The organism is Myxococcales bacterium, from assembly GCA_016703425.1.
GTDB lineage: Bacteria > Myxococcota_A > Polyangia > Polyangiales > Polyangiaceae > JADJCA01.
In genome coordinates this window covers 113,997-229,339 of sequence record JADJCA010000029.1, presented here as the reverse complement: position 1 = coordinate 229,339, position 115,343 = coordinate 113,997, and the positions used below count along the sequence as shown (strand labels likewise).

88 protein-coding genes and 3 pseudogenes (2 of these 91 cut by a window edge) are annotated in these 115,343 nt (G+C 67.7%); 46 read left to right on the top strand and 45 right to left on the bottom strand.

The window, feature by feature from the left end; translation table 11 throughout:
* Positions 1–1,272, top strand: the 3' portion of a protein-coding gene (locus IPG50_34380; GenBank protein MBK6697238.1) for an ATP-dependent DNA helicase RecQ. 378 nt of this gene lie to the left of the window's left edge; 1,272 of the gene's 1,650 nt are visible here — the last part of the coding sequence; the start codon falls outside the window, past its left edge; it ends in the stop codon at positions 1,270–1,272.
* A gap of 96 nt (positions 1,273–1,368) precedes the next feature.
* On the opposite strand, the gene IPG50_34375 is transcribed toward IPG50_34380, so the two are convergent.
* Together IPG50_34375 and IPG50_34370 are read right to left on the bottom strand one after the other, a co-directional pair.
* On the bottom strand, positions 1,369–1,785 hold the full coding sequence (locus IPG50_34375) for a hypothetical protein (protein MBK6697237.1): 417 nt from the start codon (positions 1,783–1,785) through the stop codon (positions 1,369–1,371).
* Positions 1,786–1,894: 109 nt separating this feature from the next.
* A complete protein-coding gene (locus IPG50_34370; GenBank protein ID MBK6697236.1) occupies positions 1,895–3,031 on the bottom strand; it encodes an MBL fold metallo-hydrolase in 1,137 nt (378 codons plus the stop codon).
* Between the two features lie 679 nt (positions 3,032–3,710).
* Here IPG50_34370 and IPG50_34365 point away from each other — a divergent pair.
* Both IPG50_34365 and IPG50_34360 read left to right on the top strand, forming a co-directional pair.
* Positions 3,711–4,133 carry a hypothetical protein gene (locus IPG50_34365; protein MBK6697235.1) on the top strand — a complete coding sequence of 141 codons (423 nt, stop codon included), beginning with the start codon at positions 3,711–3,713 and terminating at the stop codon, positions 4,131–4,133.
* An 86-nt stretch (positions 4,134–4,219) separates the two neighbouring features.
* A pseudogene (locus IPG50_34360) lies at positions 4,220–4,474 on the top strand (Uma2 family endonuclease).
* 596 nt (positions 4,475–5,070) lie between these two features.
* Here IPG50_34360 and IPG50_34355 read toward each other — a convergent pair.
* The 4 genes and pseudogenes from IPG50_34355 to IPG50_34340 all read right to left on the bottom strand — a co-directional run bounded on the left by IPG50_34355 (position 5,071) and on the right by IPG50_34340 (position 11,509).
* Entirely contained in the window at positions 5,071–6,477 is a 1,407-nt protein-coding gene (locus IPG50_34355) for a hypothetical protein (GenBank protein ID MBK6697234.1), read from the bottom strand.
* Between the two features lie 516 nt (positions 6,478–6,993).
* Positions 6,994–8,097 carry a hypothetical protein gene (locus IPG50_34350; GenBank protein ID MBK6697233.1) on the bottom strand — a complete coding sequence of 368 codons (1,104 nt, stop codon included), beginning with the start codon at positions 8,095–8,097 and terminating at the stop codon, positions 6,994–6,996.
* Between the two features lie 85 nt (positions 8,098–8,182).
* Positions 8,183–11,204 (bottom strand): annotated as a pseudogene (locus IPG50_34345) (DEAD/DEAH box helicase).
* Positions 11,205–11,242: 38 nt separating this feature from the next.
* Positions 11,243–11,509: a DUF1883 domain-containing protein gene (locus IPG50_34340; GenBank protein ID MBK6697232.1), complete on the bottom strand. Its 267-nt coding sequence runs from the start codon at positions 11,507–11,509 to the stop codon at positions 11,243–11,245.
* 327 nt (positions 11,510–11,836) lie between these two features.
* Here IPG50_34340 and IPG50_34335 point away from each other — a divergent pair.
* Positions 11,837–12,903: pseudogene (locus IPG50_34335) on the top strand (ImmA/IrrE family metallo-endopeptidase).
* A gap of 45 nt (positions 12,904–12,948) precedes the next feature.
* Here the strand turns inward: IPG50_34335 and IPG50_34330 are convergent.
* The 5 genes from IPG50_34330 to IPG50_34310 are packed head-to-tail and all read right to left on the bottom strand — an operon-like array spanning position 12,949 to position 20,668.
* Complete coding sequence (locus tag IPG50_34330) at positions 12,949–14,028, bottom strand: DUF3800 domain-containing protein (GenBank protein MBK6697231.1); 1,080 nt, start codon at positions 14,026–14,028, stop codon at positions 12,949–12,951.
* Positions 14,021–15,244, bottom strand: coding sequence for a DUF3800 domain-containing protein (locus tag IPG50_34325; protein ID MBK6697230.1), 1,224 nt, complete (start codon positions 15,242–15,244; stop codon positions 14,021–14,023). The genes IPG50_34330 and IPG50_34325 overlap by 8 nt, the downstream gene beginning before the upstream one ends.
* A 3-nt stretch (positions 15,245–15,247) precedes the next feature.
* Positions 15,248–16,798 carry a restriction endonuclease subunit S gene (locus IPG50_34320; protein ID MBK6697229.1) on the bottom strand — a complete coding sequence of 517 codons (1,551 nt, stop codon included), beginning with the start codon at positions 16,796–16,798 and terminating at the stop codon, positions 15,248–15,250.
* Positions 16,795–18,246: an SAM-dependent DNA methyltransferase gene (locus IPG50_34315; protein MBK6697228.1), complete on the bottom strand. Its 1,452-nt coding sequence runs from the start codon at positions 18,244–18,246 to the stop codon at positions 16,795–16,797. Before IPG50_34315 ends, IPG50_34320 begins: the two co-directional genes overlap by 4 nt.
* A 19-nt stretch (positions 18,247–18,265) precedes the next feature.
* Positions 18,266–20,668 carry a DEAD/DEAH box helicase family protein gene (locus tag IPG50_34310; protein MBK6697227.1) on the bottom strand — a complete coding sequence of 801 codons (2,403 nt, stop codon included), beginning with the start codon at positions 20,666–20,668 and terminating at the stop codon, positions 18,266–18,268.
* A gap of 293 nt (positions 20,669–20,961) precedes the next feature.
* Here IPG50_34310 and IPG50_34305 point away from each other — a divergent pair, with 293 nt between their 5' ends.
* From IPG50_34305 to IPG50_34290, 4 genes are all read left to right on the top strand, one after another.
* On the top strand, positions 20,962–21,738 hold the full coding sequence (locus IPG50_34305) for a DUF1835 domain-containing protein (GenBank protein MBK6697226.1): 777 nt from the start codon (positions 20,962–20,964) through the stop codon (positions 21,736–21,738).
* A 118-nt stretch (positions 21,739–21,856) separates the two neighbouring features.
* Positions 21,857–22,459: a DUF1640 domain-containing protein gene (locus IPG50_34300; protein ID MBK6697225.1), complete on the top strand. Its 603-nt coding sequence runs from the start codon at positions 21,857–21,859 to the stop codon at positions 22,457–22,459.
* Positions 22,460–22,622: 163 nt separating this feature from the next.
* Entirely contained in the window at positions 22,623–24,071 is a 1,449-nt protein-coding gene (locus IPG50_34295; protein MBK6697224.1) for a sigma 54-interacting transcriptional regulator, read from the top strand.
* A gap of 277 nt (positions 24,072–24,348) precedes the next feature.
* On the top strand, positions 24,349–24,684 hold the full coding sequence (locus tag IPG50_34290; GenBank protein MBK6697223.1) for a four helix bundle protein: 336 nt from the start codon (positions 24,349–24,351) through the stop codon (positions 24,682–24,684).
* A gap of 517 nt (positions 24,685–25,201) precedes the next feature.
* On the opposite strand, the gene IPG50_34285 is transcribed toward IPG50_34290, so the two are convergent.
* Complete coding sequence (locus tag IPG50_34285) at positions 25,202–26,161, bottom strand: hypothetical protein (GenBank protein ID MBK6697222.1); 960 nt, start codon at positions 26,159–26,161, stop codon at positions 25,202–25,204.
* A 107-nt stretch (positions 26,162–26,268) separates the two neighbouring features.
* Between IPG50_34285 and IPG50_34280 the strand changes: the two genes are divergently transcribed.
* Positions 26,269–29,274: a TIGR03960 family B12-binding radical SAM protein gene (locus tag IPG50_34280; GenBank protein ID MBK6697221.1), complete on the top strand. Its 3,006-nt coding sequence runs from the start codon at positions 26,269–26,271 to the stop codon at positions 29,272–29,274.
* 18 nt (positions 29,275–29,292) lie between these two features.
* Here IPG50_34280 and IPG50_34275 read toward each other — a convergent pair whose 3' ends face one another.
* Both IPG50_34275 and IPG50_34270 read right to left on the bottom strand, forming a co-directional pair.
* Positions 29,293–30,354, bottom strand: coding sequence for a type II/IV secretion system protein (locus IPG50_34275; GenBank protein ID MBK6697220.1), 1,062 nt, complete (start codon positions 30,352–30,354; stop codon positions 29,293–29,295).
* 789 nt (positions 30,355–31,143) lie between these two features.
* The gene (locus tag IPG50_34270) at positions 31,144–32,349 is read right to left on the bottom strand and encodes a M23 family metallopeptidase (protein ID MBK6697219.1); all 1,206 of its coding nucleotides are present in this window, start codon (positions 32,347–32,349) and stop codon (positions 31,144–31,146) included.
* On the opposite strand from IPG50_34270, the gene IPG50_34265 reads away from it, so the two are divergent.
* A complete protein-coding gene (locus IPG50_34265) occupies positions 32,348–33,982 on the top strand; it encodes a glycosyltransferase (GenBank protein MBK6697218.1) in 1,635 nt (544 codons plus the stop codon). The two genes, IPG50_34270 and IPG50_34265, sit on opposite strands and share 2 nt — an antisense overlap.
* A 63-nt stretch (positions 33,983–34,045) precedes the next feature.
* On the opposite strand, the gene dnaK is transcribed toward IPG50_34265, so the two are convergent.
* The 4 genes from dnaK to IPG50_34245 all read right to left on the bottom strand — a co-directional run bounded on the left by dnaK (position 34,046) and on the right by IPG50_34245 (position 37,357).
* Positions 34,046–35,914, bottom strand: a complete 1,869-nt coding sequence (gene dnaK, locus IPG50_34260) for a molecular chaperone DnaK (GenBank protein ID MBK6697217.1) — start codon at positions 35,912–35,914, stop codon at positions 34,046–34,048.
* A 19-nt stretch (positions 35,915–35,933) separates the two neighbouring features.
* Positions 35,934–36,524, bottom strand: a complete 591-nt coding sequence (locus IPG50_34255; GenBank protein ID MBK6697216.1) for a nucleotide exchange factor GrpE — start codon at positions 36,522–36,524, stop codon at positions 35,934–35,936.
* Positions 36,525–36,638: 114 nt separating this feature from the next.
* Positions 36,639–36,830 carry a hypothetical protein gene (locus IPG50_34250; protein ID MBK6697215.1) on the bottom strand — a complete coding sequence of 64 codons (192 nt, stop codon included), beginning with the start codon at positions 36,828–36,830 and terminating at the stop codon, positions 36,639–36,641.
* Positions 36,831–36,859: 29 nt separating this feature from the next.
* A complete protein-coding gene (locus IPG50_34245; GenBank protein ID MBK6697214.1) occupies positions 36,860–37,357 on the bottom strand; it encodes a hypothetical protein in 498 nt (165 codons plus the stop codon).
* A gap of 143 nt (positions 37,358–37,500) precedes the next feature.
* On the opposite strand from IPG50_34245, the gene IPG50_34240 reads away from it, so the two are divergent.
* Genes IPG50_34240 through IPG50_34230 form a run of 3 tightly spaced genes read left to right on the top strand, consistent with a single transcriptional unit; the run spans position 37,501 to position 46,568 of the window.
* Positions 37,501–41,922 (top strand): translocation/assembly module TamB domain-containing protein, encoded by a 4,422-nt coding sequence (locus tag IPG50_34240; GenBank protein MBK6697213.1) that lies wholly within the window; start codon positions 37,501–37,503, stop codon positions 41,920–41,922.
* Between the two features lie 38 nt (positions 41,923–41,960).
* Positions 41,961–45,356, top strand: coding sequence for a BamA/TamA family outer membrane protein (locus IPG50_34235; GenBank protein MBK6697212.1), 3,396 nt, complete (start codon positions 41,961–41,963; stop codon positions 45,354–45,356).
* A 27-nt stretch (positions 45,357–45,383) separates the two neighbouring features.
* A complete protein-coding gene (locus IPG50_34230; protein MBK6697211.1) occupies positions 45,384–46,568 on the top strand; it encodes a hypothetical protein in 1,185 nt (394 codons plus the stop codon).
* A gap of 87 nt (positions 46,569–46,655) precedes the next feature.
* Here the strand turns inward: IPG50_34230 and IPG50_34225 are convergent, their stop codons facing one another.
* Positions 46,656–47,357 carry a Uma2 family endonuclease gene (locus IPG50_34225; protein MBK6697210.1) on the bottom strand — a complete coding sequence of 234 codons (702 nt, stop codon included), beginning with the start codon at positions 47,355–47,357 and terminating at the stop codon, positions 46,656–46,658.
* Between the two features lie 369 nt (positions 47,358–47,726).
* Between IPG50_34225 and rplM the strand changes: the two genes are divergently transcribed.
* From rplM to IPG50_34205, 4 genes are all read left to right on the top strand, one after another.
* Positions 47,727–48,194 (top strand): 50S ribosomal protein L13, encoded by a 468-nt coding sequence (gene rplM, locus IPG50_34220; GenBank protein MBK6697209.1) that lies wholly within the window; start codon positions 47,727–47,729, stop codon positions 48,192–48,194.
* 2 nt (positions 48,195–48,196) lie between these two features.
* Positions 48,197–48,595 carry a 30S ribosomal protein S9 gene (gene rpsI, locus IPG50_34215; GenBank protein ID MBK6697208.1) on the top strand — a complete coding sequence of 133 codons (399 nt, stop codon included), beginning with the start codon at positions 48,197–48,199 and terminating at the stop codon, positions 48,593–48,595.
* A gap of 155 nt (positions 48,596–48,750) precedes the next feature.
* Positions 48,751–49,092: a hypothetical protein gene (locus IPG50_34210; GenBank protein ID MBK6697207.1), complete on the top strand. Its 342-nt coding sequence runs from the start codon at positions 48,751–48,753 to the stop codon at positions 49,090–49,092.
* Entirely contained in the window at positions 49,092–51,446 is a 2,355-nt protein-coding gene (locus IPG50_34205) for a hypothetical protein (GenBank protein MBK6697206.1), read from the top strand. The genes IPG50_34210 and IPG50_34205 overlap by 1 nt, the downstream gene beginning before the upstream one ends.
* 27 nt (positions 51,447–51,473) lie before the next feature.
* Here IPG50_34205 and IPG50_34200 read toward each other — a convergent pair whose 3' ends face one another.
* Positions 51,474–52,079, bottom strand: coding sequence for a hypothetical protein (locus IPG50_34200; GenBank protein MBK6697205.1), 606 nt, complete (start codon positions 52,077–52,079; stop codon positions 51,474–51,476).
* Between the two features lie 193 nt (positions 52,080–52,272).
* On the opposite strand from IPG50_34200, the gene IPG50_34195 reads away from it, so the two are divergent.
* The 6 genes from IPG50_34195 (at position 52,273) to IPG50_34170 (ending at position 64,701) form a co-directional block, all read left to right on the top strand.
* Positions 52,273–53,265 carry a SurA N-terminal domain-containing protein gene (locus IPG50_34195; protein ID MBK6697204.1) on the top strand — a complete coding sequence of 331 codons (993 nt, stop codon included), beginning with the start codon at positions 52,273–52,275 and terminating at the stop codon, positions 53,263–53,265.
* A 158-nt stretch (positions 53,266–53,423) separates the two neighbouring features.
* Entirely contained in the window at positions 53,424–55,055 is a 1,632-nt protein-coding gene (locus IPG50_34190) for a hypothetical protein (GenBank protein ID MBK6697203.1), read from the top strand.
* 178 nt (positions 55,056–55,233) lie between these two features.
* Complete coding sequence (locus IPG50_34185) at positions 55,234–56,283, top strand: hypothetical protein (GenBank protein MBK6697202.1); 1,050 nt, start codon at positions 55,234–55,236, stop codon at positions 56,281–56,283.
* Between the two features lie 236 nt (positions 56,284–56,519).
* Entirely contained in the window at positions 56,520–59,144 is a 2,625-nt protein-coding gene (locus IPG50_34180; protein MBK6697201.1) for a hypothetical protein, read from the top strand.
* Positions 59,145–59,687: 543 nt separating this feature from the next.
* Positions 59,688–63,545, top strand: coding sequence for a M36 family metallopeptidase (locus IPG50_34175; GenBank protein ID MBK6697200.1), 3,858 nt, complete (start codon positions 59,688–59,690; stop codon positions 63,543–63,545).
* A 178-nt stretch (positions 63,546–63,723) separates the two neighbouring features.
* The gene (locus tag IPG50_34170) at positions 63,724–64,701 is read left to right on the top strand and encodes an MBL fold metallo-hydrolase (protein ID MBK6697199.1); all 978 of its coding nucleotides are present in this window, start codon (positions 63,724–63,726) and stop codon (positions 64,699–64,701) included.
* A gap of 3 nt (positions 64,702–64,704) precedes the next feature.
* Here IPG50_34170 and IPG50_34165 read toward each other — a convergent pair whose 3' ends face one another.
* Entirely contained in the window at positions 64,705–65,418 is a 714-nt protein-coding gene (locus IPG50_34165; protein ID MBK6697198.1) for a hypothetical protein, read from the bottom strand.
* A 107-nt stretch (positions 65,419–65,525) separates the two neighbouring features.
* On the bottom strand, positions 65,526–66,152 hold the full coding sequence (locus IPG50_34160) for a hypothetical protein (protein ID MBK6697197.1): 627 nt from the start codon (positions 66,150–66,152) through the stop codon (positions 65,526–65,528).
* Between the two features lie 185 nt (positions 66,153–66,337).
* On the opposite strand from IPG50_34160, the gene IPG50_34155 reads away from it, so the two are divergent.
* Entirely contained in the window at positions 66,338–66,646 is a 309-nt protein-coding gene (locus IPG50_34155; GenBank protein MBK6697196.1) for a hypothetical protein, read from the top strand.
* A gap of 27 nt (positions 66,647–66,673) precedes the next feature.
* Here the strand turns inward: IPG50_34155 and IPG50_34150 are convergent, their stop codons facing one another.
* The 4 genes from IPG50_34150 to IPG50_34135 form a co-directional block, all read right to left on the bottom strand.
* On the bottom strand, positions 66,674–67,543 hold the full coding sequence (locus IPG50_34150) for a radical SAM protein (protein MBK6697195.1): 870 nt from the start codon (positions 67,541–67,543) through the stop codon (positions 66,674–66,676).
* Positions 67,544–67,597: 54 nt separating this feature from the next.
* A complete protein-coding gene (locus tag IPG50_34145) occupies positions 67,598–68,539 on the bottom strand; it encodes a hypothetical protein (protein ID MBK6697194.1) in 942 nt (313 codons plus the stop codon).
* Positions 68,536–69,039, bottom strand: coding sequence for a hypothetical protein (locus IPG50_34140; protein MBK6697193.1), 504 nt, complete (start codon positions 69,037–69,039; stop codon positions 68,536–68,538). The genes IPG50_34145 and IPG50_34140 overlap by 4 nt, the downstream gene beginning before the upstream one ends.
* 76 nt (positions 69,040–69,115) lie before the next feature.
* A complete protein-coding gene (locus IPG50_34135; GenBank protein MBK6697192.1) occupies positions 69,116–69,904 on the bottom strand; it encodes a hypothetical protein in 789 nt (262 codons plus the stop codon).
* Between the two features lie 141 nt (positions 69,905–70,045).
* Between IPG50_34135 and ylqF the strand changes: the two genes are divergently transcribed.
* On the top strand, positions 70,046–70,933 hold the full coding sequence (ylqF, locus tag IPG50_34130; GenBank protein ID MBK6697191.1) for a ribosome biogenesis GTPase YlqF: 888 nt from the start codon (positions 70,046–70,048) through the stop codon (positions 70,931–70,933).
* On the opposite strand, the gene IPG50_34125 is transcribed toward ylqF, so the two are convergent.
* The 5 genes from IPG50_34125 to IPG50_34105 form a co-directional block, all read right to left on the bottom strand.
* Positions 70,917–72,251 carry a sigma 54-dependent Fis family transcriptional regulator gene (locus IPG50_34125; GenBank protein ID MBK6697190.1) on the bottom strand — a complete coding sequence of 445 codons (1,335 nt, stop codon included), beginning with the start codon at positions 72,249–72,251 and terminating at the stop codon, positions 70,917–70,919. The two genes, ylqF and IPG50_34125, sit on opposite strands and share 17 nt — an antisense overlap.
* A 39-nt stretch (positions 72,252–72,290) precedes the next feature.
* Positions 72,291–73,127 carry a hypothetical protein gene (locus IPG50_34120; GenBank protein ID MBK6697189.1) on the bottom strand — a complete coding sequence of 279 codons (837 nt, stop codon included), beginning with the start codon at positions 73,125–73,127 and terminating at the stop codon, positions 72,291–72,293.
* On the bottom strand, positions 73,124–74,683 hold the full coding sequence (locus IPG50_34115) for a serine/threonine protein kinase (protein MBK6697188.1): 1,560 nt from the start codon (positions 74,681–74,683) through the stop codon (positions 73,124–73,126). Before IPG50_34115 ends, IPG50_34120 begins: the two co-directional genes overlap by 4 nt.
* On the bottom strand, positions 74,680–75,417 hold the full coding sequence (locus IPG50_34110; protein MBK6697187.1) for a hypothetical protein: 738 nt from the start codon (positions 75,415–75,417) through the stop codon (positions 74,680–74,682). The genes IPG50_34115 and IPG50_34110 overlap by 4 nt, the downstream gene beginning before the upstream one ends.
* Before the next feature lie 148 nt (positions 75,418–75,565).
* A complete protein-coding gene (locus tag IPG50_34105) occupies positions 75,566–76,663 on the bottom strand; it encodes a hypothetical protein (protein ID MBK6697186.1) in 1,098 nt (365 codons plus the stop codon).
* An 840-nt stretch (positions 76,664–77,503) separates the two neighbouring features.
* Here IPG50_34105 and IPG50_34100 point away from each other — a divergent pair.
* The 7 genes from IPG50_34100 (at position 77,504) to IPG50_34070 (ending at position 84,544) form a co-directional block, all read left to right on the top strand.
* Entirely contained in the window at positions 77,504–77,890 is a 387-nt protein-coding gene (locus IPG50_34100; protein MBK6697185.1) for a DUF2237 domain-containing protein, read from the top strand.
* A gap of 93 nt (positions 77,891–77,983) precedes the next feature.
* Entirely contained in the window at positions 77,984–78,751 is a 768-nt protein-coding gene (locus tag IPG50_34095; protein ID MBK6697184.1) for a TetR/AcrR family transcriptional regulator, read from the top strand.
* Positions 78,748–80,181 (top strand): hypothetical protein, encoded by a 1,434-nt coding sequence (locus IPG50_34090; GenBank protein MBK6697183.1) that lies wholly within the window; start codon positions 78,748–78,750, stop codon positions 80,179–80,181. The genes IPG50_34095 and IPG50_34090 overlap by 4 nt, the downstream gene beginning before the upstream one ends.
* Positions 80,182–80,190: 9 nt before the next feature.
* Complete coding sequence (locus IPG50_34085) at positions 80,191–81,879, top strand: hypothetical protein (protein ID MBK6697182.1); 1,689 nt, start codon at positions 80,191–80,193, stop codon at positions 81,877–81,879.
* Between the two features lie 434 nt (positions 81,880–82,313).
* A complete protein-coding gene (locus IPG50_34080) occupies positions 82,314–83,234 on the top strand; it encodes a DUF3829 domain-containing protein (GenBank protein MBK6697181.1) in 921 nt (306 codons plus the stop codon).
* Positions 83,235–84,105: 871 nt separating this feature from the next.
* Positions 84,106–84,258 (top strand): hypothetical protein, encoded by a 153-nt coding sequence (locus IPG50_34075; protein ID MBK6697180.1) that lies wholly within the window; start codon positions 84,106–84,108, stop codon positions 84,256–84,258.
* A gap of 91 nt (positions 84,259–84,349) precedes the next feature.
* Complete coding sequence (locus tag IPG50_34070) at positions 84,350–84,544, top strand: hypothetical protein (protein ID MBK6697179.1); 195 nt, start codon at positions 84,350–84,352, stop codon at positions 84,542–84,544.
* A 105-nt stretch (positions 84,545–84,649) separates the two neighbouring features.
* Here IPG50_34070 and IPG50_34065 read toward each other — a convergent pair whose 3' ends face one another.
* The 5 genes from IPG50_34065 to IPG50_34045 all read right to left on the bottom strand — a co-directional run bounded on the left by IPG50_34065 (position 84,650) and on the right by IPG50_34045 (position 87,801).
* Complete coding sequence (locus IPG50_34065) at positions 84,650–85,270, bottom strand: glutathione S-transferase family protein (protein MBK6697178.1); 621 nt, start codon at positions 85,268–85,270, stop codon at positions 84,650–84,652.
* A 187-nt stretch (positions 85,271–85,457) separates the two neighbouring features.
* Entirely contained in the window at positions 85,458–85,832 is a 375-nt protein-coding gene (locus tag IPG50_34060; GenBank protein ID MBK6697177.1) for a hypothetical protein, read from the bottom strand.
* Positions 85,833–85,840: 8 nt separating this feature from the next.
* Complete coding sequence (locus tag IPG50_34055) at positions 85,841–86,485, bottom strand: hypothetical protein (GenBank protein ID MBK6697176.1); 645 nt, start codon at positions 86,483–86,485, stop codon at positions 85,841–85,843.
* Positions 86,486–87,076 carry a hypothetical protein gene (locus IPG50_34050; GenBank protein MBK6697175.1) on the bottom strand — a complete coding sequence of 197 codons (591 nt, stop codon included), beginning with the start codon at positions 87,074–87,076 and terminating at the stop codon, positions 86,486–86,488.
* A gap of 185 nt (positions 87,077–87,261) precedes the next feature.
* Complete coding sequence (locus tag IPG50_34045) at positions 87,262–87,801, bottom strand: hypothetical protein (GenBank protein MBK6697174.1); 540 nt, start codon at positions 87,799–87,801, stop codon at positions 87,262–87,264.
* A 118-nt stretch (positions 87,802–87,919) separates the two neighbouring features.
* Here IPG50_34045 and IPG50_34040 point away from each other — a divergent pair, with 118 nt between their 5' ends.
* The 4 genes from IPG50_34040 to IPG50_34025 all read left to right on the top strand — a co-directional run bounded on the left by IPG50_34040 (position 87,920) and on the right by IPG50_34025 (position 92,214).
* Positions 87,920–88,612 (top strand): response regulator transcription factor, encoded by a 693-nt coding sequence (locus tag IPG50_34040; protein ID MBK6697173.1) that lies wholly within the window; start codon positions 87,920–87,922, stop codon positions 88,610–88,612.
* Between the two features lie 3 nt (positions 88,613–88,615).
* Positions 88,616–90,061, top strand: coding sequence for a HAMP domain-containing histidine kinase (locus IPG50_34035; protein ID MBK6697172.1), 1,446 nt, complete (start codon positions 88,616–88,618; stop codon positions 90,059–90,061).
* Positions 90,062–90,158: 97 nt separating this feature from the next.
* The gene (locus IPG50_34030) at positions 90,159–90,797 is read left to right on the top strand and encodes a hypothetical protein (protein MBK6697171.1); all 639 of its coding nucleotides are present in this window, start codon (positions 90,159–90,161) and stop codon (positions 90,795–90,797) included.
* A 253-nt stretch (positions 90,798–91,050) separates the two neighbouring features.
* The gene (locus IPG50_34025) at positions 91,051–92,214 is read left to right on the top strand and encodes a metallophosphoesterase (GenBank protein ID MBK6697170.1); all 1,164 of its coding nucleotides are present in this window, start codon (positions 91,051–91,053) and stop codon (positions 92,212–92,214) included.
* A gap of 656 nt (positions 92,215–92,870) precedes the next feature.
* On the opposite strand, the gene IPG50_34020 is transcribed toward IPG50_34025, so the two are convergent.
* Positions 92,871–94,382, bottom strand: a complete 1,512-nt coding sequence (locus tag IPG50_34020) for a hypothetical protein (protein ID MBK6697169.1) — start codon at positions 94,380–94,382, stop codon at positions 92,871–92,873.
* Positions 94,383–94,601: 219 nt separating this feature from the next.
* On the opposite strand from IPG50_34020, the gene IPG50_34015 reads away from it, so the two are divergent.
* Positions 94,602–96,131 (top strand): ankyrin repeat domain-containing protein, encoded by a 1,530-nt coding sequence (locus IPG50_34015; GenBank protein ID MBK6697168.1) that lies wholly within the window; start codon positions 94,602–94,604, stop codon positions 96,129–96,131.
* Entirely contained in the window at positions 96,128–97,009 is an 882-nt protein-coding gene (locus IPG50_34010; GenBank protein ID MBK6697167.1) for a hypothetical protein, read from the top strand. The genes IPG50_34015 and IPG50_34010 overlap by 4 nt, the downstream gene beginning before the upstream one ends.
* A 16-nt stretch (positions 97,010–97,025) precedes the next feature.
* Here the strand turns inward: IPG50_34010 and IPG50_34005 are convergent, their stop codons facing one another.
* Positions 97,026–97,571 (bottom strand): NUDIX domain-containing protein, encoded by a 546-nt coding sequence (locus IPG50_34005; protein ID MBK6697166.1) that lies wholly within the window; start codon positions 97,569–97,571, stop codon positions 97,026–97,028.
* A gap of 111 nt (positions 97,572–97,682) precedes the next feature.
* Between IPG50_34005 and IPG50_34000 the strand changes: the two genes are divergently transcribed.
* Positions 97,683–98,024 carry a hypothetical protein gene (locus IPG50_34000; protein MBK6697165.1) on the top strand — a complete coding sequence of 114 codons (342 nt, stop codon included), beginning with the start codon at positions 97,683–97,685 and terminating at the stop codon, positions 98,022–98,024.
* A 124-nt stretch (positions 98,025–98,148) separates the two neighbouring features.
* On the opposite strand, the gene IPG50_33995 is transcribed toward IPG50_34000, so the two are convergent.
* The gene (locus tag IPG50_33995; protein ID MBK6697164.1) at positions 98,149–99,063 is read right to left on the bottom strand and encodes a crotonase/enoyl-CoA hydratase family protein; all 915 of its coding nucleotides are present in this window, start codon (positions 99,061–99,063) and stop codon (positions 98,149–98,151) included.
* Between the two features lie 350 nt (positions 99,064–99,413).
* Here IPG50_33995 and IPG50_33990 point away from each other — a divergent pair, with 350 nt between their 5' ends.
* The 3 genes from IPG50_33990 (at position 99,414) to IPG50_33980 (ending at position 102,759) form a co-directional block, all read left to right on the top strand.
* The gene (locus tag IPG50_33990) at positions 99,414–100,925 is read left to right on the top strand and encodes a hypothetical protein (GenBank protein MBK6697163.1); all 1,512 of its coding nucleotides are present in this window, start codon (positions 99,414–99,416) and stop codon (positions 100,923–100,925) included.
* A gap of 151 nt (positions 100,926–101,076) precedes the next feature.
* Positions 101,077–101,988 (top strand): hypothetical protein, encoded by a 912-nt coding sequence (locus tag IPG50_33985; protein MBK6697162.1) that lies wholly within the window; start codon positions 101,077–101,079, stop codon positions 101,986–101,988.
* A 132-nt stretch (positions 101,989–102,120) separates the two neighbouring features.
* Complete coding sequence (locus IPG50_33980) at positions 102,121–102,759, top strand: hypothetical protein (protein MBK6697161.1); 639 nt, start codon at positions 102,121–102,123, stop codon at positions 102,757–102,759.
* 22 nt (positions 102,760–102,781) lie between these two features.
* Here IPG50_33980 and IPG50_33975 read toward each other — a convergent pair whose 3' ends face one another.
* The 3 genes from IPG50_33975 to IPG50_33965 all read right to left on the bottom strand — a co-directional run bounded on the left by IPG50_33975 (position 102,782) and on the right by IPG50_33965 (position 105,908).
* Positions 102,782–103,789: a hypothetical protein gene (locus IPG50_33975; GenBank protein MBK6697160.1), complete on the bottom strand. Its 1,008-nt coding sequence runs from the start codon at positions 103,787–103,789 to the stop codon at positions 102,782–102,784.
* A 76-nt stretch (positions 103,790–103,865) separates the two neighbouring features.
* The gene (locus IPG50_33970; protein ID MBK6697159.1) at positions 103,866–104,747 is read right to left on the bottom strand and encodes a hypothetical protein; all 882 of its coding nucleotides are present in this window, start codon (positions 104,745–104,747) and stop codon (positions 103,866–103,868) included.
* 138 nt (positions 104,748–104,885) lie between these two features.
* Positions 104,886–105,908 carry a hypothetical protein gene (locus IPG50_33965; protein MBK6697158.1) on the bottom strand — a complete coding sequence of 341 codons (1,023 nt, stop codon included), beginning with the start codon at positions 105,906–105,908 and terminating at the stop codon, positions 104,886–104,888.
* 394 nt (positions 105,909–106,302) lie between these two features.
* Here IPG50_33965 and IPG50_33960 point away from each other — a divergent pair, with 394 nt between their 5' ends.
* Both IPG50_33960 and IPG50_33955 read left to right on the top strand, forming a co-directional pair.
* Positions 106,303–107,826 carry a protein kinase gene (locus tag IPG50_33960; GenBank protein MBK6697157.1) on the top strand — a complete coding sequence of 508 codons (1,524 nt, stop codon included), beginning with the start codon at positions 106,303–106,305 and terminating at the stop codon, positions 107,824–107,826.
* A gap of 201 nt (positions 107,827–108,027) precedes the next feature.
* On the top strand, positions 108,028–108,681 hold the full coding sequence (locus tag IPG50_33955) for a sigma-70 family RNA polymerase sigma factor (protein MBK6697156.1): 654 nt from the start codon (positions 108,028–108,030) through the stop codon (positions 108,679–108,681).
* A gap of 37 nt (positions 108,682–108,718) precedes the next feature.
* Here the strand turns inward: IPG50_33955 and IPG50_33950 are convergent, their stop codons facing one another.
* The 3 genes from IPG50_33950 to IPG50_33940 form a co-directional block, all read right to left on the bottom strand.
* Positions 108,719–109,426, bottom strand: a complete 708-nt coding sequence (locus tag IPG50_33950; protein MBK6697155.1) for a hypothetical protein — start codon at positions 109,424–109,426, stop codon at positions 108,719–108,721.
* 71 nt (positions 109,427–109,497) lie between these two features.
* Positions 109,498–110,658, bottom strand: a complete 1,161-nt coding sequence (locus IPG50_33945; GenBank protein ID MBK6697154.1) for a glycosyltransferase — start codon at positions 110,656–110,658, stop codon at positions 109,498–109,500.
* 69 nt (positions 110,659–110,727) lie between these two features.
* Positions 110,728–112,074 (bottom strand): hypothetical protein, encoded by a 1,347-nt coding sequence (locus tag IPG50_33940; GenBank protein ID MBK6697153.1) that lies wholly within the window; start codon positions 112,072–112,074, stop codon positions 110,728–110,730.
* A 171-nt stretch (positions 112,075–112,245) separates the two neighbouring features.
* On the opposite strand from IPG50_33940, the gene IPG50_33935 reads away from it, so the two are divergent.
* Complete coding sequence (locus IPG50_33935) at positions 112,246–114,555, top strand: UvrD-helicase domain-containing protein (protein ID MBK6697152.1); 2,310 nt, start codon at positions 112,246–112,248, stop codon at positions 114,553–114,555.
* 88 nt (positions 114,556–114,643) lie between these two features.
* Positions 114,644–115,343, top strand: the 5' portion of a protein-coding gene (locus IPG50_33930) for a hypothetical protein (GenBank protein MBK6697151.1). Its footprint extends 59 nt past the window's final position; only the first 700 of its 759 coding nucleotides appear in the window; it begins with the start codon at positions 114,644–114,646; its stop codon lies off the right edge, out of view.

The window sequence follows — 115,343 nt, the reverse complement described above, 5'->3', positions numbered from 1 at the left end:
TTGCCTTCGCTCGTCCTGGGCGGTCCCGTCGTCGTGGTCTCCCCGCTCATCGCGCTCATGAAGGACCAATGCGATCACTTGGACGACGCCAACATCGACGCTGCCGAGCTGGACTCGACGCTCACTGCGAGCGAGGAGCGCGACACTGAGCGTGAGATCCGCGCCGGCGAGCATCCGCTCATCTACGTGACGCCCGAGCGGCTCCGCACCGAAGCGTGTCTTCGCATGCTCCGCGCGCGGGGGGTGAAGCTCCTCGCCATCGACGAAGCGCACTGCGTCTCCGCGTGGGGTCACGACTTCCGCCCCGCGTACATGGCCATCGCCAAGGCCGCCGAGGCGCTCGGGCGACCGCCCATCTTGGCGCTCACTGCGACGGCCACGAGCGAGACCGCCGCCGACATCGTGCGCGCGCTCGGGCTTCGCGCGCCGCTCGTCGTGCGCACGAGCGTCGTCCGCCCGAACCTCGCTTTTCACGTCGAGCGCACCGTCAACGAGATGGCCAAGCGCGTCGCGCTCTTGCGGCTCTTCGACGACGAGCCAGGCCCCGGCATCGTCTACACGGCGACGGTGAAGAAGGCCGATGAACTCTACCGCTGGACGGCGGCGTCACGCATCCCGGTGGCGCGCTACCACGGGCGCATGAGCGCGGCCGATCGCGAGCGGAGCCGCGCGCACTTCATGGACGGCACGGTGCGCGTGATGATCGCGACCAAGGCCTTCGGCATGGGCATCGACAAACCCGACACGCGCTTCGTGGTGCACTACCAAGTGCCCGACTCCATCGAGAGCTACGCGCAAGAGGCCGGCCGCGCAGGCCGCGACGGACGAAGCGCGCGGTGCGTGCTCCTGTATCGACTCGAGGACAAGAGCGTGCAGACGTTCTTCATCGCGCGGAAGTACGCGACGCGAGGGGAGATCGCGAAGGTCGTGGCGGCGGCGGGGCGGGCGGGCGTGGGAGCCGGGGAACGCAGCGGCGACGAGCTGCGGGCGATCGCGCTCGAGACCGGGGTCTCGGTGAAGAGGGTCGACGCGATCTTGGGTTGCCTCGCGCGCCTTGAGAGCGGCGGCGGCGGGCGAGACGCGGGCGGCGATGCGTGCGGCGCGATCGCGGCCGAGTACGAACGGCGACGCACGCGCGACGCCGAGCGGCTCGCGGCGATGCTCCACTACGCGCAGAGCACGCAGTGCCGACGCGTCGCCGTCGCCGAGTACTTCGGTGAAGCGGGGAGCGCGCGATGCGGGCGGTGCGATGCGTGCGAGGGGGGCAGGTAGCAGGCGGGAGGCTGAGCCTGAGCAAGAGGGCTGAGGCTGGGCGAGAAGGCTGAGGGGGCGAACCCACTGAATGCGCCGACCCCTGCAGGGCAATGCCTATTCGGCAGCGAGCGGGACGACATCGAGCACGACACCGGAGCGAGCGCGGAACGACCCGCCGTAGCCTTCGTCCTCGTTTCCGATTGCGCTCTCGACAACAACGAGAAATCGCCCGTCGCTGCCGAGTTCGCTCCCGATCTCGAGACCCAAAAGTGTGTCGTCGCGCTCCGGAATCAAAACGTCCGCGACGTCATCGAAACGAAGGTGCACCACATGGCGCTTCGTGACCCTGAAGCAGCCGCGTGCATCCGTTTCACGCGTCATCTCGAACGCGTGGAGTCTAAACATCACGGCGCCTCCACCAGCACGGTCGAGCCGCACGCCCTCGATGCGCGCGTCGTGGAACGAAGGCCAGTACCCAAACGCGTTCACGACGAGCTCTGCGCCACTCACGTGCTTCGGGGTTTCGACCACGGCAACCTCGTCGAAGTCAGGCGTACCACATCGCGCGGTCACCCTTCCGCGAAGACCTCGGCGGCCGGCTGTTGAATCCGAGCCTCGCGGCCTGGCCTCGTCCAACGATCTACTTGCAGTTGCAGCCGCGCACGCCCTCCGCGAGCGTCCATCCGGAAGGCGTGTCATCAAGGCGGACAGTCTGCTTGGAAGCGCCGCCGCTGCGGCACAACGTGCAGACACGCGCCTTTTCACCGAGGAAGGCCGGTCCCGGACGCTTCTTGTAGTTCCCGTCGCTCCGAACCCACACGACGTTCGCGGCCGCCCGAGACACGGTCACATACGCAGTCTTGTTCGCCTCGGACCCGTGGTGCGGTGCCGTCACGGCGAGCGTGCGGCTCGTTCCGGGAACGCGGCCGCACGCCAGATCGGAGTCAGCTGCGAAGAGGACCGGCGTGTCGTCGTCCGTCTGGGGCGCGAGGAACACCAAGGACTCGCGGTTGGCCACGCTGAGAGCCAAGAAGTGAAGCGCGCCGAGTTTCCGCAGGGCGTGACGCTTGGTCAGTTCGACCGAGTTGAGCGGGTAAAGGAACGGCTCGCCGCCAGAAGGTGGGGCCCGATTAACGTTCACCTCGTCGAAGTCGAACCATCGAAGCCGCGCCCCGTGGTGATGCGCAGCGCGCGCAACGTCGCGGATGCGAACCGCGGTCTGCACTGCGTCGATCCATAGCTGCCACTTGGGGGCGTTGGGGCCGTGGAACCCAGGCCACATCTCGGCCCATGGCAGCCACCAAGCAGGATGTGCCGACGCGCTGAGAAGATCCGGCTCGAGGCGTTCTTCGTGTTCCAACGCTGCTCCGAGCAGTTCGGGATCGAAGTCTGTCGTCGATTCGCCGCGAGGGAGCTCCCCCTCAGCAATCTTCTCGAGGTCGGCACCTCCTTCCGCATTGTGAACATCGTGGTGAAGCTCTTGGAGGAAGGAGGCCTGGTCACGACACAGATCTTCGAGGCGTGATGACCAGCGCCCGGGAAGCCAGACCTCTCGGATAGGCACGAGCGACGACTCGAGCAGCCCGATAAGGCCTTCCGCATGATCGGCGTCGGCGTGGGTGCACACGACTACGTCGATGTTCGAGGTCGCAAGGGACACCTGTCCCGCGAGCGATGACCGCGCTCGCCCCCCATCCACAAGGACGATCTTCCCGTCGGCTCGCTCCAACAAGAACGCGTCGCCTTGTCCAACGGGTATCGCGGTGAGCTTGGCCACTGGGCGACTCTACGATCGCGACCATGGCCTCGTCGATGGCTCGGTGCAGGGTATGTGGCGGGCGGCAAGGGCCGCGAGGCTGCTGAGGCTGAGCGAGAAGGCTGAGGGGCTAACCCACTGAATGCTGCGTGCTCCAGGGCGGGCCGTGCCGCTCCCACTAGCTTCGGAGACGCGCGCGACGATGCCGGTAGCATGGGGGTAGCGCGTGCCGTTCGGCGATGGGTGCCCTGGTGGTTCCCGCCCGAGGGGCCGGAACTGGACCGGGGAACGGGGAGCCGGGAATGCGCTACGCTGACGCGGTTCTGGGGGAGTGATGCGACACGCGACGGCAACGGCGCTTCTCTTGCTAACAAGTTGCGCAGCGGGATACCGAACGGCGTCGGAGCAGTGCTGGGGGCAACTGCGCGGCAGCCAATTCGGAAGCGCGCTGTCTGGCCAGCAGCGGAGCCAGGTCGCAGACGCCATCGAGCGCCAGCGTTGCACCGCGCTCGAGCAGGAGGAACGTGCGGTAGCCCGCGTTCGGCAGGCCGAACGCTCTCAGCGCGAGGTTGAGACCGAGGCCGAGGCACGTCGGCGTCGAGACGCTACTGCCCGTCAGCAACAGGCGCAGCGATCACATGCGGCCACCGAGTTAGCGAAACTTCGTCGTTCACCGAAGGCACCCGAGGTTGGGGGGACAATGGCCGAAGCGGGCGTCATCTGCGACCAACAAGGTGGTGTCTCGACCATCCACGACGGGAAGGTGATCTGTGCACTCGACGGCATCACGGTCTTCGTCTGCACGACAGGAGACGACGTTCGGTTGAACCGTTGCGATGTCTACCACGAGGGAGGCGACCTGGCGGCGTTTCGGCGCGAGAGCGAGGCGCAGTTCGGGCCGCCTACGCGCGAGGCGATCTCTCCGAAGGGCTTTCGAGTGTTCATGTGGGAACGCGGCAAAGCAACGGTCGCCGTGAGCATGTACGGCGCCGGCGTCCGCACGACCGTCAGCCACGAGCGCGTTGAAGCCGATGAGGCCGCTCGCGTCCAAGACGCCGGGGTCGAGGAGCCAAATCCCTATGAAAGCAAATCCTCGCCAGCGCCTTCGCCGTTCGCCAGATAGGATCTGCCGGTGCGATCCATCGGGGTGATGCTCGCTGGGCTCGTGATCGGCTGGGCCGCATTCGCGACGGAAGGCCTTAGTTCACGCTTGCGCCGGATTGGGCATGCGAAGTCCTCTCGCCCGCGACGGAGGCCTTCGACCGCGGCGACAAGATGAACCTCTACGCGCGCGAAGGGCTCGCCTGCCTTTGGCTCGTGACGCCGCGAACGCGGACGCTCGAGGCGTACCGGCTGCGTGACCTTCGCTGGGAGCGTCTGGGCGCGTGGTCCGACGAAGCGGTCGTGCGCGTGGAGCCTTTCGAGGCGATGGAGCTTCGGCTGGAAGAGCTCTGGCGGGTGTGACCTCAGGGAGGGTCCCACGACCGCGACCGCGACCTCCGCCTCGTCGGTGACGACCGGGATCGCGCTCGGGCCTATCACCAGCGGCGCAAACGAGAAGTTCGGGCCCACCTCCCAGGCGCCCGACACCAGTTCGCCAGGGCCTCCGTGGGCGTGACAACATCGCGCGCGGCGAGGCCACCGAGGCCGTCGCCGCCGACGAGATCGCCGCGCGATTGGCGGGGTGGCAACGTAGGCGCGGGGAGTGGATCGCTCGGGCACTCCGGCGGCGGGCCCCCGCGGGTCGCTGGTTCGAGTCCTGGGTGGGGAGCCATTTTCGACTCGGGATAGTGAAGCCGACCCAACGTTGAACGGAACCCCGAGCGGTGCGAGCTTCTCGGGGTTCTGCATTTCTGGCGGACCGACGCGGGGTTGCGGGGCGTGGTGTCGGGCACGCAGCGTTCGCCGTGCGCGAGGAGAACGAGGGAGGCGTTGCTGAGGTGGTCGCGGGCGCCGCCGAGGGCGTTCTCGGCGGGCCCGTCTCCAGGAGAATCGAGCGCGCCGACGCGCGGCGCGTCTTACTCAGCGACCGCTAGGTGAACGCAGCGCCCGCGCGACGGCTACCACTGGACCTTCCATATCCCGCCGCCGGTGCACGACCCGCAGTGCTGCAGGCTCTTCCACTCGCGATGCTCGCCCAGCAGTCGCGCCAAGCCCTTCTTAGCTTTGTCGGCTTTCGCCGAGCCCTGCCATGCGGTGTGCCCGCAGTCAGCCACACGCACGAGGACGTCGTACGCCGGCTTCGAGTGCGTCTTCTTGTAGAACCGCACCTCGCCGGCCGTCGGTGGCTGATCGGCCTCGTCCTGATCCGGTGCGTCGGGCTCGACCTCGGCAGCCTCGGGCGTGACCTTCGCCTGCCCGAGTTGGAAGATCAGGGCTTGCTTGTCGGCCTCGAGCCGCTGCACCTCATCCCGGAGTTGATCCAGTTCGGTATCGCGAGCCGCGAGTTCGTGCCGAAGCGTGTCGTTGTCGGCAGCATAGGAGTCCGCGATGTCCTTGAACTCCGCGAGCGAGCTTGCCTTCGCCTTGAGGTCTTCAAGCGCACTCGCCTTCGCCTGCAACACGGCGTACTCCGAACGCGCGGCTGTACCCCGAATGTCGTCGATCTCGCCTGGTCGCACTACGCTCGCTGCCGATGCCCGCATAACGATGGTGCGCACCTGCCGTCGGATTCGATCGAGTGCGGCCCTCGGGTCGGCGTCGATGCCCTGGAGCCGGGTCGCAGTCCAAAGCTGATGGCGGAAGGGATCGTCGTTGCCGGCCAGGCGAGGCCAGTAGATCCGAACAGCTCCCCCGTAGGTGGAGAGGGGCTTGCGGAGCACGTCCGTGAGTGCCCACGAGGCGTCCTCGTCGACGCTGTAGACGTTGGCGACGCCGGCGAGGTCTTGCGCCAGCTTCTCGTCGAGCTTCGGTAAGGCGGTCGCGCCATCCACGCGTGACACGACCACGAACGGGATCGTGCGGTCCTGGTTCTGGATCTCGAGTGCGAGTGCATCCCCAGCGTCGAAGCCGTCCACCCGCGAAAGCCCCCGCAAACGCGACGCTCCGTGAAACCACCCGCCCGGTTGAGCAAGAAGGTCGCGAACGACCTTCGGGCACTTGGGGTCGACCTCGATGCGGGTGATCAAGGTCGCCACGGAGCCGACCTCCATCGTGACGAATACGACGACGTTCTTGTGACCGACCGAAACCGAGACCGACGTGACGAACTTGCGCCCCTCCGGGGTGATCTCGGAGAGTTCGAACATCCTCCACGACCGCTCGCCATCGACGACCGTCGTGACCTGGTAGCTGGCGTCGCTGCCGTCGACCGCGGCGTAGGTGCCGGTGCCGTCAACGGACGAGGCCCCCTTGCTCTTGAGCCACGCCTCGATGACCGCACGTAGGCGGTCACCCTCGGCCCTCCTGGCGTCTGGCCACTGAAGCTCCTCGGTGCGCTCCAGAATGTACGCGGCGACCTTCTGCATAGATGCTCCTCGGCCTGCGATCGATCGGTGGCCATGATACCGGCACCGCCGCCTGCATCACAGTCAGCCGAGCATCGCCTGGATCGCCCTCCCGATCATCGCCGTCCGGCTCTCTAACCCGAGGCGCCGCCACGCCTCATCGAGGGCGGCGACCTCGGCGGCGGTCACGCGGACCGGCAGGACCTTCACGCCGCTCGTGCCCCCAGCTCCGACGGTCGATCGTCCCGACGCGGACGCGCCCATTCTGGGCCTGGCGCAGCTTCCAAACGAGGTAGGCCGAGCTACTCGACAACGATGGCCGGCCGATTACCTCGCGGTACATCGCCCGCAGTTCGGGCACTGACAGGTTCGTGCTGGACGAAGCACGGAACTCGTAGGTAGCGCCCTGGTGGCTGAGCACGTCGTAGGCAAGGCGGGCAAGCCGGCGGCTATGGCCGTGACGCCCCAGGGCAAACGGGTCTACCGGACTTCCAAGGCCGAGCTCGCGAGCCCGTCTCTCCTCGAGAGTGACTCACCCTATTCGTCGGCGTCATCTTCCCTGGCATTGTCGACGACCAGCGTCAGCCTTCCGATCGCCGTGCTGTCGCCCTCGCCGCCACCGTCGATGAGCCGATATGGCGCGATCATCGGGAGGTCGGGCAGCAGGTTCCCATCGCCTCCGCACGCTCCGCAAATCGGCAGCATCTCGCCCTGGAAGAAAACGTCCAGGTCCTCGCCGGTCAACCAGAGCTGGAGGTTCAAATCGAACGGCTGTCCGCAGTTGCTGCAGTTGATTGCTGCGCCGGTTGCGATCTTCAGCTTTCTCCACGGCTGTGAGCCGGCAGGCTGCTGGGGGTGGAGCGCGGTGACGATAACTCTCGGTGAGCCATCCACTCCCGGCTCAAGGGCTGGTTCGAGCCATGCGAGGGTCCCGCTGATCTGGTCCCTCGTTGCCAGCGTCATCACGGCTGTGGGCCGATCAAACGGCAACGAGAGGGCGGCCAGAATCGAAAGCGATGTGGTCGCCGCGAAAGCGTCCCACTGTGAGGCGGCCCCGAGTCCAAGTGATCCGCCCAGCTGATCGCGGACGCGGGCGAACGCATCGAGCGAGGCCAGCGCACGAGACTCCCCCAGAATTCCCGTCACGCCGCGTCGGACGTCATCCAGGCTATTCAGGCCGAACGGCGCGTTGAGAACGCGATGAAGATCGTGGATTCGGGCGACCGCGCCGAAGGCGGGCGAGACCGACCGTGTCGCGTCGAGCATGGGCTTGGTCGAGTTGATTGCGTCGAGCGCGGGTCCCAACGCGTCTATTGCTGCAAGCTGCGACCGCATCGCTTCTCCCCCCATGAGCCGTGTCACGTGGTCTGCCATCGAGCGGTGGAGCGCCCCGCGACTGAGGGCGTCGAGGGCCCCGCCCGCTATTGGGTTGGACATCCGTTCCATGTCCCGCGCCGCCCTAGCAATGGCCGCATTTTCGATGCCGGCGAGGGGCTTGAGCAAGCGCTCCATCTCGCGCGCCGCCTTGAGCGCGCCGCTCTCGAAGCCCGCCATCGGACTCAGCATCCGCTGCAGCGCTGCCGCCGTGCCGGCCAGCGAATCCGTCGGCACGCTGACTCCCAACTTGTTGCTCTTCAGCATCCCACACTCCCTGTTTGCGAAACCTTCAGGACCGCTGCATAGGGTCGGTTCAGTATGACTCGCCCATGCGACTGTCGCGACATGCTCATGCGCCGCCGGCGGAAGGTCGGTGCGCCTCGACCTGCTTACTCCGAAGGGCGCCGAGCACGCGTTCCAGCGTCGCCGCTGGGAGCGACCAGAACGCTTCGACCGTTCTCGCGCCGACGGCACGGAGCCCGAGGAGCTCGCCCCGGGTAAGCGAGAACGGAAGCTCCAGAAGTGGAAGCACGTCCTCGGGGACGCCGAGCTGCAGACGCCGCAGCATCGAGTCGACCGCGTCTGCGGAGGCCGCTACGTCGATGAAGAGCAATGCAGCGATCTGGTGCGCCGAGCGGAGGTGAAAGCGGGTCGCGTCGGCAAACTTCACCACGTCGCCGAGCCCGATCGCGCCTTGGAACGGGTTCGTCGTGAACTCGCGCTCGATGGCTTCCGCAGGTACGCCCGAAACCCAGTCCGCGAGGATCGCGGCGCGCTTGCAGCGCCCGAGGTACTCCCAGTCGTCGCGGGCGTGACGCTGCAGCACGCGGACGACGTCGCGCCCGTACCGAGCGGCCGCCTGCTCGGCGCGCGCGTACTCGGCGCGGCCCTTCTTCATCAGCGGCGTGTAGCCGCCGTCCGACTCGTCGAGGATCTGCACCAGCGCCACGAGCCGTACTACGTCGAGCGGCTGCTGCCCCACTGCGCGAAGCACCTCGATGAGCCGCATGCACGACTCGAACGAGAGCGAGGACGCGCCGCACGCTCGGCCCAGAAGCGTAAGGCCGATCCTCTCGTCCTCCTCCTCCAGCAGATCCAACCGGAGCATTCGCTCGACGAGGCGCGCAACGACGACCTCAACGGACGTGCCCGCCGCTGTGGAGGCCTTGGCGGCGAGGTAGCCACCGAACGTGTTCGCGAGCAGCGCCGGCACCGCCGCGCGCTCGACCTGCCGGACCTGGGCGAGGAGACGGAGGAGCCACGTCGCCGGGTTGGCCGGATCGAACGACGACCGGAGAGGCTCCGGGGTCCCCATCACATACTTCGCGAAGAGGCGCTCGCGGTGGTAGGCAGTGTCCGCGAGGATGATCGACGTGCCGCGGTCCTTGTAGTCGATGCGCCCGGCGCGCCCGGCCATGTTTTTGTACTCAGCGACCGTGAACGCCCGACCGTCCTCGCCGACGAACTCCTGCTCCGCGATGATCACTGCCGACGCGGGCGTGTTAACGCCCGCGGCGAGGGTCGTCGTGGCGCACGCGACGCGCAGGGGAACGTGCTTCCTCCGGAACTCGCGCTCGACGACGGCGCGCTCGTCGCGCGTGAGGTCCGACGTGTGGAATGCGGTCCCTCCTGCGAGGCACTCCCGTAGCGCCTGCGACGCAGAGGAGAGATCCTGGATGGGGAGCGCGGCGAGGGCGTCGTCGGCGCGCGAGAGGCCGAGCTCGCGGGCGAGGTACTGCGCGCATCCGCGCGCGGGCCCCCCGCCGGTTGCGGAAGACGAGCAGTGTCTCGCCATCCGCCGCGAGCTTGCGCGCGAGAGGAACGAGGACGTCCTGGGTTTCCGGCTTTGCCCTGCGCTGCACGATGTCACGCGCCGGAATGAGCGACCGCTCGCTGCGTGTGCCGGATTCGTCAACGAACGTGAACGTCCCGGCCCGGTCAAGTACGCCCTCGATGAGGGGCACCGGGCGCGACGTCGAGACCAGCTTTCGTACACCGAGCCAGGCGTCGAAGTCGTTCACGTCGCCGATGACCGCCGAAAGGGCGACGAGCTGCGGATGGATCCCACGCTCACGTGCAGCGATGAGGAACGTGAGGAGCAGCTCGACGTTGATGCCGCGGTTCGGGTCGGTGATGAACTGCGCCTCGTCGAGCACCACGAGTCCGAGGGCTTCGAGCACGTGCGGCGTGGACACGGCGACCCGTAGGAACATCTCGAAGGTGAGGATCGCGAGGTAGTAGCGACCGAGGATGAACGCGGCGTTGTCGTCCTGGTAGTCGGCGGTGCAGCGGACGACGCGCAGGCCGAGGCTCTCGCCGTACACCTTCTCGAAGTGCTCGAACTTCTCGTTGACGAGCGCCTTGTAGGGAAGCAGGAAAACCGCCTTCTGCCCGTCGCCCACCGCGCGGACGGCCGCCATCTCGCCGACGAAGGTCTTGCCGGCGCTGGTCGGCGCGACGACGAGGAGCGACTCGCCGTCGAGCACGCGCTCGTCGTTCACCGCGCGGAGCTGCAGGTCGTTCAGGCCCGACGGGTAGAGCGACTTCCATACGGCGACCGCGGACTCGGGCACGCCGAGCGCGAGCAGATCGTCGAGACTCGTGGTGACCTTCGGCCGACCGCGTGCGGGGAAAGCCGCCAGGTAGTTCGCCCCGATCGAGAACGCGGGCAAAGAGAGACCACCCTCGATGTGGCCGAGCATCACCGGCGTCTGAATCACGCCCATGCGTTTCGCCTCGGCGCGCACGACCGCCATGATCGACGCCATCGCGTTCTGCACGTCGACGACGCCACCGGCAGCGAGCAGGGTGTCGATCACCGCCTTCGTGAGAAGCCCGTGGCCGCTGCCGCCCGTCTCCCACGCCGGCTCGTTGACGTTCGAGGCGGCGAGCAGCACTCGTCCCTTTCCCGCAAGGTCTTCGAGCGGGTTGTGCGGGTCCCGAGTGGTAGGCGAGTCGTCAAGCACGCGCGCGTTGGCACCTCCACTAAAGCAGCAGTCGAGGATGCAGAGGACGGCGCGCGCCCGCGTCTCCTTGAAAAGGCCGGCGACCTCCGACATGCCGATGGTCGTCTCCGCGAGGCGGGGCCGCTCGGTGTCGTGCACGACGAGCCGGTGGCTTCGCGTCCCATGCCCCGAGAACGAGACCACGACCGTGTCGTCCGGCGACGCGTTTGCCAGCGTCTCCTGCAGCTCCAGCAGTACGCGCGCGTGCGTCGCATCGGCATCGGTCAGCAGCGTCGCGCGCATCGAGGGCATCGCGTCGAGCATCAGCGCGTGGAGCGCGACGGCGTCCGGCCGCGCCCCGCGCAGCTCCCGGGTCGCCCGGTCCGCATGCCGGTTGATCCCGATGAACAGTCCTCGAATGGCCATTTCCGGAGGGCTCTCTTTCGGCGTCGTTCTTCGTTGGATCAGGCGGCGCGCAGGACCCGCACGCCGGCGCGCACCGTCCCGGCGTAGCCACCGAGGTCGACGACCACGTGCCAGCGACCCGCATGTGGCGCGGCCAGCCGGATGGGCGAGCGCTTCGCCAAGCCGCCGACGTAGGAGTGACGGCGGCCCGCTCGAAAGTTCGAGAAATTACTGCCGTCGAGCACCCGCACGTTGGCCTGACGGTCTATCGTCACCTCGATGACGTCGCCATCATCGGCATCCACTTCATAGTGCAGAAAGCTCATTTGTTCCTCCTCTGTTGAGCCGCCGCGAGGACTTGCAGCGTGACTGCGGTGAACGGTTTGCGGGTGGCGACGGTGCCGACGTCGGGTGTAGTGGAGCACTTGTGGCAGTGGACCTTCACGATCGGTCTCCTTGGCAACGAGGTCATTGATGCGGTATGCAGAACTTGAACGGGTGCTAGCTAAGCTTGTCATGGCTACTGATTCCGTCAAGAAGACAAGCGCCTGAAGGAGACCGATTTGTTCGATCGCGCCACGCTGAGCGCCAACCTCTTGCGAATCCGCCTTGCGCGAGGGAAGACGCAGGCACAGGTGGCCGCGGCCGCCGGCATGTCGCGCGTTGGCTACCGCAACGTAGAAAGCGGCGACGCCGTCCCTAGGACCGAGTCGCTCGTGAAGATCGCGGAGGCGATAGGGGTCGGCATCGAGGATCTCCTGCGCCCCGCCGAGACCCTTCGCGTCGTTCGGTTTCGCGCTCAAAAGAAGATGACGGCGCGCGAGCAGCTACTCCTCGACGTCGGACGATGGCTTCACGCCTACGACGCGCTTGAGAAGCTGGTTGGAGAGAAGCCGGAGAGCTCCCTCCTCTCGCTAGTGTCCCCGCTCTCGAAGCGCCCCCCGGTACCGCGCGCGCCGTTCACGCCGCAGGAGAGGCGCGCCTAGCCTTGAACCTCGGCCCGAAAGACGGGATCCGCGACATCTGCGGGCTGCTCGAGGACAACGGCATCAAGGTGTACACGCCGGTCCTGGCGTCAGACGGCTTCTTCGGCCTCTCCGTGGGTGAGGAAGATGGCGGGCCCGCTGTCGTGGTCAACACCTGGGACAGGATCAGCGTCGAGCGCTGGATCTTCACGGCCGCTCACGAACTCGCGCACGTGCTGCTCCACCTTCCCTCGTTCGACGTCGAGAAGAGCGAGGAGGTGGAAGGCGAGGAAGCGGAGGCCGACGTATTCGCGAGCTACTTCTTAATGCCGGATGCGCTCTTCGCGCAGGAATGGAACGAGGCTGCGGGCCTCGGTTTCATGGAGGCCGTATTCAAGGTGAAGCGCATCTTCCGCGTGAGCTGGAAGACCGTCGTGTACCGGCTCGCGTCGCAGCCTGGGGCGCCGACGGATCTATGGGCGCGCTTTTTCGGCGAACATAAGCGGCGGACCGGCCGAAGCCTGCGCGCGACCGAGGAGCCCGGCGGTCTCCGGCGGGACGAGTTCACGGCAGGTCCGGCGCCTCGCGGGCTCGAGCCTGAACAGCTCTCGCCTTCCGACTTCGTGGAGGATCGCCTGGCCCGGTTGGTTCGGCGCGCGCTAACCGAGAAAAAGATGACGTACCCCCGCGCTGCCGAGCTGCTGCGCGTCGACGAGGCAACGATGCGCGCGCGCGCGAAATCTTGGCTGAAGTAGACCTCTCTGCGACTGCGATTCGTCGCCACCCGCATCATCCGCGGCTCATCCCCGCCCCCGAATCCGAGCCGTTACGTAGTCCAGCGGGTCAACCGTACCGGAGGCACGAGGAGGCCACGGGTCGGGTTCCGGATCCGGCATCAGGCAGCTTGCGACGACCTCACCCAGGCGCGGCATGAGGATCTCGTGCAGCTGCCTCGCGAAGGCATCTTCCGCCGTTCGCCCTTCGAAGAACATCCATCGCGCATGGTGGGCGAACGCGCCCGCCAAGACGTCGGCCAACTGGAGAGCGGCGCTCTTCATCGAGTCTTCAAATCGAACTTCGCGAATTCCGATGGGGAACTCCACCACCTTCGTTCCCCACCCGACGCTCGCCGGGGGTGCGTCCGCCGCGACCACGCGCTCCCATATCGCCTTCGCTTTCGCCATCTGGCTGGATGCGTCATGAACGATCTCGAAGTCGTCCCACCCATGTTGCCTCCACGAGTAGCAAAGCTGAAGCGCGAACGGCAGACCGAGGTCAAGCGCACCCGCAGGCAGATCGGCGGACCATCGCCCTCGCGCACCTTCGATGGGGCGACGAAAGACGTTTGGCGCGGGGGCGAGCGCGCGATCGACTTCCGAAGACAGAAGCAGTGTATTCAGGGCTCCTTCGGCGTCGCTCGATGGCTCGCGGACAGCTGTCTGGAATTTCGTGCTCACACGTTCGAACAGATCGCCCTTCGCCCCAAGAGCGAAGAAGATGAGGTTGGCGAGCCCCACGTGCGCGCCTGTCTGATACAGGTTGCGCCCAGACGCATGAAACGAAGGCTCGATCACCCAATCGACGATCTTCTGAGCAACGCAAAAGGGCTTGTGAGCGATCGCCACACGAACCTGGTCGGCGGTGCAGGACTCGGCGAGGAAGGCTAGGACGGCACGCCGTCCCTTATCGCGCCTTCGCAGCGTGCCGTACTTCAGTTCGCTCGCCGCGCTCTCGCAGAAGTGCCGTGTTTTGAGCTCCGCGCACCTCTGTTCGTCAACCGCATGGGACGCCAGCACAAAGACGGGCTGGGCTCGGTCGAGCAGGTTTTCACCCGTGAACCCACACTCGTCGATGTAAACGCGCGTCCGGTTGCTACTCATGGTCCTCGTCCTCCAACGCCTCGAAGGACGGAGAGCGGCTCGGAAAGTCTTCCAAGGCGCTCACCAAGACGCGAACCGATGCCAGCTCCGGAATACCGAGAACGTCGATCTCGCCATCGGTGGCGAGCTTCACGGCTCTGCACGCAGCGTCAACCCGGTTGAGCATGGGCACGCAGATGGTCTCGGCGTGGCGGACGTAAGCAGCGAGATCGGCTTGGGACGCTGGCAGGTTGTAACCGGCCTGCGAGCTTGCAACGAGTACGTCCCTGTCACGGAGCGGCGCGATGACGTTCATCCGAAGCCAGGTACTGGTTTTCGGCGCGTACCCTCGAAACGTCAGCGCCTCCAAGAGTTCCGAGGTGGAGACGTGCCCGCCCACGGCCCCGATTCGTCGTTCGAGAATGAGTCGTTCAAGGACGGCTACCTGGCACCGCACGTCGTCGGCGAGCGAGTCTTCGTGCTTCTGGATGAAGAGCTCCGCCTGCTGGAGGGCGTACCGTGCGATTCGATCGTCGGCCTTTGCGAGTTCCCGCATCTCCGTCACCCCAAGGGTGAGCGCGTGCTTGGGTGGCCACTCGTCAACGACCAAAGCGTGCCTTGCCATCACGCCAAGGAGCTCGGATGGGTTCGAAAGCTCCTTGTCGGGATCGTAGCAGCGGGCAAGGAGGCCACAGACGACGTCGGCCACCTGAATGAGCACGTCCGACTTCCCGTCGATGAACTCGAATGTTCCTCGCTCAAAGAGAGTCGGTCGGTGGTTCGCTTCGATGTAGTTCGCGAAGCTCTCTTTGAACTCGTCGCGACCGTACTGATCGGCTCGAACGCGCAGAGCCGGGTGCGCCCGCATGAGCTTTCCGTAAACGCGACCGCAGAGGTGCTTGTAGAAGGACCCCTTCCACCGGAGCCCGCTCGTCTTGTTGATCTCGCGCTTGTCGACGGCGAGTGCGTAGAAACGAAACGGGACCGCCGCGAGATCGGTTAGGACTCTAACCCATCGAGCGCGGTCGCTCCCGAGCTTGCTCGACTTCATCTCCCCCGTCTGGAAGTGCTTCTGGCGTACCCGTTCGAGCGCTTCACGCGTCGGCGCTAGCGCTTCGCCGTCGAGAACGACGGCGGCGACGATGAAGAACTTCCCGACGTCCTTCGTGTCGGTGTCCAAGCTCGGCGTCCCGTACTCATCTACGAACGCCCACTTCTCGCCCCCCACGTCCGCCATGGCTTACGCGACTAGCTCCCGCACCGCGGCCTCGGCGACCTTCGCGGCGCGTTCTTCGGCGACACGGAGCTTCGCTTCGAGCTGGTCGCAGATCCGCATGAGCGCCTCCACGCGCTCCACTAGGCGGTCTTGCTCCGACCGTGGGGGAACTATCACCGGCATCTGCGCGAGCTTTCTGCCCGTCAGGTGGGGGATCCCTGCGCCAGTGAAAAACGTCGCCATTAGCCCGGTGTCCGCCGCCACCTTGAGCTGATAGGCGAGGAATATGCTGTTCATCGATGGCACGGGTCGAAGCCGGTGGAGAGCCTTCTGGAACATCATCGGCTCGCGCTCCCCATTCCACACGGCGGTACGCCCGATCCCGTGTCCGCCCTCGCACACCAATAGATCGTTCCGCCTTAGCTCGTACTCGCCCAGTTCATGTTTCTCGAACGGCATGAGCTTGATGTCGCCGAGTTCAAGACGGAACCAGTGAACGTTGGTGGTGCGCAGGTACGGAACCGCCGCCCCTCGGTTCTTCGCCTTGTCGAGCATCTTGCCGAGACGACTCTCGGCGACACTCGCGAGCGGCAGTGAACTCCAGGTGGTGGCCGGTGCGGAGAGCTTTCCAGTGACGGCCAGTGCGAGCACGGTGTCCCGCACCTCCCCCACCTTCTCCGCGCGGTCGATGAGCACGTCGAAGTTCTCCATCACCCGCTTCCACGCGGCGTCGAACTCCTCGGGGCCCTCGGCGGAGGTGAGCGCGTCGAGGGCGGACTTCGTGAGCCGCGCCCCGACCTCCCGCTTCTTCGTCTGCTTGGCCTCAAGATCGTCGATGAGGGCCATGAGCTCATCGACCTTCGCGACGATGCGCTTCTGTTCGGCGAGGGGGGCAACCGCGACCTCTATCGCCCCAATTCGACCTTGGTTGAGTGCGGGCACCGGCCCATCGTTCTGGTACTCGGTGAGGTCGATGTCGCGCATGACGAGCAGAAGGAATTCGCTCGAACACCTTCCGTTCGGAATAACGCCGAGGCAGTTGTTGTCGATTGCCCCGGGTCTGGTAAGCACCCGCCGCTTATTGGTCGCAATCGCACCTCCGATCTTCGGAAATATAACCGTTCCCGCTGGATGTAGTTTTGCTCGCACGCGCTTCGCGGTCTCGGCGTCGATTGTGTTCGCGGTCGTGACAATGAACCGTTCGTTACCCGGAAGGTTCATGTCACTGACCTTGCAGAACAGAAACGGTCGATCTGTATGGCCTTGAGCCTGCGTTGGAAAACCGGACCCTCCGGCCCACGTAGAGGCCTCGTCCAAACGGAACCAAGACCAATCGTCCGGCAACCCGGTTTGGGCATTCAACGATCCGTCGCTAAGCCTTCCTCGGAGCGCAAGGCGCAAGACGAACGCGCGAAGTACCTCGACGCTGCCCGCTGCGTCGGCAATGGGCTCGAAGTTCTCAACAAGCCTCTGCACGTCGAAGCCCTCGCCGACGACCTCCTCGATCTTCGGGGGCACCTTCGACTTCTTCCGCTCGGGCTCGCTCTCCCCGAACAGCGAGGTCTGCGTGCTCATCGCCGCGCCCCTTCGAGTGCGGCGCGGAGTTCGTCGCGGAGTTGGTCTCGGATCCTCGCGGCATCTGCGGCGGCTTCCTTGAACTGGCGAAGGAGTTCGTCCGCGTCGCCCGGGCCGTCATCGACGGCGCGCGGGTTCTTGATGTCGAGGTTGTACCCGCGCGCCTTGATGTCGGCGATGGAGACCTTCCACGCTTGGTCGTTCTCCTTGCGCTTCGTCCACCACCTTTTCTCGGGGGCGAACTCCTCAATGCGCATCGGCTTGGTCTTCGAATAGCTCTTCGCGCCCGCGGGGTACGGGTGCTCGTAGAACCACACGTCCTTCGTCGGCTCGCCCTTCGTGAAGAAGAGCAAGTTGGTCTTGATGCTCGTGTACGGCGCGAAGACCCCCTTCGGGAGCCGCACGATCGTGTGGAGGTTGCAGTCTTCGAGCAGCTTCTCCTTGATGCGCGTCTTGATGCCCTCCCCGAAGAGCGTGCCATCGGGAAGAACGAGGGCAGCCCGCCCATCCGGCTTCAACAGAGTCAGCAGCAGGACCAAGAATAGGTCCGCGGTCTCCCGCGTCCGGAAGGTCGCCGGGAAGTTGTTCTCGATGCCGTCCTCCTCCATGCCGCCGAAGGGCGGGTTCGTGATGATCACGTCCACGCGGTCCTTCGGCCCGTAATCGCGTAGAGGGCGGGCGAGCGTGTTGTCGTGACGGATGTTCGACGGAACCTCGATGCCGTGGAACATCATGTTCGTCACGCAAAGGAGGTGCGGCAGCGGCTTCTTCTCGACTCCGCGGATACTCGCCTGGAGCGTCTCCTCGCCGTCGGCATCCTTCACGTACTTCTTTCGGACGTGCTCGATGGCGCAGGTGAGGAACCCGCCGGTGCCGCAGGCCGGGTCGAGGATGGTCTCCCCTAGCTTCGGGTCGACCTGGTCCACGATGAACTGCGTCACGGCTCGCGGCGTGTAGAACTCGCCCGCGTTCCCAGCGTTCTGAAGGTCCGAGAGGAGCTTCTCGTAGATGTCGCCGAACTCGTGACGGTCGGCCTTCTTGTTGAAGTCCACCTCGTTCAGCTTGTTGATGACCTGCCGGACCAGGGTCCCGGACTTCATGTAGTTGAAGGCGTCCTCGAAGACGCCGCGGACCACCCCGGCGATGGCGGCGTTCTTTCCGGTGGTCGGGAGCTCCTTCAGCGTTTTGAAGAGATCGTTGTTCACGAAGTCGAGGAGCTCGTCCCCCGTGATGCCCTCGGCATCCTTGGCCCATGAGCGCCAGCGAAGGCGCACGGGGATGGGGGATTTATAGTTGTCCTCGAGCATCTCCTTCTGCGACTCGTGGTCGTCGAAGACCTTCAGGAAGATCATCCACACGAGCTGGCTGATGCGCTGAGCGTCGCCGTCGACACCCGCGTCCTTGCGCATGATGTCCTGGATGATCTTGATCGTCGTGCCGATGGCCATGGGGTTCTTCTAGTGAAGGTCAGGAGGCGTTGAACAGTTCGTCTTCGAGGTCACGGACGGCCCTGAGGTAGTCGTCCTTGCCGCCGAACCGCTGGATGATCTCGACGGGGGTCCCGAGGGTGGTGAGCGGCTGGACCTTCAGGACCCCGATGTTCTCGATGTCGTCCACGTCCTCGTTAGCGAACTTATCGAGGAGGGCCTCGAGGACCGCCCGCGCCGCGTCGCCGTACTTGGTGAAGTAGTTCCGCTTCCGGACGTTGTTCGCCCTCTCCTTGCGCGTGAGGGTCGGCTGGTCGAACGCGACGTGGCAGACGAGGTCGAAGGCCGAGAGGTCCTTGCCGACCTCCTTAGCAAGCTCCTCGAAGAAGACGCCTTGCTCCTCGAGCTCCTTGAGGATGGCCTGCTTGCGGTCGCTCTTCTTCCAGGTCTTCAGGAACGAGTCGAGGCTCGCGTACTTCTCGCGGATGGCGTTCCGTGAGTAGTCCCGAAGGGACTCGGTGATGAGCTTCCCGTCCTTGCCGTAGTACTGGACCCGCTCGGCGACGACGTAGACCGGGACGTCCGCGACGACGTACTTGATGCGCTTCCCCCCTGCCTCGCCCGCGCCGTCACCGCCGCCGTCTTCAGATGGCGCACCGGGGCCATCGAGGCCGCCCTCGTGTGCCCCGGGCTCGAGCGGACCCTGCCCGTCCTGGCGCTCCGCCGGAAGGTCGTCAGGGGGCGCAATCGAGTCGCTGCCCTGCGGGTTGTAGATCTGGACTGGGTCCCCATCGAAGTCGGGGTCAGCGAACAACTCGGTCGCTTTGCGGAAGTCCAGAATCGTGAAGTACAGCTTCCCGAAGTCCTCTTCGATGCGCGTGCCCCGACCGATGATCTGCTTGAACTCGGTCATCGATCGAATGGTCTGGTCGAGGACGATGACCTTGCAGGTTTTGCAGTCGACGCCCGTGGTCATGAGCTTCGAGGTCGTGACGATGACCGGGTAGCGCTCCTCCGGGTGGATGAAGTTGTCCAGTTCCCGCTTGCCCTCCGGGTTGTCCCCGGTGATGCGCATGATGTACTTGCGGTTCTGGGCGGAGAGATCCGGGTTGGCGTTCACCAGGGCGACGCGCATGCGCTCGGCGTGGTCGATGTCCTCGCAGAACACGATGGTCTTGTCGTAGCGGCTCGTCTCCGTGAGGAACTGGGTCACCTTCTTGGCGACAAGCTCGGTTCGCTTCTCCAGGACCATGGTCCGGTCGAAGTCGCGCTGGTTGTAGACGCGGTCCTCGATCTCCTCGCCGAACTTGTCGCGCTTGCCCTTCTCGGGCCGCCACCCGGCGACGTCCTTGTCGAGGTCGATGCGGACGACCTTGTACGGGGCGAGGAAGCCGTCCTCGATGCCCTGCTTCAACGAGTACGTGTAGACGGGCTCGCCGAAGTAGTGCGTCGTCGAGACGTCGGCTGTCTCCTTGGGCGTCGCCGTGAGCCCGACCTGGGTGGCAGCCGAGAAGTAGTCGAGGACCGACCGCCACGCCGAGTTGTCGCTGGCGCTGCCGCGGTGACACTCGTCCACGATGATGAGGTCGAAGAAGTCGGGAGAGAACTGCCTAAAAAGGTCGCTCTCTTCGTCCGTGCCGGAGATGGCCTGGTAGAGCGCGAGGTAGATCTCGAAGCTCTTGTCGACCTTGCGGTTCGTGATCTTGGTCATCGCCCCGGCGAACGGCTTGAAGTCGTTCGTCTTGGTCTGATCGACCAAGATGTTCCGGTCGGCGAGGAACAGAATCCGCTTCTTCACACCGGCCTTCCACAGCCTCCAGATGATCTGGAACGCCGTCATGGTCTTGCCGGTCCCCGTGGCCATGACGAGGAGGACGCGGTTCTGCCCCTTCGCGACCGCCTCGATGACGCGGTTGATCGCGTTGACCTGGTAGTAGCGCGGGCTCTTGCCGCTCCCGTCGGAGTAGTAGTCCTGCGTGACGATGGCCTCGACCGCCGGGGTCAGGTTCTTCCACGCCGTGTATCGGCGCCAGAGCTCGTCCGGCGAGGGGAACTCGTCGAGGGAGAGATGCTGCTCGACCTTGGCGGCTCGTCCGGTCCGGTCGTGGAGCACGAACCCGTCACCGTTCGACGAGAACACGAACGGGACGTCCAGCATCTCGGCGTAACCGAGCCCCTGCTGCATCCCGTCGCCGACGCCGTGGTTGTTGTCCTTGGCCTCGAGGATGGCGAGCGGGATGTTGGCGTTCGGCTGTGCGTACAGGACGTAGTCGGCGAACTTCGCCACTCCACGGCTCACGAGCTTGCCACGGACGATGACGCGCCCCTTCGTCAGGTAGACGTTCTCACGGATCTGCGTGTGCACGTCCCACCCCGCCTTGGCGATCGCCGGCGTGATGAACTTCGTGCAGATGTCGCGCTCGGAAAGCCCCCTCTTGTCCACGCCAGCCGAGGGTACAGGGAAAGAAACGCCCCGGCGAGACACGCGAGAGAGGTAAGGGAGCGCTCTCAAAGAGGCGTTCGCGCACCTTCGGTGCAAGCGACGCAGGGCGGGACTTCACGGATGGATCGAGAACCGGCCGCGCATCGGCGGGCCGGCGTCGCGACTCGCGGCATCGAAGCACACCTTGCGAAATTCGAACAACCCGGCGCGGCCCCTGGACAACGTCCAGCCTCGACTTCTGCCGGCTTGAGCGGTTCACTGCCAGGCAACTGCTGCAACCTCCCCCCTTCTCCATGCCCCTCTCCTTCCTCCACATCGCCGCCTCCACCATGGCCGGCGGGCACGTTCGGAAGGCCCTCGGCGAGCTAGGGCGAGACGACGAGGTCGTGGACTTGCGGGATGGGCTGCAGGTCGGCCCGCTGGCCGACGTCGACCACGGCGCGAAGCAACGCGACGCGTGGTGGCAGATGCTCAGCGCTGGCGTTCCCGCTTGGCAGACGTTCGCAGCGGAGACGTCGCTCGATGACTCGGCGCTATGGGCGAGGCTCCGCGCAGACCCGCGGCCGGTCGTCGTGTGGCACGGCCCGCATCCGGGCGAGCACTTGGTGATGCTCCGCACCTGCTTCCACTTGCGAGCCCATCCAAGGCGCGCGTTCGAGGTTCACCTGGGCGGCGGCGGTCCGCGCCGTGCGCTGCCCTCGTTCTATCGCTCCGTCGCGCTCTCCGGCGGCGAGGTGATGGGAGCCTGGCAACACCGGCGTCGGATCCACGATGTTCATGCGCGCGCGCGGCGCTGGCAACGAATCGTCGCGCATCCCGGCTGCCTACGTGACCTGCGCCAGGGCCGCATCGTCCCTCTCGCGGTCGATGTGCACGATGCGAGCCTCCGCGCGGCCTGCGTCGATTGGACCGGGAGTACGCACGTCCTTGGGCTCGTGCTGGCTGATCTGCCCGTTGGCGATCTCTTTCTCATCTGGCGAGTCCGCCGACTGCTCGAGGCCGGCCTCCTCGCGGGGCGGGGCACGAACGAGAAGCTCGGCTTGCCCGGAGAGCTTCGCTCGGGGGGATAGGACTGGCGCCACCCGGCCGCGGGACGTCCGCTTCTGTCCGTGGCCACCCGTCGCATGTGGAAAACATCGAGCGACCGGTGGATTGCCGCCTGGCCTGGCGCGTGCAACCAAGGCGGGGATGTCGAAGGCATCCCCCGAAACCTCATTCGCAACGAAGGCCGACGTCCACGCGCTGCGCGACGACGTTCACACGCTTCGCGACGACGTCCACGCGGTGCGCGGCGATGTCGACACGCTTCGCGCCGACGTCCATACGCTGCGCGTTGAAATGAATGGCATACGCGACGACCTGCGTACCGAAATGCATGGCATGCGCGACGACCTGCGCACTGAAATGCACGGCATGCGCGACGAGCTGCGCTCCGAAATGCATGGCATACGCGACACGCTGCTCGACACCATGCATGGCCTCGGGGCGCAGCTCGAGAGCATGCGCCCCATTTTCCGCGCAACGGGCGAGCGCGAGTCGACCATCGAGGACAGCCTCAAGCGACAGATCGCAGAAGGCGAGCAGAAGGCGGACGACCGGCTCAAAGACGTCGAAGCCGTTACGAGGAGGCACTCGGGCGCCCTCGGCCAACACGGCAGCGCACTGGCCAGCCTTCGCGCCGAACTCGAGGGGCTCCGCGCGGCGTACCACGTCCCCAATTCCCCGGAAGTGGCCGCCTTCGAGGCGCGCCTCGCGAAGCTCGAAGAGGCCGTCGGCATCGCGCGCCCTTGACCGGTAGGCAGCGTGCGCAGGGGCCATGGCCCCACCGACCGACCGCGGTGGATCGTCTCTTCCAGCTCACAACCCCGCGGCCTGTGGAGAGCCACCGTCGATCACGCCCCTTCTCCCCTCCCCCACCTCGCTTTACCCTCGCTCTCGGCGCCCCTCTCCGCGCGTGCCGTTCCTGGGCGACACCTCGAACGAGACCGCGGACGACGCGCCGCACATTCGCGAGGCGCCGCGGGCGGTGCCGGGGCTCCTGCTCGTGTGGTCCGTGGACGCGCCGCAGCTTCGCGCTTGCCCGCTCACCAGCGCCACCGCGGCCTACGAGATCGGTCGGTCGTCCGAGGCGCTCATCGAGTTTCCCAACGACCCGGCGATGTCGCGCCTCCACTGCGACGTGCAAGTCGAGGGCGACGCGCTCATCATTCGCGATCGCGGCGGGCGCAATGGCACGTACCTCAACGGCGCGCCCATTCACGGCACCGTGCGCACGCCCCTCGCGGAGCGCGGCGTCTTGCGCGCCGGGAGCTGCCTCTTTCTCATCGAGCCCGATCTGCATCGCGTCGGCTGGCAGTCGGGTCCCTTTCAGCCAAACCTCCGCTCGACGCTCCTCGAAGACGGCATCGTCATCGGTCCCGCCATGGCGCGCATTCGCGCCGAGGTCGCCGATGCCGCGCGGCGCGGCTTCACGCTCTTCGTGCAAGCCGAGACGGGCGCGGGCAAAGAGATCATCGCCTCGCACTACGCCGCCGAGAGCGGGCGCCCGCACATCAAGCGCCGCAACTGCGCCAACTTCCAAAAGGACCTCGCCGAGGCCGAGCTCTTCGGCGCCGTCCGCGGCGCGTACACGGGCGCGCACCGCGATCGCGCCGGCGCCTTCGAGGAAGCGCACCGCGGCGTGCTCTTCTTAGACGAGCTCGCCGAGCTGCCGCTCGAGGTGCAACCGAAGCTCCTGCGCGTCCTCGAAGAGCGCACCATCCGGCCCGTCGGCGGCGACGAGAAGCCCATCGACGTGGCCCTCGTTTGCGCCACGCACACCGATCTCGAGAAGGCCGTGGAGGCAGGGCGCTTCCGCGCCGATCTTTGGTACCGCCTCGCCCAGCACCCGGTGACGTTGCCGCCGCTCCGCGAGCGCCGCGAAGAGATTCCCTACCTGGTGCACCTGTTCTTGGAAGAGTTCGAGGGCGTGCCGCCCGTGTCCGTCCGCTTCATGGAGGCGTGCCTGCGCGGCCCGTGGCGCGGCAACGTGCGCGAGCTGAAGAGCGCCGTCGTGCAAGACGCGACGGCGAACGTGCGCGAGGGGTCGCCCTCGCTCGAGCCCACGGCCGCGCTCCATAGGCGCATCGGCGAGCCCACCGCGGAGCCCGCGTCAGCGCCGCCAGTGGGAGCTGCGGTACCGGAGCGCGGTGCGCCATCGGGGACGCCCGCGGGTACGCCATCGGGCCCGCCCCCGCCGCGGCTCGCGCGTTCGTCGAAGCTCGAAGAGCGCCGCCGCGCGCTAAAGAGCGCGATGCTGACGTGCGACAACAACATCGCCGCCGCCGCGCGGGCGATCGGGATCCCCCTGTCGAGCGCATACCGGCTCAGCGCGGACGCTGAGGAAGAGGGAGAGGGAGCGTAGTCGCCGCGGCCTCAGCCTCGACCTCGACCTCGACCTCGACCTCGACCTCGACCTCGACCTCGACCTCGACCTCGACCTCCGACCTCCGACCTCGACCTTGCCGACCTGCGCACTCGCGATGACGACTCACTCGCAAGCGCGTGCCGCCTAAGGGCGGCACTTTGCGCTTGCAGAGGAAGGAGCTTCTTCGCCCAACAAGGCAACGCTTCGAAGGGACTCGCTCCGTCATGTTCGGTCACCTCCCGGCCTGCGGCCGGGATTTGAGAGGTGACCGAACATGACGGATCAATTCCCATTTCAGAAACTTGATGCCTATGCGGTCGCGAAGGCGATGGCGATGGCTGTGCATAGTGCGAAGATTTCGCATCGCGAGCTGAGGGATCAGGCCGAGCGCGCGAGCGTGAGCACCTTCCTTCAGCTCAGCGAAGGCTTGCCCAACGACGCGCCAGGCATGCGCCGGCGCTACTTCACGATCGCTCGCAACAGCCCCTGCGAGGTGGTGGCGGCCATCGACTTGGCTCTCGCGTTGGGAGCCATCGCGGAAAGCCGCGCGAACGAAGTCCTCGCGGCGGCGCATCGCCTGCGAGGGATGCTCATCGCGCTCGCGAGGTAGGGGGCTTGGTCGCGATCACGGTCCTGGTCCTGGTCCTGGTCGTGGTCGTGGTCGTGGTCGCGGTCGCGGTCCTGGTCCATTCCCCAAAACGACCAGCACCAGCAAGTCCACGCGACGCCGTAGGCGATGAGTTTGTGGTGAGAGGCTCCGAGCGCGGGCGCGCGAGGCGCGACCGGAGGCCGACTACGTCGGCCGTCGCGTAGGAGCAGCACGTGCGAGATCACCTACCAGGTTCGAAAGGATGCCCCCGTGCTGAAGCCCCGAGAGTTGGTTGGTCATGCCTTCCCCCAGCGCAGACCGCGTGACAGCGCCACGCTCTTCCGCGCGTCACCGAGAAGGCGCTGGCGCGCGGTGTGCGCGTCTAGGCAGGACCAACCAACTCTCGGGGCGATCGCGCAAGCAGCAGCCCGTTGTTGCGGTGCCTGCACACTACACGCTCGACCGCGACCGCGACCGCGACCTCGACCTCGACCTCGACCTCGACCTCGACCTCGACCTCGACCTCGACCTCGACCTCTCAGAAGTGAAACCCCAAGCGCCCCGCTACGACGCCGCCGAAGCCGATCGACGAGCCGGCGTTTTGGTAGAGCGGGTTCGCTTTGATGGCCGCTTGCTGCTGTGCCGTGAGGCCCGTGGGTAGCGGAGGCAACGGGCGCGTGAGAAACAGGAAGTCGCCGCTGCCTTCCACGCCGAGCGTCACGGCGTTGGTGACGAAGTAGTCGAGCCCTAGGCCCGCTCCCACGTTGAAGCCGTTGACCTCGACCTTGGCGCTGCCCGTCGCGTTGCCGACGGCCTGATCAAACGAACCGACCGAGTCGTAGCCGCCGCGAATGGCGAGGTACGGATCGACGCGACCAAACTTGAAGTGGAGGCCGACGTCGCCCATGACTTGCCACATGCTCATGGCGAAGTGATGACGCGCGCGCAGGCCGAGCGTGAGAAACACGAGGCGAATGCCCGCACCCGCGCCCGCCATGAGGCCCGACTTCTCCGAGTCGACGACGGCGAGGTTCGTCTCGCTGAAGCTCTTCATGTTGATGTACGAGAACCCCAAGTCGGGCACGAGCCACACCCACTTGAGGCCGGGCCCCTCGTCTTCCTCGGGCGGCGTCGTCGTCTTGCTCTTGTCCTTCGCGTCGTCGTCCGCCTTTGGAGCGCCCGGTCCCGAGACGATGCGCTCGTCAACGACACGCTCCTCCACGACGCGCTCCTCCGTGGTGGGAGGCGTGGCGGGAGTCGTCGAGCCCGAAGGCGTCGGCGAAGTCGTGGGCGGAGTGGCCGACGGTGCGGCCGGCGGAACAGCAGCGGGCGGCGGAGCTGGAGTCGGTGGAGGAGCGGCGGGGGCGGGAGGCGTCTCGGGTTGCGGCGGCGGGGGCGCCGGCGCGGTGGGCGGCGCCGCCTCTTGGGCGGGTGCCGACAAGGCGAGGCTCATGAGGGCGGCGAGAACACCAAGCGCGGGGCCAAACGATCGCGACATCGTGGGGCATCGTAGCGGCATTTGTGGGCCCCATGGAAACGCTGCCGCCGCTTCACGCGGGCCCAATCTGTGCCATAAGACACGACCCCGTTTGGCGGCGCCCCCTTATGAAAAGCGAAACAGCCCATCCGTACGCGTCCTTCGTGCACAAGGTGCAAAAGCCTGCCCGCTACATGGGCGGCGAGTTTGGTGAGCGCGCCAAGGAATGGAGCGCGGTCAAGGCGCGCGTCTGCCTCGCCTTCCCCGACGTCTACGACATCGGCATGAGCCACCTGGGATTCAAGATCCTCTACAAGATCTTGAACGACCACCCGGACACGTTGGCCGAGCGCGCCTACGCACCGTGGGTCGACATGGAGCACGAGCTCCGCGAACGAAAGCTTCCGCTCGTGGCCCTCGAGAGCGCGCGCCCGCTCCGCGACTTCGACGTCGTGGGCTTCTCGCTCCAGTTTGAGCTCACGTACACGAACATCCTCACGATGCTCGATCTCGGCGGCATCCCGCTCCGCTCCGAAGATCGCGGCGAAGCCGATCCGCTCGTCATCGCCGGCGGCCCCGTGGCGACGCATCCGGAGCCCATCAGCGACTTCATCGACGCCGTGCTCATCGGCGACGGCGAAGAGCGCCCGACCGAGGTCGCGCTGCTATGGACCGAGCTCCGCAACGCCGGCGTGCCGCGCGCCGAGCGACTCGTTCGCATCGCAATGCTCGAGGGCGTCTACGTCCCGAGCCTCTACAACGTCACCATCGAAGCCGACACCGGCTTCGCGGTCGTCGCCGCGCCGAAGCACGAGGGACTCCCCCGCGTCATCCGCCGAAACTACGTCCCCGACCTCAACAAGTACCCCTTCCCCGACGACAGCCCCGTCGGCGGCCCGGAAGCCATCTTCGATCGCATGTCGATCGAGATCGCACGCGGTTGCACCGAAGGATGCCGCTTCTGCCAAGCGGGGATGATCTATCGGCCCGTCCGCGAGCGTGATCCGGAAGACATCGTCGAGACGGTGACGAGGGCCATCCAGAAGTCCGGCTACGACGAGGTGAGCCTCACGTCGCTCTCGACGGCCGACTACTCGTGCATCGCGCCGCTCATCGAGAAGGTCAGCGCGCGCCTCGCCAAGGAGCGCGTCTCGCTCGGCGTCTCGTCGCTCCGCGCCTATGGCCTCTCCGAGAACGTCTTGGACGACATCCAGACGGTGCGCGCCAGCGGCATCACCTTCGCGCCAGAGGCCGGCAGCCAGCGCATGCGCGACGTCGTGAACAAGAACGTCACGGAAGAGCAGCTCATGACGACGGCCGAGCGGGTCTTCTCCCGCGGCTGGAACGCCATGAAGCTCTACTTCATGATCGGCTTGCCCACGGAGGAAGAGGCCGACGTCCGCGAGATCGTCCGCGTCGGCGCCCGCGCCTTCGAGGTCGGAAAGCGCATCAAGAAAGAGAAGCGCGCCGGCGGCGCCCCCACGGTGACGGTCAGCGTCTCGACGCACGTGCCCAAGCCGCACACGCCGTTCCAGTGGTGCGCCATGGACGCGCCCGATCAGGTCGAACAGAAGCAATTCTGGCTTCGCGAGGAGGCTCGCAAGAGCAAGATCAAGCTCCGCACCCACGACTCGGTCGGCTCGTGGCTCGAGGGTGTCTTCGCCCGCGGCGATCGCCGCCTCGGCCGGGTCATCGAGCGCGCGTACAAGGCGGGCGCTCGCTTCGACTCGTGGGACGAGCACATGAAGATCGAGCTATGGCAAGACGCCATGGTCGCCGAAGGGCTCGAGCCGAAGACGTTCCTCGGCACCATCCCCGTGACGGCGCGGCTTCCCTGGGACCACATCGACGTGGGCCTCGAAGACGGCTTTTTGGTCCGCGAGTACAAGAAGGCTCTGAAGAGCCGCCTCTCACCGCCCTGCGGCAAGGTCGCGGGTCAGTTCGTTCACGCGACGAACCTCAAGGACGCGAACGCCGACGCTCGCAAGCTCGTTTGCTACGACTGCGGCGTCGCCTGCGACCTCGGCGCCATGCGCGACGAGCGCCTCGTCTACCTCCGCAAGCTCGGCGCTGAAGAGCCGCGGCAGCGGGCGTTGCCGGTCGAGGCTGCGGAGGCCGCGCCGACCGACGCGCCGCCGGCCGAGATCACTGCGGCCGCCGACGAAACCGCGGAGGCGCCGCGCGAGGCCATCACCGAGGTGCGGCCGGCACCGAAACGCCCTCGCGAAGCGCCGCCCGCGTCTTTCGTGCAAGGCGAGCCGCGCCGCTACCGCTTCGTCTACACGAAGCGTGGGCCCGCGGCGTTGCTCTCCCACTTGGATCTCATCCGCGCGCTGCCGCGAGCGTTTCGACGCGTCGACGTGCCGCTCTTCTACACGATTGGGTTCCACCCGAAGCCCGACATGACCTTCGGCCCGGCGCTCACGCTTGGCACCGCGAGCCTCGCGGAAATCGTCGACGTGAAGATCACGGCCGACATCGACGCCCCCGCGATGCTGGCGTCGCTCACGGCCGGCTCGCCGCGCGGTCTCGAGTTCTTGGCTGCGACGGTCCTTGGCCCTCGCGATCCGGCCGTCACCAAGCTGATCGACGGCGCGCGCTACGTGCTCGCCTTCGCCAACAAAGACCTCGCGCCGCTCGGCGGTCGCGCATGGCTCGAAGAGCGCGTCGCCGCGTTCCTCGCCGCGCCCGAGCTCCGCCACAAGCGCGTCATCGACGGCATCGGCAAATGGGTCGACGTGCGGTCTTTCGTCCGCGCCATGAAGCTGGGCGGCGACGATGCCCTCGCGCCGGCGGGCCTGCACGGGGACTTCACCTCGATCACCATCGACGTCGACATTCGCCCCAACGGGGCGGTGCGGCTCGAAGAGATCGTCAAGACGCTCGCCGGCGAGAGCGGCGACCAGGTCGGAGGGGGCACGACCCCCGAGCCCTTCGGGCTTCGCGTGGGCCTCGGCGCCTGGAGCGGCGACGCCCTTGTCTCGCCCATGAACCTCGACATGGCGAGGGAACTCCACCGCGCGCGCGCGGAGCTCGCGGCAGCGCTCGCAGCCCCTCCCGTCGCCCTGCTCGCCACGGCGCCGGTAGACACGGTCCCCTCGCCGCCGCCGGTGCTCGAGGTCTCCGCCGAGTAGGCCGCGTCCCTTCGAACGCTACGTCGTGACGCGCATGACCTCGTCGACCGTGGTCACGCCGGCCTCGACCTTCAAGAACCCGGCACGCCGGAGCGAAACGACGCGGCGAATTCGCATCGCTTGACGAAACTCGAGGATCGACGCCTTGTGCTTCACGAGGTCGCGGAGCTCGTCGTCGACCTCGAGGACCTCGAAGATGCCCGTTCGCCCGCGGTAGCCGGTGTTGTGGCAGGCGCCACACCCGCGCGGCCTCACGATGCGCGCGCCAGCGGGGAAGAGCACCTCTTCGTCGTCCCAGACGTCGGCCGTGAGCTCGCCGTGCTCGATGCAGTGCTGACAAACCACGCGCACGAGGCGCTGCGCGACGATGACGGTGAGCGCGTTGGCGATGATCCAAGGCTCGACGCCGAGGTCGACGAGGCGAACGATGGTCGCGACGGTGTCGGAGGTGTGCAGCGTCGAGAGGACCATGTGCCCCGTGAGCGCCGCTTGCAGCGCGATGGCTGCCGTCTCCGTGTCGCGGACCTCGCCGACGAGGATGACGTCGGGATCTTGGCGCAAGAGCGCGCGGAGGCCGCCGGCGAAGGTGAAGCCAGCGCGCGGCTGAATCTGCCCCTGCGTCACGTGGGGCAAGTCGACCTCAACGGGATCCTCGAGCGTGACAACGTTCTTCTTGAGGACATCGACGAGCCGCAGGAGCGAATAGAGCGTCGACGTCTTGCCGGCGCCCGTGGGCCCGCACGTCACGAGGAAGCCTTGCGGCCGCGTGATGATCTCCTTCAGCCGAACCTGCATCTCCGGCGGGACCCCGAGCCCTTCGAACTCGAGCGCTCCCTGATGCGAGAAGAGGCGGAGCACGACCTTCTCGCCGTGGCTGCTGGGAAAGGTCGACGCGCGCATGTTGATGCCCTGCGGCAAGCCGACGTCGAGCAAGAGCTGACCGTCCTGCGGGATGCGCTTCTCCGAGATGTCCATGCGTGCGAGGACCTTCACGCGGGACACGAGCTGAAGAACCGACTCGGCGCCCTGCACCGCCGGTTGCTCCACCATCGTGCCGTCGATGCGAAAGCGAACACGCATGAGCTCGTGTTTCGGCTCGAGGTGGGCCCCTCCCTCCCCCGCCGCCCCCCCCCCCCCCCATCTCGTTAAGCAGCGTGACGATATCGGCCGGCGCCGGTGGCTCTTTCACGGGCATCTGGGAGAACGGGTTTCGCATGCCGGGCCATGCTCGCAGAGGTGGGCACCTTTGCGAAGAGACCCGAGGGTCACCGGGTCACGGGCACTCAGGGAATGCGCTTCCACACGTAATTCCACGTGAGACCGCTCGCGTCGGTGAAGGCCGTGAGGAGCGTGATGCCGGCCCGTGAAGGTCCAGGGCACGGCGTCTTCTCCGCCGCAATCCACCGTCATCGTGAGGCTCGGCCCTGACGCCTCGATGGTCCCCCCATAGTTGAGCGCGCCGCCGCTCTTCGCCCTGATATCGGCGTCGCCGCACGCTCGCCTTGTAGTGGCCAGCACCCAAGGTGCCGCCCTTTGCGTCGAGCGGAGCTCCCCCGGGGTTGACCGTGACCTGGACGGCCGCCGACGTCACCGCCTGGTCGCAGGCCAGCAACGTCGCCGTGCCCGCATCGCCCTTGGTCGCTGCGTCCGCGCCGGTCGACGTCTGGCCGGACCGCCCCTGCCTCGTGGCGCTGTCGCTGTCGCCCGCGTCCGAAGACGACACCCCTCCGCCGCTACCCGAGCAGGCGACCGGGGCGGTCACAAGAAGCGCAACGAGCCCGACGCCAGCGACGAGACGCATCATGGCGCGGGCTTAGCCGACGCCCGCGGCGCGCGCCAAAGGGACGGCGCTATTGACCCGATTGCAACTTACAAAGGTCGATCGAGGCCCTGGACCGAACTCGACGGAGGACGCGAGCGCTCCATGAGCAGACAGGGCCGCAAGACCGCGGACAACCTCCTCACTGGCGCTGCGCGGTCCCCGCGCACCAGCACGCCCTCGCCGAGGTTGAGCGCGACGGGCGTGCCATGGGCGACGATGCGTGCCGGCTGCGACTCGCGGCCGCGAAGGGCGTAGATGCGGAGCTTGGCCTCGCCGGCGCGCCCGCTGGCGCCGACGCGCGCGACGAGCTCGCCGACGCGCACGCTGGAGTTATGGGGCGCCTTGATCGATGCGCGCCGGAGGTGCGTCATGACGATCGTCGCCTCCGTGCAGCCGATGGCGACGAAGTTGCCGAGCGGCTGGGCGCCGTCGGACTGCGTCGGCGGCAAGTCGGGTCGGTCGTCTTCGGAGGCGAGCACGGTGCCGTCACACGGCGCGTAGATCGGCTCGTCGAAGGCGTTGAAGTCCTCGGGCGCGGTCGGCCAAAGCGTCCTGCTGCGAAACCCGAGCGCGTCGAGCTTCACGAGATCGATGGCGAGGCGCTGCGCCGCGCCGTCGACGTCCACACCGAAAGAGCCGGCACCACCGGCGGCTACGAGGAAGGTTCCCTCTTTGAAGGGAAACGTCACGTTGAATGGCGCCGCCTCCGTGTCGCGGGCTCCACTCGCGAGCGAAGCTCCGGCGATCGCGAACACGACGCCGCCCGCGGCGCGCCCCGCCGAGACGCCGAGATCGCGAGCGTCTACGTAGAGCGGCGCGTCGGTCGCGCGCATCAGCGAGACTACCAACCCAATCAGCGCCCCCATCGCGAAGGCATGCGGCGCGTAGACGCCGAAGCGCACGAGGAAGCCGAGATTGGCGACGGCGACGGCGAAGCCTACGAGGAGCACGGCTCGTGAGACCGTCTCGGCCCGCGACGCACGCCGGAACGACCAAAGGAAGGTCAGCCCGAGCGGCACGACGTAGTAGACGAGCACGAGAGCCACGACGCCCATGCAGGCGAGCATCGACCGGCGGACGCCCGGGGCCAAGTCTTGCGCGAGGGCGGCCGGGACTGTGGTGTAAACGCGCGTTCCGCCAGTCGGTCCGAGGCGCTCATGAGCCAGCTGATTCCGAGACGTTGCGCGAACGTCACCCTCGATGGGCATGCGGCATGGGGCTCGCACGTTGGCCCCCGTGAGGCGAGTTGGCATGGCGCAGGCAGCGGACGGTGCGACGTTTCGGCGCGGGAGCCTGGTGGGAGCGCTCGCCACGCTCGTCGACATTGGCGCGCTGTCGCTCTTCGTTTGGCTCGGCGTGGCGGCGCGGTCGGCGAGCATTCCCGCGCTCGTCCTCGGCGTCGTCGTTCAGTTCTTCGGCTCCAAGCTCTTCACCTTCCGCGAGACGCGCGACCGCGAGACGGGGTACCGCGAGAGCAATGCCTCGCGCTGGCGCAGAAGCCGCGCTCTTCGTCGTCGTCGAGCTCGGCGCCCTCGTGCTGAACGCCTTCGTCTTCGATGTCGCGGTTCGCGTCGCCGCGCCCGGAGCGGCCGCGCTTCCGCTCCTTCGCCTCGTCACCACGAGCGCGGTGTACTTCGGCTTCTCGCTCCCGCTTTGGTCGCTCGTGTTTCGACGCCGCCCGAGGGGCGAGACGCCTTGAGCTCTCCCATCCACGCTCTTGCCTACGGCGTCGCTGCCCTGGTGGTGGCCGTCACTTCGCTCTGGGTTCCGCTCGGCCTCTTGGCCACCGCCGTCGTTCGTTCGCGGCGGGCCAAGCACCGCGCCCTGGGACGCGCCGGGGCGCCGTTGCCCGTCACGTTGCTCAAGCCGCTGGCCGGCGCCGACGGCGATCTCGAGAAGAACCTCGAATCGATGTTCCTGCAGGACCACGAGCGCTTCGAGATCGTCTTCGGCACCACGCGAAGCGACGATCCGGCGCTCGCCATCGTCCAGCGCCTCGCGGCGCGGCACCGCCACGTCCCCGTCAAGATCATCGTCCACAAGGGCACGGGCCGCATGAACCCGAAGGTCGACAACTTGCTTGGCATGGTCGGTCACGCGGCCTACGACGTCGTGCTCATCTCCGACAGCAACGTGCGCGCCCCGCCGCACTACCTTCGCGAAGCGGCGGACCTCATGACCGATGGCGGCACGCTCGCGCCCCGCGGCCTCGTCACGCACCTCTTCGCCGGCGTCGGCGAAGACGGCCTCGGCTCCGCGCTCGAGAACGTGCAACTTGCAGGCTTCTGTGCCGCCGGCACGGCGCTGCCAACGCTCCTCGGCGACGCGCTCGTCGTCGGCAAGTCGATGATGTTCTCGCGAAGCGAGCTCGATGCCCTCGGCGGCCTAGGCCGCGTCGCCGACGTGCTGGCCGAAGACTGGCTCCTCGGAAAGACCTACGAGCACGCCGGCTCGCCCATCCGCCTCGCCCCGACGGTGCTCGAGAACGTGACGACGGGAACGACCGTGGCCGGCTTCTTCGAGCGCCAACTGCGCTGGGCCATGTTGCGTTCGCGCTTGCGCCCCCTCGTGCGCGCCCTCGAGCTCCTGACGAGCCCCCTCGCCGTGATGCCGCTGGCGATGGCGCTCTTCGGCGTCACCTCGGGCCTCCTCTGGGCGGCGGGGCTCCTGGCGCTCCGCGACACCGGCGGCTGGATCGCGCTCCGAGGCCTCCGGCGCGCGTACATTCCGCTCGTGCTCTCGCCGCTCCGCGAGCTGTGCATGCTCGTCGTCTGGGCGCGCGCACCGTTCAAGCGCCACCTCGTGTGGCGAGGCAACCGCGTCCGCGTCGGCGCAGGCACCTACGCGTTTCGCGCACGCCCGCGGCGAGGTCGGTCTCCTGCCTAGCCTGACGAGCTAGCCTGACGAGCTAGCCCGACGAGCTAGCCTGACGAGCTAGCCCGAATCGCGCTACGCCGGCTCGGTGCCGCCACCTTCGCCGCCCGCCCCGGCGTCGAGATCGCCATACATCGACTCGGCGATGGAGAAGGTCATGGCCTCGAGCTTTTGGTACGCCTCACGGAGGGCCGTGAGGTTGTTCCCCGCCAAGAGCTCGCGAAGGTCGATGGCTTGTTGCTTGGTCTCCTCGAGCACGGTCGCCTCGACGAGGTCTGCGTAGCCTTCGAGGGCGGCGTCGGTCGTGTAAAGGAGCGTCTCGGCCTGATTGCGGAGCTCCGCCAACGCTTTTCGCTGCTCGTCGCCAGCCTTGAAGGTCTCCGACTCGGCGATGAGCCGGTCGACCTCTTCCTGCGTGAGGCCACTCGTCGGTGTGACGCGAACCTTCTGCGAGCGGCCGGTGCCAAGATCTTTCGCGTCGACGTTCACCACTCCGTCGGCATCCAAGTGGAAGGTCACTTGGATCTTCGGGACGCCGCGCGGAGCCGGCGGAATGCCCGTGAGCTCAAAGTTGGCGAGGCTGCGGTTGTCGGCGGCCATGGGGCGCTCGCCCTGCAGGACGTGCACCGGCACGAAGGCCTGGTTGTCGACGCTCGTGGTGAAGATCTCGCTCTTCTCGGTGGGGATCGTGGTGTTGCGCGGAATGAGCGGCGTGAAGACACCGCCGCCCGTCTCGACCCCCAAGGACAGCGGCGTCACGTCAAGCAGGAGCACCTCGACGGCGTCGTTGCCCGTGAGCGCTGCGCCCTGAAGCGCCGCACCGGCGGCGACGACCTCGTCGGGGTTGACGCCGCGTTGGGCTTCTTTGCCGAAGAACTGCTTCACCGCCTCCTGGACGGCGGGCATACGCGTCATGCCGCCCACGAGGACGACGTTGTCGATGTTGTCGATGGTGAGCTTGGCGTCCTCGAGGGCCTGCTTGCACGGCGCGAGGGACCGCTCGACAAGCTCACCGGTCAAGAGCTCCAGCTCGGAGCGCGTCATCGTCCGAATGAGATGGAGCGGTTCGCCCGACGAGCTCACGGCCACGAAGGGCAGGTTGATCTCTGTCTCGAGCGACGACGACAGCTCGTGTTTCGCCTTCTCGGCCGCCTCTTTGAGGCGCTGGAGCGACATCTTCTCTTTGCGAAGATCGATGCTGCTCTCTTTCTGGAACGCATCGGCGAGCGCGTCGATGATGCGAAGATCGAAGTCTTCGCCGCCGAGGTAGGTGTCGCCGTTGGTGGCCTTGACGTTGAAGACGCCCTGGCGAATCTCGAGGATCGAGATGTCGAAGGTGCCGCCGCCCAAGTCGTAGACGGCGATGCGCTCGGTCTCTTTCTTCTCGAGGCCATAGGCGAGCGCGGCGGCCGTCGGCTCGTTGATGATGCGCTTCACCTCGAGGCCGGCGATGCGTCCGGCGTCTTTGGTGGCCTGGCGCGCGGCGTCGTCGAAATACGCGGGGACCGTGACGACGGCCTCGGTGACGTCTTCGCCGAGGAACGACTCGGCGATCTCCTTCATCTTGGCGAGCACCATGGCGCTCACCTCGGGCGGCGACATGGCGCGGCCGCCGACCTCAACCCAGGCGTCACCGTTGGGCGCTTGGACCACTTTGTAGGGGACCAGGCTGCGTTGCCGTTCGACCTCGTCGGACGCGTATTTGCGGCCCATGAGGCGCTTCACGGCGTAGACGGTGTTCTGTGCGTTGGTGACGGCTTGACGCTTCGCCGACTGCCCCACCAAGCGATCGCCGCCCGTGGTGAACGCGACGATCGACGGCGTGGTGCGCGCGCCCTCGGCGTTGGGGATGATGCGCACGTCGATCTTCCCGGTGGCCGAGGTCTCGATGACCGCCACGCAAGAGTTCGTCGTACCTAGGTCGATTCCGATGACCTTGCCCAAGCTCTAGTCTCCAACGTTCCTAAGGAGCCGTCCCTAGCGGGGCGTTCAGTTCGTGCCGTCGGCCGTGGAGGTGCTCTTCGGGCTTCGCCACCACCACCATGGCCGCGCGCACGAGGCGCTCGTCTTGTTTGTATCCCGCCTGCACCTCCGCCACGACGGTCCCGGCCGGGTGTTCGTCGGTCTCGACCTGCTGAATGGCTTCGTGCTGCGTCGGATCGAAGGCCACGCCGATGGTCGCTACGCGGGCGATGCCGACGCGAGACAAGGTGCCTTCGAACTGCTTCAAGATCATCGCGAGGCCATCGGAGACGGCCTTCACGTCGGTGGCCCGCTGGGCGCTCTGCACGCCGCGCTCGAGGTTGTCGAAGACCGGAAGGAGCTCCTTCAAGAGATCTTCCCGCCCGCCGCGCCTCGCGTCGTCGACCTCCTTGCGGGCGCGCTTGCGGAAGTTGTCGAAGTCGGCCGCGCTTCGCATCCACATCTCTTTCATGCGCGCCGCCTCGGCTTTCGCCTCGGCCAAGGGATCCGCGGCGTGTTGGCCTTCTTGGGGCGTAGCCTCGCCTTGCGTCTCCTCCGCGGGCCCGGTCTTCTCTTCGTTCTCCGTCGCCAAAACGCACTCCCTTTCGACTGCACACGCGCCGCCGTGGCCCGGCGGGCGGGGACATCATCGCACGATTTTCGGGGCGGGTGATCTACCTGCCATCTACCTGGCGGGGCGCCTACCCTACCCCGACTCGAGCGGGCTCGGCGGAAACCCCAAGTGGTCGTCTGCGTGGGGGACCGAGAGGTACAGCCCGCGCGCGTAGAGGCGCTTCCGGTCCGCTGGAGAGAGGTCACCGCTGCGGCCCGCCGTGGCGGCCGAGAGGAGAATGGCCGCCGTGACGCTCACGTTGAGACTCTCGACGAAGCCGCGCATCGGGACCCGCACGGACCGGGCGCAGGCGCTCATGAGCTCCGGGCCAGGCCATCGCGTTCGTTGCCGAGAATCAGAGCGAGGCGCGGAATCCCAGCGAGATCCGTGGGTATGAGCGTGCCGTCAGGGTGGGCCGCCACGAGCTCGCAAGCGGCGCCGCGCAGGGCGGCGACGCCCTCCTCGATGGTGCCATGCGTGTGCACGTCGATCCACTTTTCGGCGCTCTTCGAGACGGACGCCGCCGAGAGGAACCGCTCCTTTTGTTCCATCACGTGGAGGCGCTGCACGCCGAACGCCTCGCAGGAGCGAATGACCGCGGCCCCGTTGTGCGGATCGTGGGGCGACTCGAAGCCCACTCGCACGCTGTCCAAGCGCCGCCCAATGACCGTCAAAAGACGCTCTCGCCGCCGCTCGTTGACGAAGGGCTCAAGCCGGTCGATGACCCCCTGGGGGTCCTCCGCCTCCAACCGCACAATCCGCGCGGAAAGCAGCTCGTCTCGGTACTTGACCCCTAGTGAGCGGCGACGCATCGAAAAACCCCTAGAAAATAGGCACCTTGGCCCCGTGACGCTACGCTCTTGGGAGCGTGACGGAGGCTCATCGGGGCCCCGCCATGACTTAGAGCACGACCGCAGGCGTCCTACCAACGATGAGCACTGGCTACGCAGATCGCGTGCACGAACGACGCCCCTCGCGGCCGCGACGACGCGACCTCGGGCGGATCTTTGCGCGAGTCCTGTGCTTGCTCTTGGCGACGTTGGCGCTCCTGCCGGTGGCGCTCGCCATGGGTCTCCGCTCAACGGCTGTGAGGAAGTGGGCCGCAGCGAAGGTTGAGGAGGTCGCGCGGGCGCAGAAGGTCGCGGGCACCTTCAGCGTCGAGGTGTCGCTCGTGCCGCTCGCCTTCGTGCTGCGCGACGTACGCATTGAATCGAGCGACGGGGGCCCGCCGGCCCTCCTCGCGCAGCGGCTCGTCGTGCGGCCGAAGCTCTTTGGCTTGCTCGCCGGCAAGGTCGCCATCGACCAAGTGAGCATCGAGCGCCCCACCGTTCGCGTCGTCCTCGAGAAGGGCGAGCTCAAGAACCTCGCCATCAAGCTGCCCGAGTCCGACAAGACGGCCTCGGGTCCCTTTCACGCGCCCTTCAAGGCCATCGCCATCACCGAGGGGGCCTTCGACGTCCGCATCGACGAGACCACGCTTCGCGGCAAAGGCCTCGACCTCGACCTCGAGGCGCAAGACGACGTGCGGGCCGGCTCGTCGTTCGAGACGAAGCTGTGGGTCAGCTCGGGGACGGTGGAGCGTGAGCGGACGAGCGCCGCCGGCGAGAGAGCCTTCGACGAAGATCGGCTCTGCGACCTCAAAGGCACCTTACGCATCGATCCCGACGCCATCACGGTCCACCGGCTGGCGCTCGCGGCGTCCGTCGACCTGGATCCGGCCAAAGGGACGATGCCCGCTTGCGGCCTTCCGGAAGACGATCGGCGGCGCGTCGACGCCTCGCTGAGCCAACTGCGCGTGCGTCTGCCGAAAGACACCGAGGCGCTGCCGCAGATCTCCGGCCACGTGAAGGCGCGCGCTCCCATCGGACTCGGCGAGCGCTTCGTGTCGATGCCCCCGAATGACGGGTGGGTCGGCGTCGACGTCGAGATGCGTTTCGTCGACGGCATGAGGCTCCCCGAGCTTGACGGCTCGATTCGCGGCGCCGGGCTGCAGATCACGCACTACCGCTTCGCCGAGAAGCTCGAGGGCCAGCTGAGGACGCGCGGCGACGTGGTCATGGCGCCCAGGCTCGCCGTCGTCGTCGGCGACGCCAACGTCACCTTGAGCGATGTAGAGGTCCAGCCCTTCGTCAAAGGCATTCCTCTGAAGACTGGCCTCGAGATCAAGGGCCTCAACTTCACGTCGCTCTTGCGCGATCTCGGCGTGCACCCCCACTCGCACGTCGCCTGGGACATCCAAGAGGGCAAGGTCGCCACCATGGCGGGCACCATCATTCCTCTCCGCCTCGACGGCGACCTCGCGGCCAAGACGGAAGGCTTCGCCGTCTACGACGCGCCCGCCGACAGCCCCAAGAGCAAGATCAAGTCGCGGCTCATCGGAGTGCCGCAGGCGCTGCTCAACGCGCACGTCGCCATCCGCCACGACGGCGTTCAGTTCCAGCGGCTGAAGGTCACGACCCCCAAGAGCCTCATCGAGGGCGGCCTCGTCTCGCTCGGCTACAACGAGATCCTCCGCGTCGAGCTTCCGGCCGCCAAGCTCGACCTCGGCGAGCTCTCACCGCTCGGCAACGTCACTATCTCGGGGCAGGCCGACGCGCAGGTGGAGGTGACCGGTGCCTTCGGCGATCCTCGCATCGAGGCCGACGCCACCATTCAGGCCTTCTCCATCGGCGACATTCCCTTCGGCAACATCACCGCGGCGCACGTCCGCTTTCGCGATCTCGTCGTTGGCCTCACCAACGTGAAGGCCACCAAGGGCAAGAGCCACTACGAGATGCCCACGGCGACCATCGACTTCGGCGGCGCCGCGGGCCTCGCCATGGACGGTGTCGTGACGTCGCCGTCGTTCGACTTCAGAGACTTTCTGGCGCTGTGGCACATGGAGGACGACCCGCGCTTCCAGGAGATCGAAGGCTCCTTGGCCACGCGCTCCAACGTCCACATCGCCCTCGGCGGACCGCGCGACCCGTGCGGCGGCGGCTTCGTCGACATCGACGCGCACGCGAAGCTCAAAGACGTCACGTTCTTCGGTGAGCGCTTTGACGACGGCGAGGTCGACCTCGACTACGAGTGGCGAGATCGACTCGCGGGCCTCTACGGCGCCGACATCCAGGTGCACTCGTTTAGCCTCCGCAAGCTGCGCCCGTCGTCGCGAGCCCCGGGAACTCCCGGACCGCAGGGAGGCACGATCCTCGGCTCCGCCGCCGTGACGAAGGGCCGCATCTCCGGCAACGTGGTCATCCAGGGCGTCCCGCTGTCGACCGTTCAGACGCTGGGACCGCTCGGGCAGAAGCTCGAGGCCACGGCAGCGGGTTTTGCAAGGTTGAGCGGGACCGTCGACGAGTACACGATCGACGGAGACCTCGACGTGAGCCCCACACTCCTCCGCGGGACGCGCTTCGGACCGTCGCGGCTGCATTTCAAAATGCAGGAGGCGCCAACAACAAAGGCCAAGGTCGTCGGCAAGAGCGGGTGCGGGGCCCCGATCCTCGAAGCCTTCGACAAAGACGCGTACCTCAGAGACAAGTCGGTCCACGGGGAGACCCGCATCAACGGCGAGCTCTTCGGTGGACAGGTGAAGATCAACGACGCGTCGATGACGCGCGAAGACGATCCGGCCTTCAAGGCTGACATCGAGCTCAAGAAGCTCGACCTCGGCAGCGTCACACGCCTCGCAACAACGACCGGCACCGAAGGCGACGAGGCAACAGAAGGCGCGCCCACGGAGGGGACATTGAGCGGCGGCCTCGTGCTCTCGGGTCTCCGGAAGAGCGACTACTCCAAAGCGAAGATCGACTTTTCGCCGACCGAGCTCTCGGTGACGCAAGGCGGCCAACGGCTCTCGCTCAAGTCCACCGACGTGCGCCTCTCCGTGAAGGACGACGCGATGACGGTGCCGCCCTTGGCCTTCGAGCTGCGCGCCGAAAACGGCCTCGCGGGGACCGTACGCCTGAGCGGCACCGCCAAGAAGATCACGCGCGGCGCCGAGCTCGACCTCGCGGCGCAGCTCGACCCCATCGACCTCGGCGTCTTGGCCGGCACGATCCCGCGCATTCAGAAGGCGCAAGGGCAGCTGGCGGGCGTCGTTCGCGTGAAGGGCCGGGCCGTGAGCCCCGACGTCCAGGGACGCGTCGCCATCACCAACGGCGACTTCGTCGTGCAAGGGCTACCGAGCGCCATCACAGCGGTCAACGTCGAGGTCGAAGCCGATTCGAACGAGATTCGCATCGCGCGCGGCAACGCGCGTTTCGCTGGCGGAACGCTCGGCCTGACAGGCCGCCTGCCGCTGCGCGGCATGGGCTTCGGCGCCGGCGAGGTCGGTGTCGCTGCACGGGGCGTCCGCTTCGCGCCCGACGACGGCATCAAGCTGACGGCCGACGCGGACTTGGTCCTCGAGCTCTCACCGCCCACCAACGCCCGCGGCGGGCGGGGCAAGCTGCCCCACGTCGCCGGCGACGTGCTCATCACCTCGTTCGAATACTCGCGCCCCATGGCGCTGACCGGCTCGCTCGGCGATCCGAAGGCGCGGCGCGCCACCGTGGAGAGCTACGACCCGACCCTCGACTCGGTCACCCTCGACATCAACGTGCGGGCTCGCACGCCGCTCCGCATTCGCAACAACATGGTCGACGTGCAGCTCGGCATCGAGTCAGACGCGCTCCAGGTCGTCGGCACCAACCAGCGGATCGGACTTCGCGGCGAGCTCAAGTCGCAGCCGGGCGGGCGCTTTCACTTCCGCTCGAGCGAGTTCGAGGTCCGTCAAGCGCTCTTGCGTTTCGACGACCCGACGCGCATCGCACCGAACATCGACGTCGTGGCCATGACCGAGTACCGCCGCATGGGCGACTCGGCGAACGTCTCCGGCGCCGGCCGGCAGGCGGGCCTCTGGCGCATCACGCTCCACGCCTACGGCGAGGTCGACAACCTGAAGCTCGACATGACGAGCGATCCGCCGCTTTCACAGGAGGACATCGTCCTCCTCTTGACGGTCGGCATGACCCGCACCGAGCTCGACCAACTGCAGGCCGGCGCGCTCGGCGCCGGCGCCGCCCTTGAAGCCATCGCGGCCGCGAGCGGCGCCGACAGCGCCGTGAAGAAAGCCGTGCCGGTCATCGACGACTTCCGCTTCGGGAGCGCGTATTCGTCGCGAACGGGGCGCACCGAGCCGCAGGTCACGCTCGGCAAGCGCATCACCGAGAACGTGCGCGCCAGCGTCACGACGAGCCTCGCCGAGGATCGTGAGCTCCGCAGCAACATCGAGTGGCGCCTCAGTCGCGACTGGAGCCTTCGCGGCACCTACGACAACATCAACGATGCCGCTTCGTCGACGGTCGGTAACCTCGGCGCCGAGGTTCGGTGGCGCTTCGAGTTCCGGTAGGGTCGCGGGGACGAGTGCGAGTAGACTCCCTCGCCGCGATGCGCGCCCTGGTTCTATGTCTGTGCGCCGCGCTCGCCTTCTCGCGTGTTGCCATCGCCGCCGACCCTCCCAAGGGGCAAGGCGGCCAAGACGACGCAGTCGTTAGTCTCACGCCCGAGCCGCTCCCGCCGCAGCGCCCGTCGCTCCCGACACTGGAGAAGGGCGCGGATCTCTCCGCCTTCCTTGGCGCGCGCATCGCCAAGGTCGACGTCATCCTCGAAGGCGAGCGCTGGGGGCAGAAGGTCTTGCCCACGCCGACGGCGGTGAAAGCAGGCGATCTGCTCTCGATGACCGCCGTGCGCTCCGCCATCCATGAGATCGTGCGCACCGGTCGGTTCGCGCGCGCGTCGGCCTCCGCGGAGGCGACACCGGCCGGCGTGCGGCTCATCTTCCGCATCGTGGCGCGGAAGATCATCGACACCTTGACCATCGACCTGGGCGGCGCCGAGCTCGATCGCGACGAGCTCATTCGCGAGGCCGATCTCGCAGAAGGCTCGGAGCTCATCGGCGCCGACCTCTACGAGAAGCAGGAGCGCATCGAGCTTCTCTTGGCGCGTCGCGGCTACCCGGAAGCCAAGGTCACCATCACGACGCGCAGCACCGACGACCCGCTGCGCGCCGTGTTGCTCTTGGAGATCACCCCAAACGACCCTCGCATCCTCGCGGAGCGCGCGTTTTACGTGAGCGGCGGCAAGGGCGACGAACAGAAAGCCCTCACGGCGGGCTACCGCGTAAAGGCGGGAGACCGCGCCAACGAGGCGGCCCTCGACGGCGCCGACGAGGACCTCACGGCGAAGCTCCGCGGGCGCGGATACTTCGCAGCGAAGGTGTCGCACGACGTGGTGCGGTTCCGCGGCAAGGTGACGCTGCGCGTTCGCGTCGACGCGGGCCCGCGCACCCTGCCGCGCTACGAAGGGAACGACTCCTACGACGACGACACGCTCACGGCGGCGCTCGAGCTCGAGACGGAGAACGACTTCAACGGAGCGCGCCTCGCCGACAAGCTCCGCGACTTTTACATCAAGCGCGGCTTCTTCGACGCCGAGGTGACGGTCACGGAGCGAGGCACGGCGAAAGACCCGGTGCACCACCAGGTTTTTCACATCACCGAAGAGCGGCGCGTCGCCGTGACGGCCCGCACCTACCCGTGCTTGAAGGTCGACGAGATTAAGCGCCTGCGCAAACGGACCCGCGTCCTCTTCTTGACGCCGCTCTTGACCGACGACACGGCCTCGACGCCGGCGGCCATCGGCCGCGAGATCGACAGCTTCCTCGAAGAAGAGCTCCCTGGCAGCGACATCGTGACGAACGTCGATCCGAAGGCCATCGACGCCCTCGTCTCGCAAGCCGCCGGCAGCCGGGCCACGCCCATCGATCTCGATCCCACCGGGACGTACTCACCGGCCACCTACGAGCGAGCGACGGAGCACCTCAAGCAGCTCTTTCGCAACGAGGGCTACCTGCACGCGCAGGTCGGTCCCGTGCAGGCCATCCGGCGCCGCTGCGATCCGAAGTCGGCGCCGGGCACGTGCACGCCGCTGCCCTTGCCGTCGGCGCCACCGGATGTGTGCACCTACGACGCCTCCGGGTTGCCCTTGCCGGTGGCGCCGCTCGACGCCGCTCTGTCGTGCCAGCCCGATCCGCAACGCGGCGTTCGCTGCGAGAGTCAACTGGCGCTGCGCATGCCCATCAAGCTAGGCCCGCGCGTTCGCCTCTACGACGTGCGCATCGACGGCGCGCGCTACCTAACGGAAGACAAGCTCGCGCAAGAGGCGGACATCGCCGTGGGCCGCCCCGTGAGCATCACGGAGCTCGAAAAGGCGCGACGCCGCGTCGTTGACGCCTACAAAGAGGAGGGCTTCTACTACGCCGACGTCAAGCTCACGCTCGACGAGTCACCGGATCACACGAGGGCGCGCGCGACCTTGGAGATCCAAGAGGGCGAGCAGGTCATCGTGCGCGACATCGTCATCGTCGGCGCTGATCTCACGAGCGAAAAGGTGATCCGGAGGCGCATCGCGCTGATGCCGGGGCGGCCTTACCGTGCGAGCGATCGGCGCAAGACCGAGGAGCGCATCGGCACGCTCGGCGTCTTTACGAGCATCAACGTCGCCCTCTCCGATCCTTACGTTCCGCAGCGTTCGAAGACGGTCATCGTGACGGTGACGGAGGCCGCGCCGCGCTACGTCGACGTCGGCCCCGGCTTCTCGACGGGCGAAGGCGTGCGCTTCTTTGGCGAATACGGCGAGCGCAACATGCTCCGCTCCGCCATCGCCTTCACGAATCGCCTTCAGATCTCGTACCTGCCCGACGAGTTCATCATCGATCCAGAGGTGCGCCGCGTGTGGGCCACGGAGCTGAACGAGCCGTCGGAGCGCGTCGGCGTCCGCGAGACGGCGCGCCTCGACTTCCCCGAGATCGGCCTCGGCCCCCTCATGCGCATGTCCATCGAGGGCATCGCCCAGCAGCAGCCGCTCCGCGACTTTCGCTTGCGCAAGGTCGCCGGCATTCCGAGCTTTACGTACCGCCCTTTTCGCGAGCTGCTCTTCTCGATTTCACAAACCATCGAGTACAACGAGGCCAAGGTCTTCGCGAAAGGCACGGTCGAAGATCTCCTGGCTACGGCCAACCTCAGCCCAGAGATTCGACGCGCTCTCCGCGTGCCCGACGGCGGCAGCCAGGCCTACGCGCAGCGCCTCGTGGTGACCTGGGACCGCCGCGACAGCTCGCTGAACCCGCGCTCGGGAACCTATTTCGTAAGCGGCCTCGAGCACGTCGACTGGTTCAGCCTTCGCGACGACTCGGGTGCGAGCGCCGCGACGCGCGGTCACTTCCTCAAGTTCAGCGAGACCTTCTCGGGCTACGTGCCGCTAGGGCGCAGGCTCACGTTGGCGGCGCAGCTCCGGTTGGGCTGGAACTACCAGCTCACGAAGAACTCGACCACCTACCCCGATCGGCTCTTCTTCCTCGGCGGCTTCGAGTCGATGCGGGCTTGGTATTCGGACACGTTCATCCCGCAGGAGTTCATCGACCAGATCCTCACCGACGCCCGCGACCCGAACAAGAGCGCCGAGGACAAGCTCACAGCTCGCAAGATTCCTCTTCGCGGCGGAAACCTCATGATCAATCCCAAGGTCGAGCTGCGCATCCCTTTGGGCGGCGCTTGGGAGACGGCGCTCTTCACGGACATCGGCAACCTTTGGCGCGACGCCTCGACGCCCTTCGACACAGGCCGTTTTCCGATTCGCGTCGGCGTCGGCACGGGCATCCGCTACCAGTCGCCCATCGGCCCCGCCGTCCTTGACGTCGGCTTCAACACCACGCGCTACGTCATCAAGCGCGACGATCCGACCGAGTCGTTCGCGGCGATTCAATTCGCCATCGGCGTGTTCTGAGGGCGCCCTTCGCGTAACCTGCGGGCGATGCCCAAGCTCACGAAGAAGCTCGCCGCGAAGAAGCCGAAGAAAAACGCCGCGCCCAAGGCCGCCGCGAAGAAGACGCCGAAGGTGCCTGCGCCCGCGAAGCGCACGGTGCGTGCGGCACCGCGACCAGCAGCAAAGACGAAGGCGACGGGCTCGGGCCAGGCCGAGTACCTCCCCGGGGGGTTCGAGAAGTCGCTCGTCCGCATGAAGGCTCCGAAGGTCTCGGACGCCATCCTCATCAAGCGCCTCGCGGAAGAGGGCGGGAAGCTCGACAAGAAGTGGGGGCCGTTCCTCAAGAGCGACGAGAACGTCCGCCGCTACGGCTTCGCGTTGCCGAAGGGGCTCGTCGATCTCTTGGCTCTGGCCGATCGCTACCTCATCGAAGACTTGTCGGAGAAGATGCCGTCGTTCCGCTACCTGCGCGTTGCACCGGGCGGCTGGGAGATGCCCGAGGCGGCGAAGGGCGCGACGCTCATCGACACCGTCGTCACGAGGTTCGACTGGAACACGTTCTCCAACATGCAGCTCTGGGAGCACTTCGCCGGGACGATGTCGCTCGGGTGGGATCCCGGGGACAATCGCTACATGGTCGCGACGACCTACGACGCGGCGCCGGTCTTCTGGATGGACCACGAGACCGCCGACATGGCCGGCTGCGTCGCCTCCTCGCTCGAGAACTTTCTCCGCGTTCAGACCGGTGACGACGAGCGCGTCCCAAAGAACGAGCGCGCGCTGTCGCGCCAGCCAAGCCACTGGGAACGTGACAACGACAAGCTCGCGTATCTCGGCCTGCCGGAAGGCGTTCCCCTCACGGCCTGGCCCCCCTTCCTCTCCGCGCGCGCCGATTGGCTCGTCGCCATGATGGCCTTCGGGGGCCCCGAGTCGATGCTCGAGAAACCCGAGGTTGGCTGCTTCGACCTGGCTCGGGAGCTCCCCTTCCTCGCGGCCCGCGAACCGCTGGCGCTCTATTGGACGCTCCGGGCGCACTTCTTGGACGAGCGAGACGTCTTCGAGGAGGTCGCACCGCACGCCAAGGAGGCCTCGCCGCTCGCAGCGAGCCTGGTGGAGATGCTCGGCGCCCGTTGGAACGCCCCATCTGCCAAGCGGGCACTCCTTAAAAAGCGAAAGGACGCCCCGCGGACGGCCAAGTGGCCGACGGGCCTTTCGCGGGACCGGCTGGTTTAGGTTCAGTCGGCCTCTCCCCGTAAACGTGAACGTGCCCGTGCCCGTGGACGCTCTCTCTACGCCACTCGCCGGGGCACGAACGGCCTCTCATTCGCCTCGCAGCTTGGCTTCGAGCTCCGCCACTCGCGCCGCAAGGCCGCGGGCCTCGCGCTCGGCCTTGTCGCGCTCCTCCTCCGCCGCTGGCACCATGACGCCATCGCGCATCAACCGCAGGGCTGCGGGAAACTCACCGAACGGGGCGATGGTCCACGTCATCGCGGCGCCGAGCGCGCCCGACAGCGTGAGGCACGGGGTGGACTCCCCTTCGACGATGCGTTCGACGAGATCGCCAAGGATGAGATCCCACACGCGAAGGCGCTCGCCGACGTGCCCATCCATGTTGAAGCAAACGAGCTCCCGCACTCCGAGCTCGTGGTAGCGCTCAAGCTTCTCTTCGAAGGTCCACCGCTCCGGCGTGTCAGACGGGCTCAAGATCTCGACGGCGAGCTCGGGAATGCCCCGCTCCCAGGTCTTCCAGGAGTTGATCGGCTCGTCGACAACGCGCAGCTTCACGAAGGCGTCGGGCGCGAGCTGCCTCCGGTTGCTCCGAGCGTTCCAGTAGACGAACTGATCGGAGCCGCAGGAGTGCTGCGGCGCGACGAGACGTTTCAGCAGCGCGAAGAGGAGGAAGCAGAGTTCTAGGTGCCGTCGCGACTGTCCCAAGTGCTCCTCCCATGGCTCTGCCGACGGAAAGTCGGCGGGCCGCACGGGACGAACATGCGCGAGCTTGAGAGCAGGGCTGTCTGCCATGGGCTCTAGCTTAGTGTGCGCGTCCGGCCTTCGCTCGTGCGGCTGCATGCCGGACGACCGCGCACGCGCCGCGCCACGAGGGGCCGCGCGAAACTTCACGCCATTTCCCGCGCCGAGGCTGGCCGCGGACGGTTCTGGGTGGCCATGGACACGGGGCGGCGCGCAAGCGGAGATCGGGCACGTTCACGGGCACGGGACGGAAGAAGCGGGCGTCACTTGACACTCCCCACCCTGGCAAGTAGTTTCCCGCCCCCCCTCGGCGCCGCCCAGTTTTGGCACGGCGCTCCACGGTCGCTCCCGGAATTGCGGGTGCGCGGGGCGGGAAATGAAAGGCTTCACATGTCTGGGCAGGCGGCAGTTCACAACGCGATGAAAACGTTCTCCGAAAAGCCCGAATCGGCGCAGCACACGCGCGCCTGGTGGGTGATCGACGCCGACGGCATGCCGCTCGGGCGTCTCGCCAGCGAGGTGGCTTCGGTCCTCCGCGGAAAACACAAGCCGACCTACACCCCCCACGTCGACTGCGGTGACTTCGTCATCGTCGTGAACGCGGCCAAAGTGAAGCTCACGGGCAACAAGCTCGACAAGAAGTTCTACTCGCACCACTCCGGCATCCCCGGCGGCTTCAAGCAGGAGGCCTACCGCCACCTGATCGTCCGCAAGCCCGAGTTCCCCATTGAGAAGGCCGTCAAAGGCATGCTGCCGAAGAACGTCCTCGGCCGCGAGATGTTGACCAAGCTCAAGGTCTACGCGACAGCCGACCATCCGCACGCGGCGCAGAAGCCCGTGCCGATGCCCAGCCCCACCCAGAAGAAGAACGCGAAGGCGAAGGCTTGATCATGAGCTCCACTGACAACCGCACCTACTCCACTGGTAAGCGAAAGACCGCCGTTGCTCGCGTTTGGATCATGCCCGGCACGGGCGTGATGACCATCAACGGTCACCCGGCCGACCAATACTTCGAGCGCGAGACCTCGCGCATGATCGCGCGCCAATCGCTCGAGCTCCTCGAGATCACCGACAAGTACGACGTCCTCGCGACGGTCGCTGGCGGTGGCCACTCGGCGCAGGCGGAAGCCATGCGTCACGGCATCGCGCGCGCGCTCTGCCTCATCGCCGCCGACAACCGCCCGTCGCTCAAGCGAGCCGGCTTCTTGACGCGCGACGCGCGCAAGAAGGAGCGCAAGAAGTACGGTCAACCGGGCGCCCGCAAGCGCTTCCAGTACTCCAAGCGCTGAGTCCCTCGAGCCCGGTTCGCCGGGCTCGTTCACTTTCGCCGTCGTTTGGTTGGCATCGTTCGGTTGCCATCGTTCGGTTTATGGGGGGCGGCTGCCGCGTGACGCTCACGGGGGCTTCTCTTTCTCGGCTGGGCTGGGTCGTCTTCGGGGCGGCCGTGGCCACAGCCTTCGTGCGCGCGGCGACGGCGACGCCTCGACCGTCGTTGCCCCCGCTGACGGAAGCCGACCGCCGCACCGCCTACGCGCTCGTCGTCGCCGAGGAGCGCAACATGCGCCGCGAGGCGACCAAGGACTTCCCGGCCGATCCGTGGTCTGCCGACGACGCCTTTCACAACAACGAATACCGCCGCGCCAAGCAGATCGCGCAACAGAAGCGCATGAGCCTCCAGGACGTGCTCCGCGCGATGGATGACGGCATGCGCCTCCGCTGGCCAAAGCCCGCGGGCATTCACCAAAACCCGAGCGTGCCGCCTTGCCGGCCGCGGCCGATTCACTGATGAAGGCGCTCGCCGCATGGGTGGCGTCGCTGACGAGCGCCATTTCGCTCCTCGGTTCGCTGCTCGCGAAGACGTCGGTGCGGCTCGCGGCCTTCGCGGTGCTCGCGCTCGTGGCCACTTGGCCGATGCTGAGCGACGCCGCGTCCCTCAACACGTACCGCGACTCGCATCCGCTCGTGCAATACGAAGAGAGCGCGCGAAACACGGTGCTCACCTTCGGCCAAGTGCCGCTTTGGGACCCCTACTACTGCGGCGGCATGGATGGCCTCGGCACGCCGCAGAGTCGCTGGGCGTCGCCGACGTTTTTGCTCACGCTCGTCTTCGGCACGTTGCGCGCTGAGCCCATCGTCTGTTTCCTCTTCTTGCTCTTGGGGCTCGAAGGCACGTTTCGCTATGCGCGTTCGCGTGGCGCGACGCACCTCGGCGCGGCCCTCGCCGCACCGCTCTTCGGGCTCTCGGGCTTTTTCGCCGTGGCGCCGGCGCTGGGCTGGGTCCACTTCATGGGCTTCGCGCTCGTGCCGTGGATCGTCTGGGGTCTCCGCATCGCGATGCGCGGCGATGCGCTCGGCGTCGCCGTCAGCGCGGGCATGCTGGCCGCCATGGTGGGCTTCGGCGGCACGTACCCGGCGCCCATGACGGCGCTCTTTTGCGCCTTCGAGGTCGGGGAGGCGCTCTGGGCCAAGAAACATGACCGCGCCCGACTGAATACGGCGGCCAGCATGGCAACGTTGGTCGCGCTCTTCGCGTTGGGCCTCGCGGCGCTGCGCCTGTGGCCGGTCATCCAGACGTTGACCATGGCGCCGCGCATCATCGGCGGCGCGCCGACGCTCACGCCGCAGAAGATCGCCCTGGGCCTCTTGGGGCGCATCAAGCCCGACGAAGCCGGCGACTTTCCTTTGAGCGGCAACTACCTCGTCGGGATGTTCGGTGGCTTGGCGTTTGTCGTGGGCCTCCTCCGTCGTCGCACCATGGCCATCACGACGGCCGCGTTTCTCTCGCTGTGGCTCGCCTCCGGGTACGGCGCCAAGATCTCACTCTTCGCCGCTCTCAAGGGACTGCCGGTCTACTCCACGTTGCGCTACCCCGAGCGGTTCCTCGTGCTCTTCGCCCTCGCCGCGAGCGCCGTCGCGGCCTTGGGCGTCACGCGACTTCAGGCCATGACGCGGGCCCGCGGTCAGGGCGCGCGGCGCGACCAGCTACGCCTTCTTGGAGGCGCGACGCTAACGGTAGCCGTCACGCTCTTGCTCGCGAACCTCGGTCCCCTCGTGAGCAACATGCAAACGGCGCTCAAGGGCCGGCCCATGGATACGCCGCCGGAGCGCGCCGTTGGCGAGTTCCACCAGGCGCGCGGCACCCGCTGGGCGCTCGCGTACTACGGACCCATGTCGCGCGGCGTGCTCTCTTGCTACGACGCCTACCCGGTCCCGCAGTCGCCGCTCTTGCGCGGAGACCTCGCGAACGAGGAGTACCTCGCCGAGCCGGACGCGGGCACCGTCACGCGGACCTATTGGAGCCCCAACAAGATCGAGCTCGACGTCGACCTCGCGCGAGGTGCTCGCCTCCTCGTGAACCAGAACTGGCACCCGGGCTGGCGCGCGAGCGTGGGCGACGTCGTGAGCTCGACGGGCCTCCTCGGGGTCGACCTGCCCGCCGGCAAACATCACGTGGTCTTGCGCTTTTTGCCGCGCGCGGCCGTGGGTGGGGCGCTCATCTCGTTCGCTTCGTTGGGCCTCTTGCTTCTCTTCCTCCGAAAGGCTCGACGCCTGTCGGGCGCGGCCCGGAGCAAGCTCGCCTGGCGCATGGCCGCAGCGACGACCGCGGCGGTCCTGCTCGCCGGGGGCGCAGCCTTCGCCTTGGTCAGGGAGCCGGCGCTCGTGAAGCCTCCGGCGGCGACGCCGGAAGGCACGCCGCTCGTCCTCGAGAAGCTGCCCGATGGCGTCGCACCGCTCGCCGTGAAGTTCGCCGACGGCATGACCCTCGAGGGGGCGCGCCTACGCCGTACGACCGTGCTCCCGGAAGAGACGCTGACGCTCGATCTCTACTGGCGCGTCGCCGAAAACGTCGACCGTCGCCTCGGCGTGTTCGTGCACTTCGTCGCCTCCGAGGGCGAGGACATCCGGGCCGACCACGTCATGCTCTCCGACGCCATCGAGCCGGAGCGCGCGCCGAAGGGCGTCCTTCTGCACGACGTCGTGACCGTGGTGATTCCTCACGACACGTCGGGCAAGACGTTCAAGGCCTTCACCGGCGTGTGGCGCGTGCGCGGCGACACGAAGCGCGTCAACGTCATCGACGAAGGCAAAGGCGTCGTCGAGAAACATCGCGTCGAACTCGGCACCGTCACGGTGCGATAGCTGGGTCCGCGCCAAGCCCGACGACCGTCAGGGCACGCGGCGCAGGATGTACATCCAAGAGAATCCGTTGATGTTCGTGAACTGAACCGTGAGTTCGTTGCCGGAGACCGAATAGGCCCAGTTGGGCGCCGATTGCTGGCCGCCGCAATCGACGGTCATCACCATGCGCGTCCCCGAGTACTTCACCGTGCCACCGTACGAGTAGTGCCAGCCGTCGCTGTTCTTGGTCTGCCACTCGTAGCGACCGCCTTGGAGCCACAGGTCTGCCGCCAGCTTCGGCTGCGTACCACTCGACATCACGATGGCTTGCTTGAGCACGTAGTGCCCGTCGGCGACCTTGCCGCCGGTGGCGTCGGGGAGCGACCCCGAGGGATTGCCGTCGACACGCAGGAACGCGCCCGTTGGGGTCTGCTTGCAACCGAGCGGCTCCGCAGCGGCCGCGTCTTCGGGCTCGGGGTCTTCGGTGCCCGAGGAGGCGTCGCGGGCAGGCGGCGCTTCTTCCGCGCTCGCCTCCGGTGTGCCGCCGTCGGCAACGGCGAAGTAGCCACCGCCACCGGCCGAGCAAGCCAACGCGTGCACCGAGAGAGACAGCCCTAGAGAGGCAAGGACGGACGAGGCGAGACGTTCGCTCATGCGGCGCACTTAGTCCGCGAAGTTCCCTTGAGCCACGTCGGCGACGCTATTGGCCCCGTGCGGTCGAACGACTCCTCTCGGGCGCGACGAAAAGATCCGTGGGAGCACAATTCCCGGGCCCGCGCGAGCACAAGGCCCGACTGCCACCCCCGCATGAGTGGTGCCGAAAAGGCCCCCGTGGTAACGCTTCCGGATGCTTTCCCGGCTCGCAGCACGCACCAAGGCGAAGGCCGCCGCGCTCATGACGGCGGCGCTTTGTTCGGCCATCGCCAGCTCCGCCCACGGGACCATCGTGGAGCGCGTGGTCGCTGTCGTCGGCGAACGCCCCGTGCTGCTGACCGATCTGCGCAAGCGCGCCCGCCCCTACGTCTATCAAATCTACTCGAGCTCGCCGAACGAGGCGCAGCGCGCCGCTCAAGAGAGCGAGATGTACCGCGAGCTTCTCAATCGCATGATCGACGAGCGCCTCCAAGATCAGGCGGCGGACAAGGCGCGGCTAGCGGTTACGGCCGAAGAGGTCGACCGGGGCCTCAAAAACAAGGCCGCCAGCTTGGGGCTCACCGTCAAAGATCTGTTGGCTGAGGCCAAGAGGCAGGGCCTCGTCGAGGCCGACTACCGAGACGAAGTGCGCCGCCAGCTCCTCGAGGGCAAGCTCATTCAGCTTCGCGTGATGAGCCGCGTTCGTGTGAGCGAAGACGACGCCCGCAACGAATACGCGCGTTGGGTCGGACAGCTCACCAACACGCTGTTCGTCGAGCCGCTCATGATCGCGAGGCCCATCGCCGGCATGGGCGACACGGAAGTGAAAGAGGAGCTCCGGCTCGCGGCCGAAGCCGTGCAAAAGGCCCGCTCGGGCACGCCCTATTGCAAGGTCGTGGAGCAATACTCCAAAGACGTGCAGACGAAGAACGTCTGCGGCTCGCGCGGCCTGCAGCCGATGACGGCCCTCTTTCCGGAGCTCGAGGCCGCGGTCAAGACGCTTCGCCCCGGCGAGGTCAGCGACCCGATCGTGATCGCCGGGCAGGCGGTCTTGGTCGTCTCCATCACCAAGGCGCCGCGCATCCCGGCCTTCGAGGAGGTGCGCGAGCAGATGCAGGAGCGCGCCATGGGCCAGGTCATCGACCGCCAGCGCAAGCTGTGGCTCGAGGAGCTACGCCGCGGCATCTACATCGACGTGCGGCTGTGACGCTCGCGTCTGCCGCGGCGTAGGTCTTCGCCTGCGCGCGACGGGGACCGCCAGCGGGCGACCCGCCCTGGGGCTCTTTTTCGACGAGGGCACCGCGCCGCGTGCGCCGCGCGCAAGCTGCGCTAGAAAAGCCCGGCGTCCTTCGGCGCGGAGAGCCCATGCCCCAATCCGCTCGCTTCTCTCTCGTCCCCTGGGCCCTGGGCCTTACGGCGCTCGCTTTTGCTGTCGTGGTGGCTTGCGGCGATGGCGACGCGCCCACTGCAACGGAACCGCCCGCGCCTTCGTCGACGTCGGCGTCCGGGGCGCGCCCCGCCGACGCGGGCGGCTCACCACTCACCAACCCGCTCCCGGGTGACGCCGCGGCCAGTCGCGTGCCCCGCTTCAAGGAGGTGAAGGGCGTCCTCCACGTTCACTCGGCGTATTCGCACGACGCGTGCGACGGCGAAGGGATCGTCGACGGCGGCCTCAACACGGCGTGCATCGATGACCTGCGCGCGGCACCGTGCAACGTGGGCCTCGACTACGTGAACCTCACGGACCACCCGGCTCACATGAACGAATACGAGCCGGCGAAGAACCTCTTGTACAGCGCCGCCAAAGGCGACGAGCTCATCCTGGGCCAAGACGGCGTCTCGCCCATCGGCAACCTCGTGTCGTGCCCCGGCGGTCGCAAGGTGCTCTTCACCTTTGGCTACGAAGGCAACCACACGTTGCCGCTGATGATGGACCGGCATCCCACGCAATACGGCGCCTACGCGACCACAAGGCCCCTCGCGGAGGTCAAGGCGCTCGTCGCCGACCTCAAGAGCGCCGGCGCGCTGGTCGCGTTGGCTCACTCCGAACAAGCGGACCTCACGGCGGACCTCATCGTCGAAGGCGGGGCCGACCTCATGGAGTGGTACAACCCGCACGGCAACTTCCTGAAGACGCTCGGGGTGACCGACCGGGTGACGGGCAACCCGCTCGCGCTTCTCTCGCTCTTCGGCAAGCTCGATCCGTTCTTGGCGGGCTCGACCTCCGGCGCGCACGCCGACCTCCTGTACCTCCCGCTGCTCACCGAGTGGCCCGTCGAGGGCTTCACCAAATGGCGCGAGGTGCAGAAGAAGCGCTTCGTCCCCGGCGTCTTCGGCTCCGACGTCCACCAAAACGTCAGCATCGACCCCGTGTGCAAGGGGGCCGCGCAGCAGGCGCTGTGCACCGCCGCAGCGGGAGGAAAGAACGCCGCGCTCGGGCTCTTGCTCGCCGGCGGCCAGCTCGTCCTCAGCGACGGCAAGCGCCTCGACAGCTACGACCGCATCATGCGTTGGCTTCGGAACGTCACGTTGACCAATGACCTGACGCCGGCTGGCGTGAAGGGCGCGCTTCGCGAAGGGCGCAGCTACGGCGTGTTCTCGGTCTTCGGCGAGCCGACGGGGTTCTACTTCGAGGGCAACGCCGGCGGCACGATGCTCGACATGGGCGGCCTCGCGAAGGGCCCCATCGCGCTCACCATGAAGGTGCCCGACGCGCCAACGCCGACGCAAACGGCCGTGAGCTTCGACGCGAATGCCGCCAAGAGCGCCGCAGTGCGCGCCGTGCTCTTCCGCACCGATGGGAGCGGCACGGTGGAGGTCGCCTCGGCGACGGCGCTCGGTGCGACGCTGAACAAGACCGTGACCGAGCCCGGCTCGTACCACGTCGAGATTTGGCTCAAGCCGAAGCACCTCACGGCGGCGCTGGGGCCTCAAACAGCCTTGGCCGACCGCGAGTTCCTCTGGCTGATTTCGAATCCTATTCGACTGGAAAACTAGGCGAATAGCGGCGAGCGGCAGCCGGATCGTTTCGATCCGATGGACGCCGCAGGCGAGCCTCGCTCCGGATCCACGCGATCCGCAACCTCGATTCCGCGCCACTTTTTGAGTGGCACGGTCGCTGCTCAAAGGGACCTCGTCGCCGCCGGTTTCAATCACCCGGCCGTGGAGGTCCCCGATGAGTCGAGTTCGTCAAACGTCTGCGCGTTCTCTCGGTGCGTTGGTCGCGTTGGCCACGTGCGGGCTCCTGGCCGCGTGCAGCAGCAACGACACGACGGACGAAGTGATGACGGTGCAGGGCACGGTTTCGTCGAAGCTCGTGCTCGACAACGCGAAGGCCGTCGCCGTCCTCAACGACGGAACGCGCATCATGGCGCCGCTCGACGCATCGCGTGACTTCACCGTGCAAGTTCCCGTCGGCACGTCGTTCCGCCTTCTCATCGTCAACCAGCTCGCGACCGGCGGTCAGGCGACGGTAGCTCAGGTCGGCGTGCCGAGCTCCGACGGCGTCGCGACGACGCCGTGGATCGGAGCCAACAAGGCGCAGGTCGTGAACCTCGGCGTGCTCAAGGTCGGTGCGCCCGTCGCGGCCGGCTCGAACGTCGGCGGCGCCGCGGCGGCGGCCGGCGGTGCGACCGGCGGAGGCGCAGGCTCGGAGGGTCCGGCGGCGGCTGGCTCCGCAATCGGCGGCGGCGGCGCTGCCGGATCGGCGGGCGGCGCGACCGGTGGTGGCTCGAGTGGGCGCGGCGGCAGCTCCGGTGGCGATGACGACGAGAAGCCCGGTGTCGGCTCGGCCAGCGGAGGCGGCGCGGGAAGCGACGACGAGGGCGACGACGACGACGACAAGCGCGGAGGCGGCTCACGGCACGACGATGACAAACCGTGCAAGTCCGGCGGCAAGGGCGAGCTTGACGACGACGACAGCGACAAGGGCGGTGGCGGCGACAAGAAGAAGGTCGATCGCGACGACGACGAGAAGTGCGACGTCTGCACCGCCGGCGCCCCCGTCACGGTGAAGCCGTCGAAGCCACTCGGCGCCGATTGCCACGACAAGTCGGGCACCAAGAAGAAGGCGGCGTACGACGATCAAAAGCCCTGCGCGAAGAAGGCTTCGCCTCCGCCGGTCTCCAAGCCCGAGCCGCAAGGCGGCAAGTGCCAGGTTTCGGCGCAGTGTTCGAGCGCCTGCTCGTGCGTCGCCTCGAGCTGCGCGTCAAAGACCGGCTACTGACAAGACGGTGCGGAGGTCGCCCCTGGTTTTTGGATCGGAAGGCGTCCCGTTCGCGGGGCGCCTTCGCGTCATTTTGTGGCGCGCGACTTTCCTCTCTTTCGCGGCTTGTGAGCGACGCGTACTCTCCTCGCCGGGGTGGCCCTCGGGCGTGCTTCCTTCTCTTCGGCGAAAGCCGACTCGACTTAGCGCGCTCCTTCTCCACCCCTTATTTCTTCGCCCTGCCAACCGGAGTCCTCGTGAACGACCTCGGGCGAGTCTTGTTACGCCGCGGTGCCGTCGTCTTCCTCGACGATGTGCGAAGTGGCGCGCCGGCCGCCGTCGGCGCGGGAGGCCCGGCAGCACCGCTCGTGGCGATGACGGCGCTCGAAGCCGACCTTGCGGACATGGGCTTTCTGCTCGCCGTGGATCTCCAGAAGGCGCTGCGGGCTCTGGACTCCGAGCGATTGGCCTCCGTCGGCGCGGGGCTGCTCGACGCCTTGGCGCGAGATCTCGGCGCGCACGCGGCGCACGTGCCTCTCTTTCGCGGCTTTCCTCAGTCCGTGCCGCACGACACCCACGAGCTCTTCTTGCTGCGCCTCTTTGCGTGGCTGTGGACTGACCCGGGGCAGCCTTGCCCCCTCTGCGGCACCGACCGCGAGCTCCACGTCCTGGACCCCTGCGGCCACGTGGTCTGTGGCCATTGCTGGAATGGCGCAGACTACAGCGGTTGTCCGATTTGCCATTGCCGCATCAACCTGGACAGCCCCTTCTTGAAGGGGCCGCCGGGGCTCGTGCCGCCGAAGCCTCCGCCGATAGTGACGGGCTCCAGCCAAGAAGCCCCGAAGAAGCCGCGGCGACTACGCCTCTTGCGCCTCGGGACCGATGGCCCCGTGAAGGTGCGCGAGCTGTACCTCCGCCTTCTGGGGCGGGCGACGCCTCTCTCCCGCAGGGACCGCGATGACCTCGGCGTCATCCTCACCGACGCAAAGGACGAGGCCATTTCGTGGCTGCCGAGCAAGATTCCCATCAAGTCGACGATGGCCATCGCCATTGGCGGCCTCGTGGCCTCGGCCCATCGCAAGGACAAGGCGCTCGAAGCGTCGCAAGGTCACTTGCGAACGGCCACAGACATGCTCCGCGTCCTCATGGTGCTCTGGGGCGCCGAGCCTGATCTCGTGAAATTCCCGCGGCGCTTGACTTCGATGCCGCGCGCGCTCCGCAGGACCGTCATGGAGCAGCTCGAGCGACTCGAGCTCGGCGCCTTGGCCGAAGACCTGCGCCGCTACGCGCGCATTTGGCAACGCGTCGGACACGTCCTTCACCCCTTCGAACAAGCGACGCGCTTCCCGAAGGTGGCGGCCGCCTTTGCGGCGATTCGAGGAACCGACCTCGCGAAGACGTCGAAGGCCCTGCGCGCTCCGATCGACGCGGCGACGACAGCACACCGCGGTGCGCTCCGCTTGGACCGTCGACACCTTCGCGTGGAGTCGTTTGCCGCGAAGCTCGAGGTGGCGTTCCGCACCAAGGACTTCTCCCGTGCCACGGCGCTCCTGGCGACGAGACCGGGCGAGCTGCTGAGGCGCAGCGACTGGCTCCTCCGGCAGGTGCAATCGACACCAACGGCGCTTGCCGGCGCCCTCTGCGCCATCGCCGACGCGGTGCCCAAGGGCGCGCCGGCGACGCTTCTGACGCTGCGCGCCCACCTCCAGCGGCGCGACGCGAAGCTGCCGCTCCGGGTGTTCTTTCCGCAGGCCGAGACCACGCTCGTGTGGCGTCGTGACGACCATCGAGACGTCCTCTCCGCTGACACCACGACCGCGCTCGGCGATGCGATCACGCGCGAGCTTCTCCAGAGGCTGAGCGGAGCGACGCCGTTTGCGCACGCTTACCTGGACGAAGCGCTCCGCGACCTCCCGTTGCCGACGGTCGAGCGGACCGCCGCGCGGAGTCTCATCGCCACGCCGCGCGGCAGCGTGTTTCCGCTTCCCGAGGGGCAGACGTTGCGCCTCTTCGTCCACTGGATGGAGAGCGAAAAGCAGCGCGTCGATCTCGATCTGTCGGCGGCGCTCTTTGACGGGAGCTGGAACTACGTGGATCGCTGCGACTTCGGAAGCCTGCGCCTCTCGGGCGCCGTTCATTCAGGCGATCTGACGTCGGCGCCGCCGCCGCTCGGAGCGTCCGAGTTCATCGATCTCGACGTACCGGCGCTCAAGAGGCGCGGCGACGTCCGCTACGTCGTGCCGGGCGTCCTTAGCTACAACGCCGTTCCCTTCGACGGGATGCCGGAGGCCTTCGCGGGAGTCCTCTCGCCGGCGCCTGAAGGGAGACACTTTGATCCGAAGGCCGTCGCGCAACGCTTCGACTTGCAGGGGCCCGCGGAGGTCCTCGTCCCCATCGTGCTCGACCTCGAGGCTCGCTCGGTCCGCTGGCTCGACATCAACCTCACGCCGAAGGCCGGCACCTACCGAACGGTGTACCAAAACGCCAAGACCTTGGGCCTCCTTGCAGGGGCCGTCGTGGCTCACTTCAGGCTCGGCGTTCGGCCGACGCTCTGGGACGTGGCCACGCTGCACGCGGCGGCGCGAACGCGAAGCGTCGATGTGCGGCGGCGCCCCGGCATGAGCGAGCGGGTCTTGCGCTTCCGGCGTGAGGGCGACGAATCCATCGAGCAGTTCCATCGCCGCCTTACGCGGCTCGAAGGGGCCGTTTCGGCCGACGACGTCTCGCCCTGCGCGGAGGCCAGCTTCGCGGCGCTCCTCAAGGACGACATCCCGATGGCGCGCGGCAGCACGGCCTACGTTCTCGATCGACGCGTGCTGACGGCGGAAGACGCCACGCTGCTCGCAGCCAGCGATCTTACGGCTGAGCTCTCCGTGAAGTAGAACCGAGGCGCGTCGCGAGCCTCAGCAGTAGTACGAGCGCTGCGTGACCGGGGCGCACTGGACGCCGCTCTCGTGCGGAACGAAGGCGTCCTGCGCGCGGTGTTGCGGGGATCGTCTCGCGGTCCGCGAGAAGGTCGACGCCAGGAGACCCTTCACGCGAACAAGGAGGCTCGGCTCGAGCCTCGCGGCGCAATCGGGGCATTCGGCTCCCGTCGGCGCGACGGCCCGGCGACAAGACCAACAGGGTGCGGAGGAGGGTCGGGCTTGGGACGAGCGGCTCATGGTGAGGGAGCGGAATGCACCCCGCAGGCCAAGTGTCGCATGAGGACAAAGTCGCGAAAGCACACGCGGGCACGACGGCGCGCCGAGCGGCGGATCCCAAAGTGTGAACTCACGTGGGGCGAGGCGCGCTGGAGGCGGCAAGATTTCGCAGGGTTGAGGCGGGACAAGCCCCGCCTAGAGTCTGCGATGCCCGACGATGCGCGGCCGCTGTTTGACGGCCCGCTGGGCCGGTGGCACAGGAGCCCCCGAACGCGAGGCAACATGTTGTTCCGATTCCGCCTTTTGGGTCCTTCGCTCCTGTTCTTGGCGTGCGGGCCGGCGGACTCTGCCGCGCCCCGCGCAACGCCGCCGGAAGCCGCCGAGCCCGTTGTGACCGTCGCGCGCATCGCCCATCGCGACGCACGCTCCGGCGCACCAACCTTCCTCTGGTTGAACCGTGAGGGCTCGGCGTTCAAGTCCACCCGCGCCGCAGCGGAGGCCGCCACCCGGGGCGTGGCCAAAGCCTTCAACATGACCGAGGCCGCGGCGCTCGCGCTGCACGAGGTCGAGCTCGACGAGCGGGGCCCTGTGGCCATCGCGAGGTTCGCGCAGCGAGCCCACGGCCTCGAGATCTTCCGCTCGAACCTCGCCGTCGCCATCTCGAAGCGTGGCCTCGAACCGGTCGCCGCGTCGGGTCTCCTCGCCACGAGTCTCACGGGCAGCGAGCGCGCGTTTCAGAGAACGACGCTCTCCGCCGCCAGGGCGGCTTACATGACGGGGGCTCGCATGACCGGGCTCCCCGCCAGCGCAACGACGCCGCTCTTGGCCCTCGGCGCTCTCGATGACTACGAGCGTTTCGCCGCCGACGGCTTGAAGGTTCCCGCGCGCGCGAAGCGCGTCTTCTTCCCCATCACAAGCGAGGGCCAGACCACCCTCGAGCCGGCCCACTACGTCGAGCTGCAATGGAAGAGCGGCGCGGCGCGCTCGATGGTCATCTCGGCACAAGACGGGCGGGTCCTCTTCGACAACGACCTCGTCAAGTACGACTACACGTATCGCGTCTACGCCGACCCGGCGACGCTGCTTCCCCTCGATGGACCGCAGGGCAACGGCTACAACCCGCACCCGACCGGCAAACCCGATCGCACGAAGCTCGCGTGGACCACGAGCCAGCTCGTCACGCTGCCGAACTTCCCCTTCTCAAAGAACGATCCGTGGCTGCCGGCGGCGGCCACGCGCACCGAAGGCAACAACGTCTTTGCCTACGGCGACGTCGTCGATCCCGACGGCCTCGACGCTGCGGACGTGCTCGCCCCGGCGACGGGGACGAAGTTCGACTTCCTCTACGACGTCAACGCGTCGCCCGAGAAGACGCTCGCGTCGCAACGCGCCTCCGTCACGCAGCTCTTCTACGTGACGAACTTCATGCACGATTGGTTCTACGACGCAGGCTTCGACGAAAAGTCGGGCAACCACCAGACCGACAACCTCGGACGCGGCGGCAAGGGCAAAGACGCCCTCCTCGCAGAAGCGCAGGACGCCAGCGGGCGCAACAACGCCAACGCCACGGTCCCGCGCGACGGTCAGTCGCCGCGCATTCAGATGTTCGTGTTCTCGGGCTCGTCGGACGCGTCGTTGATCATGAACTCACCGACGACCATCGCCGGAACGAAGGTCGCTGGCATCGCGAGCGGCTTTGGCAAAGACCTCTTCGACCTCACGGGCGACGTCGTCCTCGGCGTCGACGACGGCGGCGCCGACGCCAACGACGGCTGCGAGCCGCTGGGGCCGGTAGCGGGAAAGATCGTGCTGCTCCACCGCGGCACGTGTTCGTTCGCGCAGAAGGCCCAGAACGCGCAAGCCGCCGGCGCCGTGGGCGCCATCATCGCCAACACGTCGGCGTCGGCGCAGCCCAACAACGCGCCCTTCATGGGCGGCACCCAGCAGGGCATCACGATCCCCGTCTTGTCGCTCTCCCAGCCCGACGGCCAAGCCCTCGAAGGCGCCCTCGCGGAGAACCCGTCGGTCACGATGAAGCGAGTCGGCGGCGTCGACGTCGACGGGGCCCTCGACACGAGCATCGTGACCCACGAGTGGGGCCACGTCCTTTCGGGGCGGCTCGTCGGCGACGGCAATGGCCTGAACACGAACCAGGCCGGCGGCCTCGGCGAAGGCTGGGCCGACTTCACCGCGCTCTTGGTGGCGTCTCGCGCCGACGCGGGCGGCAACTACGGCGGCGTCTACACCAACGGCTCTTACGCCATGAGCGGCAGCGGCGACGACATCTACTTTGGGACGAGGCGCGTCCCGTATTCGGTCGATGTCACCAAGAACCCGCTGACGTTCAAGCACATCCAGAACGGCGTCGCGCTGCCGAGCGACAAGGCCGCCATTAGCTTCGGCGAAGATGGCGGGTCGAACTCGGAGGTCCACAACACCGGCGAGGTGTGGGCCACGATGCTTTGGGAGTGTTACGTCGCGTTGCTCAAGGACGGCCGCTACTCTTTCGCGAAGGCGCAAGAGCGCATGAAGCGCTACCTGGTGGCGTCGCTGAAGTTGACACCGCCGGACCCGACGCTCCTTGAGGCGCGCGACGCTGTGCTGGCCGCCGCCCTCGCCAGCGACGCGGAAGACGCGACGCTCTTTTGGAAGGCCTTTGCGAGGCGCGGCGCCGGAGCGGGCGCCGAAGGCCCGCCGAAGGACAGCGCGTCGAACGCCGGCGTGAAGGAGAGCTTCTACGCCGGCAACGCCGCCGTGGTCACCAAGGCCACGCTCGTCGACGACGCCATCAGCTGCGATCACGACGGCATCCTCGACGAGGGCGAGGTCGCCACCATCGAGTTGACGGTCAAGAACGCCGGCGCCGGGGTCCTCGAAAGCACCAAGGCGCGCGTGACGTCGAAGACGCCCGGCGTCTCCTTGGTCGACGGCACGGAGGTTCCCTTGGCGAAGCTCAAGCCCTTCGAGACCACCACGCTGAAGCTCAAGACGGCGATGCGGAGCGCGAGGCCGCTCGATCTCGTCGAGCTCGAGGTCTCCTTCGACGACGCGAGCTTCGATGGGGGCCAGCCGGTACGCGTCACCTTGCCGACGCGGTACCAAGCCGACGAGGCCCCCGAGAGCGCGACCAAGGACGAGGTCGAGACGAAGAACACCGCGTGGAAGCCCAGCGGCGGTTCGTCGCAGCTCAAGTGGACCCGCGCTGCCGAGGGCAGCAATTCCTTCTGGACCATCCCCAACGGCCTGCAGACGGAAGACACGCGACTCGCGTCGCCGGCTTTCAAGGTGGAGGGCACGACCTTCAGCCTGAGCTACCGGCACCGATGGTTCTTCCGCTCGTCGGTGCGCCGCAAGGTTGACCAAGATGGCGGCGTCGTGGAGCTCAGCCTCGACGGCACGACGTGGAAGGACATCTCGACGTACGGCGCCGTTGACTACAACACCACGCTCGACGCAAACAGCCGCGGCGACAACCCGCTGAAGGGCCTCAAGGCCTACGGCAACAAGAGCCCCGGCTACCCTGACAAGTGGGTCGACTCGAAGATCGACGTGACGTTGCCCGCTCCCGCCGACAAGGTTCAAGTCCGCTTCCGCGTCGGCAACGGCGATGGCTTCACGACCTCGGCCGAAGGCTGGGACGTCGACGACATCGAGATCCTCGGCGCCACCACGAAGCCCTTCTGGTCCTTCGTTCCCCAAGAAGACAACTGCGACCCCAACGGCCCGACGGTCAACGCAGGCCCGAACCAGAACGTGCGCCCCCGCGAGGTCGTGCGCTTCGCAGGCAGCGGCACGCACCCGACGGACAAGGCGCTCACGTACCTGTGGCGGCAAGTGGCAGGCCCTGCCGTGAAGCTCCGCGAGGAGGAAGGCCCCACGCCGTCCTTCGAGGCGCCCGAGGCCCCGGCGACGCTCGGCTTCGAGCTGCGCGCCCACGACGGCGCGCTCTTGAGCGCCGCGTCGCGCGTGGAGGTCAACGTTACGCCCGTCGATGCAGGCTCATCCGGCGACGACAGCGGCTGCTCTTGTCGCAGCGCCGCTGTGGCCAAGTCGAACGAATCGCTCGGCGTGCCTATCGTAGGCTTGGCGGTCGCGGCCACGCTGGCGGTGCGCCGGCGCCGACGCTCCCCGCACGCCTGACGCCCTCACGGGACCGGGTCTCGACAGGTCGCCCTCGCGACCCCACACTCGAGCTTCCGTGTCCTTTCGTCCTGCCATTTTGGGTGCGCCCTTGTCGGGCCTTCGGCGCGAGCGAGCCCTGGCTTCGCCGCGCTTTCGCGACGGCCGCTTCGAGAACACCGTGCCGGTGCGAACGCCCATGAGGGCGGGCGAGAAGATGCCCACGGTGAGCGACTTCCTGTTCAAGAAGGGCGCGCGCGTACCGCAAGCGCCGCTGCCCGTCGAGTCGCCGCTCGAGGCGTGGAAGATCCCGTCGAACACGGGCCTTCGTGTGACCTGGCTTGGGCACTCGACGACGCTGCTGGAGATCGACGGCTTGCGCATCTTAACGGACCCCGTTTGGGGAGAACGTGCGTCACCGTCCTCGCTCGTCGGGCCGCGGCGCTTCCACAAGACGCCTGTCGCGATCCATCAACTTCCGCCGCTCGATCTGGTGCTCGTTTCCCACGACCACTACGACCACCTCGACTACCAGGCCATCCGCGAGCTCGCCGTTCGCGACGTCCCCTTCGTCACCTCGCTCGGGGTCGGCGCTCACCTCGAAGCGTGGGGCGTCCGCCGCGAACGCATCACCGAGCTCGATTGGTGGGAGGAAGCGAGCTTTCGCGGACTCGCGGTCACGGCCACACCGTCGCGCCATTTCTCCGGTCGCGGCCTCGTTCGAAACGGCACGCTGTGGTCGTCTTGGGTCATGAAGACCGAGCGGCACGCGGTCTTCTTCAGCGGCGATACGGGGCTCACAGAGGAGTTTCGAGCGATCGGCCAGCGCAAAGGGCCGTTCGATCTCGTCATGCTCGAAGTGGGCGCGTACCACCCGGCCTGGGGCGACATCCACTTGGGCCCCGACAACGCCATCTTGGCCCATGAGATGCTCGGCAGCGGAACGCTCTTGCCGGTTCACTGGGGCACGTTCGATCTCGCCGTGCACCCGTGGCAAGAGCCCGCCGAGACGCTCGCGCGTCACGCCGAGAAGAGCGACCTTCGATTGCTGACCCCGCGCGTCGGTCGTCCGGTGGAGCCCGGGCTCACGGAGCGAGTCGACGCGTGGTGGCGAGAGCTCGTCGCGGCGCCCACCCGAGAGCGGCTCTCTCTGTCGTTGGATCCCGCCGTTCGCTAGCCGTCAGAGTCCGCAGGGCGTCGAACACGGACCCTGAAGGCAGGTCACCGCCGTCGACGCCAGTGATGCGCCCGTCGAGTGGCTCGACTGGCAGCCGTTGACGCAGGTCGTTCCGGCCGTGCCCGCGGGGCACGCGGTGATGCACTGGAGGAACGCATCGCAATCCGTGTCGTCGAGGCAAGCGTTCCACTCGGAGCAGCAGTTATTCTCGGCGCACGTGTTGCACGCGGCGTTCGGGTCGATCTCTTGCTTGAGCGTGCACGAGCCGGTGCTTCCGGCGTCACCGCTGCTACCGCCGATGCAATCCTCGAAGGCCGTCTTCTTGCTCGTGCAGCCGCTCGTCACCGTGACCGCACCCTTGCTGTCGCAAGTGACAGCCGGGGGCTTGCCGCCGGTTCCCTCGCCGGCCGTGCAGTCGGTCAGCGCTTGCCACTCGTCGGCGCAACTGGCCGTTGTGGCAGCCTTCTTCGCGGCCTTGCAGGCCGTCTCGCACTTCGCCGTGTCTTCGCACGAGGTCGAGCGGCCACCGATGATGAGGCAGTAGGCGGGGCAGTCGGTCCCCGTGGCTGCCTTCGCGTCCGACGTGCTGCCGCCATCGGACGCGGCCGAGGCGTCGGCGCCGCCGTCGCCAAAGAGGAAGTTGTTCTTGCTGTTCGCGCAGGCCAACAACGGCAAGCAAAGGGCAATCGCGGCGAGGGAGGTGGACTTGAGCTTCACGGGCCCTGTTTTCGCAGAGATTCCGAAAGGCGCAAGGGCGGAGCAACGAGGCCCCTTTTGTGCGGCTTTTGTCGCAATGGACGCCCTGTTCCCCGGGAAGGGAGCGTCTAGGGGGCCTTGCGCAGAGGTCGCCTGAGCTCGCCCTTGGCGAACAGGTCGGCGCCGGTGCGTCGAGCTGTGCTTGCCTGCGCCGCGTCCAAGAAGGCTCGAACCCCCTCGTCGTGGTCGTAGCTCATGACGTTGTTGCGCACGCGCGAGTGGCCGTTTCCGAGGAAGTGCCCGAGCTCGTGGGCCAGCACACCAGCCTTCGCCTCGCTCGAGACGAGCACGTAGCGTTTCGACGGATCGCGCAGCGAACGCCACGCAACGCCCATGCGTCGCCGCCCCGGCTCGTCGACGTCCATGAGCGAGCGAACGAAGAACGCGTTGATGACCTTGGGGGTGAGGTGGGCACCGAAGACGTCGCGGTCGGCCCGCGTCACGACGTCGACGGGACCGACGGCGAGGGTGGAGCGCGGAAGCTCCTCAAAGGCGAGCTGATGTTCACCGAAGACATCAGCGACGCGGGCCATCTGCTCGTCTATGAAGGCGGAAGTCGCAACGGACGCTCCGTCGACCTGTTGCGTGCGCAAGAGCACTGGAAAAGTGACGCGGGACGCGCCGGCGTTCGCCGGGCGCACCGTCAAGAGCGCCGCCGAGCCCAACAAAAAGCAGCGCCGATTGGGGGTGAACATCGCGGTGACCAGAATAGTCGCATGGGACTGGACTGTCTCTGCGGGGTGGATCGTTGGATCACCAACGAATCAGGCGCCACGCGGGATCGCGAGCGAGACGCGACGGAGCCGTGGCCGATGCCGCGGCATGGTCGATGCTCCATACGTCGCACGGCGTTCGCCGAAGGCTTCGAAGGGAATCGCCGATGCACCTCTCGCTCAAAGTTGCCGCTGCTGCCACGGCGCTCTCCCTGACGCTGACGACAAGCGCGGCGCGCGCCGAGGGGCCGCTCGGCTTCTTCGAGCTTGCCTCGTCTGTCGAGGCGGGAGCCACGCTGCCGACCAGCTCGACGCAGCAGAAGTCGCTTTCGCTCGAGCTCTTGATGCCGCTCGTGCGAAACCACTTCACGCGCATCCTGGCGGGCATGGGCCCTCGCGCGTTTACCCAACAGGTCGTGACGATGCCCGAGCTCTTGGGCGTCGGCCTCGCCTCGTCGCTCCGCGCTGAGTTTTGAGGACCGCTGAAAGGCGCGGCATGCCGCTCACAGCCCCCGAGAACGCTCCGGTCGTAGCGGGAGCGCGCCGGCGAGCGCGAGCTCGATGGTCTCCACGATGCGTTCGCGGTCGCGGGGCAAGCGGCCACCGAGCGGCAAGTAGTTGGACGCGTGGTTGGTGCGGAACATCGCGTCGGTTGGGCGCGCGTGCTCGACCATTTTTTGCAGCTCCCGGAGGAGACCGTCAACCGGCGGAACCCTGAACTTCCCTCGCGCCGCTAGCTTGGCGAGCGGCGTGTGCGGAACGACGGTCACCGTCAGCGCAGAGAAGTATTCCGGATCCATTTTCGTGACGAGCTCCCCCGTCGCGCTGGCGTGTTCGATCGAGCGCTCGCTCGCGATGCCCAAGAGCGCGATGACGCTCAGCTCGAAGCCGGCCTCGTGCGCGCGCCGGGCCGCTTCGACGTGGGCCGCCGCGTTGTCGCCCTTGGCGATGCGCTTCAGCGTCACGTCGTCGCCCGACTCGGGGCCGATGTAGAGCAGCGAAAGCCCGGCCTGCCTCAGCTCGCGCAGTTCGGCGTCGGACTTTTCGAGGACGTTCCTGGCCATCGCATAACAAGAGACGCGCTCAAGGTTTGGGAACGCGTCCTTGGCGCACTGAAGGATGCCGCGCCAATGGTCCATCGGCATCACGAGGGCGTCGCCATCGGCGACGAAGAGCTTGGTCACCTCTTCGCCGAAGGAGCGACCGGCAACGTCGAGGTCTGCGAGCACCTCGGCGAGGTCGCGCACGCGGAAGGCCTTCTCCCGGTACATGTCGCAATACGTGCAGTGGTTCCACGAGCAGCCGATGGTGGCCTGCACGATGAGGGAGTGGGCCTCCGACGGGGGCCGGTACAGTTTTCCCTCGTAGCGCATGGCCCGCGCATAGCAGAGGCGCCAGAAGAGCGCGACGGCCAGCGAACCGGGACCCTACGGCGAAGGAATGGTTCCGCGCGTCTCGAGGGGCTTTGGCGCGTGTTTGAAGTCGAAGCCGTAGACGAAGAGCGCGTAGATGAACGACTGAACGAGCCCGCCGCGGTCGATGGGCATGTCTCGCTCGTAGGCGAGGTGCACCTCAAAGGGGTTGTAGCGACCGATGACCTCGTAGGTGAGATCGAGCTCCGATGGTGCGACGACGTTGCCTCCGCGGCGGTCGGAGAAGAAGGTCCCGTCGACGCCGATGGATAGGTAATCGTGCCAAACGGAGAGCTCCGTGTGAGCCACGTAACGGAAGAGCGCGAGGCCCGTGTTGTCGGGCCGCGCCGCGTAGGTCGGGTTTACGCCAAACCAGCCGAGGGTCACGTACCCGGAGATATCGCCGTCGGCGAGCTCCCGCCCGAGCGACGGCCAGACGGTGGCGAGCGAGTAGAGGAGGCGGCCTCGCACGTCGGCGTAGGTTTGCGAGAACGAGCCTTGGTCGATGGGTCGATCGTGCTCGACGCGCGCGCCAAGCTCGAGGTCAGCGCCGCGAACCAGGGATTGCGTCGTCGTCACGCCACCGATGACATCGAACTCCGTCGGCAGGAGCACGCGCCCACCGCGACGCTCGCGGTCGGTGAACATGTTCACGTCGATGGGAATGGAGAGCTTTCGGCCCAAGAGATCGACGTCCGTGTGGAGCGCGTACCGGAAGAGCGCGAGGCCCGTGTTGTCAGGCCGAGCGGCGTAGCTGGGGTTGTAGAGCGCGGCGCCAAGGCTGAAGGCACCGGAGACGTTGAACTCCTCGGCATCGCCGCCGACTTGCCCGCCGTGAGCGCTCCCCTGCTTGTCGAGACCAAAAGCGTCGGGCGACGTCGAGAGGAGAGCGGCCGCCGTTGCCAAGCTGGCGAGCCGCCCGAAGCGCATCGCCGTCGTCGGCGCCCGATGCGTCATCGGCACGCGAACACCGTCGGAATTTCTGTGGGCGCACAGCTACCGGCTGCGCAGGGAGCCGCCGCGTCCGGCGCGCACGTGGTGCGATCGGTCGCCGGCGGACACGCGGCGAGGCACTGGGAAAACCAGCGGTCCTGCGTCTCTCCTTGGAACGTGCTGCGAAAGAGGCAACACGCGAGGCCGCTCTGGCAATCGCGAGCGTCAAAACACGAGATGGCCGCGGCAGCGGCGCCTGCGCAGGTCTTTCCGCAAGCGGGAACGGAGCCGGCGGCGATGCAGCACCACGAATCCTCCGCACCGCAAGACTTCGCCCCGCACGCCACAGCTCGCGCGGCGTCGCTCGCAGTCTCGGCCGCCGCATCGACGCAGCGCGCGCACGTTCCACCGGAGAGTTCAGATGTGCCGGAGAGCACCGTGCACGCGCCCGTGAGAGCGGCCAAGGCGGCGGCCACGGCCGTCGCCGCCGTGGCCAATGCGCGCGCCGGGGCCCCAAGAGTCATGGCGACGCAAGGTAGCAGTCAGTCGCCGTCCCGCGCCCGATCATCGACACGTGGAGAGCCTCGGTTCGCGAAGCCATCAGGCCTCCATGGAGCCGCCGCCGGCGTCGCCCGCACCGAAGTCGCTGTTGCCGCCAAAATCGTTTCCGAAGGACTGCTCCTGCCCGCTCGCGCCCTCCGCGCCCCCGCCACCGCCCATGCTCTCGGCGCCCGCGTTCCCCCCCTCGGTGCCGCTTCCACCGGCGCTGTCGCCTCCCGCGCCGCCCCCCCCTTGCTCGCCGCCTTCTTGTCCACCCTGGCTTTGCCCGCCGCTTTGTCCGGCGCCCTGACCCGCTCCCGCATTGGCTCCCGGCGCGCCGCCCGGCGCCGGTGCCGACGCACCGGACGACCGCCCCGCCGCCCCGAGCATGCTCTGGAACATGCCCGCAAAGCTTTGCATGAGCTGCGCGGGGTTGACCTGCGACGCGGCCGGCGCGGCTTGAGCAGCCTGCGGCCCGAGCAACTGCTGGAGCAGCGGCAGCGGGATCGTGGCTTGCGACACGCCCGGCTGGCCGAGACCAAGCTGGGTCCCTAGCTGCGGCACGCCGAGCTGCGTCGTCGGGAGCTGCGGCAGGATCGTGTGGATGGCGGCCTGGGGTCCGTGCGCCGCGGTGAACGCGTCGAGCGGATCGTAGTCACCTCCGACGTGCCCCGCCAACGCGGTTCGTGAGATGCCCCCCGCGACGGCGTCGAGCGCCTGGTCGTCAATGGCGGCCCAGGGCAGTGTTCGCGCGGTCGTCCTGGTGCTCTTCGCTTGGCTCATGTTCATCGCCTCCGAGCACCAAGGAGCAACGACGGTGCCGTCGCAAAACTGCTGCAATTTCGGCATTTGGTGCCCGTTTTAGCGAACGGCCCGTTCGCATGGAACGGCCCGTTCCATGAGCCTCACGGTGATCCAGGGCGGACCCCAAGGCCGCCAACGCGGGCGCGTGTTATGGGAGGAGCGCGCGAAGGCGCCCGAGAGCAACTCATGTCGATCCAGTGGTACCCGGGGCACATGACCAAAGCCCGGCGCGACCTCGCCGAGGCGATGCCTGCGCAAGACGTGGTCATCGAAGTCCTCGACGCTCGCATGCCTGGCGCGAGCGAAAACCCGGTCGTCCGCGAGCTAAGGCGCCACAAGCCCTGCATCAAGGTGCTCGCCAAGAGCGATCTCGCCGACGGCAACGCCACGCGCGCGTGGATCACGCACTTCGAGAGCCAACGACCGTGGGACTTCGCCGGTCTCGAGGGCGGCAAGGTGGTGGCCATCGGCCTCAGCGCCACGCGCCCCGGCGAAGCGCGCGCCAAGCTCCCGGAGCTGTGCAAGCTCTTGGCGCCACATCGCGCCGGAAAGACCGTTCGCGTGCTCATCGTCGGCATTCCCAACGTCGGCAAGTCGACGCTCGTGAACACGCTCATGGAACGCAAGGTCGCGAAGGTCGGCGACGAGCCGGCCGTGACCAAGGCGCAACAAAGGGTCGTCGCGAAGAACGGAATGGCCTTCTCCGACAGCCCGGGGATCATGTGGCCGAAGATCGACGACGAGTCGGCGGCGCTCCGCCTCGCGTTGGGCGGAGCCATTCCCGACTCCGCCATCGACTACGTCACCGTGGGCATGTTCGCGGCGGGGCTCTTCTTGGAGCTGTGCCCCGCCGTCATGATCAGCCGCTACAAGCTGAAGAGCACGCCTGCTTCCGCCGAAGACTTGCTCCTCGAGATCGGTCGGCGTCGCGGCGGTCTAAAGGCCGGCGGCGTCGTCGACATGCACAAGGCCGCCGACGTCTTGATACACGACTACCGAAGCGGCGCCCTCGGGCGCATCACGCTCGAGCTGCCTCCTCCAGCGATGGCCTCCGCCGTCAAACCTTCGTCTTGAGCTTCTGAAAGTAGCGACGTCCGATCCCTGACGCGGCCGCGGCGCGCGCGACGTCGCCGTCATGAACGTCGAGCATCTTCTTCACGAAGCGGCGCTCGAACTCGAGGATGGCTTCCTGACGGCCGCGCGGAAACGGGAGGCCCTGATCGACGAGGTGGTCGAGAAAGTCTCGCCCGCCGTCGGCGGCCCACGGCGACGCGGCGGCCCGGCCCAGCGAGACCTCACCGAGCGCGAGCTGGCGAGCGACCGCGTTGTAGAGCTCGCGCACGTTGCCCGGCCAATCGTACGACTCGAAGCGTGACAAGACCTCGGGCGACATGAGGTCACTGCCTCCGAGGAGCTTCCAGAAACAGTTGGCCAGGAGCGACACGTCGCCGAGGCGCTTTCGGAGCGGCGGCAGCTCGACGCGCGCGACAGCGAGGCGATAGAAGAGATCGTCGCGAAAGCGCCCCGCCTGCACCTCGCGGTCAAGCTCGCGACGCGTGGCGGCGATGACGCGCACGTCGACCTTCGTCCACTGATTGCCGCCAACGCGGCGCACCTCGGAGCGCTCGAGAGCGCGGAGCAGCTTGGCCTGAAGCGCGAGCTCGAGATCACCGATCTCGTCGATGAAGATGGTCCCTCGATGCGCTTGCTCGAAGACGCCGGCGCGCGAGGCGACGGCGCCCGTGAAGGCCCCCTTTTCGTGACCAAAGAGCTCCGCCTCGACGAGCGACGCGGACACTGTCGTGCAGTCAAAGATGACGAACGGCGCGCCTTTGCGAGGACTCGCCTCGTGAAGCGCTTCGGCGAGGACCTCTTTGCCCGTGCCCGTCTCGCCTTCGATGAGGACCGGCACCTGCGCCGCCGCGAGGCGCTCGAAGACCGGGTAGAGGCGGCGCATGGCCACGCTCGCGCCGAGAACCTTGTGGAAGCGTACGTCACCGGAAGCGGGAAGCTCGTGGGCGCGCTCGTCGACGTCGAAGCGCAGTGCCGTCGCGCCGATGCGAATGACGTCGCCGTGCGACAAGAAGGCGTCCATCACGCGGAGGCCACCGACGCGCGTGCCGTTGCTCGAGCCGAGGTCGACGATGCGCACGACGGTCCCGTCGCTCTCGAGGGCCGCGTGCCTTCGCGACGCGGTGCGATCGGTCAAGAGCACCTCGCAGGCTGGGCTCTTGCCGATGAGCACGCGGCGGTGCGCGAGGTCTTCGATGCGGAAGGTCTTGCCGAAGTCGGGCCCCTCCACGACCGCGAGCGTGACGCCCGTGGAGAACGCCGTCGGCAGCTCCGCCGTCGCCAAGATTTGGGTCGTCGGATCTTCGTCGCGCGGGTCCATCGGGTCGAATGCTACCTCGCTCGCCGCGGGGAGCACGATCTACAGCTCGGACAGCCGGGGCAAACGCGCACGGACAACGGGGCGCGGCGGTTCGGGGCGCAAGGAGAGATACGCCGCTGCCGCACCGGTAAGGAGCGCGACACCAAGGAGGACGTCGGCGGCAATGTAGCGGTTTCGGACGACCGCGACCTCGCGCGCCGAGCACGCCGCAGCGCATCGATCGAGCAGCTCGTTCTTCTCGGCGAAGCCGGCGACGCCGAAGGCCGCAAAACCGAGCGCCGCCGCCGCGGAAGCCGCGGCCAGCCCGAGAGGAAGAGCCTTCGACGGGGGTGGGTCTGCTTCGGTCTTCGCACCGCTCGACGATGGCGCGCTGGCCCGTTCGAGCGTTACGACGATCGCGCGATTCTTCTCGCCGACCCGCGCCACGACCGTCTCGAGCTTTGCCGCGTAGGGCGGGAGCTCGAACCAGACCTCGTGTTCGCCGGGATCGAGAGGCACGCCGAGCGCCAGCTTCTGTCCATCGAGCGGAGCCCCGTCGACGGTCACGCGGACGTTGGCGAGGTCGCGACCGTCACGATCTCGTGCGCCAAAAATGAGCGTCGGTTGGTCACGCTCCAAGCGCTCGAGGCGGTCAGCGCAGTCCCGCCGGACGAGGGTGTGGCACGACTCGCGCGCGCACGTGAGGTAGAGCTCGCGCGCCTCGGTGAGCTTGCGTCGTCCCGCAAGATCTTGCGCGCGGTCGAAGGCCGCCACGCACTCGGCGGCGGAGTCGTTCTTGCGTGCGTCACGGGGCCCGTCGGCGCGTGCGCCCGGGACCGCCGTGACGGAAGACAAGACCGCTGCGATGGCGCTGGCGAGGACCGACGTTCGCTTCACTTCAGGCACTCAGGTTTGTACCGCTTTCGACCGTCGTCGTCGAAGGTGAACGGCACCTCGCACGCGTTCGTCGCACCGGCGGCACGCGAAGGCGCGCGCGGCTTGCGGGCCTTCACCACCGGGACGGGCCCGCGAGCTCGAGGAGCCGTGGATGCGCCCCGGCTCGAATCAGTCGCGGCGACGTCGTCGACGGCGACCTCCGCGTCGTTGGGACCAAAGGCGGCGCGCGTGAGGGTGGCCAGCGCCGGAGGCGAGGCGGCCTCGGGCGCAGCCTTGATCGGTACCAGCGCCCCAGGCGCCGCGACCCGCGCGATCGCGGTTGCGTTGGCGCGCGCCATCGGAGGTTGCGGCGCACGGGCGAACGACAGGATGGCAACGACGGCGACGAGAACCGACACGCCAAGGGCGGCAACCATCGACGAGGTGCGCGCGCGCGGCGGTCGGCGCACCAGCACCGTCCGAGAGAGCGAAGCGTCGGTCTCCACGTCGAGGGTGAGAGGCGGCGAACTGGCAGGAGGCGGGGGCGGTTCAGACGCGGGCGAAGGCGGCTCGCTGTGTTCGGGAGCCGGAGCGAGCGGCGCCTTCCAAGCCTCGACCTTGGTCACGAGCGCGCTGCGGCGTTCGAGATCGTCGCCGCCGAGCCGTTCGAGGAGGCGCGAGACTTCGAGCTCCGAGGCGAGCGGACACGCGTCGGCTAGCTCCTGCGCCATCTCCTCGGCGGTCCCGTAGCGCCGCGCGACGTCGACGGCGAGCGCGCGCTGCACGATGGCGTCGAGCGCCGCCGGGACGTCGCTCACGATAGCGCTCGGAGGCGGAGGGGCGGAGGGCCGCTCGAGCGCCTCCGTGAAGGGACGACCGGTGAGGCATTCCCACAAGACGACGCCGACGCCGTAGAGGTCCGAGCGGCCCGTCAGCGGAAGCGCGCGCCGCTGCTCCGGCGACATGTACACGACCTTGCCGAGCGTTGTACCGGTGGCCGTAAGCTTCGAGCGACCATGCGCTTTGGCGACGCCGAAGTCCAGGAGACGACCGGCACCATCAGCTCCGACGAGGATGTTCTGCGGCGAAACGTCACGGTGAACGAGCGCTAGCGACGCGCCATCGGCGCCCTTGGCGTCGTGCGCCGCTGCGAGGCCGCGGAGCACGTCGCACAAGATGGCCACGACGACGGGGCGCGGCAGTCGCTCGCCGAGCGACGACGCTTCCTCGATGAGCGCCGCGAGCGAGGTACCGTGAACGTATTCCAAGACGAGGCAAAGCTCCGAAGGCGACTCGACGACGTCGAGGACCGGCACCACGTTCGGGTGACGCACACGACTCAAGACTCGCGCCTCTTCGCGAAGGCGTGCCGCAAGCTCGCCGCCGACGTCGTACGCACGATCGAGGCGCTTGATCGCCACGAGCCTCGACACCCCCGGGGAGACGTCGAGACGACCAAGGTGAACGGTCGCCATGCCGCCGCGGGCGAAGGCGTCGAACATGAAGTAGCGCCCGACGGAGCGCGGCGCTGTCACGTCCGGTGGGGACACGTCGACGTTCATGGGGGTCGGGTTCATTGTCCGCAGAAGAGCGAGACCACCTTCACCACGTCGCCGAAATAGTCGGCCCCGGTGCAGGCGGTCTCTTGGGTCTTCGCGCAATCCAGCGCCGCGGCGTAGGTCGCGCAGCCGCCCTTGTCGGCGGCGTCGAGGCACGCATCGATCCCGTCGACGTCGCAGTGACCGCAGAAGGCGTCCTCGCACGAGAGGAGGCGATCGTAGCGAGCGCCGCAGCCGCCTTGGCTCGTGTCGCCAGACATGGCAGCGATGCATCCCGGGTAGTTTACATACGTGTACGCGCCCTGATCGTAGAGGGGACCGCGCACCGTGGCGCCCTCGGGCGTGTTGGCGCATCGAAGGCAGGAGTCGTTCTCAGGCGCTTGCCAGAACTGGGAGCACGCCGCCGTGACGGTGTCGTTGTTCATGCAGGTGGCGAGGACCTGAATCTGCGTCGGGGAGCACGCGGCGACGCGCGCCGTGGGCGGCGGAACCCACGCCGTCGGCTGGAACGTGACGGGTCCCGGACTGCAGGTCCGCACTGGCGCAGCCGCTTCGAGCCCGCCGGCGTCGTCGGCGCGGTGCTCCATCGGGTTGGCGCGCGGACCGGCATCGTCGCCCACGACGGCGGACGTCGCAGCCACGGTCGGCGACGGCTGCCCGCCGCAAGCGACGAGCACGACCGCAGCCAACGCAAAGAGAGGCGAGCCTTGGGTCGGTCCCCGCGGGGGCGCGGAGAGCAGGGTTCGGAGCATCTCCCCCTTGCTGCAACCCCTAGGCCAGAGACCTGGCCCGCTCACCCTCACGATCTCGGCGGATTTTGCTACCCCGAGGCTGTCCACGGCGGCCCCCGCGAGCGGCTAGTGTCACCGGGGAAAGACGTGCCCCTTCACTCCGAAAGGGTCACTCGGGGATGGGCAGGCTGGCCACGACGCCGGCGGGCTTGTTCCCCGCGTAGGCGTGCGTTCCGTAATAGAGGCGCTCGCCGCTGGCGACGACTGAAGTGACGCCCTTCGCGTCCGCGAGCTTGACGTGTTTGGGCGCCGTGAGCGCGTCCTTGATCGCGTAGAGCGCGCCCCGCTTGCCATCGGCCACGTAGACGTTCTTGCCGTCGGCGGCCAAGTCGTAGACGCCGCCGAAGTCGTCGTCGAGCATCGTGGCTTCGGACGCGCCGCTCTTGAGAGCCATGACCTTCTTGCCCTGCGTGAAGTAGAGGTTCTTGCCGTCAGAGATGAGGTTCTCGGCGAGCGCATCCGCGGCAGGGAACTCAAGGACCGTCTTCGGGGTCCCACCGGAGAGCGGCAGACTGAAGATCGTCTGGGGCAGCACGCGGTTCGTGCGCGAGTCGGTGAAGTTCTTGTGCGTGATCACGAAGACGTGGTCGTCGGCGAGCGCCGTTTGCGAGATGAAGCCCGCGTAGTCGGCGAACTTGAATTCCCCGACCTTGCGCATGCCAGTGCCGTCGTGTTTGCCGACCATCAGCTCGCCGCCTTCGCGAACGACGGCGAACTTGTCGTCGGTCACCTCGAAGCCGGCAGGCTCGCCGCCGCCTTCGCCCGTGCAATCCTCGTCGGTGTAGATGCCCTTCTGAGAAGGCTCCGCTTCACTCGTATCCATGACGCTGATCCAGCAGCTCGACCCCGTCGCGACGAAGAGCTTCTTGCCCGCCTTGCGAACACGCGTGAGGCCAGCGTCGCTCACCTTCTCGCGACGACCGCCGCCGAGCGCGACGCGGCTGTACTTCCCTTCCCAATACGCAAACTCCTGATCGAGCTCAGGCTCACCCGACGCCACGAAGTGGTTCGCTGAGAAGTAGACGTGCGAATCGGTGGCCATGAGGCCCGCTGGATGTTCAACGTTGCGCGCGTGGGTCTTCACGCCAGCGCGCTCGAGCGCGTCTTCCGTCGCAACCCCCGGGTCGCTCGCGCCAGACCCGCTGCAAGCGGCGAGACCGAAGATCAACGGCAGGGCAACGAGGGCGGTGAGGGGGAGCTTGCTCATGGTGCCCGCCGGGAGCAGGCCGCGTGCCAAGCCCTTTGGGCCGGAAACGCGAGAGATTTCGATCCGCAAATTGCCCCATGGTGAGACGATATCCCACCTCAGCTGCGCCGCCGGCGACAGAGCGCGAGCAGGCTTATCGCGAGCAGGAGTGCCGGTCCGGTCGCATCGCGCGCGCCGCTCGTCGCGCAGCCCGCGCATCCACCACGTCGCGGCGCGCTGTCTGGCGACGAGGCGGGAGACACGACCGCCTCCTGCGTCGACTTTTTAGCAACGTCCTCGGCCTTGCGATCGCCCGGCGCGGACGGAGCTTCGCGCGCCGCGCTGGGCTCCTGGGCGGGCGCCCCATCCTTGGCTGCCCCTTGCGGCGAAGAGCGCTCCGCCGCGCAAGAAGGGCAGGCTCCGTGGACGCTACTCTTCGCCTCGCCGGTCTTGCGACGTGCGTCCTCGCAGGTCGGCCCGGAAGCGATAGCGCAAATGCGAGCCGTGGCCCGCTCCATCGAAGCGAGCGCGCGACACAACGTCACGCAGTCGGAGGAAGCGAGGTGCCCTTGGTCCGCCAGTTGGCGGTGAAGCTGCCCCACCTCCCGCTTCAAGCGCTCGAGCGTGGCCCCGATCGAGCTTCCTCCGTTGTCGCTCATATCCGCCGGGTCACTAGCCGCAGCACCGTCCCCGGCAACCAGCGTCACCGCAACGAGGAGCGAGCCCGTGACGAAGGTCGAGGCTCGCGCAATCGACGACCGAGGACGGAGACACGACCGTGCGACGGAGGTGGGCACCATTCGCCGCATGCTACCCGATCGAGCCCTTGCGGCGCCCGCGCGGGTGCTCCATGACGGCGTCATGAGTGAGAAGGCCCCCGCGCGAAGCGTCCTCGGCACCGAGCTCGCCGATTGCTCCCAGAACGCGGCCAAGACCACCGGCTTCTTCCGCGACGGGTGCTGCAACACGAGCGACGAAGACATGGGCTCGCACACCGTCTGCGCGCAGATGACCCAGGAGTTCTTGGAGTTCTCCAAAGCGCGGGGCAACGACCTCTCGACGCCGCGGCCCGAGTTCGGCTTCCCCGGCCTCGAGCCCGGGGATCGTTGGTGCATGTGCGCGGCGCGCTACAAAGAGGCGCTCGACGCAGGCCTGGCGCCGCCGGTGTTTCTCGGAGCCACCCACGAGCGCGCCGTAGAGGTCGTGCCGTACGAAGAGCTGAAGCGGCGCGCGCTGGACTTGAACTGACGACTTGAACTGACCGGCGCGAGCGCGCGCGGCGCGAAATCGCGGGCCCCGCCTTGACGGGCGGCGGGGGCGCGCTACTGAACAGCGTTCATAATGAACGACGTTCAAAATACGCCGCCGCGACGGCCGCGGCGCCAGAAGGTGACGAAGTGGGGCGACGGCGAAGGCCGGCGGCGCGACATCCTCGAGGCCGCCCGAGGCCTCGTCTTGGCCGGCGGCCCCTCGGCGCTGACGACCCGCGACGTCGCCGCCCGCGCTGGCGTGAGCCTCGGGACGCTCTACGTCTACTTCAAGACCAAAGAAGAGATCTTCGTCACGCTCTACGAGCTCCGCGTCGAGGACCTCGCGCGCGAGATCGACGAGCACACGCGAGACGCAAAGACGTTTGAGGCGCTCTTCGAGGTCGTCGCCGAACGCTACCTGCTCTTTTACGCCGACTACGGGCACGCGCTGAACGTGTGGTCGTTGATCGCGGATCCGGCGTCGGTGGTGGCCCTCCCCGAAGCGCTCCGCGCCGGGCTCACGGCGCGCGTCATGAATCTCCTGGTGTTGCTCCGCGAGCGCGCGCGCGCCGCGCTCCTTCGAGAGGGCCTCGTCGTCACCGACGAAGCTTTGGCCCTGCCGTTCGTGTGGATGGTGCTCTCGGGCCTCTCCGAACACGTGCGCGGCCCACGCTCCACGTTGCATGCGGCGTCGCCGCGCGAGGTCATTCGCTTCGCGGCTCGCACCCTCAAGCGTGGCCTCACGGCCTCATCGACCACGTCATCCACCTCGCCATCGACCTCGTCATCGCCCTCGTCATCGCCATCGTCAGCAAGGTCGACCCCCAAGAAGGCTCCCCGCGGAAAGAAGCGCTCATGAACACGTCTGCACCGTCGCCCGAAGCGAGCCCCGAGCTCCGCGACATCCAAGAGCAACTGAAGGCGTTGACGGTCCGTTGGTCGCTGCGAAAGGAGCTCGACGAAGGCCGCGCGCGGGCGCTGCGCCGCCGCGCCGCCGAGCTTTGCCACGAGCACTACCGGGCTCACATCCCGGCCTACGGCAAGGTCTGCGAGCGCATGCGCGTCGCCGGGCCGGCGAGCTTCGACACGATCCGCGCAAAGCTCCTCGTGCCCGACGACCTCTTCAAGTCGTACCCGCAGAAGACGCTCGACGAGGGCCGCTTCGACCTCATGAACGAGTGGGTGAGCCGCATCTCCAGCGTTCGCGTCGCCTTCGACACCACCGGCATCACCAACATCGATCAATGGATCGATCGCATGGAGGAGCGCGCCAAGGTGCGCCTCGTGTTTAGCTCCGGCACGTCGGGGCACATCTCTTTCGTCCCACGCGACGAGGCCACTTGGCGCGCCTTTACCGAGCTGCCGTTCCTCTACGTGGCGGCGGGCCTGGGCCACCGCGGCCTCTTGCCCAAGTGGAAGTTCTCCGTCGTCAAACAGCTCGGCAAGCGCCTACCTTCGTCGACCTACGCGGGCGTCGTCAAACGTCACGGTCTTCGTTCGCGGGATGGCTTTCTGTTCAATTTCGCCGGCGGCAACCAAGGGGTGCAGCTCGCCGGCCACGAGATCGGCAAGCTCACGCGCACGGCGCACTTTCTCTATCGGCAGCGAATGTCTGCGGCGGCGGTGCGCGCCATGCTGCGTGGGCCCAAAGACAGCGCAGAGCGGCTCCTCGTGGACGAGTTCCTCGATGCAACGGTGAAGCAGAAGGCCGAGAACTACGCCCGCATGCTCAGCGCGCTCCAGGCCTCCGCACGACGAGGAAACCGCGTCCTGGTCTTCGGCACGCCGGCGGTCCTCGTCGAGGCGTGTCGCTTCCTCGAGGAGAAGAACGAACGCATTCTGCTCCCGGAGGGCAGCACCGTTTCCTACGGCGGCGGCTGGAAGTCGTTCTCGGGGGAGCGCATCTCCGAGGCGGCGCTCGTCGCGCTTCTGCAGCGCTCGTTCGGCGTTCGGAAGAACGCGGTCATCGACTCGTATTCGATGACCGAGATCCACGGAATCATGCAGAAGTGCGCCGAAGGGCGCTTTCACGTACCGCCGTTTCTCGAGGCCATCGTCTACGACGAAGCGCTCGTCGCCAAGAGCGGCGACGACGTTCAAGGCACGCTCGGGTTCGTCGACCCGTTCGCCGTCTCCTACCCGGGCTTCATTCTCACCGGCGACAACGTTCGCCTCCTTCGAAAGCCGTGCGCCTGCGGATTGCCGGGCGAGACCATCTTGCGGGTCGAGCGCTCGCCAGGAAAAGACGTCAAGGGTTGCGGCGGCATCATGGCCCGCGTGAACGCCTGAGGAGCCATCATGCAAGTCGAACTCGCAAGACCCATCAAGAACAAGGCCTCCTCCCCGGAACGTGCCCTCGCCGAGCTGGCCCATGCGCACGACCTTCTAACGCGAGGCGAAGACGGCATTCTGCGCGTTCCGTTTTTGGTGCGCGGCAAGCTTCGCGTGCCCGAGGCCATCACACGTGAGGCCATCGACCATCGCTTTCGTGAGCTCGACGCGGAAGCGGGCCCCTCCGATGGCCTCCCCGGCTACGCGCGCGTGGGCGGCGCCCAAGTGCTCCGCGAAGTGGTGACGCGGCCCAAGATCGCTGGAACGCCGCGGTTCGTCTACACGGTGATGCCCGTCTTCGAGCCGGACGAGGTCATCGAAAGGGACGTCGCGGCCCTGGCCGAGGAGCTCTACGACCTGCCGGTGACGGAGATCGTGGCGTACGCCGACGGTCTCGCGAAGGCGTACCGCGAGAGCTTGGCCTTCATCAACACGGTACGTGACGCGACGCGCCTCACGGCCGAGTTGCCGGATGAAGAGCACGACCTCGCCTTCGCCACGGTGCCGATGCTGCTCGACGGAGCTTCCCTCAAGGCGAGCGTGGATCACGAGCTGTGCGCGTGGGGCCACTCGGGGAGCGAGCTACTCGATGGCTGGCGAGCCATCGACGCCGCCGTGATGCCGGCACCGGTTCATGCCACGCTTGCGCGCGCGCTCGCGGCACCGTTCGTCCCCCGAGAGGCGGAGATTCGCGCCATGCCCACGCGCCAGCTCCACATCACCGCCGGCAACGCGCCGCACATTCCCTTCTTCTCCGCCATGCGCGCCATCGCCACCAAGTCGGCGGCCGTGGTGAAGTCTCCGAGCGGGGCGACGATCCCCGGCGCCTTGTTGGCGCTCCTCGCGCTCGCCTCGAATCCGGACCACCCCATCACGAAGCACTTGTCGTTCGTCTATTGGCCTGGCGGCGACGAGAGCGTCGAGGGCGCGCTCTTCATGCCGGGTGCCTTCGATCGCGTCGTGGTTTGGGGAGCGCCCGGTGCCGTCTCTTCCGTACGAAGCCGCGCAGTGGGCACGAAGGTCGTCACGTTGGACCCGCGTTATGGCGTGTCGATGATTGGGCGCGAGCTCTTCGCCGAGGCCGACCTCGGCGCTGTGGCAAGCCGCGTGGTGGCCGACGCCCTCGTGGCCAATCAGAAGGCGTGCATCGCCTCGCAGGTCGTCTACGTGGAGGGCGGGCACGACGCCGACGTGGCGCGGTTCGCGGAGGCGCTGCGCGCCGCGCTTCACGCCTTCGACGAGGCGAGCCCGAATGTCATCGCGGACCAAGCGCGCGGCGACGTGCTCCGGCTCTTGAAGGGTCGCTTGCTCGACGCGGACTGGTACACGAACGAAAGCGGCGGCGGCGCGTTCTCGTCGGCCGTCGTCGTTTGCCGAGACGAGTTCTCGATGGCGTCGCATCCCATGTGTCGCTTCCTCGTGGTTCGCCCCGTCGCCGATCTCGATGAGCTCGTGAAGACCGGCCGCGTCTTGCATCACGGCGTCTCGACGGTCAGCGTATGGCCCGAGCCGCGCCGCAAGGCGCTGCGCACCGCAATCGCCGCGCAAGGCGTGAGCAACGTGCCACCGCTCGGCCAAAGCGGGACCGGGTTTTCCGGTCAGCCGCACGACGGCATGAGGGTGCTCTCGGAGCTCGTCGATTGGAAGAATGCGTAGCGGCCGGTGCGCGCAGACGCGCGAATCGACGAACGACTGTGCCTGATTGCCTGAGCTCTCGCAGCGGCGGACGCCACGCGAAGCGGTGCGACCCTTGGAGGTCGGCTCGCGATCCGTGACGGCCCACCGACGTCGCCACAATTCGCCGTCGCGCTTCACCCACCGCGTCTGACGCCGCGTGCAACGCCTTGCGGACGGGCGTTGACCGATGCCCGTAGCGGCAACGCTTTGCCGCGGCGCGCCCGCACGCGAGACGCTCTGCGGGCGGTGAGCAGCAGCCCGTTGCACTTCGTGTCGCGGGCGCGATCGCCAACCCCACGAACGTGGGTCAGTGCCAAGTGCGCCAAAGTGCACTCGGCGTGCAACGGTCAGAGAACGCGTGGCCGGCCTTCCACTTGCTCTGGGTCATCGAGCCATCGAGGAGGAGACCCACCATGACTTCGCGCTTCGTCACCGTTGCATTCATCCTGGTCGTGAACATCGTCGTCGCCGGTCGAGCGTCCGCCGCGGCCGATCCGGCGGTCGCGAAGCGAAACGCGATCGTCGACTTCTTCAATCACCAGGTACCGATCGGAGAGCGGTCGCTCGGCAGCTACTTCAAGCGATTCAACCCGAAGACGGGCCCCGCGTGCGCGTCGCCGGAAGAGGCGGAGAAGCTCACCGCGACGTTGATGCCGCACCCCGGCAAGTTCGACAGTGAGGTGGCGTCGCTCCGCAACGCCGCAAGGAGCGAACCGGCCGCACCGGCGCTCGACGCCGCGAGCATCGAGCTCGCCACCGCGTTCGAGGCGCTCGTCCAAGCGACCGACGAGAACTGGCGCTACTACGACACCGACGAGCACCGGAGCGACCTGTGCAAGAAGAGCAAGGCGCTCCACGGCAAGGTCCGCACCGCCGGTGCGCGCTTCCACAAGGCGCAGGCCGCGCTCTATACGCTCCTCCGCGCGGACGAGGCGAAGCGCAGCCAAGTCGAGCTCAAGGAGATCGAGGCTCGCTCCGGCAAAGGCGCCCATTACCTCAGGAAGAAGGCGATGATCGAGGCGCGCACGACGATGGACGCCGTCGATCGCGGTGTGCATCTCGGCCTCCCGGTCGCCGGTCCTGTCCGCACGGCACTGAAGAAGCTCGAGGTCACGAGGAAAGCGCTCTCCACGTATCAGAAGGCGCACGAGGGCGGGGCGAAGGAGAGCGGTTTCGTCCACTTCACGGCGATGATCGACTCGTTCGCCGCGGCGGCCACGCAGTACGCCGACGCGCTCGCGGTCGGAAAAGCGGACGTCGACGACGTCATCGGCGCCTTCAACCGCGCCGTGGAGTCCTCGAACCGCGTTCGCTTCAGCGCGGCGTTCCACTGAGCCGATCGCATTCTTGAGCTTGCTGGGGCGCACCGGTGGGCCGGGGTTTCGCGCGCCGAGCGTCGCAGGCAACTCTTCGCCGGCCCAGCTCGCGGTGGGAGCGCGTCGAGCGTCGTCTACACGGCGCAGTACGTGGTGGGTCCTGACGTCGCTGTAGAGACGGCGCGAGGCAACGCGGGGCGTGACGAGACCCTTGCGTCGCAGATGGCGCGCTAGGTCTACTTCTCTTCCGGCGTGGGTCACCCTTTGGAACGCCTTCTCTCCTTCGACGTGGCACCAGATGGGGGGCATCGTCGACGAGATCCTCGCGCGGCCGAGTCCGCTGCGACCCTGGGTCGTGCGGCTCCAGCCCGGGATCCAAGATGACGCCGTGGCTCGCCTGCGCGCCGCAAGCCTGACCATCGAGCTCCGCGGACCGTTCGGTACAACTTGAACCGGGTTAGCCGTGTTGGTTCGGCGGCCGGGCGCGACTGTCTGGCTCGAGCGCGCCCGAGAGGACGCGCTCCGCGCGGCCTTTCGAGCACCGCGCGCGTAGCCACGATGGCGCGTAACGGTCGTCGAATAAAATGGATCCGTAAATGCGTAAATCCTTGATTTGGCAAGACTTTGCCACGTCGCGCTAGGCGACACGTTGCCGAAACTTGCGAGCGCGCTCGACCACGCGAGGGCACCGAGGGCGCAAGTCTCGGATATGCGGCGCCGCGCATGTCGGGAGACCGGCGGCACGCGCGCTGCAGTGGGTTGAGTCGTAGCGCGGCGATGAAGATTCCGCGGGAGAGCTTCCGCTCTCCAACGCGAGGAGGACGCCCGCATAGCCTTTCACGACTCACGAACAACCACAGCGCACCGTGCGCGGAAAAACGAGCCCACCATGAACTCCTACGAATCAACGCCGCAGCAGCTCGAAACGCTCAACGACGAAGACCTCGGCTCCATCGCCGGTGGCCGCATCGACGTGAATCCGTGCCCGCCGCAGCCGACCTTCCCCGACCCCGATTGCTGGGCCGGGCCCGAGTATCTCTGAGCCCTTACCACGCCACTCCGGCGGCTTCGCGCCGCCTGCCTCTCCTTCAAAGACCTTCGCACCCTCCCACCGACTTACGGAGCCCGTCCCCATGAAAACGCCCCCCGCGTGCGCCAACGCCTTCGCCACACAAGAGACGCAGGAACTGTCGCCAGATGACCTCGCGCGCGTGCAAGGCGGCGCGGTGTGGTGCATCCTGTTTCAAGACGGAAGCTCGATGTGCGTGCCCATCGACCCGCCCGAGCCACCCGGTCTCGGCAATCTCAGCGATCTCAACGCGCCCTGATCACACTCTCGATTCACCCGACCGCTCGAATCAGAGAACCACGGCCTTCACGGCTCTGTCCGCGCGCGCCAACGCCGGCTCGCCTCGACGGCGGGGCCGATGGGATCAGCGCTTGAGGCCGTGCGCCTCGCGGACGGCTGCGTTCCGTGCGTCCGCGCGCTGGAGCGCAGGGCGAGCCGCGAGGCGCTCGGCGTATGCGGTGAAGGCCGGCCGCGGCTCGATCATCTTGAACATGAGCATGTATCGGAGTGTTCCGCCGAAGATCACGTCGGCCATCGAGAAGGTGTCACCCAGGATGAACCCCTTTTCGATCGCACCCTCGATCGTGTCGAGCATCGCGGCGTACGAGCCCCACCCGGCCTGACCGTCGCGATAGGTCCAGCCTGCCGCCTTGGCCAGTGAGCACGGCTCGATAACCGACGGCGAGAAGAACGACCACCGGAGGAACGTTCCGCGAGCCGGGTCATCGAGACGCGGAGCGAGCCGCCCGCTCGCATAGCGGTCCGCGAGGTAAACGCCGATCGCGGCGACCTCGGTGAGCACCGCGTCGCCGTCGGTCAGGATGGGGAGCTTGCCCATTCGATTGAGCGAGAGGATCTCGGGAGACTTCTGCTCGCCCTTCGGCACGTCCACGAAGCGGAGCTCATACGGGACTTCGACCTCCTCGAGCATCCACACGACGGTGGCGGCACGGGTGAGGGGGTGGTGATAGAGCACGATCGACATCGGGACCTCCTGGGGCCGCCGAGTCTAGACTGCGGTCGGCCCGTGTCCCAAGGTGCTCGACGACCTATGCGGCGTCGTGGACCGATGAGCCAAGACCCCAGAGCTCCTCCGCCGCCTCGCGCACGGGGAGACGCCCCGCGAGGATCGCGTGAGGGTCACGGGGATGCACTCGCTCGATCGCGCAGGCCTACTCGACGAAGGCGAAGTAGTCCCGGTTGTCTTCCAGGTATCGAACCTGCACAGTCGCTCCGGGCGGATAGCGCGGAAAGTCGTACGGGTTGAGGAGCGTGGTCGATTCGAGCAGGAACCCTTGCCCGCCGACGCCCGCGTCGGCCTGAACCTGCAGCTTGAATCGAACGTAGTGGAGCGCGTCGCGTCGAGATCGGGTGTCCGCGGCCGAGACAATGGTGGCCGTCACGCGCGTTCCGCTCGATTGCGCTCGGGCAATCTCGGCCGGACCGTCGTGCTTGGAGCACGCGATGGGCGCACTCATCGCCATGATCAGGAGCGCCTGCGATGTGCTGACGGCGAGGCGGCGCAAGAGAGCAGGCATCTGGATCATCGCTCCAGCTAGTTGTTCATCCGGGTCCCGCACACCATCTCGATGTGGTCACCCTTCTTTTCGAGGGCGCAGAAGCCTTCCGAAAACCAGACAGGGTCGCGCACGAAGTGCGTACTGGAGTAGGCGTCGGGATTCCGCCCGTACGCCGAACCTTGAACCGTGGCCGACGGCACCCAGTCGGGCGGCCGGAGGCACGACTTCCAGCTCGTCGCCATCCGGTCGAACGTGTCAGGAGGAAGGGCGGAGAGCGGTAGCGTTCGGCAGCTGTAGACGCGCCGGCGGTTGACCGAAGGGCGGCGAGTCGTTTCGACGACGCACACATCAAAGCCCGATGGGATCACGAGCCCGAGATTCCTGGACTCGTGCTCGTCACCAATGTCAGGAGCGCCACGCGGGATCGCGAGGTCCTCGCGGGGGCCTGGAAGGAGACTCATCGCGATGGCGACGCGCTTCACCGCACCGCAGTGAGCTTCCGCGTCGAACACGCGAATCCCCGCCTCAGCCGTTCGACCGCCGGAAGGTGCCGGAGCGGCAGACGATGACGTAGGCGCGGCATGAAGCGGCGCGTCGACCTCTGGCTTGGGGTTGCGGCGCGCATCGCACGCCAGCGCTCCCGCCATGAAGAGAACCGACGCGCGCCGAGCCGCACTCATTCAGAACGGGAAGTTCGTGTAGCTCATCGTGAGAAACGACCCGTCGGGCTTCGTCGCGATGATGGTGTGACTCTCGAGATCGCCGTCTTCTGCAATCGAGTGGCTGCGCGACGAGATCGCGGAGAAGTCCGACACCGGGAGGAACGTCTTGCGGACCGCCGAGGCGAGTCCCTTGATCGCTTTGGCCGCATCCTTTGACTCGTCGTCTTCGGCGTCGGCGAGCTCCTCGGCGGCCCGCTCTTCGAGGACGCTTGCGACCCCGTCCACGCCCGAGGCTCCCCAGGTGAGGTCGAACCAACCGAGTTCGATGTCCGACGCGTTCGTTCCCGTGACGTCCTCGAGGATCTTCTTCACTGAGGTGCCGCGCGGATATTCCTTCACCGCGAACGACATGCCGTAGTCGTTGTTCTTCGCGACGTTCGCCTTCGTGACCGCCGACTTGAGCGCACGAACCTTCGACGCCGGTGACCGGAGCTCGGACTCGGAAGCCTCGGACTGGTCCGCGTCGACCGGTCCGGCAGAGCAGCCAGCGGCCGCCGCGCCAACAAGAGCCAGGAAACCAACCGCCCAAACGCTGAGGTGTCGTTGCATGTGCGCCTAGATGCCACACCATTCCGCATGCGCAAGGGCTGAAATCGTGCGAGCGACGACCTTTTGCGGCCTTGCCCCATCCCTGGAGCGAATCGAGCGGCCGCCTGGCCGACAGTCATCGGCGCCCCGAGGCAGCTGTCGGGAGCGGGCCGCGTCGGGCGCAGCGGCGACCGCCTCTATGAACCTCAGCGCTGTCCCGTCCGCTCGGCGATCGCGATGTGCATGTCGGCGGGCGTACGGCCGAGCGGCTCGAGCCCCGCCGCACCACGGGCCTCGTCCCATTCGGTAGCGCAGTTGTTGGAGAGGAGCGCGTATTCGGGCGGGTCGCTGGCCGCCGCGCGCAGGTGCTGGAGGAGTCCGAGAGACTGGTCTCGATCGAGCGGCTCGTCGTAGCTGCGCGTGATGGCGCGCACGTCTTCGTTCTCGAACCAGCGGCCCGGCGAGCCCTGAAGGATCGTGCTCCAGGGCGCGTCGTCGGCGGGCCCGAAGCTGACCGTCACATCGCGCGCCATTGCGGCCGCCGCGCTCTCACAGTGGACGGTGGCGCTCACGTGGTCGGTGATAGGAGCGAACTCACGGAGCTCGGTCCGCGCGACGCAGGTCGCGTCGGGCTCGGTGGCAACGAGGTCGTAGACCTGCTCGAGGGTCGAGCGCCATCCGGCTAGGCCGCCAGCGACGGAGTCGAGGATGACGGTGTCGAGGCCGTCGAGAACGCGAGTGCTCATGGATCGGTCTCGATGCAAGGCACTTGCCGACCTCGGCCCCGCCGGGAGCGTGGACGATCGGCCGACGCATCCTTCTCCCAGAGCACGGTCGCCAGGGTGCTTGCGATACCATCCCGCTGTGGCGCGTATCCTTCTCGTCGACGACGACACGTCTCTTCTGGACGTCTTGGGCATGGCCATCACCGATGCTGGTTATGAGCTCGTGACGGCACGTGACGGTCAGGCCGCCTACTCGCTCGCGTCCGTCGACGCTCCCGCGCTCATCATCAGCGACGTGAACATGCCGCGGCTCGATGGCTTCGCGCTCTGCCGAAAGCTTCGCGAGGCCGGGAGCGCCGTCCCCATCATCTTGCTCACCTCGCGCGACGGTGAGATCGACGAGGCGCTCGGTCTCGAACTCGGCGCCGACGACTACGTCGCCAAGCCCTTCAGCACGCGGGTCCTCCTGGCCCGCGTCGCGGCCCTGTTGCGGCGCGACGCGCTGCGGAGGGACTCCACGACAGAGCGTGAGACGGTGAGCATCGGCGCCCTCGCCCTCGATCCGCAGAGGCTCGAGGCGCGTTACCGCGGAACGGTCCTCGCGCTCACGGTCACCGAGTTTCGTCTTCTCGAGGCCCTTGCGCGCCGCCCCGGCGTGGTGCTCTCGAGGGAACGACTCCTCGAGATCGTTCGGGGGCACGACTCGATCGTCGTCGAGCGCATCGTCGACACCTACGTCAATCGTGTGCGGCGCAAGCTCGAAGCCGTCGACCCGTCGTTCACGGCCCTCGAGACGGTCATCGGCGCCGGCTATCGCTGGCGCGAGGGCTAACCGATGGAGCGAGCCTTCGAGCCGGCCCAGGCGCTGCATCGACGCTGGTCCCTTCGCCTCCGGGTTGCGGTGGCCATCATGCTCGCGGCCCTGGCGCCGCTCCTCTTGGTCTTTCTGTGGAGCCAGCTCGATCGGAACGTCCCCGGTCGCATGTGGGCAGAGACCCGTGAGGCAGCCCGCGCCGGCGCGGCGAGCGCCACCGGAGGCGACGTCGCGCTCGAAGGCGTCGCGCGTGCCCATCGCGTCCGGCTGCGCGTCATCGACGAGCGCGGCGAGGTCGTCTTCGAGCATGACGCCGACGATCCCAACGACCGCTTTGGCCGCTTCGAAGAGCTGCTCATCGGCGCCAGCGCACGAACGCTCCGAGAGGTCGACGAGACGCTCGGCCCGCTCGCCGATCGCAGCTCCGCAAGGGGCGCTCGGAGCCACGGCGCCTACGTGGCCTGCGACACGTTGCCGCTTCTGTATTGCGAGGCGGCGATGTCCACGAGCGGGGGTCTCGTCGTCCACGCGCAACGGAGCTCACGGCGCGCGGTGCAAGCCGTCTACGCGCTGCGCGCGCAGCTGCTGCGACTGGCGGTCTTCACCGTACCGCTAGCGCTCGCCATCGCCCTCACCACGGCTCGACGCATCGTCCGGCCCGTCGAGCACTTGCGTCGCCAAGCGCTCGTGTTGGCGAGCGGGGCGAGCCCCAGCGCGGCCCTCGACCCAGAACGAAGCGACGAGGTCGGCGCGCTTGCCCAAGCGTTCAACGTGCTCCTCGACGCGCTGCAGAAGAAACGGATCGAGAACGAGGCCTTCGTCGCCGACCTCGTGCACGAGATGAAAAATCCCGTCGCGGCCGTGAGCGCCGCCGCCGAGGCGCTCGCCGCCGGCGGCGTGGACGAAGCGCGGGCGCTGCGCCTCGGACGGGTCCTAGGCGACAGCTCGGCGAAGCTCGACCGGCTCGTGTCGCAGTTTCTCGACCTCGCGCGCGCTGACGCGGGCATGCCCAGCGAGGAGCGCTCGTCGGTCGAGCTCCGCGCGCTCCTCGATGGGCTCGCGGCCCGCACGCGCGACGACCCCAACTTCGGCGACGTACGCGTCACTCTCACCGGCGCCGCTGCGCCGCTCCGCGTGCGCGGCGTCTCGCATCGCCTCGACGCGCTCTTTCGTGAGCTCTTCGACAACGGCGCTTCGTTCGCCGGGCCCCGAGGCGAGCTCGACGTGACCGTCGCGCGCGACGCAACGGGAGGCGTCGTCGTCTCGTTTCACGACTCGGGGCCGGGGATCGCCGAAGCCGATCTCGCGCGGGTCTTCGACCGCTTCTTCACGACGCGGGGAGAGCGTCGGGGTACCGGTCTTGGGCTCGCGCTCGTGCGCGCCGTGGCCAGAGCCCACGGCGGCGACGTCGAGGTGCGCTCCGACCGCGGCGCCACGTTCACCGTACGACTGCCCCTCGAGGGCTGACAGGACGAGCCGCGATTCACGCCGGATTCACAGCGAATTGTCAGCGTTTTCACGCGCCTTTCGCCTCGCGTCGAAGCGACCGCCGCATGCTCTGGGCATGCAAGTCTTCCCTCGTCTCCTCGACCTCGTAAGCCCCACACGCACCGACGACTCGGCGGCCAACATGTCGCGCACCGAACGGGCGTTCTTTGCAGCCGTCGCCCTGCTCGTCTCGGTCGCCCTCGGCGCCCTCTGGGGAGTTGCCGCCGGCAGTCACGACCACCACCTCGCCCTCGACAACATCGGCAAGGTGCCGGTGCTCGTGGTCGGTTCGTCGCTCGTCGCCTTGCCGGTGGCGCTCTTCGTCTTCCGACTCCTCGCCCGCGGCGGCCGCGCCTCCGACCTCATGCTCGCGCACGCCGTCGGCGTCTTCGCGGGCTGCCTCGTGCTCGCGCTGCTCTCGCCGCTCGTGGCGCTCTACCAGTTCTCGAGCTCCTTCGCTGGCGTGCCGGTTGCCCTCGGCTCGGCGGTGCTCAGCGTCGTCGTCGCGGTCGGCGTCGTCGTGCGCGTCTTGCGCAAGCTCGCGCCAGAAGGTTCGGCAGCCCTCTACGCTCCGCCCGTTGCCTTGGCGCTCGTGCTCCAGCTGGCGGCGCTCGCGCAAATCGCATCGATCGCCACGCCGGTCTTCCCGACCCGTACCCCCATGGGACGCGGCGTCGACGGCCTGGTGCAACACGCGGAGCCCGAACAGCGGTGAACGTGAAGAGCCTTGCACCGCTAACCACCTTGATGAGGTTCGCTCGATGAGCCCCTTCAGCGTCGCCGGGGCCATCGTCGTCTTGGTGCTCTTCGCGTTGGCGGGTCTCGCGAGTCGCCTATGGCTGCGCCTCGACGACGAGAACTCGGCGCGAAAGGACGAGGGTTGACATGTTGCCGGCCCTCCCGCTGTCCACCTCGACGTGGCTCTTCGTTGTCGCCTCGCTCTTGTCGGCGCTCCTCGTGCACCGGGGATGCCGGCAGGCATCGCGCGCCGCGCCGCGGTTCGCGTGGCCCTGCCCCTCTGGACCATCGGCGGCCTCGGGCACGTCGCCTGGGGTGTCGGCCCCCTTCTCGCGCACTACCCGACGAGCTACTGGGGCGCCACGACCGGCTCGGTGACGCTCGTTCTGCTCACCGCGCTCACGATCGGTCTCGCCATCTCGGCGGTCCTCTCACGGGTCCTTGAGCGGACCTTGCCAGGCTGGTCGGAGGCCTCGTCGGAGACGGCAGAGCCGCTCCCGTCGCAAGCCTCGGTTGCGATGGTCCTCCCAAACGATCGGGGGCTTCTCGGGCGGCGCGCGATCCTGAAGGCTGCCGCGGTGACGCCGCCGCTGTTCACCTTGGGCGCTGGTACGGCGGGGTTTTGCACCGCATTCACACCGTCGAAGGTCGCCACGCGGGTGCTGACCTTCGAGTCGTTGCCGAAGCCGCTCGATGGGTTACGAATCTTGCAGCTCAGCGATGCGCACCTCGGCTTCGGACGGCAGCTCGACGACGTGGAGCGGATGCTCCGAGCGCTCGAGGGAGCATCCGAGCGGCCCGACCTCATCGTGCTCACCGGCGACATCGCCGAGCGGGTCTCGCTCCTGCCCGACGCCCTTCGTCTCGTCGCTGGGCTTAAGCCTCGTTGCGGTGTGCTCGCTGCGCTGGGCAACCACGAGCACCTTCAGGGCGTGCGCGCCGCGCGCCGCGCCTTCGACGGGAGCGACGTGCGACTGCTGGTCGACGAAGGGGTGCACGTCGGCGTCGACGGAGCCGAGCTCTTCGTCGCCGGCATCGACGACCCGGTGATCGTGCACACGGACATTCGACCGAGACTCGTGGCGCCCCTCGAGCGCGCGCTCGGGAGTTCGCACGCGGGAGCGTTTCGTGTGCTGCTCTCGCACCGACCGGAGGCCTTCGACCTCTCGGCGGAGCGCGGTGTCGAGCTCACCCTCTCGGGCCACACGCACGGGGGCCAAATCGGCTTCGCCGGCAAGAGCGCCTTCGAGCCGCTGTACCGGGACGGCTACCTCTGGGGTCGGTACCAGCGAGGCCGCTCGCGCCTCTACACGACCAGCGGCTTTGGCGCGTGGTTTCCCTTCCGGCTCGGGTGCCCGTCGGAAGCGCCGCTCATCGTGCTGAGGTCCGCGTAGCAAACGCGCGACGGGGCGCTCGCGGTATGACGTCCAGCGAATCGCGCCCAGCGCTGGATCCGTGGGCTGTTCCACGGGAGGATGCCGAGGTGTTCTGCCCCCGGTGCGCCCAGCCCATGACGCTCCCGGAGTCGCCCGCCGGGCCAACATACAAGTGCCTGCCCAGTGACACGCAGCTGACCCGCTCCTTGCACGACCAGATGAGCGAGGTCTTCGTCGTCAGAAACCGCCGCGGCGAACGGAACAGTGGTTCGAGCGGGCGGTGGTCCTGTCCCAGGTGCGGCGCACTCGTTGGAGCGGTCACGGTCGTTCATGAGGGACGCGGCGGGTACGTCGAAGTCGACGGACGTCGTTACGTCATCGAGCACGTCGAGGGCGGCCACTTCTGCATCCACTTTCCCTCTGGCCATCGCACGCGAAGGCGCGCCTCGGACCTAGAAGCACTCGAGGCTCTCTGCAGGCGCGAGCCCGAGAAGTGGTCGATCGAGCGTCGCGACCGCGTTCGAAGCCCAAGGCCGCGCTCGCGAAGCCACGACTGACGCTCAACCACGCGGGCCGCACATCCCTCGTCCCTATGGCCTTGCGGCCTCGGGCTTCGCACGACGCTCGCGACGGCGCGACGCCGTGTCGAACCTCGCGGCGGAAGTGGCCCGGCCTCAGCGGACGCGGACGCGAGCGCCCTCTGCCATGGCGAAGGCGCGCGCGGCCCGCTCCTTCTGCTGGATACGCTCGTGGAACCGCAGCAGGCGCTGCGCGCTGCGCCCCTCGCTCGCACCGACGAGCGGGAGCTCGGCCTCGAACGTCGTCTCCTTCGGTCGCGTTTCGGGCGTGAGGCGACCGTAGTGCACGTAGCCGTCGTAGGACTCGGCCCGCGTACCGCCACCTTCCGGGTCGCTCTCGCGCCCCAGCGGGTTCGCGGCGCAGGTTGCGCTCGGGCGGATCGTCGACATGAACGACGGCTGCGCCGGCGCGTGGCCCAGCGCGGCGACGAGTGAGAGAGGCTCAGCGGGCAAGTCGACTTCCTCTCCGTACCAGATGACGCTGCCGTCGCCGTAGGCCGGTGCGACGGAGAAGACCTTGCCGCGTGTCGGAGCGTAGTCCTTCGCCATGCGGCTTCCGGCCGAGAAGGAATCCTTGCGCGTGTGTGCCGCGCCCATGTGCAGCAGCATGCGGTCCGAGGCGGAGGCCATCTTCGATTTCAGGTTGTAATAGATGACCGGCTCGCGGCGCTCGAACCAGAGCGTCGGATCGCTGACGTCGTCGTAGGTCACGGTCGACGCCCAGAGCGCGTGCGTCATGGCCACGAGCCGCTCGCAGGCCTCCGACGTGAGCTCGCTGCAGATCTCATCCTTCTTCGCCATGATGTGATCGAAGTACCCGTTCGCGGCGTCGATGTCGCTCGGCGACGCGGGAACGCTCGCTCCTTGCGGGAGTGTCGCCAGCACGAGGCTCTTCTTCGTCGTGAGCTGCGCCGCGACGCCTTCGATGGCGAGGACCGCGCTTCGCGGCTCGGTCGGAATGTCGACAGCGGCGATCGTCAGCGTGGCGCCGTTGGCCACCAGCTCTCTCGCCGCGCGGGTGAGGCGGGCGCCGAAGAAGTTTGGGGCCACCTGGTCGACGAGCATCCGCGCCAACGTGTCGTCCTTCCCGTCGACGTAGCGCTGAAGCGAGGCTTCGTAGTCCATCGGCAACTCGTAGGCGACGACGCTGACCCGGCCGGCCGCTGCGAGGGTCCGGAGAAGGACCTCACTGACGATGCCGATCTCGTTCGAGCCGTGCACTTCGCCGACCATGACGATGCGCGCGTCGTCGGAGAGCTCCAAGAGCGGCTGAAGGTCCCAGACGGCGGCGTCGCCTTCGTTGCAACGAATCGGAATCGCGTCAGCCTGGTAGAAGGCCTTGACCGCGGACGAGGTCTTCGGCTCGGGCCCAACGGGGTTGCACGTGCGGACGTCCAGTGGGGGCGTGCACCGCGCCGTCTTTTTCGGCGCCGGCGGCGCCGGTGGGGTGGTTGCCGCAGGGGCCGGCGCGATCGTCGTCGCCGTTGGTGGCACAACCTGCGTCGTCGGGTCCACCGTGGCACCGCATGCGGCCAGCCATGCAGGCGTCACAAGGAAGGCGAAGGAGCGCGCCAGGAACGGCAACCGCAATGACAAGCTGAGCTTCATGGGGCGCCGCTAACGCAAGGGGCGTTCCAACGCGCTGGCGCCTGCGATGTGGAGCCTCGACCACGTCCTGCCGAGGTGGGCCCACCACCGCGCCGTTAGCGCGCTGACGGTCCGCGTTCGCAACACGGGCTCGCGGCGACGTTCACCCGGACGCTCGCGGCGCCGGTCGCCGCTTGGCGCGCGGGGCGATCAGGCGCAAACTCCTCCGCCTTCGTGCCCATGACCCAGCCCGACAAGCTACGCGAGGTCTTCGAGAAGCTGCATCAGCCCGCGGCGATGGAGTCGCGGCTCGAGGAGCGACACGAGACGCTTCTCATCTGGGCCGTTAGCGAGGGGTACCACGACATCGCGGTGACCTTGATCGAGGCGGGCGCCGGGCTCAACGCGCAAAACTCCGACGGGAACACGGCGCTCCTTCGCGCCGCGTGCGAGAACCGCGCGGAGCTCGCGAGCGTGCTCATCAAGGTCGGCGCCAAGCTCGACGTGCAGAACAACGACGGGTACTCGGCGCTCATCCTCGCCAAGCGCCGCGACAACAAGGCGATCGTGGACAGCCTGCTCGCCGCGGGCGCGGACACCATGCTGAGAACACGCGCCGGCGCGACGTTCGAGAACCCTGGCCACTCCCCCAAGACTTCGATCAAGGGCCACCGCAACCCCGTCCTCGAAGAGCAGATCATCGACGCGATCGCGAGGTGCCGTGACGGCCGAATGGCGGGCCGGCAGCTCGAGAAGTACGTCAACCTGAACCCCGAGGATCGATTCGTCGCGACGTCGACGCTCCGGGGCGCCTACGTGCGGTATCCCGCATCACAAAATCCGTCGACGCCCAACTATGTGACCCTCGAAAACGGGATGGAGCTCGGCATCGTGTCGAGCGCCGTGCCCGAGATCGCGCGGGCCATCTCGTCGATGCTCAGCCGCTCGCTCGAGGACGCGCGAAACGATCAAAAGGGCCACCTACCGCCGGCCGTCGTCCGGCGCGTGCAGCTCGAGATCATCTCGCCCTACGGTGTGGCGCACATCTGGGGCGTCACCGGTCACCGCTTCGTCCTCTCGCGCCGCGTGAGCGGCGATCGAAGCGAGCTTCTGGCAACCATCCTCGTGGGCCGGAGCAAGGACACGGTGTTCTTCTTCACCGGGCGCTACAACAACCTCCGCCACTCGACCATCGCCGAGACGGTCGACTTCGATCAGCTCGACCGCGACGACCCCGCGCACAAGTGGTTCGACCGGTTCGCTTTCCCCGACGTCGCGCGCTTCAAGCCCAAGGGCTACCACCACATCGCGAACTTCGTCGTGTCCAAGGAAGAGCGCGGGCACAAGCTCGCCAACTTCTTCCTCGACAAGATCGTGGAGACGTACGCCCGCGATCACCTCGAAAAGCACGGACGCACGGCGGCGCACTCGCAGCACCTCTTGTGCGGTCAGGGCCTCTGGCAAATCGGTGATCCGCCGTGGCTCCCGCGAATGGAGAAGCTCGGCTTCCGGAGGCGCTGGGGCGCGGAGAGCTTCTTCCTCGAGCACGACTGGGCCCCGCTGCCCGCGATCGTCGATCGCGAGACAGGCGCGCCCATCTCCAACGTCGCCTACAACAAGTCGTACGGGCTCCCCGAGAGGTACGTGACTGGGGCGCCGACGGGCGACGCCTCGCAGTACCTGCTCGATCGCGTGCCCGAAGTGATCCGGCTCTCGCAAGATCCGCGAGCCAAGCTTCAATACTTCCAGGCCATGTTCGACTTCGTATGAACCTCACCTACCTCAAGCAAGAGCACTCCCAGAGCTCCCAGGACATCGCGCCGTTCACCGGCGAGGGCGCGTATCACGGCTCGACGCGCAAGCGCGCGCCCCGCGCCGCGGGCAGGCCGCCGCCGCCCGTCGTCCCCGAGATGCACGCCACCACGATGGACGCGTACCCGGTCGACGGCTCGCGACCGATCGCTGACTTCGAGGCCCACTTCCCGAACCTCTACAAGGTCGAGCGCGAGCTGCCTGTGCCCAGCCAGGAGGAGGTCCGCGCCGATGGCGTCACCTTCTGCTGGTGTCCCATCGACGAGGCGCTCGAGGTCGCCGGGCCTTTGACCCGGCGCGTGCTCGAAGAGATGAAGCGCCTCGTGGTGGGCGACAAGCGCTACGTCTACGTCGACTCGAAGATTCAGTACTTCGAGCCGGGTGATTTGCCCGTCGACAGCGAGCACTGGCACGTCGACGGCAGCATCGTGGTGCGCGGCTCCGCGGTGGAGGCGTTCGGCCACAACCTCTTGCACGATATGAAGGCGCGGCTCGCGAGCGGCGTCGTGCCGCCGCGGTACCTCGCGTATCAGTCGTCGGATCATTGCGCGACGGTGTTCGCGAGCACGCCGCTCACCGTGACGTTGCCCGAGCTCATTGCCAACTTCGACGGCCTCGACGCGCTCATTCGCAAGCTCGCGCCGCCGTGTGTGGCCCAGCCTGCGGCCTCGATCGTGCGCACCGATGGTCTCTCGCTGCATCGCGCCGACGCCGCCACGGGCGCCGGATGGCGGCTCTGGATCCGCGCCGTCGAGACGGATCGCGAGGTGCAGCTCGATTCCTCGATCATCGAGTGTTACGGCACCGTGTTCCGACGAGGAGCGACGGCGAAGTAGGCCCAACCAGCGCCGCTCAGAGCGAGCGGTAATCGTGCGGGCCGCTCGCGCCGCGCGAGGCGAAGAACCGGCGCGCCGCCTGAACGTGCAGCGGGAAGGCGAAGACCTCGTCGAGCCCGTCGGGGCCGAAGACCGCTCCGCGCTCGGGTGTCTCCGTGTTCTTCAGGAACGCGGGGAGCGAGGCGGCCGCTTGGGCGTCGGCGGCGGAGAAGAGCAACACGCGGTTGGGGCGCGGCTCGGTGGACGTGAACCACAGAGGAACGAGGCGCTCAGGCGCGACGATGACGGCGGTCTCCTCGCGCACCTCGCGCGCCCCGCCTTCGGCCCACGTCTCGTGATCCTCGAGGAAGCCGCCGACGAGCGCGAGCTTCCCTTCGCCCGGCGGAATGCCGCGACGGACGACGAGCAAACCGGTTCGGTCGCCCGCGATGATTGGAACGAGCACGACCGATACCGGGATCGGGTTGGCCCAGATCTGCGTCTTGCACTGCGCGCACGTTCGCGGATAGGCGAGCGGCGGCGGGAACGCAGTCCCACACGAATGGCAAAAGGCGTCGCGCACGTCGCGATCTTACGGCCCAACGCGTGCCCGCCCAAGGACTTCGCGAGACCGTCGCCGTCGGTGCACGCCGCACAGTCACGGTCCGCGGTACGCGTCCCTGGGACCGCTGCCATGACTGGCAGCATGCCGTTCGGCACATTCTTCGTGACAGAATGCGCCGCAGCTCGAGCAAGCCACAAGATCACGATCGATCACGATCCGCTGCGTGCAACCCGGGCACTCGCCGCCTACGCGTTGGACGTGGGATTCTCTCGTCCACCGTGGATCGGTGCTCGGCGGCACTTGGCCGATGCGCGCGGCGACCGGTTCTCCACCCGCCAAGCGCAAGAACCCGACCACGATGAGCGAAAGAACGATCCCGAGAACAGCGAGCGTGACCGGCCAGAAGGCAATCAGCACGATGAGCCAGCTGTCTCCAAAGTCCGCGGCAAGCGCCATCGCGCCGATGGTTAGCAGCGCGGCCGCGAAGCGCCAATGTTGGCCTGCAGGTGCGTGCGGCGCTCAAGCCCGAGGGACGAGGTGCTGTCCCCGTCGACGCGAACCTACGACGTGCCGGACAAGCGATCCATCTATCACCTCAGCCGCGGTTCGTGCTGCGGCCGTGATCTCCGAAGGGCTCGTCGCGTGCGCGCACCGCTTCCTTGAAGCCGTGGGTCATCGACGCCTGCGCGAACGCATAGCCCTCCGGCGTGTGGCGCGCGATGCCGTCCATCAGGGTCCCGAGCAGTTGGGTGCCCGCCACCGGCGTTCCCAGCAGCGTCGCGTTGAGCAGTTGCTTGTGCAGGATCAGCTGGTTCAACGGCACCCGCGCGACCCGCTCGAGGAGCGCCTCGAAGCGTGCGTCCAACGCGGCGATCGGCGCGGCTTCGCACGCCAAGCCCCACTCGACGGCCTCGGTGCCCGAGATCGAATCGCCGGTGAGGAGCAGGCGCTTGGCGCGAGTCATCCCTATCCGCTGCGCCCAGAGCGCCGTGGTGGGCACGCCCCACACGCGCGCCGGCGGGTAGCCGATCTTCGCGCGGTCTTCGACGACCAAGAGATCCGAGCAGAGGGCCATGTCGGTGCCGCCGGCGACGCAAAATCCGTGCACCTTACACACCACCGGCTTGTCGGCGTGCAAGAGCGACATGAAGCCGCGCACGTTGCGGCTCATCATCTGCCAGTCGACGACGGGATCCCAGGTGCGGCTCGGATCGTGGTTCTGCGCGATAACCGCGGGATCGATCGGTGAGCCTGGCGCGACCGGCTCGAGGTCACCCGGCGCGACGTTCTGCTCGGCGCTCCACACGAGATCGTAGCCACCGCAAAAGCCGGTGCCGTTGCCCGACAGCGCGATCACGTGAACCGAAGGATCGAGGCACGCGCGCTCGACGCACTGGGCGATCTCCCGCGGCATCTCCGGAGTGATCCCGTTGCCTCGTGCGGGCCGGTTCAGGGTGAGCCGAGCGATGCGCCCGGTGGTCTCGTAGGTGAGCGTCCTCAGGGTTTCCATGCGAGGCATCCTCGCACGGCAGGGGATTGGAGGGCGCCGTGGACGAGACGAGTCATCGCCGCTGGCGGACGCGAGAAGCACGACCTCGCGGTCCGCAGCGGCACCGGGGACGGAGGACGAGACTCGTCACGTCCTCTTCGGGCAGGGAGCCCGAGATGCCCCTCCCCCGGTCTCATGCCTCGCGCAGGCTCACTGGTGTGACGCCGTAGACGCTTCGCGCACAGCGGCCGTGGACGTCGCCCGCGCGGGCCCGGCGCAAGCGTGATCCAGCGTGGCGCGCACCTCGCCGTTTCTGCGCCCGGGCTTCACGGGCAGACGATGGGTGGCCCTGCGTTTGCTGAGAGGCGACCATGGTGAATCGTCTAGGGCTCGCGAGAGCGAAACGCGCAGCGGGCTCCGTCGCGTCGAGTGCTCTCTTGATGGCGGCGTCTTGCGCGTGGGTCGCGTGTGGCAGCGCCGACACCGTGGCCTCGCAGCGCGCCAGCAGCCACGGCGGCGCGGGGGGCGCCGTTGACGCGAACGCAGCTAACGCGAGCAGTGCGGCGAACGCAGCGGACGGCGGTGGTGGCACCGGCCCCGACGCGACCGCTTCCAACGCGCTTTCGAGCGCCGCACGAATCGAGATCTTTGACCCGATCTTTCCGACGGTCCCCGCAGGCCCAGGAAGCGCGCCCTACGCCTCCGACGGCGACGTCTACATCGCGACGACACTCGCCGAGAACGGCGCGGCGATCACGTCCCTCATTCGTGGCGGCTACGAGTACGTCTTGAACGAGCCGCCCGACTACCCGAACCACATCCGCGGAGCTTCGTTCCAGGCGACGTTCTTCTTCGATTCGCCGCTCGATGCCTCTGGCACGTATCGGACCTACTACAACGACTGCAACAACCCGCTCGAGACGGGCGGCGTCGCCGACACGACGACGTCCAACGGTGGGCTCACGAGTCCCACGAACCTGATGAGCCCTCGCCCGGGCGTACTTCAGAGCGCCGCGCAGCTCGCCTACTACGTCGACCCGGCTGGCCCCACCGATTGGTGGGAGCCGACCAACACCGCGGTGTCGGGGACGAGCCCAACCTGCCTCGTCGGCAAGATCAACAACCCGAAGTTCTCGTCCCACAACAATGCGGCGACCTCCAGCGTGTTCCTCGGAAAAACGATGACCATCGGCGACGTCGGAACCGAGGCGGTTCCCCTTCGAATTCCGGGCGTCGTGGCCATCGCCATGGTGATGGCGACGTCGAAGGCGTACTCGTTCTCGGCCCTCTACCCAGCGTTTGCCGCGTACCCCCACAACGCGGACCCGGGGTCACTCTCGCAGAAGAAGCGCTACGACCCTCGCTCGAAGAGCCTCGTCGACAGCGCCGAGACGTATGCGAAGAACCCGGTGGTCGCGTTCTCGCCGAACCACGCACACGCCCTCGCGGTCTACACGCCTCAAATCGCGCTTCAGGGCGAGGGCACCGACACGCAGAACGGGTACCTCCACGTTGGCTTCAACGGCATGGACACGCTGATGCCTTCGCTGCGGGTCGCGAACCTCCCGGCGGGGACCTACAAGTTCAAGTCGTATTACGTGGTCGGCACGCTTGAGCAAGTGACGGGCGCGCTCGACGCTCTCCACGGCGCGTTCAAGGTCCTCGATGCGCGCGTGTTCGACTGGTCGTATTACGTCACGAACAACGGGCTTGGGGGCATGCTCGAAGACCAGGCTCGGCTTCACTGGCTCACCACCGGGCTCGCGGAAGGACGGCAAGCGATCGCGTCCTTCTCCATCAAGTCGCATCTCGCGGCGAGTCCTGCGCTCGCGGCCAAGTTTGGAACGAGCTACTACGCCGCGCTACTCGACTATCTGCAGTAGGCGCTGAGGCTGCCGGGGGCGGGTGCGAGGCGCGCGGAACTTCTCGTCCGCGAGGTTCGGATCGTCCTCGATGGGCCCCGTCGGCTGCGGTCTTCCGCGCGCGTCGTCGACGTGCCTTGCGGGCGCGTGTTCTGTGGCCTAAGCGTCACCCATGAGCGGCCGAGTTTCGTTCAACGACACCGTCACGACCATGGCCCAGCGCATCGAAGCGCTGCGCTCACGAGACCCGTGGCATCAGATCTGGGCCGCCGAAGATCTGGCAAACGTCAACAATGCCAGCGTGACGAGCGCGCTCACTGCGGCGCTCAACGAGCTTTCACTCGAGGACGGCGAGCTCCCCTTCGCTCGGGCACTCATCGCAGCCCTGGCCGAGCGTGACAATGACGATGCGATCCGCGCCGTCGTCCGCGCGCTGCGCGAGACGCTTGGGGATGACACGGTGCCGACGGCGGCCTGCGCGTCGCTTGCCCAGATGCGCGCCCGCTCCGCACTTCCCGCCCTCCAGCAGATCTTCGAGAGCGCTGAGGGTGAAGACCACGCCGATGAATTGTCCGAAGCGATCGCCGCGATCGCCGGCACCGACGCGGTGCCCTTCTTCCAAAGAGCCTTGCAGCTCGACAGCGCGAGGGCCGGAGCGGCCGCGAACGCGCTCGGTCAGCTCGGCGACACGTCGGCGATCGCTCGACTCGAAGAGCTTGCGAACGGTGACGACGACAGGCTCGTCGTCATGGTGCTCTCCTTCGCCTCAACGCGCCGGACGCAGGGCGACTCGCGTTGGCGGCGCTCGATCGCTTCACGCACTTTGGGTCGAGGATGGCCGTGGCGGGGGCGCTCGGAGCGAGCGGGCCGATCGGAGACGCGACCGAGTCCCCCTGCTTCCAGGGTTGGGCGGCGCTCGCCCTGCAGCGCCTCGGCAGGGCGCGATCCAACGGCTCACCGGCACGGAACGCTTTTCGGATTGCCGGACCTGGCGAGAACAGCACGTGTGACCGTTGCGTCGGGTCGCGACGTGACCACCACGGATGCGTATCCCTTGCTGAACGCTCAGGCCAATGTCCCGTGACATTCGCCATGGGACACGCACGCGTTCGCGTATTGCCGGGCAAATTCAGGAGCGTCGCGAACCGGAGATCAAGGGCTTCGGGCGGCGCGCCGGGTCACCCTCGATGGCACGGCGCCTGCACGATGAGACGCCATGCTTCCCGCATGTGCGCCTCCTCACATCCACGGTGTCACGGCAGAGGACCTCGCCGACGACTGCCGCCGCGCGGTGATTGCCTTTTGCCGAGGCGTCTCTGGGGGCTGGACGAAGCGTGAGCTGGCCGAGTGGCTCGCAGGGCCGTACGCCGCCATCGCGCACCTCACGTCGAGCGAAGACACGCCGCCACCGCCATCGGTGAGGCCCCCGTCGAGTCAAAGGCACGAGACGCCGGTCCCAGGCTTGGCCGACGGGCGCATCATGAGCCTCTTGGATCCGGCGTGGCAGGACGCGATCTCATGCATCGAGGCCTGCGCCAACGGAAGCGAACACCTGTTCGTCGACGAAGCCGCCGAGTGGGGCACGCTGGCGCGCGTCGTCGACGACGACGGCGTCATGCTCTTCGCCCCGGTGCACCGCAGCGGACTTTCGCTCGCGCAGCGCGTTCAATCGCTGGTGCTTTGCGACTACCTGCTGCGCCCCGAGGACTACCGCGGCGAGCTGCAGGTCTGCTCGCACTGCAGCGTCGTGCTGCTCGGCGACGCCGATCGCCGCCGCGGCCAGTGCGCCGATCATCAACGACGCAGCGACATCGTCACGTTGGGGTTCGCGCCGCTCGAGGCGGAAGAGGGGTGAGGGCCTAGGTTGTCACGTCCTCTCAGAACGACCCCGAACCGCCGCTCCCGCACGACTTGCAGTCCGCGTCGTTGGGGCGCTCACCGCAATCCATCGGGCAGTACTGCACGCGGTTGAAGACGTAGGGCTTGCCGCTGTCGCCGATTTCGTCGCAGAGGACGCTCTTCCCAACGACGCTCATCTCGCCGTAGACGGGAGCGCCGGCGAGCATCTTGTCGACGCACGCCGAGTCGTTGCTCACCCACGACGGGAGCTTCGGGAAGGCTTGGGGCTTGTCGGCCTCGAGGTAGTCGTCCTCGGTGCACACCGTCATCAGCGAGCAGTCGCTCGCCTTGGGGTTCTTCACGTCGCCTTGTTTGATCGAATAACAAAGCTTGAAGTGCCCGGCGCAGTCGGTCGTGAGCGTGTCGCCGGTCCACGGCGCGGCGGGCTTCGTGTTGGGCGGCACGGTGCCCGTCTCGCAGGAGGCCGAGGTCGCGTAGCTGCCACTCGAGCCCTGCACGAAACACGGACGAAGATCGTCGATCTTCCACGTGCCGGCAGAGAAGCACTTGCACGCGTCTTTGCCCTTGGTGGCGCTCTTCTCGGGAAGGACGAAGCCTTCGCACTTGCCCCAGACCTTGCCGAGCTCACCTTGCGCGATGCACTTGGTCTTGCCGTCTTTGCAGGCACCGAGGCCGCGGTTCACGCGTTTGCCCGGCCAGCACGACGCTTCCTCTCCGAGCTTCTTGCACGCGCAGCCCTCGCGGTTCTTGTCGTCGGGGCACTCGGGCGTTCCACCCGGGGGCTCGGGCGCGGGACCGCCATTTTTTGGTCCGCACCATTGCGGCGGCGGATCGTCAGCCCAAATCTCGTCGGGCGTGTACGTCTCGACCTTGGGGCTCCCGGAATCGGCGAACGTCGGCTCGGTGCCTTCGCCCGATTGTTTCGCGGTGGCGCCGCCTACGTCACGCGAGGCAGAGCTGCACGCCACGACAGACGGGCCGATGAGCAAGAGACCGAACGCGACCGTAAGGATGGGAGTACGCACGCCGCAATGTACGAGCGGCGCGCCCCCACCCTTCCCCCGCTTGCGCTGCGCCGGCGTGGCGCCGGCGTTGTGAGGCCTATTCGGAGTAGCCGCTCATGAAGCCCCAGGCCTGGTTGTGCTCGTCGACCACAATCAGGAAGTTGCGGCTGTAGCCGTCACCACGACCGGAAAACGCGTAGCGCTTCTTGATGCCTGCGCCGCGAAGCGCGGTCTTGATGGGGGCGAACTCGCGCGCGTTGTCGGCCGCGGAGCTCTCGTCGGCTGTCGCGAAAGCGTCGATGGCGTCGAAGGCAGAGGCGGCGTAGGGCACGCGGATGTCGGCCATCTTGCGGAGCTGCGCGAGGTTGGGCTCGCTCGGAAACGCGACCGGGAGAACAAGCTCGTTGTCGAGGTTTGACGACTCGGTGGTCGCCCTCCACGCGGCGCGAATGGCGTCGAAGTCGATGCCCGCAGGCTTTTCGGCGCGAGAGAACGCGTTCTCTTCTTCGGCGCGCTTGCACGCGTCGTACACGAAGAGGCCAACGTCGCCGCCGCTGTCGCACTTAACGATGCCGCGCGTCGCTTTTTCGCTGATGGCTGGGCGCGCCACGTCGTCGAGCTTGCCGAGAATGGACGACGGCGCGACGGAGGACTGCGTCTTCAAGATGGCGTCGATGATCTCGCCGAGCGCCATGTACGACGTCGAGCCGACGGTCGTGAACGCGGTGCGATTGGCCGACGTGATCCGCGACATTTGCGGGTGCGCCGCCCGTACCGCATCGAGGTGCTCGGTCAGCATCGCGCGACCGGCGTCGACGACCTCGTCGACGCTCGCGTTCGCCAAGCGCTTCCCTGCGGAGGCGCGCAGCTCGTCTTGCGAAACGTCTTGCGAAGCCGGCGCGACATCGTCGGCCGCGCCGCTGCAACCGGTGACCAAGAGTGCTGCGCCAAGAGCCACGAGAGCCGCATGAGCCTTCATTGGAGATCTCCTTCGCGACATCCCACCGTGTCGCACATCGGCGGCGTACATGCCACACCGGAGCGACTCCGCAACCGGAGAAATGGGGCGGTCTTGCAAGATCTTGCGATCATTGCCCTTAATCAAACGCAACGGCGACTAGAGCCGGAAGCCGCGGGCCTCGAGCTCAAGCCACTCGGCGGGCGTGTTGGGGTCGTCGACGTCGACCACGGCGCGGAGCGTGAAGGTCCCGGGCGATGTCTCTCGCTCCACGAGCAGACCTTCCACCTTCGCAAGAAGGGGAACGCCGCGCTCATCTCGAACGACGCCGTAGCGCGGCGCCGCTCCGAGCTCACCGATGGCCACGCCGGATACGGGGCCGTCGGCGACCGCGTCGGGTGAGGCCTCCGCGCTGGCCACGAAGAAGAGCCGCGAGCCGTGGGCCGCGAGATCGGTGAACGTGAGGCGTGCGCCGTCCAATCGCCCGAGGTCGAAGGTCTCGACGTCGCGGAGCGAAGGCGCGTCGTCGCGCCCCTCGAGGTAGGCGATGAGCCGCGTCGCGGAGACGCGCCCCATGGCGTCGATGGGCGCGAGGGCTCCCTTCGCGGCGCCGTTGCCGCGCGACGCGAAGACGACGTCGTCGCGCCCGCCGCCTGGTAGGCCGCCCGGTACGCGGAGGAGCGTCGCCCCCTCGAGGTTCAGCTCGCTGCCGGAGAAGGCCGGGACGCCCCTAAGATTCGTGTAAAATGCACTCGCGTCGAACATCGTGGCACGGCCGTCGGGGTAGACGAGCGCGAACTGCTCGCGCCGCGGCGTCGACCCGGAGCCGAAAGCGACGAGGCACGGACCGCCGCCGACTTCGAGGACCACGCACGCCTCAAGATCGAGCTTCGCCGCCTTGTTTCCCCGCGTATCGTCGAAGAGGCGCTGCCCGCCCTCGCCTCGGGGCAAGGGAATCGCCGTAACGCGGCCGTTCGCGTCGACAAGGGCGACGAAGTTCGCGTCGTCTTGAACGATGGCCACGCGATCGCCAAAGCGGGCCATCGCCGAGGCCGCCCGCACGTGCCCTGGGCGATCGAGCGCCGCGTCGGGCCCCTCGCTGTAAAGGAGCTTCGTCCGCGAGACGACGCGAACGTCGATGCCCGGATCGGCCGCGGCGACGTAGTGACGAGAGTCCACCATGCGGACGAGTATCGCCGAAACGCTCCCCATGGGTCTCGCTGGCTGAGGGTCCTGGTCGGGGTCGGGGTCGAGGTCGAGGTCGAGGTGACCAGGGTCCTTCGGACCGCCGCCCCCCCCCCCCCCCCCCCCCCCCCCCCCCCCCCCCCCCCCCCCCCCCCCCCCCCCCCCCCCCCCCCCCCCCCCCCCCCCCCCCCCCCCCCCCCCCCCCCCCCCCCCCCCCCCCCCCCCCCCCCCCCCCCCCCCCCCCCCCCCCCCCCCCCCCCCCCCCCCCCCCCCCCTCTATGACTGGACTCCGTCCACTGCGTGGACTCCGTCCAGTCATGTTCGAGGTCGAGGGTACGCGCAGAGGCCTATCTCGAGTTCCGGCGGCCCTTGGGCTACCTTCGTCGCGCTCATGCTTCCGCAGTCCGGCACGCTTCTCGGGGGTCGCTATCGCTTGCGGCGATGCGTGGGCGAAGGCGGCATGGGGGCCGTCTTCGAAGCGTGGCAGGAAGATCTGCGCCGAACGGTCGCCGTAAAGATCATCGGCATGAAACCCGACGCGGCCGCAGTCTCGCGCTTTCAGCGAGAGGCACGCGCCGCGGCGGGGCTCGGCAACGCGCACATCGTTCAGATCTACGACTTCCAATCGCCGCCCGACGAGCCACCGTTTCTCGTCATGGAGCTCTTGAGCGGCGCGTCGCTCTCAGACCTCATCAAGACCGAAGGACCGCTAAGGCCCGAGCGCGTGGCGCGCATCGCGAGGCACGTATTGGACGCGCTCGGCGCAGCCCACGCCGTCGGGATCATTCATCGCGACATCAAGCCCGGGAACATCTTCGTGGTCCCATCGGCAACGCTCGGTGAGGTGGCCAAGGTCCTCGACTTCGGCGTCGCCAAGCTCAGCGACGCGACCACGTCCTCGGGCTCGGCGAGCGGCCTCATCGGCACCATCGCGTACATGGCGCCGGAGCAAGCCGCTGGCGAGACCATCGACGGTCGCAGCGACGTCTACGCCGTCGCCGCATCGATGTTCGTCGCGTGCACGCTCAAGAAGCCCTACGAAGGCGACACCGCCGCCACGACTCTCCGGGCCATCCTCTCCAACGATCGGCGCTCGCTCGGCGAGCTGAGGCCCGATCTCGATCCGGCCTTCGTGGCCATCGTCGAACACGGCATGGCGTATCGCCGCGAGCAACGCTTCGGCAGCGCACTCGCCATGGCGGCGGCCCTCGAGGCATGGCTCGCGGGGCGCGGCTCGCAGCCCTTTGTCGCGCCATCGCCGGCCTTTGCACAGCCCGCCTACGGTCCGCCGGTGAGCCAATCGCCCCCGACTCGAATCGAGGGCAGCGCCCCCGGCGTGGCCCCAACGCGTTCCATGACCGCGCCCACGTTGAGCGAGGGCCAGTCCAGAGCGAAGACGAACCTCGGCCTCGTGGCGCTCGCGGTAGGTCTGGGCGCAGGCGTCGTGGTGGCCGGGGGCACGGCCGCGTACGTGCTCACGAGGGACGCGCCGGCGGCTGCGCCGACGCCTGATGCGGCCTCCGCGGACGCCGCGCCACTCGCCCCAGTGGCCCCGTCGGGCGTCGTCAGCGCCGCGCCAAGCGCGACCGACAAGCGCGCCGAGGGCCCGAAAGCACCCGTCTCTCAAGTGCCCCCCTCTCCAAAGTTGAAGGCGGGCGTGAAGGTGGGGCAGTCGTGCTCCAACGACGCCGAGTGCGGCACCTTCACCAAGTGCACGGCGGGCAAGTGCGCGTGCGAGCAGGGCCTATGCGGTGGTGAGTGCGTGATGCTCACGACCAACGTCAATTGCGGCCGCTGCGGCGGCAAATGCGCGACCGGCGAGATGTGCGTCGGGCAAGACCGCAACAGGCCCGCGGACTGGCATTGCGTCGCGACCAAGGCGCCAGCGTTTACGCCTGCCCCTCCCCCGCGCTAGCGCGCGACGAGAAGGGCCTTCTTCGTTGCGGGCTAATCCGCCGAGACGGTCATGTAAGGCCCTCGTAAGGTGCACGCTTCTCGCGGGACGCTAATTGAACAGTGCTGCCGCACTTCGAGAAAGGTCGCGGGTTCGAGGCAGCCCCCAGCGAGTCAATTTTCTCCCCGGCGACTCGCCGGCTGGGGCCCGCAACAACCGATCATGTCGTCCACTGAAAGCGGCGTCTTTCGCGCCGTCACGCCAGCTCTTGCCGAGGCCACGCTCGACGCCGACCTCGCGCTCGTGCGGCGCCTCATCGAGAACGAGCCCGCCGCTTGGCAAGAGTTCGGGCGCGCCTACGAGCGCGTCATCGCCGCCGCCATCGCTCGCGTGACACGAGGCTTTCGCGATCTTCGCGGCGACGACACCCGCGACATTCGAAGCGCGCTCTTGTGCTCGCTCTTGGCCAACGATCGCGCAAAGCTCCGGAGCTTCGATCCGGCGCGCGGCTGCCGCCTCGCTTCGTACATCGCGATGCTGGCGACCAACGCCGCGTACGATCATCTAAGGCGACTGCGGCGACAGGCGCCGCTGACCACGCTGGATGCGGCGCTTGACGTCGTCGAAGAGGACGCCAACCCCTTCGAGCACGCGGCGACGCGAGAGCACCATGGCCTCATCGCCGAGTTGCTCGAGAACCTCACCGAACGCGAGCGAGAGTTTGCTTCGCTCTACCTCATCGAAGGCCTCACGCCGGCGGAGCTCGCGACGCGCCTCGGCATTAGCGGCGGCACGGTCTACTCCAAGAAGTACAAGCTGGCGGCGAAGCTCGAAGCCCGCGTCGCACGGGGGCACTCCCAAGGCGACGCCGCCTGAGTTCTAGCGTCGGCCTGCGCGACGAGCGAACTCGCGTTCAGGGTCGGATGCCGATTCCGAAAGCGAGCGCTCGTTCCCCGAGGGCGGCGCCCTCGACGAAGAAGTCGACGGGGCCCAGGCGCAAGCCTGCTCCAGCGCCCAACTGGTACTTGTAGAGGTCGGTGCCCGTGACTCGTGCGCCATCGTCCCATCGATAGATGGCGGGACCGCCGAAGGCGCGGGCGAGCGCGTAGGGCGTAAACGTTCCGAACAGGGTCTTCCCCAACAGGCCGCTTACGCGAACGTCGTACGCCTCGTAGGGGCGCGCCGCGTCGCGCGTTTGCGTGGCGGTCGTCGAGCCTGTCACGCCAAGCACGACGAGGGGACGAGCGCCGGCGCCATCGACCGCGCGGAAGCTCAAGCCAAACGCCGTCGCGAGGCCAGGTCCGAGGCGATTGTTCCCGCCCGGCGTCCGAAGCTCCCCGCCAAGGACGCCTCCGAGCGAAGACTCGAAGGTCAACGTGCGCGAGATGGGCAAGCCCAGCGACGCGAAGGCCACGAGGCGAGTCGACTCGGCGCGTCGCCCCTGACCAAAGAGGATCGTCGTGTCGGTGGCGACCACGCTCGCGCCGACGCGCGGGGAGCGGCGGGGCCCGCTCGAGAGATCGCAGACGCCGGTGCCGCCGGGACCGCTGCCTCCGCAGGCTTCCGCGTCGGGCGCCGCGAGGACGAGCGCCATGAAGGCGGTCAAAGCCACCGTACGCATGCGGGCGTTCATGGGGCGAAGGCCGCGCGAGCGCAAGGCCTGAGCGCATCGGCGGCGCGGGGGCGGCGGGCTCAGAGTCGCTCGAGGCGCATGCCGGCGCGGAGCTGGGCCAAAGAGTAGAAGGTCCCTCGCCATGAGATGCCCCCACGAAGGTGAATGAGGAGCACGGCGCGCGCGGCGATGAAGATGACGAGCAGTGGGCCGAGCGCGGGCAAGACGGCGGTGAGCATGGGCCGGCGCACCCAGGAGACGACGAGCGCTTGGGAAATCGCGACCAAGACCAGCGAGGCGGCGGCCATCCACATCGCGACGCCGCTCGCGAATGGCAGCAGCGCCGCCGCCGTGAGCTCGCCATACGCGAGTATGAAGAGCATGAGCAGCGCAATCGACGGGCGATAGCTCGAGCCCGCGTAGGAGTTCTTCTCGAGGCCACGAACGAACGCGGGAAACGACGAATAGTACGCGAGGTGAAGATCGTAGGCGCCGTTGTAGACGGCGCACCGCGCGCCGCTCTTCTTCATCATCTGCCCGAAGGCGATGTCGTCGGCGACCTCCATCTTGATCCACTCGAAGCCTGGTGTCTTCTCGAGCGCCGAGCGACGAACCAAGTTGAAGACGCCGGCACCGACGCCGATGGGCGACGACGGGTCGCGCATGTTCCAGATGCGGCCGCCGATGAGCAAGCCGCGCAGGAACGTCGTCAGGCTGCTATCGAGGAGGAACGACTGCGACGTCATCTCGGCGATGACCGTGATGAAGTCGAGCTTCTGCGCCATGAGCGCCGACACGGAGCGGCGCAAGAGTTCGGGGCCGAAGTTCACGTCGGCGTCGCTAAAGAGGATGATCTCTCCCGTCGCCGCGGCACGACCGCACTCGAGGGCGTTGAGCTTGCCGAGCCAGCCAGTCGGCAACTCGGTGACGTGAACCACCTTGAGGCGCGGATCTTCGGCGGCCACGCGCTCGGCGATGGCACCGGTCTCATCGGTGGAGCGGTCGTTGACGACGATGAGCTCGAGCTTCGGGTAGTGAGCCTTGAGCTTCGTCCGAAGGGCGGCCTCGATGGTGTCGGCCTCGTTGCACGCGGGAACGATGACCGAGAGCTGCGGGAGGTCGTCGTCCTTGTGCTGGCACTCAGGAAAGCGGCGCACCGCATGAACGGTTCGAGCGACGGCGTAGAGCGCGTACGCCGCGTAGAGGAGGGGCACGAGGAGGACGGCGACCTGGACGTTCATGTACCTCGTGCTTCCCGCGAACCGTGAGGGCCCCGCGAACCTTCCCGCCTGTGTCTCAAGAGAAGCACCTTAGCGCCGACCACGAAGCAGCACGCAGCGCCGAAGGACCGAGTGCCCCGCCACCACAAACCGGTCCGCGAGCGGCCTCCGAGGCGGAAACACCGAAGGGCCGCTGGCGCGCGCACGGTAGATGGGCGAGCCGCGCAACACGCGCTCCTGACCGGTCGACAAGAGGCCCGTCGACTGATCGCCCGTGGGGAACATGACGTTGCGATAGTCGGGGCAGTCGAGCGCGTTTTCTGCCGTCACGCCGCCGTTGCAACGCGGCGTGTCCGCCAGCGGATCATAATAAGGCGGCCCGCCCGCGTCGGTGGTGTCGAACTTGATCTCGGTCGTGTGACTGAGGCCGGCGAAGTGCCCCATCTCGTGGAGCATCGTGAAGGCGTCGACCTCGGGCGAAGAGTCTTCGTATTGCGTGACGGCGATGGCCGACATGCTGGTGCCCGTCGTCACCGCAAAGCCCGGGATCGCGGGCGCAACCCCCAAGGCCTCGCCGAGATCGTTGGTGAAGACGACGTGCAAGGCTTGTCCCGCCGGCGTCACCCGCGTCTCTTGGAACGCGGCGCGAAGCGAGGGCTCATCGAGCACGCTGGTAAACCGGGCGCCGATGCCGTGGTACGAGACGGCGCCGCGCTGAACACCGACGAGCGCGTCGAGCAGCTCGTAGAAGGCGTCGATGCGCGCCTGGAGCGCGTCGTCGGCGGCGGCGCCTTGCGCCGTCACCTCGTGACGGAGGCCCGGCTGCGAGAGCATCAGGCCCTTGGGCACGTAGACGTGCAAGTCGAGCTCGCCGCCGTGGAAGAAGCCGTCTTTGGTCTTCTGGAGCACGAGCGAGACGCGGAGAACTCTCCCTGACACCTCACCGAAGACCTTCGCGCTGAAGACGCCGCTCTCGACGGGGCTCTTCGAGTACACATCCGATTGCGGCACGGCGGCGGTGGCCCAGCCGAACCCTTCGGCCGTGGGGAGCTCGGTGCCTCGCGGCTTACCCTCCTCGAAGAGCACCTGTCCGCTCGGGCTGACGAGCCGGTCGATGCGCACGAGCGCATCTTCGTCGGGCGCTTGCACGACGAGCTGGAAGCCGAGCGTGCCCGCGGGAATCGGAAACGTCACGAGCTCGCCCGTGGTCCGGAGCCCGAGGTCGACGACGGTCGCACTGTCCGGCAGGGGCACCTTAGCGGGGGCGGCGTCGGCGTCGACCGATGCGTCTTTCGGCCCCGTCTCGGCCCCTGCGTCCGTCACGACGGACACCACCGCCGGCGACGCATCGGGGGCCACGAAAATGTCGTCGAGGGTGCGTCCACCGCAGGAGGCGAGGCCGCAGAACGCCCACGCGGCTGTCCGTAGTCGATTCATCGATGGCTCCGCGGCGGGAGAACGCCCAACGGCACGAAGGAAGCAGCGTACCTGGAATGCCGGGAGGCGCTACCGGCCACGTTTCACCGCGCCAGGTCTGCCGGGCCGCCGCCCCTGCCCTTCCCGATGGCCATTGCCGCCGAGTCCCGTCTCTGGAATTGATGCGTCGTCGTGACGCTCTCGCTCGCTCCTCTCAACGAACCGCAGGCCGAAGCGGTGGCGCACGTCCGCGGGCCGCTGCTCGTCTTCGCCGGCGCTGGCAGCGGCAAGACGCGGGTCATCACGTACCGCATCGCGAACCTCGTCGCGCGAGAGCGGATCGCGCCCTACCGCATCCTGGCCGTGACGTTCACCAACAAGGCCGCCGGCGAAATGAAGGCGCGCCTCGATGCGCTCCTCGGCGGCGAAATCGCGCGCGACCTCTGGGTCGGCACGTTCCACGCCATCTGCGCGAAGCTCTTGCGTCGCTTCGGGGCCGCCGTGGGCCTCGCCAAGAACTTCGTCATCTACGACACGCAAGACCAGCGGGCCGTCTTGACCCGCGTCATTCGCGAGCTCGACCTCGACGATCGGCGTTACCCGCCGCGCGCGATGCTCCACCGCATCCTCGCCGAGAAGCAGGAGGGCCGCGGCCCCGAGGACATGAACCTCGACTCCTACATGGACGACGCGGTCCAGAAGATCTTCCGCCGCTACGACGAGGCGCTATCGGCCGCCGGGGCCGTCGACTTCGAAGACCTCATCGGCAAGACCGTTCGGCTGCTGGAGCTTGAGAACTCGGAGGAGTCAGCGGCGCTGAGGCGGCGCTTCGAGTTCGTACTCGTCGACGAGTTTCAAGACACCAACGCGATGCAGTACCGGCTCCTGCGGGCGCTATCGAAAGACAACGGCAACCTCTGCGTCGTGGGCGACGACGACCAATCGATCTACCGCTGGCGCGGCGCCGACGTGCGCAACATCCGTGGCTTCCGCAAGGACTTCCCCACCGCCGCCGTGGTGAAGCTCGAGCAGAACTACCGCTCGACGGCGAGCATCGTGAAGGCGGCGCTCGGCGTCATCGCGCCGTCGCACGAGCGTGTGCCCAAGGAGCTGTGGACGGACAACGAGCGCGGCGCCCCCGTCGACATCGTGGCCGTGCGCGACGAGCACGAAGAGGCGGCGACGATCCTTCGCGCCATTCGCGCCGCCCGCGAGGAGGGCACCGACCTCCGCGAGATCGCGATCTTCTACCGCGTCCACGCGCAGTCGCGCGTGCTCGAAGAGTCGCTGCGTCAGGGCAACGTGCCCTACCGCATCGTCGGCGGCACCAAGTTCTACGACCGAGCCGAGGTGAAAGACGCGCTCTCGTACCTGCGGGTCCTCACGAATCCGAAGAGCGACGTCGACATGCTCCGCATCATCAACTCGCCTCCGCGCGGCATCGGGCAGACGACCGTCGAGCGCCTCTCGAGCTTCGCCACGCAGAACCGCCTGTCTTTGAGTGAGGCCCTGCTTCGCGTCGGCGACGTGACCGAATTGGCGGCCGCCGCCAAGAAGCGCCTCGTGCAATTCCGCGAGCTCATCGGCCGCCTCGCGACCCTCTCGGAGCACGGCGAGCCGAGTCAGTTCTTGAGCGATCTGCTCGACCACGTTGGCTACCGCGAGGCGTTGCGCAGCGAAGACAGCGCCGAGTCCGACGCTCGCCTCGAGAACTTGAACGAGCTCGTGGGCTCGCTGCAAGACTTCGAGACGGAGGCGAAGGCGGCCGGTGAGACGCCGACCATCGCCGCGTACCTCGAGCGCATCACGCTGCAGGCCGACATCGACGGCATGAAGGACGAGGGCAAGGTCACCATGATGACCGTGCACGGAGCCAAGGGCCTCGAGTTCGAGAAGGTCTTCCTGACGGGCATGGAGGAGGACATGTTTCCGTACCGCGGCATGGACCCGGGCGGCCGCGACGAGCTCGAAGAAGAACGCCGCCTCGCCTACGTGGCCATCACGCGCGCGCGAAAGTCGCTCATGCTCACGCACGCGGCGCAGCGCCAGATCTTCGGTACGACCCGCTTCGGGCGCCCGAGCCGATTCCTCGGCGATCTGCCGCGCGACGTGGTCGTGCACAAGGGCACGAAGCTCGGCGCCGGCGCCTTCCAAGAGGGGCGATACGTCGAACGCGAAGAGCGGAGCATGGAGCCTTTGCCATGGGACCTCGTCTCGCCGCTCAGCACGCGTCGCCCCGGCTCGATGCCCCCGTCGCAGCCACCTCGCCGCTCAGAGCCGCCCGTCGCGCCCGGCGAGCGATACGTCGATCGCGAGTACTTCGCTGACGACGTCGGCGACGGCGACGCGGTGCCCTTGCGCCGCGGCAGCCGCGTCTTCCACGACCGCTTCGGCGAAGGGATCGTGAAGAAGGTGATCGATCTCGGCGAGCCGGCAGTCTTGGCGGACTTCCCTGGATGGGGAGAAAAGAAGGTCATCGCCCGCTTCTTGCGCCGTCCGTAGAGGCCGCGCGCTGGACTTAATCCGCACTTTGAGCCTCGCGCCAAAGGATCGATTGCGGCCCCACACGCCACGAGCTATGTAGTTTGGTGTGAGCCTGGAACCCACCCGATTGTACGCGGCGCTGGTCGATCGCTTGGCGGACGTTCCCGGTGTGCACGCCACCGCGGCGTTCCAGGGCGACACCTGCTTGGCGTGCGTCGTCGGCGACGAGCTCGCGACGCTCGGCGCAGGCCGCGTCATCCCGCTCATGCGCGATCTCGTCGTCGAAGCCGACGGTGCGCCGCTCGACGAACACGTCGCGCTCTTCGAAGGTCAACTCGTTCGTGTGCTCGTGCGTCGCAGCCTCGCGAGCGCGTTCGTGGTGGTGATGGCGCCTTCGTGCGACGTCGACATCGTCGCGGCGCACCTCGGGCGCGCCGCCGAGATCGCCACGCGACGAAGCAGCGCGCCGGCATCGCTCCCGTCCTCCGCCTCGTCGTCGGCTCCCGTCTCAGCCTCCCGTGAGGAGCGCAAGGAGTCGGGCTTCTTCGCGCGCGTCGAGGCGCCGAAGGAGACCATCGCCGAGAGCGCCATCGATGCGCTGCGCGACCTCACGCTCGAGACGCTCGGCTTCGCCGGCGACTTCGTCTTCGCGCAGGCCACGCTGAGCCTGCGCGGCGAAGGCGGCCTCATCGGGCGCACGCGGTGGCTTGAGCTCGTGGGTCGGTTGGCGAGTGACATCGATGACGACGCGCGCCGCGAGGCGTTCGTCGAAAAGGCGCTCGCGCTCCCGACGCGCGGCACGACCG

What these genes read in the sequence shown, in the direction of transcription:
- IPG50_34080 (MBK6697181.1), top strand. Translation starts at nt 82,314, where the DNA reads ATGACTTCGCGCTTCGTCACCGTTGCATTCATCCTGGTCGTGAACATC.
- IPG50_34070 (MBK6697179.1), top strand. Translation starts at nt 84,350, where the DNA reads ATGAAAACGCCCCCCGCGTGCGCCAACGCCTTCGCCACACAAGAGACG.
- IPG50_33950 (MBK6697155.1), bottom strand. Translation starts at nt 109,426, where the DNA reads ATGCGTACGGTGGCTTTGACCGCCTTCATGGCGCTCGTCCTCGCGGCG.
- IPG50_33990 (MBK6697163.1), top strand. Translation starts at nt 99,414, where the DNA reads ATGGTGAATCGTCTAGGGCTCGCGAGAGCGAAACGCGCAGCGGGCTCC.
- IPG50_33985 (MBK6697162.1), top strand. Translation starts at nt 101,077, where the DNA reads ATGAGCGGCCGAGTTTCGTTCAACGACACCGTCACGACCATGGCCCAG.
- IPG50_34350 (MBK6697233.1), bottom strand. Translation starts at nt 8,097, where the DNA reads ATGCTGAAGAGCAACAAGTTGGGAGTCAGCGTGCCGACGGATTCGCTG.
- IPG50_33965 (MBK6697158.1), bottom strand. Translation starts at nt 105,908, where the DNA reads ATGGTGGACTCTCGTCACTACGTCGCCGCGGCCGATCCGGGCATCGAC.
- IPG50_34245 (MBK6697214.1), bottom strand. Translation starts at nt 37,357, where the DNA reads ATGCGTCGCCGCTCACTAGGGGTCAAGTACCGAGACGAGCTGCTTTCC.
- rpsI (MBK6697208.1), top strand. Translation starts at nt 48,197, where the DNA reads ATGAGCTCCACTGACAACCGCACCTACTCCACTGGTAAGCGAAAGACC.
- IPG50_34060 (MBK6697177.1), bottom strand. Translation starts at nt 85,832, where the DNA reads ATGATCCAGATGCCTGCTCTCTTGCGCCGCCTCGCCGTCAGCACATCG.
- IPG50_34205 (MBK6697206.1), top strand. Translation starts at nt 49,092, where the DNA reads ATGAAGGCGCTCGCCGCATGGGTGGCGTCGCTGACGAGCGCCATTTCG.
- IPG50_34170 (MBK6697199.1), top strand. Translation starts at nt 63,724, where the DNA reads ATGAGGGCGGGCGAGAAGATGCCCACGGTGAGCGACTTCCTGTTCAAG.
- IPG50_34095 (MBK6697184.1), top strand. Translation starts at nt 77,984, where the DNA reads ATGAACGACGTTCAAAATACGCCGCCGCGACGGCCGCGGCGCCAGAAG.
- IPG50_34300 (MBK6697225.1), top strand. Translation starts at nt 21,857, where the DNA reads ATGTCGAAGGCATCCCCCGAAACCTCATTCGCAACGAAGGCCGACGTC.
- IPG50_34110 (MBK6697187.1), bottom strand. Translation starts at nt 75,417, where the DNA reads ATGCTCCGAACCCTGCTCTCCGCGCCCCCGCGGGGACCGACCCAAGGC.
- IPG50_34020 (MBK6697169.1), bottom strand. Translation starts at nt 94,382, where the DNA reads ATGAAGCTCAGCTTGTCATTGCGGTTGCCGTTCCTGGCGCGCTCCTTC.
- IPG50_34090 (MBK6697183.1), top strand. Translation starts at nt 78,748, where the DNA reads ATGAACACGTCTGCACCGTCGCCCGAAGCGAGCCCCGAGCTCCGCGAC.
- IPG50_34160 (MBK6697197.1), bottom strand. Translation starts at nt 66,152, where the DNA reads ATGTTCACCCCCAATCGGCGCTGCTTTTTGTTGGGCTCGGCGGCGCTC.
- IPG50_34145 (MBK6697194.1), bottom strand. Translation starts at nt 68,539, where the DNA reads ATGACGCATCGGGCGCCGACGACGGCGATGCGCTTCGGGCGGCTCGCC.
- rplM (MBK6697209.1), top strand. Translation starts at nt 47,727, where the DNA reads ATGAAAACGTTCTCCGAAAAGCCCGAATCGGCGCAGCACACGCGCGCC.
- IPG50_34175 (MBK6697200.1), top strand. Translation starts at nt 59,688, where the DNA reads ATGTTGTTCCGATTCCGCCTTTTGGGTCCTTCGCTCCTGTTCTTGGCG.
- ylqF (MBK6697191.1), top strand. Translation starts at nt 70,046, where the DNA reads ATGTCGATCCAGTGGTACCCGGGGCACATGACCAAAGCCCGGCGCGAC.
- IPG50_34250 (MBK6697215.1), bottom strand. Translation starts at nt 36,830, where the DNA reads ATGCGCGGCTTCGTCGAGAGTCTCAACGTGAGCGTCACGGCGGCCATT.
- IPG50_34000 (MBK6697165.1), top strand. Translation starts at nt 97,683, where the DNA reads ATGACTGGCAGCATGCCGTTCGGCACATTCTTCGTGACAGAATGCGCC.
- IPG50_33995 (MBK6697164.1), bottom strand. Translation starts at nt 99,063, where the DNA reads ATGGAAACCCTGAGGACGCTCACCTACGAGACCACCGGGCGCATCGCT.
- IPG50_33955 (MBK6697156.1), top strand. Translation starts at nt 108,028, where the DNA reads ATGTCGTCCACTGAAAGCGGCGTCTTTCGCGCCGTCACGCCAGCTCTT.
- IPG50_34055 (MBK6697176.1), bottom strand. Translation starts at nt 86,485, where the DNA reads ATGAGTGCGGCTCGGCGCGCGTCGGTTCTCTTCATGGCGGGAGCGCTG.
- IPG50_34365 (MBK6697235.1), top strand. Translation starts at nt 3,711, where the DNA reads ATGGCCGAAGCGGGCGTCATCTGCGACCAACAAGGTGGTGTCTCGACC.
- IPG50_34275 (MBK6697220.1), bottom strand. Translation starts at nt 30,354, where the DNA reads ATGCGTGTTCGCTTTCGCATCGACGGCACGATGGTGGAGCAACCGGCG.
- IPG50_34115 (MBK6697188.1), bottom strand. Translation starts at nt 74,683, where the DNA reads ATGAACCCGACCCCCATGAACGTCGACGTGTCCCCACCGGACGTGACA.
- IPG50_34355 (MBK6697234.1), bottom strand. Translation starts at nt 6,477, where the DNA reads ATGCAGAAGGTCGCCGCGTACATTCTGGAGCGCACCGAGGAGCTTCAG.
- IPG50_34105 (MBK6697186.1), bottom strand. Translation starts at nt 76,663, where the DNA reads ATGAGCAAGCTCCCCCTCACCGCCCTCGTTGCCCTGCCGTTGATCTTC.
- IPG50_34100 (MBK6697185.1), top strand. Translation starts at nt 77,504, where the DNA reads ATGAGTGAGAAGGCCCCCGCGCGAAGCGTCCTCGGCACCGAGCTCGCC.
- IPG50_34150 (MBK6697195.1), bottom strand. Translation starts at nt 67,543, where the DNA reads ATGCGCTACGAGGGAAAACTGTACCGGCCCCCGTCGGAGGCCCACTCC.
- IPG50_34125 (MBK6697190.1), bottom strand. Translation starts at nt 72,251, where the DNA reads ATGGACCCGCGCGACGAAGATCCGACGACCCAAATCTTGGCGACGGCG.
- IPG50_34050 (MBK6697175.1), bottom strand. Translation starts at nt 87,076, where the DNA reads ATGCAACGACACCTCAGCGTTTGGGCGGTTGGTTTCCTGGCTCTTGTT.
- IPG50_34235 (MBK6697212.1), top strand. Translation starts at nt 41,961, where the DNA reads ATGCGCGCCCTGGTTCTATGTCTGTGCGCCGCGCTCGCCTTCTCGCGT.
- IPG50_34065 (MBK6697178.1), bottom strand. Translation starts at nt 85,270, where the DNA reads ATGTCGATCGTGCTCTATCACCACCCCCTCACCCGTGCCGCCACCGTC.
- IPG50_33940 (MBK6697153.1), bottom strand. Translation starts at nt 112,074, where the DNA reads ATGAATCGACTACGGACAGCCGCGTGGGCGTTCTGCGGCCTCGCCTCC.
- IPG50_34270 (MBK6697219.1), bottom strand. Translation starts at nt 32,349, where the DNA reads ATGCCAACTCGCCTCACGGGGGCCAACGTGCGAGCCCCATGCCGCATG.
- IPG50_34035 (MBK6697172.1), top strand. Translation starts at nt 88,616, where the DNA reads ATGGAGCGAGCCTTCGAGCCGGCCCAGGCGCTGCATCGACGCTGGTCC.
- IPG50_34305 (MBK6697226.1), top strand. Translation starts at nt 20,962, where the DNA reads ATGCCCCTCTCCTTCCTCCACATCGCCGCCTCCACCATGGCCGGCGGG.
- IPG50_34015 (MBK6697168.1), top strand. Translation starts at nt 94,602, where the DNA reads ATGACCCAGCCCGACAAGCTACGCGAGGTCTTCGAGAAGCTGCATCAG.
- IPG50_34280 (MBK6697221.1), top strand. Translation starts at nt 26,269, where the DNA reads ATGAAAAGCGAAACAGCCCATCCGTACGCGTCCTTCGTGCACAAGGTG.
- IPG50_34075 (MBK6697180.1), top strand. Translation starts at nt 84,106, where the DNA reads ATGAACTCCTACGAATCAACGCCGCAGCAGCTCGAAACGCTCAACGAC.
- IPG50_34290 (MBK6697223.1), top strand. Translation starts at nt 24,349, where the DNA reads ATGACGGATCAATTCCCATTTCAGAAACTTGATGCCTATGCGGTCGCG.
- IPG50_34030 (MBK6697171.1), top strand. Translation starts at nt 90,159, where the DNA reads ATGCAAGTCTTCCCTCGTCTCCTCGACCTCGTAAGCCCCACACGCACC.
- IPG50_34085 (MBK6697182.1), top strand. Translation starts at nt 80,191, where the DNA reads ATGCAAGTCGAACTCGCAAGACCCATCAAGAACAAGGCCTCCTCCCCG.
- IPG50_34225 (MBK6697210.1), bottom strand. Translation starts at nt 47,357, where the DNA reads ATGGCAGACAGCCCTGCTCTCAAGCTCGCGCATGTTCGTCCCGTGCGG.
- IPG50_34315 (MBK6697228.1), bottom strand. Translation starts at nt 18,246, where the DNA reads ATGGCCATCGGCACGACGATCAAGATCATCCAGGACATCATGCGCAAG.
- IPG50_34045 (MBK6697174.1), bottom strand. Translation starts at nt 87,801, where the DNA reads ATGAGCACTCGCGTTCTCGACGGCCTCGACACCGTCATCCTCGACTCC.
- IPG50_34325 (MBK6697230.1), bottom strand. Translation starts at nt 15,244, where the DNA reads ATGGCGGACGTGGGGGGCGAGAAGTGGGCGTTCGTAGATGAGTACGGG.
- IPG50_34340 (MBK6697232.1), bottom strand. Translation starts at nt 11,509, where the DNA reads ATGAGCTTTCTGCACTATGAAGTGGATGCCGATGATGGCGACGTCATC.
- IPG50_34155 (MBK6697196.1), top strand. Translation starts at nt 66,338, where the DNA reads ATGCACCTCTCGCTCAAAGTTGCCGCTGCTGCCACGGCGCTCTCCCTG.
- IPG50_34285 (MBK6697222.1), bottom strand. Translation starts at nt 26,161, where the DNA reads ATGTCGCGATCGTTTGGCCCCGCGCTTGGTGTTCTCGCCGCCCTCATG.
- IPG50_34330 (MBK6697231.1), bottom strand. Translation starts at nt 14,028, where the DNA reads ATGAGTAGCAACCGGACGCGCGTTTACATCGACGAGTGTGGGTTCACG.
- IPG50_33960 (MBK6697157.1), top strand. Translation starts at nt 106,303, where the DNA reads ATGCTTCCGCAGTCCGGCACGCTTCTCGGGGGTCGCTATCGCTTGCGG.
- IPG50_34265 (MBK6697218.1), top strand. Translation starts at nt 32,348, where the DNA reads ATGGCGCAGGCAGCGGACGGTGCGACGTTTCGGCGCGGGAGCCTGGTG.
- IPG50_34195 (MBK6697204.1), top strand. Translation starts at nt 52,273, where the DNA reads ATGCTTTCCCGGCTCGCAGCACGCACCAAGGCGAAGGCCGCCGCGCTC.
- IPG50_34025 (MBK6697170.1), top strand. Translation starts at nt 91,051, where the DNA reads ATGCCGGCAGGCATCGCGCGCCGCGCCGCGGTTCGCGTGGCCCTGCCC.
- IPG50_34010 (MBK6697167.1), top strand. Translation starts at nt 96,128, where the DNA reads ATGAACCTCACCTACCTCAAGCAAGAGCACTCCCAGAGCTCCCAGGAC.
- IPG50_34230 (MBK6697211.1), top strand. Translation starts at nt 45,384, where the DNA reads ATGCCCAAGCTCACGAAGAAGCTCGCCGCGAAGAAGCCGAAGAAAAAC.
- IPG50_34135 (MBK6697192.1), bottom strand. Translation starts at nt 69,904, where the DNA reads ATGCCGAAATTGCAGCAGTTTTGCGACGGCACCGTCGTTGCTCCTTGG.
- IPG50_33980 (MBK6697161.1), top strand. Translation starts at nt 102,121, where the DNA reads ATGCTTCCCGCATGTGCGCCTCCTCACATCCACGGTGTCACGGCAGAG.
- IPG50_34185 (MBK6697202.1), top strand. Translation starts at nt 55,234, where the DNA reads ATGAGTCGAGTTCGTCAAACGTCTGCGCGTTCTCTCGGTGCGTTGGTC.
- IPG50_33945 (MBK6697154.1), bottom strand. Translation starts at nt 110,658, where the DNA reads ATGAACGTCCAGGTCGCCGTCCTCCTCGTGCCCCTCCTCTACGCGGCG.
- IPG50_34200 (MBK6697205.1), bottom strand. Translation starts at nt 52,079, where the DNA reads ATGAGCGAACGTCTCGCCTCGTCCGTCCTTGCCTCTCTAGGGCTGTCT.
- IPG50_34190 (MBK6697203.1), top strand. Translation starts at nt 53,424, where the DNA reads ATGCCCCAATCCGCTCGCTTCTCTCTCGTCCCCTGGGCCCTGGGCCTT.
- IPG50_34140 (MBK6697193.1), bottom strand. Translation starts at nt 69,039, where the DNA reads ATGACTCTTGGGGCCCCGGCGCGCGCATTGGCCACGGCGGCGACGGCC.
- IPG50_33970 (MBK6697159.1), bottom strand. Translation starts at nt 104,747, where the DNA reads ATGAAGGCTCATGCGGCTCTCGTGGCTCTTGGCGCAGCACTCTTGGTC.
- IPG50_34320 (MBK6697229.1), bottom strand. Translation starts at nt 16,798, where the DNA reads ATGAGCACGCAGACCTCGCTGTTCGGGGAGAGCGAGCCCGAGCGGAAG.